This is a genomic window from Enterobacter sp. 3U4, from assembly GCF_057224565.1.
The window spans coordinates 1,724,556-1,837,385 of sequence record NZ_CP136665.1 but is presented as its reverse complement, the minus strand read 5'-3'; the positions used below and the strand labels follow the sequence as shown (position 1 = coordinate 1,837,385).

General features: G+C 56.2%; 110 protein-coding genes and 3 pseudogenes (1 of these 113 cut by a window edge). 61 read left to right on the top strand and 52 right to left on the bottom strand.

The window, feature by feature from the left end:
• On the top strand, positions 1–321 hold the 3' end of the coding sequence (gene oqxA / locus RVY89_RS08615; protein ID WP_484827540.1) for a multidrug efflux RND transporter periplasmic adaptor subunit OqxA. 855 nt of this gene lie to the left of the window's left edge; only the last 321 of its 1,176 coding nucleotides appear in the window; its start codon lies off the left edge, out of view; the stop codon is at positions 319–321.
• A 24-nt stretch (positions 322–345) separates the two neighbouring features.
• Entirely contained in the window at positions 346–3,501 is a 3,156-nt protein-coding gene (gene oqxB, locus RVY89_RS08610; protein ID WP_484827539.1) for a multidrug efflux RND transporter permease subunit OqxB, read from the top strand.
• A 66-nt stretch (positions 3,502–3,567) separates the two neighbouring features.
• On the opposite strand, the gene oqxR is transcribed toward oqxB, so the two are convergent.
• The 3 genes from oqxR to RVY89_RS08595 form a co-directional block, all read right to left on the bottom strand.
• Positions 3,568–4,047 carry an efflux pump transcriptional repressor OqxR gene (oqxR, locus tag RVY89_RS08605; RefSeq protein ID WP_025760257.1) on the bottom strand — a complete coding sequence of 160 codons (480 nt, stop codon included), beginning with the start codon at positions 4,045–4,047 and terminating at the stop codon, positions 3,568–3,570.
• A 137-nt stretch (positions 4,048–4,184) separates the two neighbouring features.
• The gene (locus RVY89_RS08600) at positions 4,185–5,573 is read right to left on the bottom strand and encodes a sensor histidine kinase (protein ID WP_484827538.1); all 1,389 of its coding nucleotides are present in this window, start codon (positions 5,571–5,573) and stop codon (positions 4,185–4,187) included.
• Positions 5,573–6,250 (bottom strand): response regulator, encoded by a 678-nt coding sequence (locus RVY89_RS08595; RefSeq protein WP_262777507.1) that lies wholly within the window; start codon positions 6,248–6,250, stop codon positions 5,573–5,575. The genes RVY89_RS08600 and RVY89_RS08595 overlap by 1 nt, the downstream gene beginning before the upstream one ends.
• A 203-nt stretch (positions 6,251–6,453) precedes the next feature.
• On the opposite strand from RVY89_RS08595, the gene RVY89_RS08590 reads away from it, so the two are divergent.
• Positions 6,454–7,290: a MipA/OmpV family protein gene (locus RVY89_RS08590; RefSeq protein WP_484827537.1), complete on the top strand. Its 837-nt coding sequence runs from the start codon at positions 6,454–6,456 to the stop codon at positions 7,288–7,290.
• Positions 7,291–7,436: 146 nt separating this feature from the next.
• Here the strand turns inward: RVY89_RS08590 and RVY89_RS08585 are convergent, their stop codons facing one another.
• Entirely contained in the window at positions 7,437–7,985 is a 549-nt protein-coding gene (locus tag RVY89_RS08585) for a hypothetical protein (RefSeq protein WP_484827536.1), read from the bottom strand.
• A 257-nt stretch (positions 7,986–8,242) separates the two neighbouring features.
• Here RVY89_RS08585 and RVY89_RS08580 point away from each other — a divergent pair, with 257 nt between their 5' ends.
• From RVY89_RS08580 to RVY89_RS08570, 3 genes are all read left to right on the top strand, one after another.
• A complete protein-coding gene (locus RVY89_RS08580) occupies positions 8,243–8,680 on the top strand; it encodes a VOC family protein (RefSeq protein ID WP_484827535.1) in 438 nt (145 codons plus the stop codon).
• 299 nt (positions 8,681–8,979) lie between these two features.
• The gene (locus RVY89_RS08575) at positions 8,980–9,198 is read left to right on the top strand and encodes a DUF7661 family protein (RefSeq protein WP_484827534.1); all 219 of its coding nucleotides are present in this window, start codon (positions 8,980–8,982) and stop codon (positions 9,196–9,198) included.
• 246 nt (positions 9,199–9,444) lie between these two features.
• Positions 9,445–11,160 (top strand): SulP family inorganic anion transporter, encoded by a 1,716-nt coding sequence (locus tag RVY89_RS08570; protein ID WP_484827533.1) that lies wholly within the window; start codon positions 9,445–9,447, stop codon positions 11,158–11,160.
• Between the two features lie 40 nt (positions 11,161–11,200).
• On the opposite strand, the gene dmsD is transcribed toward RVY89_RS08570, so the two are convergent.
• The 4 genes from dmsD to RVY89_RS08550 form a co-directional block, all read right to left on the bottom strand.
• A complete protein-coding gene (gene dmsD / locus RVY89_RS08565) occupies positions 11,201–11,815 on the bottom strand; it encodes a Tat proofreading chaperone DmsD (RefSeq protein WP_484827532.1) in 615 nt (204 codons plus the stop codon).
• Positions 11,816–11,908: 93 nt separating this feature from the next.
• Positions 11,909–14,347: a selenate/tellurate reductase subunit YnfE gene (gene ynfE / locus RVY89_RS08560; protein WP_484827531.1), complete on the bottom strand. Its 2,439-nt coding sequence runs from the start codon at positions 14,345–14,347 to the stop codon at positions 11,909–11,911.
• 131 nt (positions 14,348–14,478) lie between these two features.
• Complete coding sequence (locus RVY89_RS08555; protein ID WP_484827530.1) at positions 14,479–14,745, bottom strand: DUF1161 domain-containing protein; 267 nt, start codon at positions 14,743–14,745, stop codon at positions 14,479–14,481.
• A gap of 133 nt (positions 14,746–14,878) precedes the next feature.
• Positions 14,879–15,682, bottom strand: a complete 804-nt coding sequence (locus tag RVY89_RS08550) for a glycosyltransferase family 25 protein (protein ID WP_484827529.1) — start codon at positions 15,680–15,682, stop codon at positions 14,879–14,881.
• A gap of 171 nt (positions 15,683–15,853) precedes the next feature.
• Between RVY89_RS08550 and RVY89_RS08545 the strand changes: the two genes are divergently transcribed.
• Positions 15,854–16,564, top strand: a complete 711-nt coding sequence (locus RVY89_RS08545) for a YnfC family lipoprotein (protein ID WP_484827528.1) — start codon at positions 15,854–15,856, stop codon at positions 16,562–16,564.
• Positions 16,565–16,581: 17 nt separating this feature from the next.
• On the opposite strand, the gene speG is transcribed toward RVY89_RS08545, so the two are convergent.
• Positions 16,582–17,142 carry a spermidine N1-acetyltransferase gene (gene speG / locus RVY89_RS08540; RefSeq protein WP_048030664.1) on the bottom strand — a complete coding sequence of 187 codons (561 nt, stop codon included), beginning with the start codon at positions 17,140–17,142 and terminating at the stop codon, positions 16,582–16,584.
• Entirely contained in the window at positions 17,142–17,480 is a 339-nt protein-coding gene (locus RVY89_RS08535) for a DUF1283 family protein (protein ID WP_023335541.1), read from the bottom strand. The genes speG and RVY89_RS08535 overlap by 1 nt, the downstream gene beginning before the upstream one ends.
• Before the next feature lie 152 nt (positions 17,481–17,632).
• Here RVY89_RS08535 and RVY89_RS08530 point away from each other — a divergent pair, with 152 nt between their 5' ends.
• The 5 genes from RVY89_RS08530 (at position 17,633) to RVY89_RS08510 (ending at position 23,444) form a co-directional block, all read left to right on the top strand.
• The gene (locus tag RVY89_RS08530) at positions 17,633–17,959 is read left to right on the top strand and encodes a YnfA family protein (RefSeq protein WP_484827527.1); all 327 of its coding nucleotides are present in this window, start codon (positions 17,633–17,635) and stop codon (positions 17,957–17,959) included.
• A gap of 111 nt (positions 17,960–18,070) precedes the next feature.
• Positions 18,071–19,285 carry a D-mannonate dehydratase ManD gene (gene manD / locus RVY89_RS08525; protein ID WP_484827526.1) on the top strand — a complete coding sequence of 405 codons (1,215 nt, stop codon included), beginning with the start codon at positions 18,071–18,073 and terminating at the stop codon, positions 19,283–19,285.
• A 14-nt stretch (positions 19,286–19,299) separates the two neighbouring features.
• Complete coding sequence (locus RVY89_RS08520) at positions 19,300–20,319, top strand: Zn-dependent oxidoreductase (protein WP_484827525.1); 1,020 nt, start codon at positions 19,300–19,302, stop codon at positions 20,317–20,319.
• Positions 20,320–20,392: 73 nt separating this feature from the next.
• Positions 20,393–21,760 carry an MFS transporter gene (locus RVY89_RS08515; protein ID WP_484827524.1) on the top strand — a complete coding sequence of 456 codons (1,368 nt, stop codon included), beginning with the start codon at positions 20,393–20,395 and terminating at the stop codon, positions 21,758–21,760.
• A 220-nt stretch (positions 21,761–21,980) separates the two neighbouring features.
• On the top strand, positions 21,981–23,444 hold the full coding sequence (locus RVY89_RS08510) for a mannitol dehydrogenase family protein (RefSeq protein WP_484827523.1): 1,464 nt from the start codon (positions 21,981–21,983) through the stop codon (positions 23,442–23,444).
• A gap of 43 nt (positions 23,445–23,487) precedes the next feature.
• On the opposite strand, the gene ydfZ is transcribed toward RVY89_RS08510, so the two are convergent.
• On the bottom strand, positions 23,488–23,691 hold the full coding sequence (gene ydfZ, locus RVY89_RS08505; RefSeq protein WP_014883679.1) for a putative selenium delivery protein YdfZ: 204 nt from the start codon (positions 23,689–23,691) through the stop codon (positions 23,488–23,490).
• 286 nt (positions 23,692–23,977) lie between these two features.
• Here ydfZ and RVY89_RS08500 point away from each other — a divergent pair, with 286 nt between their 5' ends.
• On the top strand, positions 23,978–24,409 hold the full coding sequence (locus RVY89_RS08500; RefSeq protein ID WP_024909093.1) for a universal stress protein: 432 nt from the start codon (positions 23,978–23,980) through the stop codon (positions 24,407–24,409).
• Between the two features lie 35 nt (positions 24,410–24,444).
• On the opposite strand, the gene RVY89_RS08495 is transcribed toward RVY89_RS08500, so the two are convergent.
• Entirely contained in the window at positions 24,445–25,131 is a 687-nt protein-coding gene (locus RVY89_RS08495) for a GntR family transcriptional regulator (protein WP_008502405.1), read from the bottom strand.
• Positions 25,132–25,222: 91 nt separating this feature from the next.
• Positions 25,223–25,969, bottom strand: a complete 747-nt coding sequence (gene ydfG, locus RVY89_RS08490) for a bifunctional NADP-dependent 3-hydroxy acid dehydrogenase/3-hydroxypropionate dehydrogenase YdfG (RefSeq protein WP_023292548.1) — start codon at positions 25,967–25,969, stop codon at positions 25,223–25,225.
• A 142-nt stretch (positions 25,970–26,111) separates the two neighbouring features.
• On the opposite strand from ydfG, the gene dcp reads away from it, so the two are divergent.
• The gene (gene dcp, locus RVY89_RS08485; RefSeq protein WP_484827522.1) at positions 26,112–28,145 is read left to right on the top strand and encodes a peptidyl-dipeptidase Dcp; all 2,034 of its coding nucleotides are present in this window, start codon (positions 26,112–26,114) and stop codon (positions 28,143–28,145) included.
• Positions 28,146–28,202: 57 nt separating this feature from the next.
• Here the strand turns inward: dcp and RVY89_RS08480 are convergent, their stop codons facing one another.
• The 5 genes and pseudogenes from RVY89_RS08480 to RVY89_RS08460 all read right to left on the bottom strand — a co-directional run bounded on the left by RVY89_RS08480 (position 28,203) and on the right by RVY89_RS08460 (position 36,364).
• A complete protein-coding gene (locus RVY89_RS08480; RefSeq protein WP_484827521.1) occupies positions 28,203–28,730 on the bottom strand; it encodes a LuxR C-terminal-related transcriptional regulator in 528 nt (175 codons plus the stop codon).
• 61 nt (positions 28,731–28,791) lie between these two features.
• Positions 28,792–33,102, bottom strand: a complete 4,311-nt coding sequence (locus tag RVY89_RS08475) for an AIDA repeat-containing protein (RefSeq protein ID WP_484827917.1) — start codon at positions 33,100–33,102, stop codon at positions 28,792–28,794.
• Between the two features lie 99 nt (positions 33,103–33,201).
• Positions 33,202–34,263: pseudogene (locus tag RVY89_RS08470) on the bottom strand (AIDA repeat-containing protein); the annotation flags it as partial.
• 11 nt (positions 34,264–34,274) lie between these two features.
• Positions 34,275–35,444 carry an autotransporter strand-loop-strand O-heptosyltransferase gene (locus tag RVY89_RS08465; protein ID WP_484827520.1) on the bottom strand — a complete coding sequence of 390 codons (1,170 nt, stop codon included), beginning with the start codon at positions 35,442–35,444 and terminating at the stop codon, positions 34,275–34,277.
• A 122-nt stretch (positions 35,445–35,566) separates the two neighbouring features.
• A complete protein-coding gene (locus tag RVY89_RS08460) occupies positions 35,567–36,364 on the bottom strand; it encodes an EAL domain-containing protein (protein WP_484827519.1) in 798 nt (265 codons plus the stop codon).
• 342 nt (positions 36,365–36,706) lie between these two features.
• Between RVY89_RS08460 and RVY89_RS08455 the strand changes: the two genes are divergently transcribed.
• Together RVY89_RS08455 and RVY89_RS08450 are read left to right on the top strand one after the other, a co-directional pair.
• On the top strand, positions 36,707–37,516 hold the full coding sequence (locus tag RVY89_RS08455; RefSeq protein ID WP_484827518.1) for a winged helix-turn-helix domain-containing protein: 810 nt from the start codon (positions 36,707–36,709) through the stop codon (positions 37,514–37,516).
• A complete protein-coding gene (locus tag RVY89_RS08450; protein WP_484827517.1) occupies positions 37,500–37,985 on the top strand; it encodes a hypothetical protein in 486 nt (161 codons plus the stop codon). The genes RVY89_RS08455 and RVY89_RS08450 overlap by 17 nt, the downstream gene beginning before the upstream one ends.
• A gap of 104 nt (positions 37,986–38,089) precedes the next feature.
• Here RVY89_RS08450 and RVY89_RS08445 read toward each other — a convergent pair.
• Both RVY89_RS08445 and RVY89_RS08440 read right to left on the bottom strand, forming a co-directional pair.
• A pseudogene (locus RVY89_RS08445) lies at positions 38,090–38,188 on the bottom strand (universal stress protein); the annotation flags it as partial.
• Positions 38,189–38,327: 139 nt separating this feature from the next.
• Complete coding sequence (locus RVY89_RS08440; RefSeq protein WP_484827516.1) at positions 38,328–38,618, bottom strand: DUF1330 domain-containing protein; 291 nt, start codon at positions 38,616–38,618, stop codon at positions 38,328–38,330.
• 68 nt (positions 38,619–38,686) lie between these two features.
• On the opposite strand from RVY89_RS08440, the gene RVY89_RS08435 reads away from it, so the two are divergent.
• The gene (locus tag RVY89_RS08435; protein WP_484827515.1) at positions 38,687–39,142 is read left to right on the top strand and encodes a MarR family winged helix-turn-helix transcriptional regulator; all 456 of its coding nucleotides are present in this window, start codon (positions 38,687–38,689) and stop codon (positions 39,140–39,142) included.
• 71 nt (positions 39,143–39,213) lie between these two features.
• Here the strand turns inward: RVY89_RS08435 and RVY89_RS08430 are convergent, their stop codons facing one another.
• Positions 39,214–39,885, bottom strand: coding sequence for an MgtC family protein (locus tag RVY89_RS08430; protein WP_484827514.1), 672 nt, complete (start codon positions 39,883–39,885; stop codon positions 39,214–39,216).
• A 455-nt stretch (positions 39,886–40,340) separates the two neighbouring features.
• Here RVY89_RS08430 and RVY89_RS08425 point away from each other — a divergent pair, with 455 nt between their 5' ends.
• Positions 40,341–41,546 carry an MFS transporter gene (locus tag RVY89_RS08425; RefSeq protein WP_484827513.1) on the top strand — a complete coding sequence of 402 codons (1,206 nt, stop codon included), beginning with the start codon at positions 40,341–40,343 and terminating at the stop codon, positions 41,544–41,546.
• Between the two features lie 19 nt (positions 41,547–41,565).
• On the opposite strand, the gene RVY89_RS08420 is transcribed toward RVY89_RS08425, so the two are convergent.
• Positions 41,566–42,555 (bottom strand): 2-hydroxyacid dehydrogenase, encoded by a 990-nt coding sequence (locus RVY89_RS08420; RefSeq protein ID WP_028013015.1) that lies wholly within the window; start codon positions 42,553–42,555, stop codon positions 41,566–41,568.
• A gap of 324 nt (positions 42,556–42,879) precedes the next feature.
• On the opposite strand from RVY89_RS08420, the gene RVY89_RS08415 reads away from it, so the two are divergent.
• The 5 genes from RVY89_RS08415 (at position 42,880) to RVY89_RS08395 (ending at position 47,328) form a co-directional block, all read left to right on the top strand.
• Positions 42,880–43,635 (top strand): DUF4225 domain-containing protein, encoded by a 756-nt coding sequence (locus RVY89_RS08415; RefSeq protein WP_484827512.1) that lies wholly within the window; start codon positions 42,880–42,882, stop codon positions 43,633–43,635.
• 2 nt (positions 43,636–43,637) lie between these two features.
• On the top strand, positions 43,638–43,961 hold the full coding sequence (locus RVY89_RS08410; protein WP_484827511.1) for a hypothetical protein: 324 nt from the start codon (positions 43,638–43,640) through the stop codon (positions 43,959–43,961).
• Positions 43,962–44,175: 214 nt separating this feature from the next.
• Entirely contained in the window at positions 44,176–46,815 is a 2,640-nt protein-coding gene (locus RVY89_RS08405; protein ID WP_484827510.1) for a YdbH family protein, read from the top strand.
• Positions 46,812–47,003, top strand: a complete 192-nt coding sequence (locus RVY89_RS08400; protein ID WP_008502388.1) for a YnbE family lipoprotein — start codon at positions 46,812–46,814, stop codon at positions 47,001–47,003. The genes RVY89_RS08405 and RVY89_RS08400 overlap by 4 nt, the downstream gene beginning before the upstream one ends.
• Before the next feature lie 7 nt (positions 47,004–47,010).
• The gene (locus tag RVY89_RS08395) at positions 47,011–47,328 is read left to right on the top strand and encodes a YdbL family probable chaperone protein (RefSeq protein ID WP_371897533.1); all 318 of its coding nucleotides are present in this window, start codon (positions 47,011–47,013) and stop codon (positions 47,326–47,328) included.
• Here the strand turns inward: RVY89_RS08395 and feaR are convergent, their stop codons facing one another.
• Positions 47,329–48,237 (bottom strand): transcriptional regulator FeaR, encoded by a 909-nt coding sequence (gene feaR / locus RVY89_RS08390; protein ID WP_484827916.1) that lies wholly within the window; start codon positions 48,235–48,237, stop codon positions 47,329–47,331.
• Positions 48,238–48,478: 241 nt separating this feature from the next.
• Here feaR and RVY89_RS08385 point away from each other — a divergent pair, with 241 nt between their 5' ends.
• On the top strand, positions 48,479–49,978 hold the full coding sequence (locus tag RVY89_RS08385) for an aldehyde dehydrogenase family protein (RefSeq protein WP_484827509.1): 1,500 nt from the start codon (positions 48,479–48,481) through the stop codon (positions 49,976–49,978).
• A gap of 50 nt (positions 49,979–50,028) precedes the next feature.
• Here RVY89_RS08385 and RVY89_RS08380 read toward each other — a convergent pair whose 3' ends face one another.
• Both RVY89_RS08380 and RVY89_RS08375 read right to left on the bottom strand, forming a co-directional pair.
• A complete protein-coding gene (locus RVY89_RS08380; RefSeq protein WP_484827508.1) occupies positions 50,029–50,643 on the bottom strand; it encodes an FMN-dependent NADH-azoreductase in 615 nt (204 codons plus the stop codon).
• A complete protein-coding gene (locus tag RVY89_RS08375; RefSeq protein ID WP_484827507.1) occupies positions 50,640–51,404 on the bottom strand; it encodes an alpha/beta hydrolase in 765 nt (254 codons plus the stop codon). The genes RVY89_RS08380 and RVY89_RS08375 overlap by 4 nt, the downstream gene beginning before the upstream one ends.
• Positions 51,405–51,525: 121 nt before the next feature.
• Between RVY89_RS08375 and RVY89_RS08370 the strand changes: the two genes are divergently transcribed.
• Complete coding sequence (locus RVY89_RS08370; protein WP_484827506.1) at positions 51,526–52,512, top strand: GlxA family transcriptional regulator; 987 nt, start codon at positions 51,526–51,528, stop codon at positions 52,510–52,512.
• 9 nt (positions 52,513–52,521) lie between these two features.
• On the opposite strand, the gene RVY89_RS08365 is transcribed toward RVY89_RS08370, so the two are convergent.
• The 4 genes from RVY89_RS08365 to paaZ form a co-directional block, all read right to left on the bottom strand.
• Positions 52,522–53,628, bottom strand: coding sequence for a GGDEF domain-containing protein (locus RVY89_RS08365; RefSeq protein ID WP_484827505.1), 1,107 nt, complete (start codon positions 53,626–53,628; stop codon positions 52,522–52,524).
• Between the two features lie 73 nt (positions 53,629–53,701).
• Positions 53,702–55,675 (bottom strand): alkyl/aryl-sulfatase, encoded by a 1,974-nt coding sequence (locus RVY89_RS08360; protein WP_484827504.1) that lies wholly within the window; start codon positions 55,673–55,675, stop codon positions 53,702–53,704.
• Positions 55,676–55,838: 163 nt separating this feature from the next.
• The gene (gene tynA / locus RVY89_RS08355) at positions 55,839–58,115 is read right to left on the bottom strand and encodes a primary-amine oxidase (RefSeq protein ID WP_484827503.1); all 2,277 of its coding nucleotides are present in this window, start codon (positions 58,113–58,115) and stop codon (positions 55,839–55,841) included.
• 205 nt (positions 58,116–58,320) lie between these two features.
• Positions 58,321–60,360, bottom strand: a complete 2,040-nt coding sequence (gene paaZ, locus RVY89_RS08350) for a phenylacetic acid degradation bifunctional protein PaaZ (protein ID WP_484827502.1) — start codon at positions 60,358–60,360, stop codon at positions 58,321–58,323.
• A 284-nt stretch (positions 60,361–60,644) separates the two neighbouring features.
• On the opposite strand from paaZ, the gene paaA reads away from it, so the two are divergent.
• The 14 genes from paaA to RVY89_RS08280 all read left to right on the top strand — a co-directional run bounded on the left by paaA (position 60,645) and on the right by RVY89_RS08280 (position 72,705).
• Entirely contained in the window at positions 60,645–61,574 is a 930-nt protein-coding gene (paaA, locus tag RVY89_RS08345; RefSeq protein WP_252077220.1) for a 1,2-phenylacetyl-CoA epoxidase subunit PaaA, read from the top strand.
• A gap of 11 nt (positions 61,575–61,585) precedes the next feature.
• On the top strand, positions 61,586–61,873 hold the full coding sequence (paaB, locus tag RVY89_RS08340) for a 1,2-phenylacetyl-CoA epoxidase subunit PaaB (protein WP_008502380.1): 288 nt from the start codon (positions 61,586–61,588) through the stop codon (positions 61,871–61,873).
• Between the two features lie 8 nt (positions 61,874–61,881).
• The gene (paaC, locus tag RVY89_RS08335) at positions 61,882–62,628 is read left to right on the top strand and encodes a 1,2-phenylacetyl-CoA epoxidase subunit PaaC (protein ID WP_406914964.1); all 747 of its coding nucleotides are present in this window, start codon (positions 61,882–61,884) and stop codon (positions 62,626–62,628) included.
• An 11-nt stretch (positions 62,629–62,639) separates the two neighbouring features.
• On the top strand, positions 62,640–63,137 hold the full coding sequence (gene paaD, locus RVY89_RS08330) for a 1,2-phenylacetyl-CoA epoxidase subunit PaaD (protein ID WP_048030646.1): 498 nt from the start codon (positions 62,640–62,642) through the stop codon (positions 63,135–63,137).
• A gap of 7 nt (positions 63,138–63,144) precedes the next feature.
• The gene (paaE, locus tag RVY89_RS08325) at positions 63,145–64,215 is read left to right on the top strand and encodes a 1,2-phenylacetyl-CoA epoxidase subunit PaaE (protein ID WP_484827501.1); all 1,071 of its coding nucleotides are present in this window, start codon (positions 63,145–63,147) and stop codon (positions 64,213–64,215) included.
• Positions 64,212–64,979, top strand: a complete 768-nt coding sequence (gene paaF / locus RVY89_RS08320) for a 2,3-dehydroadipyl-CoA hydratase PaaF (RefSeq protein ID WP_484827500.1) — start codon at positions 64,212–64,214, stop codon at positions 64,977–64,979. Before paaE ends, paaF begins: the two co-directional genes overlap by 4 nt.
• Complete coding sequence (gene paaG, locus RVY89_RS08315; protein WP_484827915.1) at positions 64,979–65,767, top strand: 2-(1,2-epoxy-1,2-dihydrophenyl)acetyl-CoA isomerase PaaG; 789 nt, start codon at positions 64,979–64,981, stop codon at positions 65,765–65,767. The genes paaF and paaG overlap by 1 nt, the downstream gene beginning before the upstream one ends.
• 1 nt (position 65,768) lies before the next feature.
• Positions 65,769–67,193: a 3-hydroxyacyl-CoA dehydrogenase PaaH gene (paaH, locus tag RVY89_RS08310; RefSeq protein ID WP_484827499.1), complete on the top strand. Its 1,425-nt coding sequence runs from the start codon at positions 65,769–65,771 to the stop codon at positions 67,191–67,193.
• Entirely contained in the window at positions 67,183–67,605 is a 423-nt protein-coding gene (paaI, locus tag RVY89_RS08305) for a hydroxyphenylacetyl-CoA thioesterase PaaI (RefSeq protein WP_023327372.1), read from the top strand. Before paaH ends, paaI begins: the two co-directional genes overlap by 11 nt.
• Complete coding sequence (gene pcaF / locus RVY89_RS08300; RefSeq protein WP_484827498.1) at positions 67,605–68,810, top strand: 3-oxoadipyl-CoA thiolase; 1,206 nt, start codon at positions 67,605–67,607, stop codon at positions 68,808–68,810. Before paaI ends, pcaF begins: the two co-directional genes overlap by 1 nt.
• 27 nt (positions 68,811–68,837) lie before the next feature.
• Entirely contained in the window at positions 68,838–70,154 is a 1,317-nt protein-coding gene (gene paaK / locus RVY89_RS08295) for a phenylacetate--CoA ligase PaaK (RefSeq protein ID WP_484827497.1), read from the top strand.
• Positions 70,155–70,317: 163 nt separating this feature from the next.
• Positions 70,318–71,253, top strand: coding sequence for a phenylacetic acid degradation operon negative regulatory protein PaaX (gene paaX / locus RVY89_RS08290; protein WP_028016008.1), 936 nt, complete (start codon positions 70,318–70,320; stop codon positions 71,251–71,253).
• Positions 71,254–71,262: 9 nt separating this feature from the next.
• On the top strand, positions 71,263–71,859 hold the full coding sequence (gene paaY / locus RVY89_RS08285; protein WP_023619119.1) for a phenylacetic acid degradation protein PaaY: 597 nt from the start codon (positions 71,263–71,265) through the stop codon (positions 71,857–71,859).
• A gap of 102 nt (positions 71,860–71,961) precedes the next feature.
• On the top strand, positions 71,962–72,705 hold the full coding sequence (locus RVY89_RS08280; RefSeq protein ID WP_484827496.1) for an SDR family oxidoreductase: 744 nt from the start codon (positions 71,962–71,964) through the stop codon (positions 72,703–72,705).
• 22 nt (positions 72,706–72,727) lie between these two features.
• Here the strand turns inward: RVY89_RS08280 and RVY89_RS08275 are convergent.
• A pseudogene (locus tag RVY89_RS08275) lies at positions 72,728–73,965 on the bottom strand (serine hydrolase domain-containing protein).
• Between the two features lie 137 nt (positions 73,966–74,102).
• On the opposite strand from RVY89_RS08275, the gene RVY89_RS08270 reads away from it, so the two are divergent.
• Complete coding sequence (locus RVY89_RS08270) at positions 74,103–74,585, top strand: glutathione peroxidase (RefSeq protein ID WP_484827495.1); 483 nt, start codon at positions 74,103–74,105, stop codon at positions 74,583–74,585.
• Between the two features lie 219 nt (positions 74,586–74,804).
• Here the strand turns inward: RVY89_RS08270 and RVY89_RS08265 are convergent, their stop codons facing one another.
• The 4 genes from RVY89_RS08265 to RVY89_RS08250 all read right to left on the bottom strand — a co-directional run bounded on the left by RVY89_RS08265 (position 74,805) and on the right by RVY89_RS08250 (position 78,584).
• The gene (locus RVY89_RS08265; protein ID WP_484827494.1) at positions 74,805–75,332 is read right to left on the bottom strand and encodes a hypothetical protein; all 528 of its coding nucleotides are present in this window, start codon (positions 75,330–75,332) and stop codon (positions 74,805–74,807) included.
• 373 nt (positions 75,333–75,705) lie between these two features.
• Positions 75,706–76,644, bottom strand: coding sequence for an omptin family outer membrane protease (locus RVY89_RS08260; protein ID WP_484827493.1), 939 nt, complete (start codon positions 76,642–76,644; stop codon positions 75,706–75,708).
• 259 nt (positions 76,645–76,903) lie between these two features.
• Entirely contained in the window at positions 76,904–77,341 is a 438-nt protein-coding gene (locus tag RVY89_RS08255) for a VOC family protein (RefSeq protein WP_484827492.1), read from the bottom strand.
• Between the two features lie 85 nt (positions 77,342–77,426).
• A complete protein-coding gene (locus tag RVY89_RS08250; RefSeq protein WP_484827491.1) occupies positions 77,427–78,584 on the bottom strand; it encodes an MFS transporter in 1,158 nt (385 codons plus the stop codon).
• 130 nt (positions 78,585–78,714) lie between these two features.
• Between RVY89_RS08250 and RVY89_RS08245 the strand changes: the two genes are divergently transcribed.
• Positions 78,715–79,215, top strand: coding sequence for a MarR family winged helix-turn-helix transcriptional regulator (locus RVY89_RS08245; protein ID WP_484827490.1), 501 nt, complete (start codon positions 78,715–78,717; stop codon positions 79,213–79,215).
• A gap of 60 nt (positions 79,216–79,275) precedes the next feature.
• The gene (locus tag RVY89_RS08240; protein WP_484827489.1) at positions 79,276–80,199 is read left to right on the top strand and encodes a LysR substrate-binding domain-containing protein; all 924 of its coding nucleotides are present in this window, start codon (positions 79,276–79,278) and stop codon (positions 80,197–80,199) included.
• 51 nt (positions 80,200–80,250) lie between these two features.
• Here the strand turns inward: RVY89_RS08240 and RVY89_RS08235 are convergent, their stop codons facing one another.
• Complete coding sequence (locus RVY89_RS08235; protein ID WP_484827488.1) at positions 80,251–80,721, bottom strand: hypothetical protein; 471 nt, start codon at positions 80,719–80,721, stop codon at positions 80,251–80,253.
• Positions 80,722–81,016: 295 nt separating this feature from the next.
• Here RVY89_RS08235 and RVY89_RS08230 point away from each other — a divergent pair, with 295 nt between their 5' ends.
• The gene (locus RVY89_RS08230; RefSeq protein WP_484827487.1) at positions 81,017–81,493 is read left to right on the top strand and encodes a WbuC family cupin fold metalloprotein; all 477 of its coding nucleotides are present in this window, start codon (positions 81,017–81,019) and stop codon (positions 81,491–81,493) included.
• Between the two features lie 63 nt (positions 81,494–81,556).
• On the opposite strand, the gene RVY89_RS08225 is transcribed toward RVY89_RS08230, so the two are convergent.
• From RVY89_RS08225 to RVY89_RS08190, 8 genes are all read right to left on the bottom strand, one after another.
• The gene (locus RVY89_RS08225; RefSeq protein WP_484827486.1) at positions 81,557–82,099 is read right to left on the bottom strand and encodes a cysteine hydrolase family protein; all 543 of its coding nucleotides are present in this window, start codon (positions 82,097–82,099) and stop codon (positions 81,557–81,559) included.
• 284 nt (positions 82,100–82,383) lie between these two features.
• A complete protein-coding gene (locus RVY89_RS08220; RefSeq protein WP_484827485.1) occupies positions 82,384–82,983 on the bottom strand; it encodes an NAD(P)H-dependent oxidoreductase in 600 nt (199 codons plus the stop codon).
• A gap of 73 nt (positions 82,984–83,056) precedes the next feature.
• Complete coding sequence (locus RVY89_RS08215) at positions 83,057–83,650, bottom strand: TetR/AcrR family transcriptional regulator (protein WP_484827484.1); 594 nt, start codon at positions 83,648–83,650, stop codon at positions 83,057–83,059.
• Between the two features lie 34 nt (positions 83,651–83,684).
• Positions 83,685–86,774: an efflux RND transporter permease subunit gene (locus tag RVY89_RS08210; RefSeq protein WP_484827483.1), complete on the bottom strand. Its 3,090-nt coding sequence runs from the start codon at positions 86,772–86,774 to the stop codon at positions 83,685–83,687.
• On the bottom strand, positions 86,771–87,880 hold the full coding sequence (locus tag RVY89_RS08205) for an efflux RND transporter periplasmic adaptor subunit (RefSeq protein WP_484827482.1): 1,110 nt from the start codon (positions 87,878–87,880) through the stop codon (positions 86,771–86,773). The genes RVY89_RS08210 and RVY89_RS08205 overlap by 4 nt, the downstream gene beginning before the upstream one ends.
• A gap of 74 nt (positions 87,881–87,954) precedes the next feature.
• Complete coding sequence (locus RVY89_RS08200; protein WP_484827481.1) at positions 87,955–88,569, bottom strand: TetR/AcrR family transcriptional regulator; 615 nt, start codon at positions 88,567–88,569, stop codon at positions 87,955–87,957.
• A 237-nt stretch (positions 88,570–88,806) separates the two neighbouring features.
• Positions 88,807–89,121, bottom strand: a complete 315-nt coding sequence (locus RVY89_RS08195) for a PTS sugar transporter subunit IIB (protein WP_371897503.1) — start codon at positions 89,119–89,121, stop codon at positions 88,807–88,809.
• Between the two features lie 83 nt (positions 89,122–89,204).
• Complete coding sequence (locus tag RVY89_RS08190; protein WP_484827480.1) at positions 89,205–90,116, bottom strand: LysR family transcriptional regulator; 912 nt, start codon at positions 90,114–90,116, stop codon at positions 89,205–89,207.
• 99 nt (positions 90,117–90,215) lie between these two features.
• Between RVY89_RS08190 and RVY89_RS08185 the strand changes: the two genes are divergently transcribed.
• From RVY89_RS08185 to RVY89_RS08175, 3 genes are all read left to right on the top strand, one after another.
• Positions 90,216–91,331, top strand: coding sequence for an alkene reductase (locus tag RVY89_RS08185; protein WP_484827479.1), 1,116 nt, complete (start codon positions 90,216–90,218; stop codon positions 91,329–91,331).
• Positions 91,332–91,413: 82 nt separating this feature from the next.
• Positions 91,414–91,581: a hypothetical protein gene (locus RVY89_RS08180; RefSeq protein ID WP_484827478.1), complete on the top strand. Its 168-nt coding sequence runs from the start codon at positions 91,414–91,416 to the stop codon at positions 91,579–91,581.
• Between the two features lie 64 nt (positions 91,582–91,645).
• Entirely contained in the window at positions 91,646–92,185 is a 540-nt protein-coding gene (locus RVY89_RS08175) for an ester cyclase (RefSeq protein ID WP_484827477.1), read from the top strand.
• 39 nt (positions 92,186–92,224) lie between these two features.
• Here the strand turns inward: RVY89_RS08175 and RVY89_RS08170 are convergent, their stop codons facing one another.
• Complete coding sequence (locus RVY89_RS08170) at positions 92,225–92,692, bottom strand: nuclear transport factor 2 family protein (protein ID WP_484827476.1); 468 nt, start codon at positions 92,690–92,692, stop codon at positions 92,225–92,227.
• Between the two features lie 103 nt (positions 92,693–92,795).
• Between RVY89_RS08170 and RVY89_RS08165 the strand changes: the two genes are divergently transcribed.
• The gene (locus RVY89_RS08165; RefSeq protein WP_484827475.1) at positions 92,796–93,374 is read left to right on the top strand and encodes a TetR/AcrR family transcriptional regulator; all 579 of its coding nucleotides are present in this window, start codon (positions 92,796–92,798) and stop codon (positions 93,372–93,374) included.
• Positions 93,375–93,488: 114 nt separating this feature from the next.
• Here the strand turns inward: RVY89_RS08165 and RVY89_RS08160 are convergent, their stop codons facing one another.
• Positions 93,489–94,046: a histidine phosphatase family protein gene (locus RVY89_RS08160; protein ID WP_484827474.1), complete on the bottom strand. Its 558-nt coding sequence runs from the start codon at positions 94,044–94,046 to the stop codon at positions 93,489–93,491.
• 192 nt (positions 94,047–94,238) lie between these two features.
• Here RVY89_RS08160 and RVY89_RS08155 point away from each other — a divergent pair, with 192 nt between their 5' ends.
• Positions 94,239–94,640: a VOC family protein gene (locus RVY89_RS08155; protein WP_484827473.1), complete on the top strand. Its 402-nt coding sequence runs from the start codon at positions 94,239–94,241 to the stop codon at positions 94,638–94,640.
• A 67-nt stretch (positions 94,641–94,707) separates the two neighbouring features.
• Here RVY89_RS08155 and RVY89_RS08150 read toward each other — a convergent pair whose 3' ends face one another.
• Entirely contained in the window at positions 94,708–95,496 is a 789-nt protein-coding gene (locus RVY89_RS08150; RefSeq protein ID WP_484827472.1) for a hypothetical protein, read from the bottom strand.
• A gap of 1 nt (position 95,497) precedes the next feature.
• On the bottom strand, positions 95,498–95,695 hold the full coding sequence (locus RVY89_RS08145; RefSeq protein WP_008502331.1) for a hypothetical protein: 198 nt from the start codon (positions 95,693–95,695) through the stop codon (positions 95,498–95,500).
• 257 nt (positions 95,696–95,952) lie between these two features.
• On the opposite strand from RVY89_RS08145, the gene RVY89_RS08140 reads away from it, so the two are divergent.
• Genes RVY89_RS08140 through RVY89_RS08105 form a run of 8 tightly spaced genes read left to right on the top strand, consistent with a single transcriptional unit; the run spans position 95,953 to position 101,821 of the window.
• The gene (locus tag RVY89_RS08140) at positions 95,953–96,387 is read left to right on the top strand and encodes a nuclear transport factor 2 family protein (RefSeq protein WP_484827471.1); all 435 of its coding nucleotides are present in this window, start codon (positions 95,953–95,955) and stop codon (positions 96,385–96,387) included.
• Positions 96,384–97,103 carry an SDR family NAD(P)-dependent oxidoreductase gene (locus RVY89_RS08135; protein ID WP_484827470.1) on the top strand — a complete coding sequence of 240 codons (720 nt, stop codon included), beginning with the start codon at positions 96,384–96,386 and terminating at the stop codon, positions 97,101–97,103. Before RVY89_RS08140 ends, RVY89_RS08135 begins: the two co-directional genes overlap by 4 nt.
• The gene (locus tag RVY89_RS08130; protein WP_484827469.1) at positions 97,100–98,359 is read left to right on the top strand and encodes an NAD(P)/FAD-dependent oxidoreductase; all 1,260 of its coding nucleotides are present in this window, start codon (positions 97,100–97,102) and stop codon (positions 98,357–98,359) included. Before RVY89_RS08135 ends, RVY89_RS08130 begins: the two co-directional genes overlap by 4 nt.
• Before the next feature lies 1 nt (position 98,360).
• Positions 98,361–99,083: a DUF1365 domain-containing protein gene (locus RVY89_RS08125; protein ID WP_484827468.1), complete on the top strand. Its 723-nt coding sequence runs from the start codon at positions 98,361–98,363 to the stop codon at positions 99,081–99,083.
• The gene (locus RVY89_RS08120) at positions 99,080–100,300 is read left to right on the top strand and encodes a class I SAM-dependent methyltransferase (RefSeq protein ID WP_484827467.1); all 1,221 of its coding nucleotides are present in this window, start codon (positions 99,080–99,082) and stop codon (positions 100,298–100,300) included. Before RVY89_RS08125 ends, RVY89_RS08120 begins: the two co-directional genes overlap by 4 nt.
• Positions 100,297–100,782: a DUF2878 domain-containing protein gene (locus tag RVY89_RS08115; RefSeq protein ID WP_111966720.1), complete on the top strand. Its 486-nt coding sequence runs from the start codon at positions 100,297–100,299 to the stop codon at positions 100,780–100,782. The genes RVY89_RS08120 and RVY89_RS08115 overlap by 4 nt, the downstream gene beginning before the upstream one ends.
• Positions 100,779–101,300, top strand: coding sequence for a chalcone isomerase family protein (locus tag RVY89_RS08110; RefSeq protein ID WP_484827466.1), 522 nt, complete (start codon positions 100,779–100,781; stop codon positions 101,298–101,300). The genes RVY89_RS08115 and RVY89_RS08110 overlap by 4 nt, the downstream gene beginning before the upstream one ends.
• Positions 101,297–101,821 carry a DUF3833 domain-containing protein gene (locus RVY89_RS08105; protein WP_407821299.1) on the top strand — a complete coding sequence of 175 codons (525 nt, stop codon included), beginning with the start codon at positions 101,297–101,299 and terminating at the stop codon, positions 101,819–101,821. The genes RVY89_RS08110 and RVY89_RS08105 overlap by 4 nt, the downstream gene beginning before the upstream one ends.
• A 424-nt stretch (positions 101,822–102,245) precedes the next feature.
• Here RVY89_RS08105 and RVY89_RS08100 read toward each other — a convergent pair whose 3' ends face one another.
• Both RVY89_RS08100 and RVY89_RS08095 read right to left on the bottom strand, forming a co-directional pair.
• Positions 102,246–102,704 (bottom strand): DMT family transporter, encoded by a 459-nt coding sequence (locus RVY89_RS08100; protein WP_484827465.1) that lies wholly within the window; start codon positions 102,702–102,704, stop codon positions 102,246–102,248.
• A gap of 3 nt (positions 102,705–102,707) precedes the next feature.
• Positions 102,708–103,142 (bottom strand): DMT family transporter, encoded by a 435-nt coding sequence (locus RVY89_RS08095; RefSeq protein ID WP_127730743.1) that lies wholly within the window; start codon positions 103,140–103,142, stop codon positions 102,708–102,710.
• Between the two features lie 94 nt (positions 103,143–103,236).
• Here RVY89_RS08095 and RVY89_RS08090 point away from each other — a divergent pair, with 94 nt between their 5' ends.
• The gene (locus RVY89_RS08090; RefSeq protein WP_484827464.1) at positions 103,237–104,178 is read left to right on the top strand and encodes a LysR family transcriptional regulator; all 942 of its coding nucleotides are present in this window, start codon (positions 103,237–103,239) and stop codon (positions 104,176–104,178) included.
• Between the two features lie 69 nt (positions 104,179–104,247).
• Positions 104,248–105,189: a LysR family transcriptional regulator gene (locus RVY89_RS08085; RefSeq protein ID WP_484827463.1), complete on the top strand. Its 942-nt coding sequence runs from the start codon at positions 104,248–104,250 to the stop codon at positions 105,187–105,189.
• Here the strand turns inward: RVY89_RS08085 and RVY89_RS08080 are convergent.
• A complete protein-coding gene (locus RVY89_RS08080) occupies positions 105,186–106,244 on the bottom strand; it encodes an ABC transporter substrate-binding protein (RefSeq protein WP_484827462.1) in 1,059 nt (352 codons plus the stop codon). The genes RVY89_RS08085 and RVY89_RS08080 overlap by 4 nt on opposite strands.
• Positions 106,245–106,465: 221 nt before the next feature.
• Here RVY89_RS08080 and RVY89_RS08075 point away from each other — a divergent pair, with 221 nt between their 5' ends.
• Genes RVY89_RS08075 through RVY89_RS08065 form a run of 3 tightly spaced genes read left to right on the top strand, consistent with a single transcriptional unit; the run spans position 106,466 to position 110,588 of the window.
• Positions 106,466–108,034 (top strand): ABC transporter permease, encoded by a 1,569-nt coding sequence (locus tag RVY89_RS08075; protein WP_484827461.1) that lies wholly within the window; start codon positions 106,466–106,468, stop codon positions 108,032–108,034.
• On the top strand, positions 108,031–108,774 hold the full coding sequence (locus tag RVY89_RS08070; RefSeq protein WP_484827460.1) for an ABC transporter ATP-binding protein: 744 nt from the start codon (positions 108,031–108,033) through the stop codon (positions 108,772–108,774). Before RVY89_RS08075 ends, RVY89_RS08070 begins: the two co-directional genes overlap by 4 nt.
• Positions 108,775–108,803: 29 nt before the next feature.
• A complete protein-coding gene (locus tag RVY89_RS08065) occupies positions 108,804–110,588 on the top strand; it encodes an aryl-sulfate sulfotransferase (protein WP_484827459.1) in 1,785 nt (594 codons plus the stop codon).
• A 47-nt stretch (positions 110,589–110,635) separates the two neighbouring features.
• Here RVY89_RS08065 and RVY89_RS08060 read toward each other — a convergent pair whose 3' ends face one another.
• Complete coding sequence (locus tag RVY89_RS08060) at positions 110,636–111,667, bottom strand: methionine synthase (protein WP_484827458.1); 1,032 nt, start codon at positions 111,665–111,667, stop codon at positions 110,636–110,638.
• Between the two features lie 23 nt (positions 111,668–111,690).
• Positions 111,691–112,665: a DUF1852 domain-containing protein gene (locus RVY89_RS08055; RefSeq protein WP_371897480.1), complete on the bottom strand. Its 975-nt coding sequence runs from the start codon at positions 112,663–112,665 to the stop codon at positions 111,691–111,693.
• Positions 112,666–112,830 lie beyond the last annotated feature (165 nt).

Genomic DNA, 112,830 nt, shown 5'->3' with positions numbered 1-112,830 from the left:
AATTCACAGCGTCAGTTCACGCCGGGACTGTTTGCCCGCGTACGCCTGCCGGGCAGCGCGGAGTTCAAAGCCACGCTTGTCGACGACAAGGCGGTGCTGACCGATCAGGATCGTAAATACGTCTATATCGTGGATAAAGAGGGGAAAGCGCAGCGTCGCGACATTACGCCGGGTCGTCTGGCAGACGGTTTACGCATCGTGCGGCAGGGGCTGAACCCTGGCGACAAAGTCATCGTCGAGGGTTTGCAGAAAGTGTTTATGCCGGGTATGCCGGTTAACGCCAAAACCGTTGCCATGACCGCCACCAGCGCCCTCAACTGATCCCTTGACCTGAGAATCCAACCCATGGACTTTTCCCGCTTTTTCATCGACAGGCCGATCTTTGCTGCCGTCCTGTCGATTCTGATTTTTATCACAGGGTTAATCGCCATCCCGCTGCTGCCGGTGAGCGAATACCCTGACGTCGTGCCGCCAAGCGTGCAGGTGCGCGCGGAGTACCCGGGCGCTAACCCGAAAGTGATTGCCGAGACCGTGGCGACGCCGCTGGAAGAGGCGATCAACGGCGTCGAGAACATGATGTACATGAAATCCGTCGCGGGTTCGGACGGCGTGCTGGTGACTACCGTGACCTTCCGTCCGGGGACTGACCCCGATCAGGCGCAGGTTCAGGTGCAGAACCGCGTCGCGCAGGCCGAGGCGCGTCTGCCGGAGGACGTGCGGCGTCTGGGCATTACCACCCAGAAGCAGTCGCCCACGCTGACGCTGGTGGTGCATCTGTTTTCGCCAAACGGTAAGTATGATTCCCTGTATATGCGTAACTACGCCACGCTGAAGGTGAAGGATGAGCTTGCGCGCCTGCCCGGCGTCGGCCAGATCCAGATTTTCGGCTCCGGCGAGTACGCGATGCGCGTCTGGCTGGACCCAAATAAAGTGGCGGCACGCGGGCTGACCGCCTCGGACGTGGTCACGGCGATGCAGGAGCAAAACGTACAGGTTTCCGCCGGGCAGCTTGGCGCCGAGCCGCTGCCGAAAGAGAGCGATTTCCTGATCTCCATTAACGCCCAGGGGCGCCTGCATACCGAAGAAGAGTTCGGCAATATTGTCCTGAAAACGACGCAGGACGGTACGGTCGTCCGCCTGCGCGACGTGGCGCGTATCGAAATGGGGTCCGGCAGCTATGCGCTGCGTTCCCAGCTGAACAATAAAGACGCGGTCGGGATTGGTATCTTCCAGTCTCCTGGGGCGAACGCCATCGACCTGTCTAACGCGGTGCGCGCGAAAATGGACGAACTGTCCACGCGCTTCCCGGCGGACATGAAGTGGGCGGCACCTTACGATCCGACCGTTTTCGTGCGCGACTCCATCCGTGCGGTGGTGCAAACGCTGCTGGAAGCCGTGGTGCTGGTCGTGCTGGTGGTCATTCTGTTCCTGCAAACCTGGCGCGCGTCGATCATTCCGCTGATCGCGGTGCCGGTGTCGGTGGTGGGTACCTTCAGCATTCTCTACCTGCTGGGCTTCTCGCTGAATACCCTCAGCCTGTTCGGGCTGGTGCTGGCCATCGGTATCGTGGTGGACGACGCCATCGTGGTGGTGGAGAACGTCGAGCGAAATATCGAAGAGGGGCTTGCGCCGCTTGCCGCAGCGCACCAGGCGATGCGTGAAGTGTCCGGGCCGATTATCGCGATTGCGCTGGTGCTGTGCGCGGTGTTTGTGCCGATGGCGTTTCTCTCGGGCGTTACCGGGCAGTTCTACAAGCAGTTTGCGGTGACGATCGCGATCTCTACGGTGATTTCAGCGATTAACTCGCTGACGCTTTCTCCGGCGCTGGCGGCACTGCTGTTAAAACCGCACGGCGCACCGAAAGATTTTCCGACCCGGCTTATCGATCGTCTGTTCGGCTGGATTTTCCGTCCGTTTAACCGCTTTTTCCACCGCAGCTCGAACGGCTATCAGGGGCTGGTGGGCAAAACGCTCGGCAGACGCGGGGCGGTATTCGTCGTTTATCTGCTGCTGCTCTGTGCCGCAAGCGTCATGTTTAAAGCGGTGCCCGGCGGTTTTATTCCGACGCAGGATAAGCTGTACCTGATCGGTGGCGTGAAAATGCCGGAAGGCTCTTCGCTGGCCCGCACCGATGCGGTGATCCGCAAAATGAGCGAAATCGGGATGAATACCGAAGGCGTGGACTATGCGGTCGCGTTTCCGGGGCTGAACGCGCTGCAGTTCACCAATACGCCGAACACCGGGACGGTGTTCTTCGGCCTGAAGCCGTTCGACCAGCGTAAACATACTGCGGCGGAAATTAACGCGGAGATCAACGCGAAAATCGCGCAAATTCAGGAAGGCTTTGGCTTCTCCATTTTGCCGCCGCCGATTTTAGGACTGGGTCAGGGGTCGGGCTATTCCCTGTACATCCAGGATCGCGGTGGTCTGGGCTATGGCGCGCTGCAGAATGCGGTGAACACCATGTCCGGTGCGATTATGCAGACGCCGGGGATGCATTTCCCGATCTCAACCTACCAGGCTAACGTGCCGCAGCTGGACGTGCAGGTTGACCGCGATAAGGCGAAAGCGCAGGGTGTATCGCTGACCGATCTTTTCGGGACGCTGCAAACCTATCTGGGCTCGTCGTACGTCAATGACTTCAACCAGTTCGGGCGTACCTGGCGCGTGATGGCGCAGGCCGACGGGCAGTTCCGCGACAGCGTGGAAGACATTGCGAATCTGCGCACCCGCAACAGCCAGGGCGAAATGGTGCCGATTGGCAGCATGGTGAAAATCACGACCACCTACGGGCCGGATCCGGTGATCCGCTACAACGGTTACCCGGCGGCGGACCTGATTGGAGATGCCGACCCGCGCGTGCTCTCATCATCACAGGCGATGACGCAGCTGGACGCGATGTCTAAGCAGATCCTGCCGAACGGCATGAACATTGAATGGACGGACCTGAGCTTCCAGCAGGCCACCCAGGGCAATACGGCGCTGATCGTCTTCCCGGTCGCGGTGCTGCTGGCGTTCCTGGTCCTGGCGGCGCTGTATGAAAGCTGGACGCTGCCGCTGGCGGTGATCCTCATCGTGCCGATGACCATGCTCTCCGCGCTGTTTGGCGTCTGGCTGACCGGAGGCGATAACAACGTCTTCGTGCAGGTGGGGCTGGTGGTGCTGATGGGGCTGGCCTGTAAAAACGCCATTCTTATCGTGGAGTTTGCCCGCGAGCTGGAAATTCAGGGTAAGGGCATCATGGAGGCCGCGCTGGAGGCGTGCCGCCTGCGTTTACGCCCGATTGTGATGACCTCCATCGCCTTTATTGCCGGGACCATTCCGCTGATCCTCGGCCACGGTGCGGGCGCAGAAGTACGTGGCGTCACAGGGATCACGGTGTTCTCCGGTATGCTGGGGGTGACGCTGTTTGGTCTGTTCCTGACGCCGGTGTTCTACGTGACGTTGCGTAAGTTCGTCACGCGTGGGAAGAAAGAGGAAAGGGACGTTCTGCCCGCGTAGGGACGTTGCCGATAATAAAAAACCGCTTTCACTTTGAAGGCGGTTTTTTTTCGCATCAGTTAAACGTTACGACGTTTTTTGATACTGGGCGATGAGGTCGGGGAGCGGATCCCAGCCGCTGCTGTCGGCGTTTTTTACTGCTTCCAGGGCGCTTGCCACGGTATGGCGGGCCAGTACCGCTAACGACGCCTGCTCGGCTTCTTCGGAAATTGATTTAAAGTACCAGCACGCGTTAGCGCTGACCACGCAGCGGGCCGGTACGTCAGGGCGCGACGCCCACAGCTTTTTATCTTCGATGACCGAAAGGTAGATGTCGCGCAGGGTGATCTCTTCCGGCGGGCGACCAAGGTGAATTGAGCCGTTACGGCCAAGCGTTGAGACGATAATGCCGTCACGCGTCAGCGGAACCATCAATTTGCGGATGAAGCTCGGGTTCGCTTCCAGGCCGTAGGCCAGAATCGCACTCGTTGAACGTTCACCCAATTGCTCCGCCATCGCTACGCTGAGAACCATCTGCAAAGCTGTCGGGAAGCGGTAATCTAACATTTCTCTGTCCTGGGTTGCGGTGAATCTTGTTCTTTTTGGCACCGCAGAGGTGAATAAGCAATAAACAACAATATAACAAATACGGTAATTATTTTGAAGCAATCTGCGGCATTTGCGATCAAACCCCCTGTTCTGCTTTAGCTAAACGTGCGGTTCGGGAAGTCAACCGTCACAAGGAGGCCACCTTCTGCAGAGGCACTCAGATTTACGCTGCTGTTGTGTTGCTGCGCCACCGCTTTGACGATGGCAAGCCCCAGCCCGCTGCCGCTTTGCATCTGATTAGGATCGCGGAAAAAGCGGTCGAACACGCGCTCCTGCAGCTCGACCGGAATACCCGGGCCCGCATCGGAAACGCGCAGCTGAACGACGCGATCGCCTGCACGCACGTCGACCTGAATCTGCCCGCCCTCGGGGCTGTACTTCACGGCGTTCTCAATGAGATTATCAATCAGCGACACCAGGCGTTCCCTGACGCCGGAGATCCACACTTCATCCTCGGCAAAGAATTCCAGCTCGATCCTGCGCGCAGACGCTAAGGGCTCCAGCTCGGCCATGCGCTCCTGGATGAGCGTCGTCAGCGGCACGGGCTCCATGGCCGTATCAATACGCGCTTCGCTGTGCATCATCAGCAGCAGCTGATTGACGAGACGCGCGGCGCGGCTGTTGCTGCGGATCACGCCGGCAAGCAGCTCCTGCTGGCTCTCGCTGATGACCCAGGACTGCAGCGCTTCCACGTTGATGCGCATCGCCGCGAGGGGCGTACGCAGCTCGTGCGCGGCATCCGCGATGAAAACCCGCTCCCTTTCCGCGCTTTCACGCACCCTGGCAAGGAAGTCATTGATCGCGTCCACCATCTGGCGAAGCTCTCTGTGCTTCGGTACGGCTCTTAACGGGGAGAGATCGTCCGGCGTGCGTAAGGTAATCTCATTGACCACCTTATTCCAGGGACGCATCGCAATGCGTATTGACAGCCACGCGGGAAACAGTAGGAAAGGGAAGCAAACCAGCAGCGGCAGGATGTAGTACCCGCGCGAGTTCAGGTAGATAAAGAAGTTCCAGCCGCTGGCTGGGGTGAAAAGGGTAACCTCCACGTCGGAGTGCGGGGATTTAAGGGTGCGGCTGGTCCAGGTACGATCTCCACTCTGCACGTGCTCAAGTTCGCCGAACCGGGTGTTTGTTATCCCAGCGGGCGCACGGTCTGAGGCAAATATAACGGTACTATTTTTGCGTACGATGAGGTTAATCGACAGCACGGGATCTTCCCCTCCGCCGTAACCTTCACGCAGCGCCTTGCTGAAGGCCTCCAGCGCGGCGGTACGATCCTGCGGACGTCCGTCCAGACGCTCAGCCAGGGTAAAAACGGTTTCGTACGTTTTACTGCCCGTGAGGATAGGAGGGCTACGCAGGTCCTCCCACAGAATGAAGGTTAAAAAAAGACACCACAGCAGGGTAAGCAGCAGCATCTGGGCGATGATAATTCGCCGTACCAGCGTCGGGCGCCTCAGGTGATACCAGACGTTTTGCATTAACCGGTCACCTTTTGTATTGAGACGGTATCAATAACGTACCCGACGCCCCGGACCGTTCGCACATAGCCGTCGCCGATTTTTCGCCGTAAATTTCCCATATGCACGTCGAGCGCGTTGCTGAGGTTCTCTTTGTTGCCGAATATCCTTTCTTCCAGAAACCGCCGGGTCAGCACGCGGTCCGCGCGCAGCATCAACGTCTCCAGCAGCGCGTATTCACTGGCCGTTAAATCGATATGGCGCGCGCTCACCGTCACGCGACGCGTCGGTATATGAAGAGAGAGCCCGCGAATTTCTATCGCCTCATTCTCAAAACCGTAGCTGCGCCGGGCAAGGGCTCGCACTCGCGCCAGCAGCTCGGCGAGAATAAAGGGTTTGACGAGATAGTCGTCCGCGCCGGCATCCAGCCCGCACAGGCGATCCTGCAATGTCCCTCGCGCCGTCAGGATGATGACGGGGATCCCCTTGAGCTGCTGACGCAAACGCGTCATCAGGCTCATGCCATCGCCGTCGGGTAACCCCAGGTCGAGCAAAATAAGTTCCGGCACGCAGACGTCAAGCTGATGCAGCGCATCCTCTTTACGGCGAACCCATATGACGTCAAACCCTTGATCTGAGAGGGCGATACGTACGCCATTGCCGAGATCCAGGTCGTCTTCGATAAGTAGAATTTTCACATTGGTAACGGTATCAACCGGGAATGAAGAATAACTTAAGAAAAAAACGGTAGCAGGAAATCTGTCCGGATGACAGCACCTGCCCGCGCTTCACTCTTTCTTCATTTTCGGCTCATAAGAACCTTAGGGTCAGTATTCAAAATGGGCGTTCCGGCGGTTAACCGCATGCATCGTCATCATTTGAATCCAAAAGGGCTTCTTTAATGAGAAACATCGAACTGCGTCATACGTTCCCCCATTTACTCTCGGGCCGCAGCCTGAAAAACATCGTGCCGGGCGTCGTTCTGGCGTTACTGGCCACGCCTGTTCTGGCTGCAGAACAGAGCCAGGGTAACGTCTTAACCCTGGGGGGCGGCGTGGACGTTGGGCCGCGCTACTCGGGTTCAGAGAAAACCCGCGTTTCAGCGGCTCAGGTAGTGGATTATTCCATGGCAAATGGCTTCTTCATCGGCACCACGCGCGGGATCGGTTACGGCAACAACATCGGTAACCTGGATTACAGCGCCGCGCTGAGCTATCGAGTTGGCCGTAAAGATAAAGACGTTAGCAGCGATTCGATCGCCTCCGGCAGCGACGAGCTGCGCGGGATGGGCGAGATAAAAGGCTCGGCAATCGTTGTACCCGGGCTGGAGTACAAGGTGACCGACTGGCTTCACCTGCAGCTGCAGGCAGAGGTACCGGTTTCTGAGAGAGACAACGGTGAAGCCGTGCATTTCGGCATTTCCAGCCCGTTCTATACCTCACCAAAAAATGAGGTGAGTCTGGCGCTGACCGGCAGTTGGGGATCCAGCAAGTACATGCAGACCTACTACGGGGTCAGTGCCGCTCAGTCGAGCGCGTCGGGATTTGCCCGACATGACGCCGGGGCCGGAATTTATGCCTGGTCGATGAACCTTGACTGGACCCATAAGCTCACCTCGCGCTGGAGCGTACTTGCCTCTGCGGGCGTGACGCAGCTGACGGGGGATGCAGGCGACAGCCCGATTGTGCAACGCAAAACGTCGCCTGCGGGGAGTTTGAAGGTGACGTATAGTTTTTAAATTGCGGTGTTGAGAGTGCAATAACGGTGATTTTAGCCCCTCCGGTTAAGATGGCGGGGCGGTTCCCATTGCTGACAGCAACAATCTTGGAACGTCTTAAAACCTGATGCTTTGATTAGGCCGCACTGCACCCGCAGTTGAAGGATTTATCTAAAGCTCCATTGGGCAGTGATGACAAACACGGAGGGAATGATAATACCCACATCCATTCCAAAATAAGACGTAAAATTATACTGGAATCCATGATATATGTAGGGAGAAAATCCTATCCCTGTTACTTTTTTAAAATCATGGTATGAACCATGGTCTCCACAATCATCGAAAGTATCAAAGAAAAATTCGCCAACATATCCATAGATTCCCTTAAAAACCCAACCGTTATTCCATCCAGCCCAATCTCTTCTTACGCCGGCAGCCAGACATCTGTCATTAAAGCTGTTTTTCATTGTGCCTAGCACTACGCTATATTGCGACGTGTCCGAGAATTTCCTCTCCACGGATATAAACTTGTTTTCAAAGTTCTCCGTGTATTGTCCGTGATTATGTGTCAGATGATAAACGTATGAGCCAGTGTTTATTGAATACAGATTTATTTCATCTGCAGAGCAATGCAATGTAACCAAATAAAAACTTCCGCACCACAGCCATGCGTGGGATTTTTTCAGGGCTGTCTGCTTATGTGGAATATTATCCATATACGCTCACTTTGGCTAACATACTGATGTTATAAGGGGTTATTTTCGGCCTTCAGCTGTACAAATTTTAGCATACATACGGAAACTTGAGATACTCACGTCACGGGTTGGGGGCTGAGACCGCCTTACAGACATGTTCAGCGAACCATTTTGCCCACACTCTTACAGTGCTCAAAATCTGCTCTTTTATGGTCACGAAATTCATAGCCTCCAGGTATAATGTCCGCTCAGATAAACGGTTAAGAGGATGTGATAAGATGCTGGCATATATCACCATAGGTACAAATGACCTTCAGCGCTCCGTGGCGTTTTATGACGCTGTTTTTAAAGTGCTTGGCTATTCACGTGTGCCTGCCTGGACAGAAGACTGGGCAATGTGGGGAGATGAAAATAACCCGGAGGAGGGTTTCAGCTTCTGTATTTGTCCTCCTTTTGACGGGCATCCCGCAGCGGCGGGAAACGGGACAATGTTCGCATTCCGTGCAGATAGCGCGGATCGTGTCAGACGGTTCCATGCGGCAGGCCTCCTTGCGGGAGGGAAGAATGAAGGCGCGCCGGGTACACGAACCGCGTACGGCCCCGATTTTTATGTTGCCTATCTGCGCGATCCTGATGGGAATAAGCTGGCATGTGTTTGTCAGAATTATTCTCCTGAAGCAGATAAGTATTCAAAGGAACATAAGCAAAGTTTCTGATTATAATAGTTTTCCATCTCGATAAAAATATCAACCAAATCAGGGTATTCGTGTGGTTTGCAGATGGTGATGTTTACGCATGTCTCCTTAAGCAAGTTGTACCATTTTAAAATTAACACAAAAGCAATAAAGCTTTATCAATAAATATATCTACCGCAAATTGTGAAAATAACGCAGTTGTTCCATAGTTGCTGAAGCAGTATTGAGCGAGGAGCGGACGCTATACTTTTATACTCTCTGATCTGTCCGACGTATGTATCATAGATTCATGGGCTTATTAGTCTGAGCGGAGATTGCATATGCTTATTTATAACGTTTTTGGACGTCATATTGGCGTTCAGCGTAAGAACGATCGGTGGCTGGTATTTCGCGTTGACCTGACCGAGAGAAAGTTTTCTCGACTCTATGACATCTCTATTCCTGACGATATGAGAGAAGTCGAGATTGCCAGCTGGCTTGGTGACATATTCCATGAAGCCGCAACCGAGCGTCATCCAAATGTGGAACGCATCGAATAAGGGTGTAACGGACAGCACGACATTGAGTCCGCTCCCGGTACCAGGCACACTGCAGCGTCCGGCCAGGCCAGCTCAGGCTATGGGGTAGTTTATGAACTATGTTTAATACCAGTCAGAATACGACGAGGGCTGTAGTTCTATTAGGTACTGAGAGGCGGCGGCCTCAGTCCGGAGCATTTGAAAGCCAGAACCTCACTTAAAAGTGTGCCAACATTCCGTGGGTTGTATTAATGTCCGGAGAATAACGTGTTCGGAAAGCTATTGTTGAACTACATGCCAGGGTTACAAAATTTGTTGGCCTACGATAAAAGCTGGCTAAAACATGATGTTAAAGCCGGGTTATCCGTTGCGGCAGTAGCGCTACCCGTTGCTATTGCTTACGCTGAACTGGCGGGTGTTGGGGCAATTGTAGGGCTCTATTCCTGCGTTTTACCAATGATAGCTTACGCACTGTTTGGCTCTTCACGTCAGCTTATTGTTGGCCCTGATGCCACGACCTGCGCGGTGATTGCGGCCGTCGTGTATCCTCTCTCTGCAGGTAATCCCGAACTGCACTGGCAGCTGACAATCATCATGACATTGATGATGGGCGGGTGGTGTCTGCTTGCCAGTAAATTCCGCCTGGGCGCGCTCGCCGATCTGCTTTCTCACCCCATTCTAACGGGATTGCTTAATGGCGTAGCCGTGACGATTATTGTCGGACAATTAGGCAAGGTGTTGGGGATCAAGCTTGATGAGGCGCAGGTTATTGAGAAAATAATGGCCCTGCCGGGTAGACTTTCAGAAAGCCATTTATTAACCGTAGGAATATCCCTTTTTACGTTAATTATTTTAATGGTTATCAAAACGTATCGCAGCCAGTGGCCAGCACCTTTAATCGCCATAGTAATAACAACGGCACTGGTATGGGGAACCTCTGCCCAACAGTATGGTGTTGCCACTATTGGAGGGGATGGCTTCCAGCCCGGTTTACCCGTCGTTAACTGGGGGGCGTTCCAGCCCGGTCCGATGCGTGATTTAGTGATCCCAGCGCTGAACCTGGCGTTGGTCAGTTTTGTCAGCCTGATGCTGACCGCCCGCAGTTTTGCCGCGAAAAATGGCTATGAAATTAATGCTGATGCAGAGTTCCGCGCGCTGGGTATTGCGAACATTATGTCGGGGTTATCTCAGGGGTTTGCTATCAGTGGCGCCGATTCCCGGACCGCGGTAAATGATTCGGTTGGGGGGAAAAGTCAGCTGGTTTCGGTGGTCGCAGCTTTGATCATCGGTATTGTCGTGGTGTTTTTCACTCAGCCATTACAATATATTCCGGTATCTGCGTTAGGTATAGTTCTAATGTATGCCTCGTGGTCATTAATCGATTTACGTGGATTATGGAACCTGCGGCGCAGAAATAAGCAGGCATTTCGTCTGGCCTTTTTCACCTTTGGCTGCGTTTTAATTATCGGCGTTATCCAGGGGATCGGCCTTGCGGTGCTGCTTGGGTTATTACAATTTCTTCGTACAGTGTTTCGTCCCTCTGAGCACCTGCTGGGCACTGACGAAGATGGAATGATTCACTCATTAGGAAATACGAACGATATTAAAATGGTCCCGGGCGTGCTGATGTATCGATTTAACTCGCCGTTGACCTATTTTAACGTGGCTTATTTTAAACGTCGGGTTTTGAATCTGGTTGATGGGGCAGCCTTACAGCCTAAATGGGTGGTCATTGATGCCGTTGCCTGCTTCACCTATTCAGACATCAGCGTTCTGGCAACCATTAATGAGTTAAAGCGCGATCTGAAAGGTCGACAGATTAAGTTAATCCTCGCGGGCAGGAAAACGGAATTAACACGCTGGTTTAAAGACAGTCGGCCAACAATGAATGATGATGACATGATTCTGGCGCCAGACCTTTACCTGGCACTTCGGTTCATTCAAAGCAAAGAGAGCGTGAGTGAATCAGGTGGAGAGGTATAAGGTAAAGGCTTGCCTGCCAACCGCGAGCAAGCCATAGCTCCTAGCGATATAGCGTCTTTTCCGCAACCGTAATAAGCAGCCCCGATCGCCAGTCCGCAAGCGTCAGCTGCGCAAGCTTACCCAGCGCGATATAAAACGGATGCCCGGCGTTGTCGACAAACGCTGACAGGAAACGGGTGCTCCACGGCAGCAGGTGCCACGCCAGAAGCTGAGCGCACTCCGACTCGCGGCCATTCTCGGCCAGCCACGCCGCCAGCAGCAGCAACGTACCAAAATGATCTTCCGGCTCATTCTGCTGCATCTCAAACGCGATATTATTCTCCCGCATCCACTGGCGCAGCGCGAGGGTCGAGTCGCCAAACAGCACGGATTCACGGTCAAGCCAGACGGATCCCCACGGCGGAGCGGGCAGGGCGTAAGGGCCAATAAACAGCCGTTGCCAGGCGTCGGTCAGCGGTTCATCGGAAGAGGAGGCAAACGTATCGGCAACGGGCTGCAGCGTTACCGATGGCAGGGGCCAGTCCTGAACCCATTCGCCCGCGGTGAGGGCCTGCACCAGCGGCGCGGCCTGCTCGCTGTCCGGTGCGAAATAAAACAGCGCGCCCAGCACCCGGGCGCTGAATGCGAACGATTCACGATGTGAGACGTCTATCATTAAACCTTCCTTGCTCGCGCGGATTTCGCCCGCGCAACTGTGTTAAACCAATTTATAGACCATAGAATAAACCACGGTCATGCGCTTCACTTTCTAGACCTTCTCGATCTGCACCAGATTGGTGTGTTGCGGATTGCCTTTTGCCAGCGGAGAAGGTCGATGGGTCGTCAGCGTGTTGATGCATGAGCCGTGGTCGATGCGGTCGCCGTTCATATTGGCGTCGTGCCAGGCCCCCTGGCCCATGGCGCTCACGCCGGGCATGATGCGTGGCGTGACTTTCGCTTCAATTCGCACCTCGCCGCGATCGTTAAAGACGCGCACCATATCACCGTTCTTAATGCCGCGTTTTGCAGCATCGACGGGATTAAGCCAGACCTCCTGGCGGCAGGCCGCTTTCAGCACCTCGATGTTACCGTAGCTCGAGTGGGTACGGGCTTTGAAGTGGAAGCCAAACAGCTGCAGCGGGAACTGCGCGCGCTCGGGCGCATCCCAGCCGTCGAAGGTTGATGCGTAGACGGGCAGCGGGCTGATGGTCTCATCTTTATCCAGCTCCCAGGTGGCCGCAATCTCCGCCAGCTTACTGGAGTAAATTTCAATCTTGCCCGATGGCGTTTTCAGCGGATTGGCTTCCGGGTTTTCGCGGAATTTTTTATAGGCCACAAAGTGTCCGTTCGGATCTTTACGCTTGTAAATACCCATTTTTTTCAGCTCGTCATAGGACGGCAGCTTAGGGTCTTTTTCGAGCATTTTGGCATACAGGAACTGCAGCCACTGCTCCTGCGTCCGTCCTTCGGTAAATTTTTGATGGATATCCGGCCCGAGGCGTTTCGCCACTTCGCTCATGATCCAGTAGATGGGCTTGCGCTCAAACTTTGGCGCAGTCACGGGCTGGAGGAAAATCAGGTAACCCATATTCCCCGCGTAATCGTTAGGAATGATGTCTTCCTGCTCGACGGTCATCAGGTCCGGCAGCACGATATCGGCGTACTTCGCCGACGACGTCATGAAGTTATCGATGACGACAATCATCTCGCACTTGCTTTCATCTTGCAGAATTTCGTGCGTTTTATTGATATCGGAGTGCTGGTTGATGAGGGTATTGCCCGCGTAGTTCCAGATGAACTTAATCGGCACGTCCAGCTTATCCTTGCCGCGCACGCCGTCGCGCAGGGCGGTCATCTCCGGCCCTCGGGCGATGGCGTCCGTCCAGCTGAAGCAGGAAATTTGCGTTTTTACAGGGTTATCCGGCAGCGGCATACGTTCGATGGTGATGGTGTAGGTCGACTCACGCGCGCCGCTGTTCCCGCCGTTGATCCCTACGTTTCCGGTGAGGATCGGTAGCATCGCGATGGCGCGGGAGGTCAGCTCGCCGTTCGCCTGACGCTGCGGTCCCCAGCCCTGGCAGATGTAGGCCGGTTTTGCGGAGCCGATTTCGCGGGCAAGCTTAACGATGCGTTCTGCCGGAATGCCGGTGATGCGTGAGGCCCACTCCGGTGTTTTCGCCGTGTTGTCATCGCCCTGGCCGAGAATATACGCTTTGTAGTGGCCGTTAGCTGGCGCGCCTTCCGGCAGCGTTTTTTCGTCATAGCCAACGCAGTATTTGTCGAGGAACGGCTGGTCGACCAGGTTTTCGTCGATTAACACCCAGGCAATGCCCGCCACCAGCGCGGCATCGGTTCCCGGACGGATCGGGATCCACTCATCTTCGCGTCCGGCTGCCGTGTCGGTGTAGCGCGGGTCGATAACAATCATTCGCGCGTTGGACCGCTCGCGGGCCTGCTCCAGATAGTATGTAATCCCACCGCCGCTCATGCGCGTTTCCGCCGGGTTATTGCCGAACATGACCACCAGCTTGGTGTTTTCGATATCCGAGGTGCTGTTGCCGTCGTTACTGCCGTAGGTGTACGGCATCGCGCAGGCAATTTGCGCCGTGCTGTAGGTACCGTAGTGGCTCAGGAAACCGCCGTAGCAGTTCATCAGACGAGCCACCAGCGAAGCGTAAGGGGAGGAGCGGGTGATATTGCCGCCGACAATGCCGGAGGAATAGTTAATGTACACCGCTTCGTTGCCGTAGTTGGCCACCACGTCTTTCAGGCTGGCGGCGATCGTGTCGAGCGCTTCATCCCACGTGATGCGCTCGAACTTACCTTCGCCGCGTTTGCCCACGCGTTTCATCGGGTAGTTGAGGCGGTCAGGGTGATTGATCCGACGGCGAATAGAACGTCCGCGCAGGCAGGCGCGCACCTGATGATCGCCATAGACATCCTTACCGGTGTTATCCGTTTCGATCCAGTATACTTCGTTGTCGCGCACGTGCAGACGCAGCGCACAGCGGCTGCCGCAGTTGACCGAGCAGGCGCCCCACACAACTTTATCTTCAGAAGGCTGGACGGCGTTCTTCACCGCCGCGGCGGCGCTTTTTAAGCCGAAAGGAAGCGAGATCCCGCCGGCGGCAAGCGCCAGAGAACCTATTGCCGTAGATTTCACGAGAGTTCGACGGCTAATTCCGCCGTGATGTTCAATATCGGACATGGCTCACCCCATCATTATAATTGCGTATTATTTTTCCCGAAATGATAACCGGGCTAATGATGGGGTGAGTGTTACTGATTTGGGGGTATTAGATCTTAATCCTCATCAAATCAAAGGGAATTGAGGATAAATTACTGAGCTTCAGCAGCTCCGTTGCCTGTACGGGTGTACAAAATTTTAAAGGTGTCGTTGGCGCAGTGGCCTACCACCTGCGTGCCCGCCCGATCGGCCTGATCGTTCGGCACAATGCTCAGCGTAAAGCCTGACTCGGGCACGCCGTTGTTGATAATTTTCTGCTGAATGTCGCTTTTCACGCGCTCGCAGGAATCCGGTGCCGCCAGCGCGACCGTTGAGGCACTCATTAACAGCAGGGCGGTAATCCAGGGTAACCGTTTCATCTGTAGCTCCTTTTCTCTGTGTGAACGTTAAGCATAGCAGGATAAAGGTAACCTTTTGTTTTTGTGTGCATCTTTCTGAATAGTCCTGGAAGTAACTTGACGCCCTGGTAGTAATCAAAACACAAAACTAAGCTTATCCTTTACCCTGGTTAATAATTGTATTGAATAACGGAGTAATGGCTCGTCGATAACGGTGACGAAGTTTTGCAGCTAAAGGTCTTTTCTGCATTAATGCATCCCAAATTTGTTTCTTTTTAGCATCTATCACGGCATCGCCTTTGGATTCATTAATTGTTGACGCATTAGCATCTTCAGAAAGACGTACTGGATAAGGTACTAGAGAGTGAATTTTAGCCAAAGAGAGATCTTCGAATAAGCTCCATTTATCAGAAACCATCCACACAGGATAAAGGTTTGCCAGGAGCCTGTCGGCTGCTTTTTGGTTAATAATATACGCATGCGCTGTTGTGGCCTGGTGCGTCTTGTGTAGGTTATAAGAGCCGCATATGTTTTTAATTGACTTTTTGTGATATTTATTGACTCGACTAAGAAGTATAATCTCAGGCTTAGTCTTGCTAAGTGTGATATTATTTAATATTTCACGAAGATCGCTACTAAGTATAACATCATCTTCGAGAATCAGAGCTGCTTCGATATTTTCGCTTATGATTTTTTTATATATTTTTTGATGGCTTAACGCGCACCCCACTTCCCCTGGGAGAAAAGCATAATTTACCTCACGTGTAACATTTTTACGTTCAGCTTCCGTCATTTCCCGACCATCAACTGCTTCAACAAACTCGTGTGCAATATTCAACTTTAACAGTTGAGACTCCATTTTTGCACGACGTTCGCGCGAGTGTTTAAGATTGATTATAAAAGTTATCATCCTTTGAACGTACCTTAAAGACTGAATAGCTGGACCAATTTCAGGCATTTTATCAGTATTTGGGGCTGTTCAACATCAGTAAGTGCATATCCGGTGGGGTAAAAAAATAATTTTAGCCGTAGGGAAGGTAAAGGCATGAATTTCCAAAATGCTATCCATCGCTACCATTCTATTTGATACTATGAGAGCAACAATCCTTTCATTCTATTGGTAAATGATGTGATGAAATACGCAGCGATAACGCTACTGGCAGCAACACTGGTGGGTTGTGACAACAGCTCCGCGCCGCTGTCGTTTACGCCCGAGATGGCAAGTTTCTCGAACGAATTTGATTTTGACCCGCTGCGCGGCCCGGTCAAAGACTTTACCCAGACGCTGTTCAACGAGAAGGGCGAAGTGTCTAAGCGGGTCACCGGCACCGTGTCTACGGAAGGGTGTTTCGATAGCCTGGAGCTGCACGACCTGGAGGCAAACACCGGCGTGGCGCTGGTGCTGGACGCCAATTACTACCTTGATGCCGAAACCCAGCAGCGCAAAGTGAAGCTGCAGGGAAAATGCCAGCTGGCCGAACTGCCGTCAGCCGGGATAACGTGGGATACCGACGATAACGGTTATGTGGTGGCGGCGCACGGCAAAGAGATGGAAGTGAAGTATCGCTACGATGCGGATGGCTACCCGCTGGGCAAAACCACCGTCTCCGGGGATCAGCACCTGTCCGTTCAGTCGACGCCGTCTAAAGATCTTCGCAAAAGAATGGATTACTCGGCCGTGAGCATGTTGAATGACAAGCCGCTGGGCAACGTGAAGCAGAGCTGCGATTACGATCGGCACAATAACCCGGTGAGCTGCGATCTGACGATCACGGACGACAGCGTCAAACCCGCCGTTGAGCGCAAATACACCATCAAAAACACGATTGAATATTACTGAGAGTAAAGCCGCGCAGGTTACTGCGCGGTCGGTTTGAGCAGGCTGGCGCCTGACGGCTTGTGTCCGGCGAGGTGCTGATGCTGGAAGATGCACATGCGAATGGTATTGCGGTATTCACCGTTGATAAAGAATTCGTGAATCAGCTCGCCTTCCACCATAAAGCCCAGCTTGCGGTAGATATGGATCGCTTTCTCGTTCTCTTTATCCACAATCAGGTAAAGCTTGTAGAGATTCAGAACGTTGAATCCGTAATCCATTGCCAGCTTAGCCGCCCGTGAAGCAAGGCCTTTTCCCTGATGCTCAGGGGAGATGATTATCTGAAACTCCGCCCGGCGGTGAACGTGGTTAATCTCAACCAGCTCCACAAGACCGGCTTTTTCACCTTCACACTCCACCACAAAACGACGTTCACTCTGATCGTGAATGTGCTTATCGTAGAGATCGGACAGCTCGACAAACGCCTCGTAAGGCTCTTCGAACCAGTAGCGCATCACGCTGGCATTGTTGTCGAGCTGGTGGACAAAGCGCAGGTCTTCGCGCTCCAGCGGACGGAGTTTAACGTCGCAGGACACCGACATTACGGTGCTACCGTGCGGCCAGTGCGGCGATCCAGGCAGCGCAGGGTATTAGGCTCCCAGTAGGCATTGACGTTTGCACTTTGCTGACACTTATCGCGCGCATCAAAAGCGACATCTTCTTTGTCCCACTCTTTTTCAGCACGTTTGTTGACCTTCTGACGAAGGTTGCGTGTGTCATTCCATTGTTCTTTGTCCATAGCGGCGTTTTGGCGGCTTTGCGCGCTGTCACCAGACTCAATAATGAGCTTGCTGGTTTCCGCTGTCGCAGAGGCGGCAAAGGCGAACGATGACAGTGCCAGCAGGGCTGTCAGACAAAGGCGTTTGCTTAATGTGGTCATAGCGTTTCCTTTTAAATGGGTGCAGATAATCAAGTTACCCCGTACAGATTCTACACTAAAGCGAAATGACGGCATACCCGCGGAGCAAGTATGGAAAAGTAAAGGGCATCATCAGGTATGATGGTTAAATAGATCCTCACCTGACGTGAAATATGCTGAAAACGACGCTACTTTTTTTTGCCACCGCGCTATGCGAAATCATCGGTTGCTTCCTGCCCTGGCTCTGGCTGAAGAGGGGAGGATCCGTATTGTTGCTCATCCCGGCAAGCGTCGCGCTGGCCCTGTTTGTCTGGCTGTTAACGCTGCATCCGGCGGCCAGCGGGCGCGTTTACGCGGCTTACGGTGGTGTATATGTTTGTACTGCGCTGCTGTGGTTACGCGTGGTGGACGGCGTCAAGCTCAGCGCATACGACTGGGCAGGGGCGCTGATTGCCCTGTGCGGCATGCTGATTATTGTGGCGGGATTGGGGCGCGCGTGAGCGCCCGTGTTTTGTGATCGTTAGCTGATTTTATGATCATTATACTTGTATGGTAGTAGGGTTGATGGGTAAATTTCCAGCATCACAACGAACGATGTAAGGAAAGGAATTATGAAGATTGTCGCGGCTGACGTGTTTGTTACCTGCCCGGGGCGGAACTTTGTCACCCTTAAAATCACCACCGATGAGGGGATTGTCGGTCTCGGTGACGCTACGCTAAACGGACGCGAGCTCTCCGTGGCCTCTTACCTGAAGGATCATCTTTGCCCCCAGCTTATTGGCCGCGATGCGCACCGCATAGAAGACATCTGGCAGTTCTTTTATAAAGGCGCCTACTGGCGCCGCGGTCCGGTCACCATGTCGGCCATCTCCGCCGTGGATATGGCGCTGTGGGATATCAAAGCCAAAGCGGCCAACATGCCGCTCTACCAGCTGCTGGGCGGTGCCTCCCGGGAAAGGGTGATGGTCTACTGCCATACTACCGGCCACACCATTGACGACGTGCTGGAAGATTACGCCCGTCATAAAGAGATGGGCTTTAAGGCGATCCGCGTGCAATGCGGCGTGCCGGGCATGAAAACCACCTACGGCATGGCCAAAGGGAAGGGGCTGGCCTACGAGCCTGCGACCAAAGGCGACTGGCCGGAAGAGCAGCTCTGGTCCACCGAAAAATACCTCGATTTCACGCCGAAGCTGTTCGACGCGGTGCGCAGTAAATTCGGCTTCAATGAGCATCTCCTGCACGACATGCACCACCGCCTGACGCCAATCGAAGCGGCGCGCTTCGGCAAGAGCATCGAAGAATTCCGCATGTTCTGGATGGAGGACCCAACCCCTGCGGAAAACCAGGCCTGCTTCCGCCTGATCCGCCAGCACACCGTCACGCCCATTGCGGTAGGCGAAGTGTTTAACAGCATCTGGGACTGCAAGCAGCTTATCGAAGAGCAGCTTATCGACTATATCCGCACCACCATTACCCACGCGGGCGGCATTACCGGGATGCGTCGCATCGCCGATTTCGCCTCGCTTTACCAGGTGCGCACCGGCTCACACGGCCCGTCGGATCTGTCGCCCGTTTGCCACGCCGCCGCGCTGCATTTCGACCTGTGGGTGCCGAACTTTGGCGTGCAGGAATACATGGGCTACTCCGAGCAGATGCTGGAAGTCTTCCCGCACAGCTGGCGCTTCGAAAAGGGCTATATGCATCCGGGCGACAAGCCGGGGCTGGGCATTGAGTTTGATGAAAAACTGGCGGCGAAATACCCGTACGACCCGGCCTATCTGCCGGTGGCCCGTCTTGAAGACGGCACGCTGTGGAACTGGTAAGCGAGGAGCGAACGATGAAAAGCGTAGTGATTCAGCAGCCGAACGAACTGGTGATTGAAGAGCGGTCACGCCCGGAGCCAGGCGCAGGCGAAGTGCGCGTCAAGATTAAACTGGCCGGGATTTGCGGTTCAGACAGCCACATCTATCGCGGGCATAACCCGTTTGCGAAGTATCCGCGCGTCATCGGGCATGAATTTTTTGGCGTGATTGACGCCACAGGCGAGGGCGTTGACAGCGCACGTCTGGGCCAGCGCGTCTCGGTTGACCCGGTGATCAGCTGCGGGCACTGCTACCCGTGCTCCGTGGGAAAACCGAACGTCTGTACCTCGCTGGTGGTGCTGGGCGTACACCGCGACGGGGGCTTCAGCGAATATGCGGCAGTGCCCGCTAAAAATGCCTGGCCTATCCCGGATGACATTCCTGATAAACACGCCGTCATGGTTGAGCCCTTCACCATCGCCGCCAACGTAACGGGGCAGGCCAACCCGACCGAGCAGGACGTTGCGCTGATCTACGGCGCTGGCCCGATGGGGCTGGTCACCGTGCAGGCGCTGAAGGGCGTCTATAAGGTCAAGCAGGTTATCGTGGTTGACCGCATCGATGAACGCCTGAAAATGGCCCGGCGCAGCGGCGCGGACTGGGTCTTTAATAACGGCGAGCAGTCGCTGCAGGCCGCGCTGGAGGAAAAAGGCGTCAAACCGACGTTAATCATTGATGCCGCCTGCCATCCATCTATTTTGCAGGAAGCGATAACCCTGGCCTCGCCGGCGGCGCGCATCGTGCTGATGGGCTTTTCCAGCGAGCCGAGCCAGATTGTTCAGCAGGGCATCACCGGCAAAGAGCTGGCGATCTTCTCCTCGCGCCTGAACGCCAGCAAATTCCCGGTCGTCATCGACTGGCTGAAGAGGGGGCTGATCGACCCGGAAAAACTGATCACCCATACTTTTGACTATCACCACGTAACAGACGCCATCGAACTGTTTGAGAAAGACCAGCGGCAGTGCTGCAAAGTCTTACTCACGTTCGGCCAATAATCATTTGCGCGATTAAGAGCCTGCGCAGACAGGCTCTATGTGGTTCGCATCTTACCTTTCAGAGATAGCCATCATGACACAAGTACAACCGCAACGATCCACCGCCGATCTGGTGAAAGCCGCCGTTTCCGGCTGGCTCGGTACCGCTCTGGAGTTTATGGACTTTCAGCTTTACTCGCTGGGCGCCGCCCTGGTCTTCCATGAGATCTTCTTCCCGGAACAGTCAGCCGCGATGGCGCTGATCCTCGCGATGGGGACCTACGGCGCAGGCTATATTGCGCGCATCGTCGGCGCCTTTATCTTCGGCAGAATGGGCGACAGCATTGGCCGTAAGAAGGTGCTGTTCATCACCATCACTATGATGGGGATTTGCACCACGCTGATTGGCGTCCTCCCGACCTACGCGCAGATCGGGATTTTTGCTCCCGTGCTGCTGGTGACGCTGCGCATCGTTCAGGGACTCGGCGCCGGGGCGGAGATTTCCGGAGCAGGAACCATGCTGGCGGAGTACGCGCCGAAAGGAAAACGCGGCATCATCTCCTCGCTGGTGGCGATGGGCACTAACTGCGGGACGCTGAGCGCAACGGCGATCTGGGCGGTGATGTTCTTTGCCCTCGATCGTGAAGAGCTGATTGCCTGGGGCTGGCGCGTGCCGTTCCTCGCCAGCGTCGTGGTGATGATCTTTGCCATCTGGCTGCGTATGAACCTCAAGGAGAGCCCGGTCTTTGAGAAAGTGAACGATGCACAGACCGTGCAGCCGGACACGTCGCTGGGTTCCATGGTGAAAAGTAAATCCTTCTGGCTGGCGACCGGCCTGCGTTTCGGCCAGGCGGGCAATTCAGGTTTGATCCAGACCTTCCTCGCGGGCTATCTGGTCCAGACGCTGCTGTTTGATAAGGCCATCCCTACCGATGCGCTGATGATCAGCTCCATTCTCGGGTTTATCTCCATTCCGCTGCTGGGCTGGCTTTCCGATAAAGTGGGGCGCCGTCTGCCGTACATTATTCTCAATATCTCAGCCATTCTGCTCGCCTACCCGATGCTGTCGATCATCGTCGATAAGAGCTATGCGCCGGGGACGATCATGCTCTCTATCATCGTTATCCATAACTTCGCCGTTCTGGGGCTGTTCGCGCTGGAAAATATCACCATGGCGGAGATGTTTGGCTCGCGAAATCGCTTTACGCGTATGGCCATCTCCAAAGAGGCGGGCGGTTTGGTGGCGGTGGGCTTTGGCCCGGTGCTGGCAGGGATCTTCTGCAATATGACCGGCTCCTGGTGGCCGATTGTCGCCATGCTGGTGGCCTATTCAGTGATAGGACTGGTCTCGGCGATCCTGATGCCGGAAGTGCGCGACCGTGATTTGAGCGCGGCGCATGACGCAGCCGAGTCTGCGCCAAAAGAGACGGTTGGGTACGGCGCTGTCTCCTCGCGACGCTAGTGGTTTATAGCTTGCGCTACCTGTCACACAACTTTATTTTTATGTCACACCACATGACCAAAAGTTAATATAAATCAAAATCTCAAACGGCAGTATCAGTATGGTTGATGGCAGTTGTCTTTTTACTCCAACTGCCATTCTAGTTGGTGTAGTCAGCAGGCGCTGCCGCTTCAACATGAGCGGCAGCGATCCACAGCTTTCTAATTAACGAGTCTTTATCATGGAAAACACGTTATTACAGGCCAATGCGACGCTGCCTCAGTACGATCGCAACAGCCTTAAGGCACGCATCGTTCATTTAGGCTTTGGCGCATTTCACCGTGCGCATCAGGCGCTGTACGCCGACATCCTCGCCGCCGATCACGGCAGCGACTGGGGCTACTGTGAGGTTAACCTGATTGGCGGTGAGCAGCAGATTGCCGATCTGAACGCGCAGGATAATCTTTATACCGTGGCTGAAATGTCTGCCGATGCGTGGACCTCCCGCGTGGTGGGCGTGGTCAAAAAGGCTCTCCATGCGCAGGTTGACGGGCTGGAGACGGTGCTGGCGGCGATGTGTGACCCGCAGGTAGCGATTGTCTCGCTGACCATCACCGAGAAAGGGTACTGCCACTCCCCGGCGACCGGGCAACTGATGCTCGATCACCCGTTTATCGTCGCCGACCTGCAAAACCCGCACCAGCCAAAATCTGCGCCGGGCGTCGTCGTGGAAGCGCTGGCGCGCCGTAAGGCAGCGGGTCTGCCTGCGTTTAGCGTGATGTCCTGCGACAACATGCCGGAGAACGGTCACGTGATGCGCAATGTCACCTGCGCGTACGCCCGTGCGGTAGACGGTGAGCTGGCGGACTGGATCGAATCCCACGTCACCTTCCCGTCAACCATGGTGGATCGCATCGTGCCCGCGGTCACCCCCGACACGCTGAATAAAATCGAACGGCTGACCGGCGTGCGCGATCCGGCGGCAGTGGCCTGTGAACCGTTCCGCCAGTGGGTAATTGAAGATAACTTTGTGGCAGGGCGTCCCGAGTGGGAAAAAGCCGGTGCCGAACTGGTGTCAGACGTGATCCCGTTTGAAGAGATGAAGCTGCGCATGCTCAACGGCAGCCACTCGTTCCTGGCCTATCTGGGCTATCTGGCGGGCTATCAGCATATCAACGACTGTATGGAAGATGAACATTACCGCATCGCCGCGCACGCGCTGATGCTTAACGAGCAGGCGCCTACGCTGAAGGTCAAAGGCGTCGATTTAGGACGCTATGCCGATCTCCTGATTGCCCGCTACAGCAACCCAGCCCTGCGCCATCGGACCTGGCAAATCGCGATGGACGGCAGCCAGAAGCTTCCGCAGCGCATGCTGGATTCCGTGCGCTGGCACCTGGTGCATCATAAGCCTTTCCCGCTGCTGGCGCTGGGCGTGGCAGGGTGGATGCGCTATGTCGGCGGCGTGGACGAGCAGGGTAACGCGATTGACGTGAGCGATCCTCAGCTGGCGATGATTCAGGCGGCGGTAAAGGGCAGTGCGGAAGGGGAAAGCCGGGTCAAGGCGCTGCTCGGCATCGAGGCCATCTTTGGCAAGGAGTTACCGCGTGAAGCCGTCTTTGTTGATGCGGTGATGAAGGCGTACCAGACGCTGCTGCAAAAGGGCGCGAAAGCGACCGTGGCGCAGTACGTGTCTCAACGGTAATTCAGCACATGCCGCCGTTCGCGGCGGCATGTCTGCGCACCGTTTAGTGCATACCCAGGCGAATCAGCTCAATCGGTTCGAACTTACCTTCGCATCCTTCCACTTCAACCGTTTTGCTGCGGCGCACCTGCGCGGCATCCAGCCCGTCGCTGTGGATCGCTTTAATCACGCCAGTTTTGCCCGTGCCGCTAATCATGACGCGGCTGCCGGTGGTGATTGCATTGCGGTTACGGTCGTATGTCATCATGGTATTTTCTCCTCTCTAACCTGTTCGTACGGCGTTATTTCAGGGTTGCCGTTCACGGAGCATATAAATACGCCTGTCTGCACCACATGTTTTTGTTTTTGATCAAACTCACACTTTTTTCTTTATTGTGCCGGGCGCTGACGATTCACGACAGCAATTGACAAAGCAGACCGTTATTTTCATTTATTGATAGTTTCAGAAGGGAAACGTTGAGGGTTGGTTTATATTCCCGGTGCCATTCTGGGTACAGGAAATAACCCTTTCATCGGAATAAGGAGTCAGGCTTATGTATAAGAAGATTTTGATGCCTGTTGACGTGTTTGAAATGGATTTGAGCGACAAAGCGGTTCGCCACGCGGCAAACCTTGCGAAGGCGGAGGGCGCCTCGATTACTCTGGTCAACATTCTGCCGGCCAGCAGTCGGTCCCTGCTGCGCGGATTTAACGCCGATATTAAAAAGTTCGAAGAGTATATGACGGAGGAATCCGGCAAGAAAATGAACGCGTTAAAAAGACTGTTCGATATCTCGCCGGAGAAAATTGACAGCCTGGTTCGCTTTGGCAACGTCCGCGATGAAATTATCAGGCTGAGCAAGGAGGGGGAATATGACGTGATCGTCATCGGGTCGAAAAATCCGGGCATCACCACCCATCTGCTGGGATCAAATGCCGAATCTATCCTGCGCTACGCCACAATTCCGGTGTTAGTCGTTCGCTAAACCCATCGCCGCATCCGAAAGGGGGCGGCGTAATATTACTCTTCGCTAAACCACTCGCTATTTTCCTGACGAATCAGCTGCACGGACTCGCTAATTTCCTGCAGATGCAGGGTCATTGCTTTTTCAACGCCGTCCGGGTCGCGTTTTTCCAGCGCGCTGAAAATATCGTGATGCTGTCGGAGCAGCATTTCCGGCGGGGAGACGTGATCGAGGCTCATGTAGCGCACGCGGTCAATGGTGGCCTTGATGTTCTCGATGGTATCCCATGCCAGCTGGCAATCCGCAATCTGCGCCAGTTTCTGATGGAATTCATCATCAAGCTGGAAGAAATCATTCAGCTGCTTACGGTCAATGGCAATCCGCTGCTGATGCAGGTTTTGCTCCAGTAGATAACACTGCTTGTCGTTGATGAGCGTTGCGGCACGGCGCGCCACCGCGCACTCAATGGCCTGGCGAACAAAACAGCCGTTGCGCACCTGAGAGAGTGAAATTTTGTTTACGTAGCTGCCGCGCTGCGGGCGGATCTGAATCAGACCGTTTTCCGCAAGCTTAATAAACGCTTCACGCACCGGCTGACGGGAAACGTCAAAACGCACGGACACCTCTTTTTCAGAAAGCGGCGTTCCCGGTGGGATCAGGCAATGGACAATATCACGTCGCAAAATGCGATAGATTTGCTGGTTTACGGGCTGGGTGGGATTGAGTTGCGATTCAGCGGCCATGAGTTGTCATTTCTCAGAGAGTTAGCCTGAACATACTACCATTCTTTTATAACCCGAAACAGACCCGGCCCGCAGGCCGGGAACGGCAGGTTTAGCCACGATGGACGCTAAGTCCGGCAAAACTCTGGCTGACCGGCATCATTTCTACGGTATTGATGTTGACGTGTTTTGGCAGCGTCGCCACCCACCAGACCGTTTCGGTGACATCTTCCGGGGTCAGGGCGTTAGCATTTTCGTAGGTTTTGTCCGCTTTCGCGTCATCGCCTTTGAAACGCACGTTGGAAAACTCGGTGCCGCCCACCAGGCCCGGCTCGATATCGGTGACGCGAATGGCGGTGCCGTGCAGATCGGTACGCAGGTTAAGGCTGAACTGTCGCACAAACGCTTTCGTCGCGCCATAGACGTTGCCGCCAGCGTAAGGCCAGCTTCCGGCTGTGGAACCGATATTGATAATGTGGCCGCGGTTGCGCTCAACCATGCCCGGCAGCACCGCACGGGTCATATAGACCAGCCCTTTGTTGTTGGTGTCGATCATGTTTTCCCAGTCTTCTACACTGGCTTTGTGGGCAGGCTCCATGCCCAGCGCCAGACCGGCATTGTTGACCAGCACGTCGATGGCGCGCCATTCGGCGGGCAGGTTGGCAATCATCTCTTCAATCGCCGCGCGGTTACGCACGTCCAGCTGCGCGGTCAGGATGCTGTCGCCTAACTCGTCTTTCAGCTCCTGCAGGCGCTCCTGACGACGGCCCGTGGCAATAACCTTGTGCCCGTTGGCGACGAAGCGACGCGTGATGCTTTCACCAAAACCTGCCGTTGCCCCGGTAACTAAAATAATCATCTCACTGTTCCTCAACGCTTTTTGTGTTGTACTAACATAGCACGGCCGCAGAGGGTGCGTTAAGGCAACATTTGTATGACGGCGTTGCAGGGGATGGCGGCCTGGCCTACTCTGGGAGGATACCCGTACTCAGGAGTGAAAGATGACGGCCACCAATCCCTTTTTTGAAATCAGCCTGTTGCCATATCAGGCTCCCCATTTTGATGAAATCAACGACAGCCACTATCGTCCGGCCTTCGATGAAGCCCTTCGCCAGAAGCGGGCGGACATTGACGCGATTGTCTCTCAGGCCGCAGTGCCTGACTTCACTAACACCGTGCTGGCGCTGGAGAAAAGCGGCGCCATGCTCGCGCGCGTCAGCAGCGTGTTCTTCGCCATGACCTCCGCGCACACCAATCCGTATTTACAGGAGCTGGAGGAACAGTTCTCCACCGAGCTTGCCGCGCTGGCAAACGATATCTGGCTGAATGACATGCTGTTCGCCCGCGTGGAGAGCGTCTGGCAGGACCGTGCCGCGCTGGACGCCGAATCCCGTCGTCTGGTCGAGGAGACGTATCAGCGGTTTATTCTGGCCGGTGCGCGTCTGAATGAGACAGAAAAGGCCGAGCTGAAGGCGTTGAATACCGAGGCGGCGACCCTGACCAGCCAGTTTAACCAGCGTCTGCTGGCCGCCGATAAGACCGGCGGGCTGGTGGTGGATTATGCGCACCAGCTTGACGGGCTCAGCGCCGGTGAGATTGCTGACGCTGCGCAGGCTGCCGCGGAGCGAGGGCTAAACGATCGCTGGCTGATCCCGCTTCTGAACACCACCCAGCAGCCCGCGCTTGCCGCGCTGCGCAATCGTCAGACCCGCGAAAACCTGTTCAACGCAGGCTGGACGCGCACCCAGAAAGGGGATGAAAACGATACTCGCGCGCTGATCCTTCGTCTGACGGCGCTACGTGCGCGACAGGCCCGTCTGCTGGGCTTTGAGGATTACGCCAGCTGGAGCATCGCCGATCAGATGGCGAAAACCCCGGCCGCCGCGCTGACCTTTATGCGCGGCATTGTGCCTGCCGCCCGCGCCCGCGCGGAACGCGAGCAGGCTGATATTCAGAAAGTCATCGACGACGAGCAGGGCGGTTTCACCGTGCAGGCCTGGGACTGGGCCTTTTATGCGGAGCGCGTGCGCCAGGCAAAATATGCCCTCGATGAGTCGCAGATCAGGCCCTACTTTGCGCTCAATACCGTGCTGCAGGATGGCGTATTCTGGGCGGCAAGCCAGCTGTTTGGCATTCGCTTCGTCGAGCGCTTCGATATCCCGGTATATCACCCGGACGTCCGGGTCTGGGAAATCTTCGACCACACCGGTGAGGGCATGGCGCTGTTTTACGGCGACTTCTTTGCCCGCGACTCCAAACAGGGCGGGGCATGGATGGGGAATTTCGTCGAGCAATCCCTCGAGTTTGCTGCTCGTCCGGTGATCTACAACGTCTGTAACTACCAAAAACCGGCAAATGGCGGGATCGCGCTTCTCTCCTGGGACGATGTGATAACCCTGTTCCACGAGTTTGGCCATACGCTGCACGGCCTCTTTGCCAGCCAGCGTTTCGCCACGCTTTCCGGCACCAATACGCCGCGTGATTTTGTTGAATTCCCGTCGCAAATCAACGAGCACTGGGCCAGCCATCCACAGGTGTTTACCCATTATGCGCGGCATTACGAAACCGGTGAGCCGATGCCGGACGCGCTGCGGGAAAGCATGCTCAACGCGACCCATTTCAACAAGGGTTATGACATGACGGAGCTGCTGAGTGCCGCGCTGCTGGACATGAGCTGGCACGGCATCGGCGAGGCCGTTTCGAGCGTGGAGGATTTTGAAGCGGCAGCGTTGAAAAAAGAGGGGCTGGATCTGCCCGCCGTACCGCCGCGCTACCGCAGCAGCTATTTTGCCCATATCTTCGGCGGCGGCTACGCTGCGGGATATTACGCCTACCTGTGGACGCAGATGTTGGCAGACGACGGCTATCAGTGGTTTGTCGAACAGGGCGGGTTAACCCGTGAAAACGGGCAAACATTCCGCGAGGCGATTTTGTCCCGCGGGAACAGCACGGATTTAGCCGAACTGTATCGCAACTGGCGCGGGCACGATCCGAAGATTGAACCGATGCTGGAGAATCGTGGGTTGAGCGCGTAGGTTATTGTTAGATGAAAACAAAACCGGGCTTTGCGCCCGGTTTTTTTGTATTTATCACTAACGACTATTCAAATTCAGAATGAATAATTGTCTGACCTGAAGTATCGAATTCAGGTTAAGCTTTTGCCCGATATTATTGGTGTAGGTATAGACAGTTTTGGGGGACAGGTAAATTTTTCTGGCAGCAGCAACAGTGTCATCAGTATCCAGCAGGGCAAAAAGTGTTTTTTTCTCCTGTGCTGAAAGCATGCTAAGACTTCTGCAGCGCGCAATGTGGTTCAACGCATATTCAGGTGAATGCGTCCTGCCGCCAGTAAGCTGTTTTCGAAACTCCATAAAGCACGATTTCCTGTAGATTGTCACAAGTGGCTCTAGAACCCTTGAACTGACATCCTTGCCACCGATAAAGATCAATTGATGCTTTTCAGTCAGTTTCTTTCTTTTCAGAAGGTTGAAAATGGCGCCCAGGCTTCTGAATGATTCAATATCTACGATGCAAACCTTTCTGCCGGGGGACGCTTGCTGAAGGATGACAGACAGCGCTTTATTCAAAAAAACATCTTTCGTCAAAATCATGTGAGGCATAAACATAACCAGAACATTTCAGAACACAGTGAAAAGGGGCCCTAAGGCCCCTGCGGTAACATCAGAATCCGATACGGATACCTGCCACACCCTGAATAGGCGTTTCGATTTGGCTGCCCTGACGATAATTAGCCTCACCGTACAAGGTTACGTCTTTACCAACGTTGACTGAAGCGCCCAGACCGTACTTGCCTGATGTGCCTTTGACGTTGTTGTCAAAGCGATTGCGCTCATTGATCGTGACTTCGTTTGAGTTAGCAAACTCCTGCAGCACCGCAGCTGACAGATAAGGTTTGAACTCAGTCGAACCAATATTGAACTTCCCGGCAATCTTCGCGCCGGCTTCACCCGTAACAGAACGCGGTGAGCCCGTATTACCTTTCATGCCGTTGCTGAGTTTCACCTCCTCACTGGTCATCTGAACAAACGCCAGGCGTCCATAAGGCGTGATGCTTACGTCGTCATTGAGATCGAACTGATAACCACCTTCAACGGCTGTGCTGAGTGCATACTGCTTCCAGTCACCGCCGGTTCTACCGCCATTGGTCATGACCGCTCTCAGTTTGTTGTTAAGACGGTTACCTTTCACCACGCCATCAGCGTAGAACCCGCTGGCGTCAAACCACGTGGCATACAGGCCTAGACCATAGCTGTCGATTTTGCTTGTACCACCGCGGGCATGTTTCACTTTGTTATCGCTAAAGGACATGAACGCGCCGGTGACAAGGCTGCCTCGGTCAAAGTCAGTACGGGTATCAGCGCCGATCTCAAGTCCGTTCTGGCTCAACTTATAGGCTGCGCCATTGCTTGTATCAATGTCACTTTTACTGCCGAGGTAGTGTCCCCATACGTTGCTTTCCGGTCCGGTCTTGTCCAGGCTCGCGCGATACGCGCGCAGGCCATCCAGCTCACCGTGGATAACGTTCAGACCGGCATTGGACATGGCCAGAATGGCATCGGTTGCAGGGGTGGTCATCGGCTTCTTGCCGCCGTTCCCGTTACCGCCCGCGTTGCCGTTGTCACCGCCGCCTGGATTCTCACCGCCAGGGTTCTCGCCGCCGGGGTTCTCACCGCCAGGGTTCTCGCCGCCAGGGTTCTCGCCGCCAGGGTTCTCACCGCCGCCTGGGTTTTCACCGCCAGGGTTCTCGCCGCCCGGGTTCTCGCCGCCAGGGTTCTCACCGCCAGGGTTCTCACCGCCCGGGTTCTCACCGCCAGGGTCCTCGCCGCCGGGGTTTTCACCGCCAGGGTTCTCGCCGCCGGGGTTTTCACCGCCAGGGTTTTCACCGCCGGGGTTCTCACCGCCCGGGTTCTCACCGCCCGGGTTCTCACCGCCGGGGTTCTCGCCGCCGGGGTTCTCGCCGCCCGGGTTCTCGCCGCCCGGGTTCTCGCCGCCAGGGTTTTCACCGCCAGGGTTCTCACCGCCGGGGTTCTCACCGCCGGGGTTCTCGCCGCCAGGGTTCTCACCGCCGGGGTTCTCACCGCCGGGGTTCTCACCGCCCGGGTTCTCACCGCCGGGGTTCTCGCCGTCACCGTCCATCGCGCCGAGGTACCAGACGTTACCGCCGGTGAGACCGTCCTTATCCTGCTGGCTGTACAGGGTGTACATATAAGTCCCGCCGTCTACGAAGCGGGTGCTTCGCCCGGATGCCGTGACCATTTCAAAATCAATGTCACCGCCTTTCTCATGGATGAGGTTTAGCGTCAGGTCATCGTGGTCAGATATCTCCTTGCCGGAGTCATTAACGGCAATACCAAACTGACCAGTACCCTGATCGATAGTAACGAAGTTGCCTTGACGATCGGCAAGAGAGGTGTTCAGAAGGAAGTTCCCGGTACCGTTCAGCTCCGTAATCGTCAACTTCGCAAATTCACCATCGCTGTTGCGCAGGAAGTTGATATTACCGCTGTCCATGGTGAGCTTACCGACCTGAGCTGTGGTCTGGCCGGATGTGGCATCGGAAAGGTCGTTAACAGAGAGGGTGCCTCCCTGAATGTTTACGTCCGTTGCGAGAGAGCCAGCGTTCATCAACAGTTCGCCACCGGCGCTCACTCTGGTTTCGCCGTCGGCCACTGCACCGGATCGCAACCACGACTGGCCGCCATTGATGGTGGTATCAGTGGTCGTGCCACCACCATAGACATTCTGTTCCCCGCCATTGTGGATAGTCGTAAAAATGGCTGAACCGGTATAGTGGATATCCTGAGTACCACTGTTAATGATTGTTGATGTGGCCGCGCCGCCTAGGTATACCCTCAAAATACCACCCTCGATGGTGGTGTGGGTGGCAGTACCGCCTTCAATGTTCTGTTGACCACCGCTGCTGACCGTAGTCGAGATGGCCGTACCGAAGACCTTCTGTTGCCCATCGCTGTTGATTGTAGTAGAGGTGGCGATGCCTCCAGCGGAGACGTACTGAGCACCGCCGCTGTTGATTGTGGTAAAGGTAGCCGAGCCACCACTGGAAACGTACTGCCAGCCGATGTTGTTGAGAGTGGTATTAGTTGCCGTACCTCCACTCTCAACGTTTTGTCTTCCATACATATAGATGGTAGTGCTGTTAGCAGTACCGCCACTGGATATGAGTTGATTACCGCCGCTGCTGATGATAGCTAAGGTGGCCGAACCACCACTCAAGACGTGCTGTTTACCGCCACTGCTGATAGTGGTACTTGAGGCAGCACCACCACTGGAAACGTGTTGAGCACCACCGCTGTTGATGATAGTAGAAGTGGCTCTGCCGCCATTTGATACGTCCTGCCTGCCAGCACTGTTGATTGTGGTTGAGGTCGCCGAGGCACCACTGTAGACGTACTGCCGGGCACCACTGTTGAGAGTGGTAGAGGTAGCTACACCGCCAGCGAAGACGGTCTGATAGCCCCAGTCATCAATAGTGGTGTCAGTGGCTGAACCGCCACTGGAAACGTGCTGATAACCACCGTCGAGAATGGTACCAGTAGCAGAGCCGCCCTCGACGTACTGATACCCTCCGCGGACGATGGTGGTGTGCGTTGCCGAACCTCCACTGGAGACGTACTGCTGGCCACCACTATTAATGTTAGTAGAGGTGACCAGCCCACCACTGGCGACGTACTGATATCCCCCATTATTGATAGTCGTGGAGGTTGCCTTTCCGCCAGCAAGGACGTTCTGTTTGCCCCAGGCATTGATGGTGGTATCAATGACCGAGCCGCCACTTGAGACGTTCTGATAGCCTGTGTAGATGGTCGAGGAGGTGGATGCGCCACCGATATTCGTGGAACTGGCCTTCCCGCCATTATAGACGAGCTGAGAACCACCACTGATACTGGTACCAGTAGCCGATCCCCCCTCGACGTGCTGATAACCTCCGCGGTCGATGGTAGTAGATGTGGCCACGCCACCATTGAAGATACTCTGTTTACCACTGCTGTTGATGGTCGTTGAGGTGGCAGAGCCACCATTAAAGATGTTCTGTTCACCACCGCTGTTAATGGTGGTTTCAGTAGCCGAGCCGCCGGCGGAGAGCACCTGCCTACCACTGCTGTTGATGGTAGTGGAGGTTGCCACCCCCCCGGATAGTTGTTGAGAGCCAAAACCGCCGATGGTGGTATAGGAAGCCGAGCCACCAGTGTAAACGAACTGAGTGCCACTAATGGTAGTTGAGGTGGCCGAGCCGCGGAGGCTCTGAGTACCACCGAGTTTGATTGTGGTATCAGTGACCGAGCCGCCACTTGAAACGTACTGCCAACTACCAGTACTGATTGTGGTAGAAGTAGCCGAGCCGCCATTATAGACGTACTGATGACCTCTAGTGATTGTGGTATCAGTGGCCGAGCCGCCACTGGAGACGCTCTGAGTACCACCGCTGTTGATTGTGGTAGAAGTGGCCGAGCCGCCATTGTAGATGTTCTGAGTACCACCGCTGTTGATTGTGGTAGAAATGGCCGAGCCATCGACGCCCTGACTACCACCGCTGTTGACTGTGGTAGAAGTGGCTGAGCCCTCGACAAGCTGGTGACCACCGCTATTGATTGTGGTAGAAGTGACCGCGCCGCCATTGTAGACGTACTGACGACCTCTAGTGATTGTGGTAGAAGTGGCCGACCCGCCACTTGAGATGAACTGAGAACCATCGCTGATGGTGGTATCAGTGGCCGAGCCGCCACTAGAAACCAACTGAACTCCATCAGCATTTATAGTAGTAGAGGTTGCTGAACCGTCACTCTCGACGTGCTGATAGCCTCCACTATTGATGGTAGCAGTAGTGGCTGAGCCGCCACTGAGGATGTACTGTCCACCACCTTCGATGGTGGTAGAATTCGCCGAACCTCCGTTATCGACATATTGATAACCCCAGGTGTTGATGGTTGTGTTACTGGCCAATCCACCCATTGATACGTGCTGACTACCACCGCTGTTGATAGTGGTAGAAGTGGCCTGGCCACCACTGAAGATGCTCTGAGTACCACTGTTTATGGTTGTAGAAATTGTAAAGCCACTATTAGTGACGTGCTGGACCCCAGCGCTATTTATAGTAGTGGTGGTGGCCGTTCCTCCGCTGACGAACTGGTTACCGCCATCAAGGATGGTAGAGGTAGCTTCCCCGCCGTTATAGATGAGCTGAGAACCACCGCTCATTATGCGTGTCGATGTAGCCGACCCGCCACTGGACACGCGCTGATTACCACTATAAATGGTGGTACTAGTGGCAGACCCGCCACTGGACACGTGCTGAGCACCACCACTGATGGTGGTGTCGATGGCAGTGCCGCCACTGTAAACGTGCTGTTCGCCATCAATTCCAACGATAGAGGTATTAACCGCTTCACCGCCATTAGAAACGTGCTGCTTTCCACCGAATTTAATGTCAGTAGAGGTTGCCCGGCCGCCACTTGAGATGTACTGAGTACCACCGCTGTTAATGGTAGTAGAGGTGGCTGAGCCGCCTCTGTAAACGTGTTGATTACCACGGTCGAGGGTAGCATTGGCGGCCAAGCCACCACTAGAGATGCGCTGTTCACCGCCATTACTGACGGTGCTATAAGTGGCGGAACCACCATTTGAGATATGCTGAAAGCCACCGCTAAGGATGGTAGTAGAATTGGCCCAACCACCACCGTAGATGTGCTGGTTGCCATTGCCATAAATGGTGGTGACATTGGCCCAACCGCCACTGGAGACACGCTGAATGCCACCGCTATTGATAGTGGTGAAAGAGGCCCAGCCGCCATTGGAAACGAGCTGAGCGCCACCCGTGTTGATGGTGGTAGCAGAGGTATAACCGTCACTAGTGATGAACTGACTACCACCGCTATTAATGGTGGTGGAGATGGCCCTGTCTCCTGAATGAATACCCTGTATACCCGTTACCGTCTCGCCCACATAATCCACAGCCATGACCGGCCCTGAAGGCAGCAGCACGGCGCCCAGCAGTAACGCCAGTGCGCTTTTCTTCGGCGTCAGCTTCGGACGACCGGACCCGGTCGCCAGCTCGGAGGTGACCACCCACTGCTGGCGCGACTCGCACCACACTGTGGTATATATCTTGTTCATATTTACGTCCCTTACTTATCAACTAATCCTGAATGCAGACGGTCCACCATGCCGATGACCTGTTTACCGGTTATCAGACTCGTGCACTCGTACTGTCGGGGGGTGTTCTTGTGATGCGGACACCACAAAAAATCCACGTGGTCAAAATCAACGGACGTGTCATCCCAGCAGCCGTTACAGCCATGGCTGCTGAATACACGCCAGGGGGTGTAAAATTCGCTGTTGGGGAGACTGAATCCGCTGATTAACACCACCGGGATACCGGACGCCCAGGCAAGCCATGACAGCCCGCTACCCAGGCCGATAAAGAAGCTCGCATGCCTTAACAGGTCCACCCGCTCCTGAAGCGGAATATCGCCTGTGAAGTCTTCGGCGCCCTGGGGAATGTGGTTCCAGACGAAGCCCTGGCCGTAATGCGCATGGCGGTCTATGCACAGCACTCGGTATCCCAGAGACTTAAGGTGAGCAACGACTTCTGCCCAGCCATGGCCGTTGTTCCAGTACTTCGCCTGGTTGGTGGACTGCGCGGCGATGCAGACATACGGCTCTGCTATTTTTCGCTCCGCATCCAGCTTAAGTCGGGGAGGGCACTCCCGCGGATCGACCCCCAGGATGTAGCCGGCATTCCGGTGGAAACCGACCTTCCTGAAATCGATGGGCTGATGTGTGGTATCACCCTTAAAGAAAAGGCCGACATACCAGGATGCGTAGGGATTTACCGTCTGCAGATTGTCCTTAGTGGAGAATGTGATCTCGGGATATTGCGCGCTGAGTAGTTCAATGATTTCCTGCCCCATAACGCACTCAAGCTGACAGCGGTGCAGCTGGCGAAAACGCTCTGCATAATGGAACCACCCAAGCATGTCGCCCAGCGTGCCCGTAGGGAAAAAGATAACAACGGGCTTGTCCTTCATATCCAGTGTTTCATCCAGGATCGGGCTCGCCGAACCCTGGTGGAATACCTGAATGCGGAAACGGACGTAATATTTTTTATTACTAATGACCCAGCCGCCTTCTGAATCACAGCTGAAAAGAATATTGCCACTGTCGTCATCCATTAATATGACGTGCCATTTTCCTTCCGGAAGAAAAACGCGCGCGCCATAGTTAAAGTCATAAAGAATTCCGTCCGGTCCTGTGCAGGACGGGAGTTCTGGAGGATTTGAGAAGTTAGCTGACATATATAATTTGTCCTTGGTGGTAATTTTGAATCTGTAACAAATAGGTTGAGAGCACTACATTTATTTAAGTAATGCTTTCCATGACAGGTTGCGAATTGCTGTATTTGTGTTTTTGAAAAATGTTATATGTGCGTGCAAAACTCGTGCATGCTTACAGGTTTTGAAAATAGATAACCCTGAAAAATATCCACCCCTTTATCTTTCAAAAGCGATAGTTGTTCTTTATTTTCTATACCTTCAGCAATGACATGAATTTGCAGTCGCTCTGCGAGAGTGATAATTGAATCAATCACCGCGGAATAGATTAATGATCCATTACTCGAAATTGTGAGGCATTTATCAATCTTGATTGTTGAGAAACCTGCATGTTCAATATATTTTAGGCATGAACTCCCGCTGCCGAAATCATCGATCGCAAATCGTACTCCTGACTCAGTAAGCTGTTGCATAGCATCAAGCGCAAAGTCGTCCAGGTTCATTGTTCCGCGTTCGACAATTTCCAGCGTGACAGCAATGCGTCCGTCGAATACTTTCTTAAAGTCCGCCACTGCTTCAATAACTCTTGAAGAGTTCAACTGTCTTGCACAGATGTTGAAGGAGAGATAAAAGCCATCGGGTAAAGTTCCTTCATAGCCTTCAAAAAATGCTTTAACATCAGACATCAGGCTGCATGTGACATCATTAATCACTTCACATGATTCCATTGCAGAAAGGTATTTTTCGGGAGAGTGGTAAATCCCGTCTTTGAGAACTCTGAGTAATACCTCTCCGCCTACGATCTTATCGCCCTTACATACCGGCTGGATGAAGGGCACAAATTCAGCGCCGGTCAGTTCCGCTGATAAGATTGTTTCTCTAATCAATGTACGGGCTTTGATGAAGAAACGTTCTGCCTTCATGAGCATTTTGGTGCTTATCATTATGTCGCTCCTTATCTACTGAATTCGCTACCCGAGGTATTACTTCTTTCCCCCGGGTCGTGAATGGCAGTAGCGCGGATGCTGCTCGTGAAGATTAAGAATCTGCTCATTCACTTCTGCGAACAATCCTATCAACCGGAAATGCTTGATAGATACTTGTATCGTTGATTGATTAAAATACAAGCCGATATTCTATTTATTATGTCTTTTACAGGTTATATATCTGCTTGAGATGCCGTCGCGCCTGCCTGTGCTACGATGCTTGCAAGACGTTAATGGGTTTTCGCAGGTTGGAAAAACGAGAGGATCCATTCAAATACCATCATGGATAAGGAGTCGTAGATGGTTTTCGTGATTGATAATAGGGTTTTCTATCGATCGGAAGATGGTGCTATATGGCCATCCGGAGACGAGGGCTCTACTGTCATTCTGACCCTGACAATGAACAGACTACTAACATACCTTCTGGAAAAGCATGGTCAGGTTCTGACCCGAAATGAGCTTCTGGATAGCGTCTGGGATGCTCATGGATTGCGCTCATCGAGTCACACATTAAATAAATACATCTCAGAACTGAGAAAGCACTTCGTCCAGTTTGGTATTACGGATGAATGTATTACCACAGTGCCTCGGGTCGGCTTTATGTTTAACAGTGATATTGACGTCAGGGATATCACTGAATCTACCATTGCTGATGAACGACTCAAAGAGATTGAAGAGCCGGAAGTAATAAAAGTAGTCCGCCGTACTGCGTTAGCGGGTAAGTACAAGTTTCTTCATTATACGCTGGCACTGATTGTACTTTTAATCAGCGCTACCTTGGTTGTGCTAGGTCTCGGAACTCCGTCGAAAGACTTAAGGGAAATAAAACAGATTAAACCCCATTTTTTGTTTAACTACGACACCTGTCCTGTCTATACGGTACAGAACAACTCTGCATCCCTGTCAGAGCAAAAAAAAGAACTGTTTTTAGAACTGGCTGCCTCAAGCCATATTCAGTGTCTTGAAGGCACATCTTTTCTCTATCAGGTTTCTGAGTCCTATCTGTACGGCAATAAGGGGAGAGCGTTTATCAGTCGATGCACGCAAAAAAATAATAATTACATCTCCTGTCTGAATAACTACTGGAGTGGTTATGAACGAAATCAATAAAAAAACAGGGATATCTGCCGTAATTTTACTCCTCATCCTGGCGTTATCGGTGTGGTTCTACGTTCACATACGTCATAAACAGAGTGCGTTGAGTGTTAACTGTTCCACAATTGTACGTTACAACCATCACGAGCCTGATTTCGTCGCTACGCTGGAGTTTATTTTTCGTCTGGATGAAAACCACGATGGCCAGGCTGTCCTGTCGGGGAATATCCAGTCAGTGAGAGGTGTTCATGTCATTTCACGCACAATTCACTTTAGCTATGAGATGAACAGGCCAGGCGAGATTGCCCTTACAGATACGCGCTACGTTAAAAATCCGCGGGATACGGCTGATGATGACAGTTTCAAAAGCAGCTTCTTTTATGTTCCCGAGGGAACCGTTCGCCAGCTGAAGCTTGAACCTACAGGTAATGGCTGGCTGATTGGAAATCTGCAGTCGCCATTTGCGCTTTGCGTGAACAGGTAATGCCATGCCCGGGATTGTGAACCTGCTCATATTCCTGTGAAGCTATCTGTTGGGAGCGGATCATGGATGTCGGCTTAAAAAACCGGGCTTTGCGCCCGGTTTTTTTATCTTACAACCAGCACAGGGCATTTTGCATGCCGAACCACTGCCTCAGCGTTTGAACCCAACAGATAGGTCGAGATGTCCGGCTTGTGGGAAGCGATGGAATAACGATAAGAAAGTAAACTTTGGCCGTGTTAAGTGCTGTATTGCCTGAACGAACGGGATAACCATGTGCGTCAGGCTATCCTCGGAATGATATTCGCCCGGCCGAACCTGCCTGCCATTGAGTCAGCGAAGCGTTCAATCCGTCGTGACGATGAACATTCTCGCTTCCTGGGCGAGCTGGCGTTCAGCCTTAATCGGGGCATATTTTTCCGAATGATAGAAGGCAAGGGCCTGATCTAACGTCGGAAATTCAAAAATGCCTGCATAGGGTAACGGCTCTTCGTCGCCTTCCAGTACCTGTGCGACAGCACCAAAATGCACAATTTTACCGCCAGCTTCCTCTAATGCTGACGTGAAGCGGGGGGCAAGGCTGGCCTGTCTGACTGGGTCAATAATGCGTAAGTTGATATGAACAAAGGCTGGCATAACCGTTCCTCAAACATGCTTAATAATGTATATACAGTATTAATTTTAGCATTGAATGTCGAGATGAAATGATGACCAATATTGATATGACGTTGTTAAAGGCCATTCCGGAAGTCTGCCCGGCGTTTCAGGCGAGAGCTACCGCGCGGGCTATTACACGCTATTACAATGCCTGCTTCAGACCGTTTGATCTGACCGCTGAGCAGTTCAGCCTGTTGGTTGGCATCGGGGGGGCTCCGAATGAAACTGTTGCGGAACTTGCCGCCAGAGCAGGGGTGGATGCGACAACACTGAGTCGAAATATCCGTAGTCTGGAGTTCCGCGGCATTATTGACTCTGCTGGAGGGCGTGGACGTTCAGGAAAACGACTCATGCTGACGGGGGAAGGCTGGCGTCTGCTTGAACAGATCATTCCAGTATGGCAATCCGCTAAGCAGGAGCTGTCCCAACTTATGGGCAGCGAGCAGCTTAGCCTTACGACGAAGATGATGAAAAGTCTGGCTAAAATCAGCGCTTCTCTATAAATCTCTCCGCGTTACTGTCCGTTTCAGCAAAACGGCAAAGCCTCAACCGGGCGCAATGCCCGGTATCGTGTTCATACTGCGTGACAGCTTACGGATGCCATAATTTTATTCCCGCCAATATTATCCATAATCAGCTCGAGCAATTTCCGGTATTCCTCACGGGTCATTACCTCGGCCCGTATTTCGGTTTTACCTTCTGCCTGCGCCGTATCGCAATAAATGGCTTTCAGGCTTAACGTTAACTCTTTCGCCATATTGACAATATTCTGCCGCACCGCATCTTCATGCTCGTCATTACAGGTGATTTTAAGGACATAGCATTTTTCGCCTTCATGGAGCGCGGGCAGTTGATTAATCCGCTGCGCAGCTTCGCGAAGCAGGATGTTGGCGCACAGAATAATCACGCTGGCCATACCGGCATTCCAGAATTGGCCTAAGCCGCATAACACACCAATTCCGGCTGAACACCACAGCGTTGCTGCGGTATTAAGACCCCGAATATTCATCCCTTCACGCATAATAACGCCTGCGCCAAGAAAGCCTATGCCGGAGACTATCTGCGCTGCAATGCGCCCCGGGCTATCGGATGACGTCGAGAGGGAACTTAAAATAAACACGGCAGCGCCCGTCGCAACCAGTGCATTGGTACGAAGCCCCGCCATACGCTGGCGCCATTGTCTTTCCGCGCCGATAATTGCGCCCAGCAGCATCGCTGCGAGCAGATGAGAGATATAAGGGAACATCAGCCTGTCGCCTGTTAACATGATTAAACGATAAGCGTCAGCGCTTTACAAAGCACAGTATGACGCCGTTAAAACGCAAAGCATGTCAGCGCGAGGGTGGTGGAAAGAGTGAATGATTAAACATGAACATCGCGATGCCCCACAAACCTGGTCGTTCTTAATGTATTGGGATGCAATCACGTCAGGAGGATTGCTGCCCACCGTTAAGGTAAGCAGCGAGAAATCGCGTCAGCTTACCTTCGTATCGACGATAAAATAACTTTCCAACGAAGGACTCCTGTGAAAATTTATTGCCAGTATAGTCAGGGCCGATAATGAGTAAAGTGAAAAAACAACGTCCGTTATGAATTGTTTAAGTTCGAAAGAGATGTTTTTTAAGACGTCATCTGATTTTCAAAAATACCCGGTATACTACATTTTCTATTTTTCAGGCGATAACAGGCAAGGCAGGAAGTATGTCTCTTCGTTCGCTGCGGGCGTTATGCCTGACAAGTTTTTTCATTGCGGATGTCCGCGATGGCCTGGGGCCTTTTCTCGGTATTTTTCTGACCGAACGCCACTGGACTCCTGATGATATCGGCATCCTGATGACGGCCGGCGGGCTGGCGGGGTTACTGGCTACGCTGCCGGCGGGGTTCATCACCGACACCTCCCGCAACAAGCGCGCTGTGCTCGCGCTTCTGTGCATTCTGATTACGCTAAGCACGCTTCTACTCTGGTTTAGCCAGCAGAGCGGCGTTGTCGCCCTGTCGCAAATCGTCACCGGTATCTGTGCGGCATTTGTCGGGCCGTTGATCGCCGGGATTACGCTGGGGCTGACCGGGCAGAGCGGGTTCAGCGCGCAGATGGGCAGAAACGAGGCGTTCAACCACGGCGGCAATTTTGTCACGGCGCTGCTTGCGGGCGGTATTGCGTGGTACTGGGGCGTGGGCGGGATTTTCCTGCTGATGACCTGTACCACGCTGCTAACGCTGTGTGCGCTGCTTGCCATTCGCAACAGCGATATTGATAACGATGCGGCGCGCGGGCTGTCCTCTTCAGCGAGCCTGCCGGTCCCCGGTTTTGCCGTGCTGATGAAAAACCGGGCGCTGTTTGTGACCGGACTGACGCTGCTGCTGTTCCACCTGGCGAACGCGGCGCTGTTGCCGATGCTGAGCATGAGGGTTGCCGCTGCACCTGCCACGATCAATCCCGGTTTATATGCAGCCGGTACCGTCATCATTTCTCAGGCCGTGATGATCCCGGTCGCCATCTGGGCTTCGCGCCGGATCGAACACTATGGCTACTGGCGCTTGATTATGCTGGCGCTGCTGGTTATGCCGGTGCGCGCGGCGCTGGCGGCATCTACGGACGCGCCGTTAATGATGATCCCGGTACAAATTCTCGACGGCCTGGCCGCCGGGGTTTTGGGTGTCGTCGTACCGTCGTTTATTGTGGTGCTGCTGCGCGGAAGCGGGCACGTCAATGCCGGGCAGAGTGTGGTGATGTTGATGCAGGGAGTAGGGGCATCCATGAGCCCGGCGTTAACCGGGACAATAGCCGGACATTACTCGTTTGCGACGGCATTCAGTGTCCTGAGCGCGATTGCGCTGGCCGCCGTCCTGCTCTGGTGGCGCGTTGCGCACCGGAGCTGGGAAACAAACGCGCCGGGTGAGGCTTAGCCCCCACCCGGCGTAGCACTTAAGCCAGCTCGTTAGGGCAAGGCTCACCCTTTTCTAACTGCTGAAGATTGCCAAGCGTGGTTTCCGAAATGCTGATCAGCGCTTCGGCAGTCAGAAACGCCTGATGTCCGGTAAACAGCACGTTATGGCAGGCAGAGAGGCGACGGAACACGTCGTCCTGGATGACATCGTTAGACTTGTCTTCAAAGAACAGATCGCGTTCGTTTTCATAGACGTCCATCCCCAGCGCGCCAATTTTCTGGGTCTTCAGCGCTTCGATAGCGGCCTGGGAGTCAACCAGCCCGCCGCGGCTGGTGTTGATGATCATCACGCCATCTTTCATCTGGTCAAATGCCGCCTGGTTAAGCAGGTGGTAGTTTTCCGGCGTCAGCGGGCAGTGCAGGGAGATCACGTCGGACTGCGAGAACAGCGTCGGCAGGTCGACGTACTCCACGCCCAGATCCAGCGCTGCGGCGCTTGGGTACGGATCGAATGCCAGCAGACGCATGCCGAAGCCTTTCAGGATGCGCAGGGCAGCCACGCCAATTTTACCGGTCCCGATCACGCCAGCGGTTTTGCCGTACATGGTAAAGCCGGTCAGTCCTTCCAGCGAGAAGTTGGCGTCACGGGTGCGCTGATAAGCGCGATGAATACGACGGTTGAGGGACATCATCATGCCAATCGCATGTTCCGCCACCGCTTCCGGGGAGTACGCCGGGACGCGCACTACCTTCAAACCTAGCTCTTTTGCCGCGTCGAGATCCACGTTGTTAAAGCCCGCGCAGCGCAGGGCGATGTACTTCACCCCCTGTTTTTTCAACTCTTCCAGCACCGGACGACTGCCGTCATCGTTTACGAAAATGCAGACGCCTTCACAGCCGTGCGCCGTTTTGGCGGTTTTTTCGGACAGCAGAAAGTCGAAAAATTCAAGCTCAAACCCGTAAGCCTCATTAACATGTTGCAGATACTTTTTGTCGTACTGCTTTGTGCTGTATACCGCGAGTTTCATAAGACTTTCTCCAGTGATTTTGCATTCACGTTAGCATGATTAAAATTATCTTACAATTCATAAAATATTATTGAATTCAATAAGTTCTATCAATTATTCTAGAACATATGTGCACCCTAACTCCATGATATTCATATCTAACGCTTTCTTAAGGGGGGGGACGCCAGAGACATGTCTGTTAGTTTTAATATTGGGGAGACTCAAGTGGTTTACCAATGCCTGAAAACGTGACCACGCGTGGTTATTGATATTGCGTAGCTCTTTGAATGTATTAACATCAAAGGTAGTATTATCGTTATTGTTTAAAAATGACAGGGAGACCGAATGTACAACCATAATCGGGAAAAAAGTCATTTCGAGGAGAAAGTCTCAGAGATTGAAAATCTTGCGCAGCGAATTGCCACAAAGCATTTGCTTTACGGTACCTCTGGCATGTTTTTTGAAACTCAACAACTCGTTGCTCATTTGAGAAGGGAGATCGAATCGCATTGCTTGACTTGGTCAGGCGGGATTCAAGTTCTTGATGAACAGATACATCATCTTAAGGAACAAGATGACTTACTTACCTTCAATAAGGCTAAATTATTCATTGTTGTTGAAAAAAATCGGACAACAACGACGACGTTAGCGCTTAAACAGATCGGTTTCGTTGCCGGTGGGGCGCAAGTGTATGGGGGCGCTAGTTTATGCGTCGGTTCGCTGGGTCTTGCCTGTGCTGCCTATGGTGCACCTATGATTACTCATGGGCTAAACAACATGTATGAAAATGGATACTATCTTCTCTATCGTGAAGATCGGTCTGGCACGTTAAGAGATGCTTATCGCTACGCAGCAGCGAAGCTCGGCTATGGAAATAATGAAGCTGATATTGTCTATGGTGTAGTTGATATCTCTTTATCAGCCTATGGCGCGGGAAGAAAAGTTCTGGCTCCCAGAGAAAAATCCTGGAGTTTGTTTCGCAACATTGAATCTGATTATATCAGAGGATGGCAAGAGGCTTCTAAAACAGCGATGGCTCTGGATTTAACCAGTGGAAGCGTCACAGGTTGGCAGATGTACCAGATAGCTAAAGAGAATTAATTATGTCGGAACAGCTCGAGTTGTCATTAACCCCACCGATTCTACCTGCTGTGTGCTATTTTATTGTATCTATTGTCATTTTTTGCTTGTTGTACCTCGGAAAACTCAAGGTCAACAGGCTTCGTAAATATCCTCTGTTCATTGCCTATACGCTGTTTGTGATAGCCATTGCAGCCATCCAGATTAACGTTTTTGCCAACGGCTATGATTTTGTTCGCGGTTTTTTACATATCGATTTTGATCCCTGGCGGTACGACTCGGTGTACTGGGGGTCATTGATATTCGCAATGCTTTACCTGCTGGCAATGCCCAGGAACAGGTATTAATTACGCAGTTATTCCGGCTTCTTGGCCTGAAATTATGCGTAACCCACTGAATCTAAATTGTGTTCTTTAGGTTACGCATAGCAAAAAAGTTACCTCATACTCTTTACAGCATCTATCCTTAATCCTGGCGTAACTTCAACTCAACCGCTAAACATGCGACAATGATCGGCACTGCCGGCTTAATTCTTTCGCTAAATCAGGATATTAACTGCCCATGAAGGGTAAATACAAAGCCGCTCTTGCGCTTTTACTGCTGTTCATACTGTTGCCGCTGACGCTGCTGATGACGCTCGCCCAGTGGGTACCGACGCTCGCCGGGATCTGGCTGCCCGTCGGGACGCGCATCGCTTTCGAAGAGAGCCCGAAACTGACTCGCCACGCGCTGGTGATCCCCGACCTTCGCTATCTGGTGGAAGACTGCGAAATTGCCCGCATCGATGACGTGACGCTGTCACATCCCAGCCGCTGGAAGCTGGATATCGGCGCGCTGGATCTTAACTCCGTCTGCCTGAGCAAAATTCCCCAGTCGGCGCCCTCAACGGTCGCCCCGAAAACGCTGGCACAATGGCAGGCGGTATTGCCCAATACCTGGCTCACGGTTCACCGTCTGACGCTGTCGCCCTGGCAGCAGTGGCAGGGTGAGCTTCACGCGTCGCTGACCCCGTCCATTCAGGAGATCGCCTATAAAGGCGAGCAGGTCAGCATTAAAGGCACGCTTCGCGGTCAGACGCTCTCGGTCAGCCAGTTTGATGTTCAGCTCCCGGACCAGCCGCAGCCGATCAAGCTGGTGGGCGAGTTTACCTTGCCGCTGGTCCCGGACGGCGTGCCGGTGAAAGGCCACGCGGTTGCGACCTTTAACGTGCCACAGTTAACGTCTCTGGTCGACGCCGATCTCGACTGGGAAGATAATCAGGGACAGCTGGTGGTGATGGCGCGGGACAACCCCGATCCGCTGCTCGACCTGCCGTGGCAAATCACCGCGGAACAGCTGAACATCAGCGACGGGCGCTGGAACTGGGATCTCTCGGGTATGCCGCTGAGCGGGCGGGTGTCCCTTCGCGCCGACAACTGGCAGCAGGGGCTGGAGAAAGCCACCCTGACCGGACGACTGAACGTGTTGACGCAAGGCGATGCGGGGAAAGGCAACGCTGTACTGAATATTGGGCCCGGCAGGCTCAGCATGGAAAACAGCGATATGCCGCTGCATCTGAGCGGCGAGGCGAAGCAAAACGATCTCATCCTTTACGCCAAATTGCCCGCAACGCTGACCGGCAGCCTGTATGAACCGCAGCTCACCTTTGAGCCGGGCGCGCTGCTCCGCTCGCGCGGACGCATCATTAACTCACTCGACATCGATGAAATCCGCTGGCCGCTGGCGGGCGTGAAGCTCACCCAGAAGGGCGTGGACGGTCGTTTACAGGCGATTTTGCGCGCCCATGAGAACGAGATGGGCGATTTTGAACTCCACCTGGACGGCCAGGCCAACGACTTTTTACCCGATAACGGCCTGTGGCAGTGGCGCTACTGGGGAAAAGGCGGTTTTACGCCGATGCATGCCCGCTGGGATGTCGCCGGGAAAGGCGAGTGGCGCGACAACCTTATTGAGCTGACGGCGCTCTCCACCGGTTTTGACAAGCTCCAGTACGGCACGATGGAGGTCAGCAAGCCGCGTCTGGTGCTGGATCGGCCTGTACGCTGGCTGCGCGATGCCGAAAAACCGGCCTTCAGCGGCGCGCTGTCGCTCAATGCCGGGCAAACCCGTTTCTCCGGCGGCAGCGTGTTGCCACCTTCGGTCCTGACCTTCAGCGTCGACGGCACCGACCCGACAATTTTTCAGTTTAAGGGCGACCTTCATGCGGACAAAATCGGCCCGGTACAGGTGAACGGTCGTTGGGATGGCGTGCGCCTTCGCGGGCAGGCCTGGTGGCCGAAACAGTCGCTCACCGTGTTCCAGCCTTTGATCCCGCCGGACTGGAAAATGACGCTGCGCGACGGGGAACTTTATGCGCAGGTCGCCTTCTCGGCGGCGGCCGATCAGGGCTTTGAAGCGGGCGGGCACGGCGTGCTGAAATCCGGCAGCGCCTGGATGCCGGATAACCAGATTAACGGCGTCGACTTTGTGCTGCCGTTCCGCTTCAGCGAGGGAACCTGGTCTCTGGGCACGCGCGGTCCGGTGACGCTGCGCATCGGCGAAGTGGTAAACCTGGTGACCGCGCGCAACATTACCGCGGATTTACAGGGCGATTATCCCTGGACGGAGAACAATCCGCTGCTGCTCACCAACGTGAAGGTGGAAGCCCTCGGCGGGAAGATCACCATGCAGCAGCTGCGGATGCCGCAGCACGATCCGGCCCTGCTGCGGGTGGACAATATCTCTTCGAGCGAGCTGATTAGCGCCGTCAATCCGAAACAGTTTGCCATGTCGGGGCCGGTGAGCGGGGCGCTGCCGTTCTGGCTGGATAACGAAAAATGGATCATTAAGGATGGCTGGCTGACCAATCCTGGGCCAATGACGCTGCGCATCGACAAAGATACGGCCGACGCCATCGTAAAAGATAATATGGTCGCGGGTGCCGCGATTAACTGGCTCCGCTATATGGAAATTTCGCGTTCGTGGACGAGAATCAATTTAGATAACCTCGGTGAATTAACCATGCAGGCGACCATCAAGGGGACCAGCCGGGTGGATGGCAAAAGCAGCTCCGTCAACCTGAACTATACCCATGACGAGAATGTCTTTACCCTCTGGCGCAGCCTGCGTTTTGGGGACAACCTGCAAACCTGGTTTGAGCAACATGCGGCGATACCTGCTCCCCGCAGTTCGACCGGCAAGGAAAGTGAGGAACAACAATGAAAAAGATGGCTGGTGCGCTCACCGTTGCCGTTGCCGCGCTACTGTCCGGCTGTACGCCGCGCATTGAAGTCGCTGCGCCAAAGGAGCCGATTACCATCAATATGAATGTCAAAATCGAACATGAGATCCATATTAAGGTCGATAAAGACGTTGAAACTCTGCTGAAATCGCGCAGCGATCTGTTCTGAGGACGCCATGAAACGATTAGCTCTGATTTTACTGGCGCTGGGGATGAACGTGCAGGCGGCTACGCTCACCCTGAACGACGCCCGGGCGCAGGGGCGCGTGGGGGAAACCCTCAGCGGTTATCTTGCCCCGATTCAACAGGACGCCGAAACGCTGGCGCTGGTCAACCGTATCAATGCGGCGCGCACGGAAAACTACCAGAAGCTGGCTGACAGCAATAATTTGCCGGTCGATGAAGTGGCCAAAATGGCAGGGCAGAAACTGGTTGCCCGCGCGCAGCCGGGCGAATACGTGAGGGGCATTAACGGAAAGTGGCTCAAAAAGTAGCTAACGGTAGCGCCTGCGGTATTCACCCGGCGAAACGCCAAAGCGCTGCTTAAACGCCGTTGAAAAATGGCTATGGTCGGTGAACCCCCAGCTGTAGCCAATGCCCGCCAGCTTTTCATCATCACCGGTAGATTGCAGTGCCTGCGCGCAGAGATCCAGACGACGGTTTTTGATGTACTGCGCCACCACCAGCCCCTTCTCGGCAAACATGCGGTAAAGGCTGCGCACGGACATACCGCTCTCGGCGGCAATCCATTCCGGGCGCAGGGATTCAGACTGAATATAATCGTCAATCAGCGCCACAACGTGCAGGAACTGGCGCTCCTTGCGCGGCTGAATGATGTCACGCTGCTGGAAAGCGGGGCGCAGCAGGCAGATCATCGCTTCGAGCGCCGCTTCGCTCTCCCGGTCACTCAGGTCGGCATTGCTCATGCTCTCCATCAACAGGCGATGGCTCAGCTGTACCGTGGGCAAGGTGCGGGAAAGGGCGGTCGCGCAGCTTATCTCCTGGAAACGACACTGCTGCTCAATAATCTGACGGGGAACCAGGAGCGAAATCTGGCGTGATTTTTCCCGCCAGTTGATCGAGCAGGGACGCGACGCGTCAATCAGCGTGATATCCCCGGTTCTGAGCAGCGCGCGACGGTCATCCTGCTCAATTTCCGCGCTGCCTTCGAGCTGGAACACGGTATAGAACCAGGCATCGTTACTCTGCGCGATCTCCTGACGGGAGCGGAACAGGTTAACGCCGCCTGCGGTCACGGTGCTGAGCTTCAGGCTGCGCGCATAGCTGGTCTCCAGCTCGCCGAAGAATTTTCCCCCGGTGGGCTGCGCGTTAAAACGCCCGCAAACCTGGTTAATTTGCGCCAGCCACTGCTGATACTGTTCCTGCTCGCTTGCACACGCCATCGTTTCTCTCACTGCACCGTCAACGTTTTCGCATTGTTGCATTTGTGTTGCATTTTGTCAGAGCTATGAGGCTGACTATAGGAAAGAACACTCACCGGTAACAGCGATATAAGCGGTAATTATCGCGATTTGCGGAGCCTGTCACAGGTGGCAAAGCGAATGTCACAGAGACAAAAGCGAGAACTCAAAACCCCACTTAGACTGGATGAACACCCTGCGAAGAATAACGAAGGAGTATCCTATGTCTGAATCACTGGTGGCTATTCAGCCTGCCGTGCAACAATTTTTAGACCGACAGCATGGCCTGTGGATTGAAGGGCGTCAGGCCGCGTCGGACAGTGAAAAGCGGCTGAACGTCTACAACCCGGCCACGGGCGAGGTCATTGCCTCAACTGCCGATGCCAGCGTCGACGACGTTGACCGCGCCGTTATGTCCGGCTGGCGCGCGTTTGTCGCCCGCAGCTGGGCCGGAAAACTGCCGGCGGAGCGCGAGCGGATCCTGCTCCATTTCGCGGATCTCGTCGAACAGCACAGCGAGGAGCTGGCCCAGCTTGAAACGCTGGAGCAGGGCAAATCCATCAATATTTCCCGTATGTTTGAAGTCAGCTGCACCCTGAACTGGATGCGCTATACCGCCGGGCTGACCACCAAAATTACGGGTAAGACCCTCGACCTTTCCATACCGCTGCCGCAGGGCGCACGCTATCAGGCGTGGACGCGTAAAGAGCCGGTTGGCGTGGTGGCCGGGATTGTGCCCTGGAACTTCCCGCTGATGATCGGAATGTGGAAAGTGATGCCAGCGCTTGCCGCGGGCTGCTCGATCGTCATTAAGCCGTCTGAAACCACGCCGCTGACCATGCTCCGCGTGGCGGAACTGGCCAGTGAAGCGGGCATCCCTGACGGGGTGTTCAACGTGGTGACCGGCAGCGGCGCGGTGTGCGGCGCAGCGCTGACCTCGCATCCGCATATTGCAAAGGTGAGCTTCACCGGCTCAACGGCGACGGGTAAGCAAATTGCCCGCGCGGCGGCGGACACGCTAACCGGCGTGACCCTGGAGCTGGGCGGGAAAAACCCGGCAATTGTACTCAAGGATGCGGACCCGGCGTGGGTAATCGAAGGCCTGATGACCGGCAGCTTCCTGAACCAGGGGCAGGTGTGCGCGGCGAGCTCGCGCATCTACATTGAAGCTCCGCTGTTTGACACGCTGGTCAGCGGGTTTGAGCAGGCGGTGAAATCCCTGAGCGTCGGGCCGGGCATGTCGCCGGAGGCGTTTATCAACCCGCTGGTGTCGCGCGCCCACTGTGACAAGGTGCAGACCTTCCTTGATGAGGCGAAGTCGCGAAACGCGGAGCTGATCGTCGGTAACCGGGGGCCGGAAGGCAACGGCTATTACGTTGCGCCTACGCTGGTGGTGAACCCGGATGCCTCGCTGCGCCTGACCCGCGAAGAGGTGTTTGGCCCGGTGGTCAACGTGGTGCGCGTCGCGGACGGGGAAGAGGCGCTTCAGCTGGCAAACGACAGTGAATATGGCCTGACGGCCAGCGTCTGGACGCAGAATATCAGCAAGGCGCTGGAGTACACCGACCGGCTGCAGGCGGGTACCGTCTGGGTGAACAGCCATACGCTGATTGACGCTAACTTACCGTTTGGCGGCATGAAGCAGTCCGGCACCGGCCGCGACTTTGGCCCGGACTGGCTCGACGGCTGGTGTGAAACCAAGTCGGTGTGCGTGCGGTATTAAACACAATGCCGGGTAACGATGCGATTACCCGGCAGGTTTTAACCCAGCGGCTATTTTAGCGCTGCGGCAATGACCGATGGAATAGCGTCAAACGCCTGCGCAACGCCTTTGGCCCGGATCTCCTCACCGCGCGTCGCCCCTTCAGCGCGGACAAATTCCACTCTGTCGATACCCAGAAAACCAAAGAATCGCTGCAGGTATTTCTCCTGAAAATCCATGTCTTCGATTGGCGTACCGTGATATATCCCGCCGCGGGTTGAAACGACGATAATCCTCTTTCCGGTCGCATGTCCCACCGGGCCCGTCGGGGTATAGCTAAAGGTTTTTCCCGGCTGGGCGAGTCGATCTAACCAGGCCTTAAGCTGCGTTGAGACGGAGAAGTTATACATAGGCGCGCCTATCACGATGAGGTCGCTATTGAGAAATTCGTTCACAAGTTCCCCGGACAGCGCGTGTTCGCGGACATCTTCAGCCGTCGCATCGGTGGCTATCCGCAGCGGCCGGAACCCAGCGGCAACGGTGCCGGTGAGATGGGCGATGGGGGTTTTAACGACGTCGCGATAGACCACCTTCTCTGATGCTATCTGGCGAACCACCTCTGCCGTCAGCTGGCGTGAAAGTGAGAACTCGCCGTTAATGCTTGAATCTATATGCAGGATCTTCATTTCTCTGTTTCCTTTGCGTCGGTCTGGGTTGCTTGTTCGATAAACTGGCTGACGGCGTCCGGGTGGGAAATCATCGACATATGGCTGCTCTTAATACGCAGGACCTTAGCATTCATGGAGCCTGCGAGCTGCTGCTGGATACCGGGAGAGAGGGCGCGATCCTCTTCGGTTATCAGATACCATGAGGTTTTTTCACGCCATGCTGCATGTTCTACCTTCTCGCTGAAGGCGCTTGCCGCGATAGGCTGCTGCGTTGCCGTCAGCAGTTTTACGCGCTTGAGGGGCAGATCGTTGGCCATCGTGCGCTGATAGGCAGCAGGATCGTCCAGCCAAATTAACCCTTTTTTATCCGGGCGCATGTCGGCCATCGGGGCGTTGAGGCGGGTAAGAAGGGAGGTAACCGATTCACCGCTGTCGGGGGCAAGGGCGGAAAGAAAAACCAGTTTTTTCACCTTCGGGTTATTGCCTGCCTGAGCGATGACCGCGCCGGCCCAGGAGTGGCCAACAAGGACCACGTCCCCTTGCTGACGATCGATGACACGCTCTGTGGCGGCGACGTCCTCTTCCAGCGAGGTAAGAGGGTTTTGCACTGCCGTGACGTGATAGCCCCGGGTCTGCAAACGGCCTGTCACTTCCTGCCAGACGGAACCATCTGTAAAGGCACCATGCACGAGGATGATGTTATTAATCCGCGCCTGCACAGACTGCGATGCAGCCATGCAAAGCAAAGAAAGAAGAACGGGCAAGCGTGTCGGTTTCATAAGCGTGACGTAATTTCCTGAGTGACGTTGAAGCACAGTGTAACGAGAGGCGTAAAGAGGTTTGTAGTGTCTGAAATGACTGTTAACATACGAAATCAGACATTTTGCTCAGGCCTGAATCATGAGAATCGCCATTTTAGCGTTACCCGGAAGTATGAAATCCGCCGTGGCTGGGCTCTGCGACATGTTCTGGCTGGCTAACGAGGTAATTGCCCAGCAGCCGGACGGCGAGGGCATTTCGCCTTTTGAGGCGGTCATCATCACGGCGGAAGGAAAGCCGGTCCCGGACGCGCAGGGGCGGCCGATCGAGGCCGAAGCGAGCTTTGCTACCGGGGCAACCTTCGATCTCGTGATTGCCTGCGGGATGAAGCTTGACGAGCAGAAACGCCCGGTCTCGCCAGCGGCCGTCCTCGAGGCTACCGAATGGCTGCGCGGCCAGTATGATAAAGGCGTGATGCTTGCGGGAGCCTGTGCCGGTGGGTTGGTTCTCGCCGAGGCGGGGATCCTCAATGGCCGGGCATGCACCACGACCTGGTGGCTTTACCATACTTTCCGCCAGCGTTATCCGCTGAGCAAACCTGTCTGGGGTAAAGCGCTGGTGCACGACGCTCGGGTTATCACATCCGGTGGCCCGCTCTCGTGGGTTGACCTGGCGCTGCATATCATCCGTCTGCACGCGGGGCAGAAGCTGGCGCGACTGACGGCCGATATGGCCGTGGCTGACAGCCAGCCGTTATCTCAGCAGGTTTACGCGCCAGCAGGTTTTTTAAATTCAGTCCATCCGATGATAATGAAAGCGGAACATATCGTCCGGTATGAAAATCCGGCGATTACCGTAGAACAGCTTGCCCGGGCGCTGAATATGACCACTCGTACCCTTCACCGAAAAATGGCGGAGGAGATGAATGAAAGCCCTAAAAACTTTTTGACGCGCATGCGCATTGAAAAGGCAATGCGTCTCCTGGAGCAGCCGGGGTATGTCATAGCGCAGATTGCCGGCGCTTGCGGTTACGCTGACGACACGGCATTCAGGCGCGCATTCACGGGGGTGACGGGAATGTCGCCCGGTCAATACCGCAAATGGATCGCCGAGCGTCATGCGGATTAGCCGCCGTTCTCACCGGCATACTCGATCCCGCCCGGCCTCCTTTGCCCGATAGAGCGCCGCATCGGCGCGGGCGATGATCTCGGTGCCCGCCAGCCCCTCCGCCATGCTCGCAATCCCCATGCTCACGGTGACATGGTCGCTAACGGTTGAGGCGCCGTGCGGTATGGCTTCCGTACGCAGGCCGTCCTGAATGCGTAAGGCAACCTTTTCCGCGATGTTTTCCGGGCAATTGAAGAGGATCACCACAAACTCCTCGCCGCCGTAGCGCGACACCACGTCGTCAGGTGTGCGCACCGACTGCTTCAGCACTCGCGCCACGCGGGTCAGACAGTCGTCGCCTGCCTGGTGCCCGTAAGTGTCGTTGTAGAGCTTGAAATAGTCGATATCCAGCATAATCACCGAGAAGGTTTTCTTCTGCTCAACCGCGTTCTCCAGCACCACCTCCATTTTCCGGCGATTGGCGGTCCTGGTTAACGGGTCCTGGTGCGCCAGCGCGTCCAGCCGTGAAATCAGCAGCTGATTTTGCTGGTTACGTCGCCAGGCCTCGTCAAACCAGCTCAGCAGAATGAAACGCCCGCAGACCAGGATCAGCGTAAAGACGCTCCAGATAACCACGAAGTGAAGGTTGAGGCCATCGTTCCGTATCCAGCTTGCTATCGGCAGGGTGATCCAGAGCGGGAGCACAAAGGCGAGTAGCCCTTCAGGATAAAAATAAAGCGCCGTTAAACCGGCGAGTAATAAAATGACGCACAGCGGCCAGACGTGCGGGAGCAGCAGCTGGGTAATAAACCAGAAGCAGGAGACCGACCAGATGGCGCTACAGATAAACAACACCACGCTGATTCCGGCGATTCGCCGCCAGGCCATCAGGATCAGCGCAGCGGAGAGGATGATAATGCCGAGCATGGAGGCATCGACCATTCTCGTCAGCTGCGGCGAGTGGGGATAAAGGGGATCGCTGGCGTTAAGCAGAACGTGTCGCAGCAGAATCATCACCGCGAAGCTGATATTGACGAAGGCCAGCCACGGCAGGTTCATCGCCAGCCCGTGCATGACCATGGCATGGCGCGTCGGCCATGTTGCCCGTTCAAGTGTCGGTTTTTTTCTTTTTTCCATTGACGCTTTTTACCCTGTCTGGCGAACACGTGGCGCAGGAAAGGGCGGACGAACCGCCCTTTTGCGTGTACCGTTACGGTGTCACAATGTTAAACCAGAAATCAAACTTGTCCATATAGCTAAGCATGGCATCAAGTTTCGCGCTGTCGCCAGTAATTTTAATATTTCCGCTGTCCTGGGCCTGTTTCAGCATCACCTCCTTGAGGATGATTTTATTCAGGGTGTCACGGTTAAGCGTCAGCGTAGCGTCCGCATCTTTTGCTTCTGCGTTCGCCGTGTGGTTCAGCACGCCATTTTCCAGCTCAAGTTTGTACTTCCCGCCATCGCTGCCCAAATCAATGTTAAACACCGATTTAGCCTCACCGGCTTTCTGACCATTAATATGGACTGCCAGGTAGTCAAAGAACATCTCTGGCGTCATCGCGCGTACCGTATCCGGGCTGGCGGTATTCGGGGTTGGACCTTTCACCACGCCGTTACGCAACTCCTGCGCACCGGTCAGGTAGAAGTTACGCCACGGGCCGGATTCGGCCTGATAGCCCAGCTGTTCCAGCGCATCCGCCTCCAGGTTACGTGCCGCCTGGTTGTTTGGATCGGCAAAGACCACTTTACTCACCACCTGCGCCACCCAGCGGTAGTTCCCCTGGTCGAAGTCGGTTTTCGCCTTGTTCAGAATGGCATCCGCGCCGCCCATATACTCAACGAATTTCTTCGCGCCTTCTTCTGGCGGCAGCTCATCCAGCGTCGCCGGGTTGCCGTCAAACCAGCCCAGATACAGCACGTAGGTGGCTTTGACGTCATGGCTCACCGAACCGTAATAGCCGCGGTTAGCCCAGGTATGGGCCAGTGAATCCGGGAGCTTAAAGTTCGCGGCGATTTCGTCGCGCGTCAGCCCTTCGTTCGCCATACGCAGCGTCTGGTCGTTGATGTAACGATAGAGGTCACGCTGGCTTTTCAGCAGTTTGACCACGTTTTCGTTCCCCCAGGTCGGCCAGTGGTGCTGTGCCATGATGATTTCGGCCTTATCACCCCAGCGCACAATCGCCTGGTTAATGTATTTCGACCACGGCAGCGGCTCGCGGATTTTCGCTCCGCGCAGCGAGTAGGTGTTGTGCAGGGTGTGGGTCACGTCCTCTGCGGACTCAATGACTTTTTTCTCTTCGATATACCAGAGCATTTCCGATGGCGCTTCGGAGCCAGGCGCAAGCATAAAGTCGTAGGTCAGGCCGTCGATAACCTCTTTCTGCCCATCTTTCTCGATAATATTGGTCGGGGCAATCAGCGTGACCGTCCCGGCGGAGGTTGTTGTCCCAAGACCGGCACCCACCTGACCTTTGGCATCTGGCTTCAGCAGGTTGCCATACATATAGCTGGCGCGGCGGCTCATCACGTTGCCCGCCATAATGTTCTCGGCAACGGCTGCTTCCATAAACCCGGCAGGCGCGTAGACCTTCACTTTACCGGCTTTCACGTCCGCTTCATCCACCACGCCGCGCACGCCGCCATAGTGGTCAACGTGGCTGTGGGTATAAATGATGGCGACGACCGGTTTCTTGCCGCGATGTTTAAAATAGAGATCCATCCCGACCTTCGCCGTTTCTGCCGACACCAGCGGGTCAACCACGGTAATACCTTCTTTCCCTTCGATGATGGTCATATTTGACAGATCGAGATTTCGTATCTGATATACGCCATCGGTCACTTCAAACAGACCGCTAATATTAATCAGCTGAGATTGACGCCATAAGCTTGGATTAACGGAGTCCGGGGCTTTATCGCCTTCTTTAATAAAGGAATACTGCTGCGGGTTCCAGATGATATTGCCTTGTTCCCCTTTGATAATTTCCTGAGGGATCGGCGCAATAAAGCCCTTATGGGCGTCCGTAAAATCGGTGTTATCGGAGAAAGGAAGCTGATTAAACAGGGCGTTATTGGCTTGTTGCGTTGCGGCCGTGGCATTCTTCGGGGCTTCTGCGGCATACGCGGAGCTAACGGAAATAACAAGTCCAGCCAGAGCAAGACTCCTGACGATCAAATTGAATTTCATCCTAACCTCTCAGTGGTGTATTACGTCGTTCGTGGAAACTTCGTGTCCTGGCTGAAAGTGGTTCAAGAAATACAATGGGAATAAACGAGGTAGAAATAACTATAAGCGGGGAGAGATATTCAGCAAGTAAATAGATGAAAAACCGGGCATTGCGCCCGGTACGTTATTTCGTTTCGTCTTTTTTCTTCCCGAGCGTTGGCGTCTCGTCGAAGAAATTCCACGGTTTAAGGAGGGTATGCACCCATTCCGTTGGCATAATCGGCCACTCTTCCGCGCGCGCCACGTGGGTGGTGCCGGTGGTCATCCAGACCACGTCATCCTGGTCGTTCAGCGACTCGTTGTCCTTGCTGTACTGTCCGAGGCCCGTGTCGTGGATGGAGCGGTTAGGGAATTTGCCTTCCGGATAGAGCTCATCCGGGTGGTAGCGGGTTACCCACAGCTGTTTGTCCATAAAGCTCAGGCGATGGTAGATCCACTCGTCCGGGGCAAATTTCGCCCCCGTCGCCACCGGGTGCGTGCCGCCCGCGTAAGGGATGATCTGGTACGAAACCGGGTTGCCCATGCGGTTTTCTTTACGGGTGTTGCTCAGCAGTCGAATCGTGCCCGGGTCGAACTTCTGCGCCGCCTGCTGCTCGGTATCAATATCGTACTGATTGATCTGCATGGTGCTGGTGCGCGGGCCACCGGCGGTATTTGGCTTCACTTCCGGATCCATGGCCACCAGCTTGTTGTTGGTGCCGTCCACGTCCATATCGAGACGGAAGTTGTAGATGTGTTGGTGCGTGGTGCCCACGATGTTGTGGTCGATCAGCGTGCCGTATTTTGTATCGTCTTTGGCAGTGGCATCGTGCATGGTTTTCGCCTGCACGCCTTTCACCGCTTCGATACCCGTCGCACCTGCGTCAATGCCGATGGTGCCATTTTCATGGAACACCCAGTCGAAGATGTAATCGTAATTACCCACGGTACTCACCCAGCGCACCACCAGTTCGCGGCGCTCGGTGCTGACGTTAGGCTGGCCCATCTCCTGATGCTTATATTCCGGGCCCGCGTAGCGTTCGAAAATCGCGATCGCGCGCGGGATCTCCATCGGCGCGCCGGTGTAGTCCGGGATGGTCTCATTGAGCATCACCGCGTTCGACGGCACGTCTTTACCGCGTATCAGCGGCGAGGTCAGGGTGCCCATGCCGTAGTCGCCGGAATCAAGATAGGCCTTAAAGTACCAGCCCACGTCCGGATCGCCGTAGGGGACAATCATGCCGCCGAGCGATCCCTGATACATAATCTGGCGTTTTTTGCCGTTGTCGTTATACGTAACGGTTGAAATCATCGGGCCGACGCGTGAGTCCAGGCTCAGGTGGAAATCCCAGTTCTGCCAGTGCACCATATCGCCGGTGATGGTGTAGTTCTTGCCTTCCGGCTCGACGATCTCCAGAGGTTTCTTAACCGTTTCTACCCGGTCGCGGCCGTCATACGGGCGCGGTGTGAGCGGAACCGGGATGACCGGGCCTTCTTCGATTTTCTGAATTTTCTTCTGCTCAAGATCGACAACCGCAACCAGGTTCTCAATCGGGTGCGCCCAGTAGTTGCCGTCGCCGACATCCAGATAGCTCACCACCTTTAGGAGGCGATCTTCCTGCTTCAGGCCATCTTTACCGTCGAAATAGCCGACGGTCAGCGGCGTGGTAATCACTTTTTTCGGGTCGGTGATGCCGTGTTTTTTAAGCACCTCGGCAAACTCCGTGCTGTCGTTGATGATCTGCTGCACCGCGGTGAAATCATCCAGCAGCACCATGCCGTGCGCGTCTTTCACAGGCTCCCAGCGCAGGATTTTTTTATCCTTCAGATCCACCACGCTTTCGATAACGTGCTTTCCATCGAGCATCACAATCTTCGCCTGACGCTGGGCATCCACAGCCGTACCGTTAAGCACAAAGTCCCACACTTTGGCTTTCTCTGGCTCAGCAAGGGCAATCTGGGTAAAGCGGGTATTCGGTTTAAAATCCGCCGAGGCTTTGACAATCTCAACGGCCTGCTTAATTTCGTCCGCCGTCAGCGCGTTTAGCGGGTGAGGACGTTTTTCAACCTGGAAAGTCTGGTCAAGGCCGGACTGGAAAACATCGTTGATGAAGCTGTCAGAGATAAAGGCTTTTTTGCCTTTCATCACCACCGGCACCTCGAGCTTGAGGGTTTTCCCGTTGACGATGGCGGTTTTAGCGCCCGGTTTGACCTTCACAAAGGCGCCATCTTTCGCAATGGTGAACATCTGCGCGTAATCATCCCACTGAACGTCGGCGCCAAAGCCCTGCAGCGTTTTGTCCATCGGGACCATATGCGCCTCACTGCCGTGGGCGAAAGCAGGGGATTGCCAGGCGCAACACAGCGCAACGGCCATAGCCAGCGCCGTTCTACGGGCAGAAAAAGAAGAATTACTTCCCATCGTAGACCTCATCTTGTTGTGTTTATTGTGTTGTGACAGCCTTATCCTGACAGGCGCCTGATAAAAGCGTTTGCCTGCATCTGCCAGATTATTTGTCAGTCTTGCCAGGTTAAAAAAAGAGCGGGGTGGTGTCACACCCCGGCTGGTCGTCGTAGGCCGGGTGAGCATCGCGCCACCCGGCAGGAAAGGCGGTGAAGGGAAGGTCTCAGAAATCGCCCCGCTGGCGCGCCACCAGCGTCAGGATGGAGTAGAGCGCCACGGCCTGCTGATGCTGGTTGAAGATCTCAACCGCCCATTCCACCACGCCGGTCGGTTTTTCCTCGGCGGTGCGCTGTTTCTTCAGCGTTTTACGTTTGCAGGTCAGACGTACCTGAATGGTATCGCCCGGTTTAACCGGCTCGATAAAGCGCAGGTTTTCCATGCCGTAGTTGGCGATCACCGGCCCGACGCCCGCATCAACAAACAGCCCTGCTGCGGCGGAAATTAGGAAGTAGCCGTGCACCACGCGCTCGCCAAAGATCGACTCTGCCGCGCCGATCTTGTCCATATGGGCGTAGAAGTGGTCGCCGCTCAGGCAGGCAAAGTTCACGATGTCCGCTTCCGTCAGGGTGCGGCGCGGCGTCAGCAGGCTGTCGCCCGGCTGCAGCTCCTCAAAGTACTTGCGGAACGGATGCACACGATCTTCCTGCACCGCTGCGCCACGCACCCACTGCTTGCCAATGGCCGCCAGCATGGTCGGACTGCCCTGAATGGCGGTGCGCTGCAGGTAGTGCTTCACCGCGCGCAGGCCACCCAGCTCTTCGCCGCCGCCCGCGCGCCCCGGGCCACCGTGCACCAGCTGTGGCAGCGGGGAACCGTGGCCGGTGGACTCTTTCGAGGCTTCCTCGTTGAGGATCTGAATACGCCCGTGGGCGCGCGCCGCACCGGTAATAAACTGGCGGGCAATGTCCAGGTCTGCGGTGACCAGCGTACCCGCCAGGCTGCCGCCGCCCGCGCGGGCAAGCTGCATTGCGTGGCGCGCGTTGCGATACGGCATCAGCGTCGCAACCGGGCCAAAAGCTTCGGTTGAGTGCACAGCCGGAGTTTCATCCGGCTGCGGGCAGAACAGCAGGGTTGGCGGGTAGAACGCGCCAGCGGCCTGCAAATCCGCTTTGCCACCCAGGCGGACCTGGCAGCCTGCGGCGATCAGTTGCTCCACTTTCTCCTGCACGTCCGCACGCTGTTCGGCGTTGACCAGCGCGCCCATCTTTACCCCTTCCTGCGCCGGATCGCCCACCACCACCTTTTCCAGCCGGGCAACCAGCGCCTGGCTCACGGCGTCAATCTGGCTCTGCGGGACGATAATGCGGCGAATGGCCGTACATTTCTGCCCGGCTTTGGCGGTCATCTCGCGCACCACTTCCCGAATGAACAGGGCAAATTCCGGCTGCTCCGGCGTGACGTCTTCCCCCAGCACGCAGCAGTTCAGGGAGTCGGCTTCCATCGTGAACGGAATGGCATTCGCCACAATATTCGGGTGCACGCGCAGGCTTTGCCCGGTGCTGGCGGAGCCGGTAAAGGTCACCACGTCCTGACTGTCGAGCTGGTCGAGCAGATCCCCCGCGCCGCCGCAGATCAGGCTGATGGCGCCGTCCGGCACCAGCCCACTGTCGACGATGGATTTCACCATCGCCTGCGTCACCTGTGCGGTGGCGGTGGCGGGTTTGATGATGGCGGGCATACCGGCAAGCCAGGTCGGGGCCAGTTTTTCCAGCATTCCCCAGCAGGGGAAGTTAAAGGCGTTGATGTGCACCGCCACCCCGGATTTGGAGGTCAGGACGTGACGCGCGGCAAAGCCGCCTTCTTTTGACAGCGGGATCAGCTCGTCTTCCGGCCACACGGTGTCATCCGGCAGCTCGCGGCTGCCCAGGCTTGCATAAGTGAAGAGGGTGCCGATCCCGCCTTCGATATCGACCCAGCTGTCTGATTTTGTCGCCCCGGTCTGGGCGGACAGGGCATAAAACGTCTCTTTCTCGCTAAGCAGGTGCTTTGCCACCGCCTTCAGCATGGCCGCGCGTTCGATAAAGGTCATCTCGTGAAGCGCTTCGCCGCCGCGCTCAATCGCATAGCGACGGGCGGCCGCCATGTCCAGCCCTTCGCTGGTCACGCTCCACAGCGCTTCGCCACTGATGGCGTGATGAATAGTGCGTTCGCGGCCCCGGCCAGACTGCCAGGTACCGGATAAGAAGCTGGCTAACTGCTGCATCGCTTATCTCCAAATGTTACGTAATTTACCCATTAATAGTTTGATTATGAATCATAAAAATCAAGCTGAGTTTTAATGAATTGTTAACATTGTGATCCGCTCTGATGAAACGCGGCGCACCAGGACGCTCTTCAGCGCGCCTGTAGTAAAAGCCTTGCGAGCAACGTCACATAATCAGGAAACAATTCTTGGGGTTATATTTAACCTTTGTGTAACTTTTAAAAAACAAAGTGATTCAACATTACGCTATAATTTGCAAACTAACGAATCATAAAGGTGATGACGTGACGCAAGAACAACGGTTTGAGCAGCGCATAGCGCAGGAGACGGCGATTGAGCCTCAGGACTGGATGCCTGACGCCTACCGTAAGACGTTGATCCGCCAGATTGGCCAGCATGCGCACTCCGAAATTGTCGGCATGCTGCCGGAAGGGAACTGGATCACCCGCGCCCCGACGCTGCGCCGTAAGGCAATCCTGCTGGCGAAGGTGCAGGACGAAGCCGGACACGGGCTTTACCTCTACAGCGCGGCGGAAACGCTGGGCTGCGCACGGGAAGACATCTACCAGAAGATGCTCGACGGCAAGATGAAATACTCCTCCATCTTCAACTATCCGACCCTGAGCTGGGCCGATATCGGCGTGATCGGCTGGCTGGTGGATGGCGCGGCCATCGTCAATCAGGTGGCGCTGTGCCGAACCTCCTACGGTCCGTATGCCCGCGCGATGGTGAAAATCTGTAAAGAAGAGAGCTTCCACCAGCGTCAGGGCTTTGAAGCCTGCATGGCGCTGTCGCAGGGCAGTGAAGCCCAGCGCCAGATGCTGCAGGACGCCATCAACCGCTTCTGGTGGCCGGCGCTGATGATGTTCGGGCCGAACGACGACAATTCGCCGAACAGCGCCCGCAGCCTGGCGTGGAAAATCAAACGCTTCGGCAACGACGAGCTGCGCCAGCGCTTTGTCGACAACACGGTGCCGCAGGTAGAGATGCTGGGCATGACGGTGCCCGATCCCGACCTGCGTTTTGATGAAGAGAGCGGTCATTATCGCTTCGGCGAGATTGACTGGCACGAGTTTGACGAGGTCATTAACGGGCGCGGCATCTGCAACCACGAACGCCTGGCCGCCAAACGTAAAGCCTGGGAAGAGGGGGCGTGGGTGCGGGAAGCCGCACTGGCGCACGCCGAAAAACAACACGCCCGCAAAGTGGCTTAAGAGGAATCACGATGAGCAATGTCTACTGGCCGCTGTACGAAGTGTTCGTACGCAGCAAACAAGGGTTATCCCACCGTCACGTGGGCAGTCTGCATGCCGCCGACGATCGCATGGCGCTGGAAAATGCGCGTGATGCCTACACCCGCCGCAGCGAAGGCTGTTCTATCTGGGTGGTTAAGGCGAGCGAGATTGTCGCCTCCCAGCCGGAAGAGCGCGGCGAGTTCTTCGACCCGGCGGAGAGCAAGGTTTACCGCCATCCGACGTTCTACACCATCCCTGACGGCATCGAGCACATGTGAGGCAAAGAATGAATTCAGTGACTGCCTATGCCCTGCGTCTGGGCGACAACGGTCTGGTGCTCTCCCAGCGTCTCGGTGCCTGGTGCGGCCACGCGCCGGAGCTGGAAATCGACCTCGCGCTCGCCAATATCGGCCTCGATCTGTTGGGACAGGCGCGCAATTTCCTGACCTATGCCGCGCAGCGGGAAGGCCAGGGCGATGAAGACACGCTGGCGTTTGGCCGCGACGAGCGCCAGTTCAGCAATGTCCTGCTGGTGGAGCAGCCGAACGGCAGCTTCGCCGACACGATTGCCCGCCAGTACCTGATGGATGCTTGGAACGTGGCGCTGTATGAACGCCTGATCCAAAGCCGCGACGGCCAGCTTGCCGCCATTGCCGCCAAAGCGATTAAAGAGGCGCGTTACCACCTGCGCTTCAGCCGCGGCTGGCTGGTGCGTCTGGGCGACGGGACCGAAACGTCCGCGCAAAAAATGCAGCAGGCCATCGACAACCTGTGGCGTTTTACGGCCGAGTTGTTTGAAGCCGATGACGTCGAGCGGGAGCTGATTGAGTCCGGCGTGGCGGTTGACCCGCGCCTCCTGCGCCAGCCGTGGGAAAGTGAAGTGTATGCCGGTCTGAATGAAGCCTGCCTGCAGGTGCCCGCCGAGGTGGCGTACCGCACCGGGGGCAAGCAGGGGCTGCATACCGAACATCTGGGCCCAATGCTGGCGGAAATGCAGTATCTCCAGCGCGCGTATCCCGGCCAGCAGTGGTAAAGGAGAACGCTATGCAACGCCTCGTCGACATCGCGCCCGCGCAAATCCCGCAGATCTGGGCGCTGCTCAGCCAGATCCCCGACCCGGAAGTGCCGGTGTTAACCATCACCGATTTAGGCATGGTGCGCAGCGTGAAGGCGCAGGGGGAAGGCTGGGTCATTGGCTTTACGCCGACCTACTCGGGCTGTCCGGCGACGGAACACCTGTTGGGGGCGATCCGCGAGGCGATGACTACGCACGGTTTTACTCCGGTGCACATTGTGCTCCAGCTTGAACCCGCCTGGACCACCGACTGGATGACCCCCGACGCGCGTGAGCGCCTGCGGGCGTACGGCATCAGTCCGCCCGTGGGGCATAGCTGTCACGCGCACGCGCCGGTGGAGGTGAGCTGTCCGCGCTGCGCCAGCACCGACACTTCGCTTATCAGTGAATTTGGTTCGACGGCCTGCAAAGCGCTCTACCGCTGCAATTCCTGCCGTGAGCCCTTCGACTATTTCAAATGTATTTGAGGCTGCCATGACAACGTTTCATTCATTAACAGTGGCAAAAGTGGAACCCGAAACCCGCGACGCGGTGACCATTACCTTTGCGGTGCCGCAGGCGCTGCAGGAGGCCTACCGCTTTCGTCCCGGCCAGCACCTGACGTTAAAAACGACGCTTGGCGGAGACGAGCTGCGCCGCTGCTACTCCATCTGCCGGAGTACCGCTCCGGGCGAAATCAGCGTGGCAGTCAAAGCCATCGACGGCGGGCGCTTCTCCCGCTATGCCCGGGATGAGATCAAAGCGGGCATGGCGCTGGAGGTGATGGTTCCTCAGGGGCAGTTTGGCTACCAGCCACAGGCCGAACGCGAAGGCCACTACCTGGCGATTGCGGCAGGCTCGGGGATCACCCCGATGCTGGCGATTATCTCCGCGACGCTTGCGACCGAACCGAACAGTCATTTCACCCTGATCTACGGCAACCGCAGCAGCCAGAGCATGATGTTCCGCCGGGCGCTGGCGGACCTGAAGGACAAATACCCGCAGCGGCTGCAGCTGGTCTCCATCTTCAGCCAGGAGCGGCTGGACAGCGATCTGCTCTTTGGCCGCATCGACGGGGAAAAACTGCAGGCGCTGGCGAAAACCCTGATCAACTTCCGCCAGTATGACGAGGCCTTTATCTGCGGCCCGTCGGCGATGATGGACGACGCCGAAGCCACGCTGAAGGCGCTGGGGATGTCGGACAAATCCATTCACCTTGAGCGCTTTAACACCTCCGGAATCACCGTTAAGCGCGCGGCGCACGTGCAGGCGGAAGGACAGAAAGTCACCGTCCGCCAGGACGGGCGCGACCGTGAAATCACCCTGACGGCGGACGACGAAAGCATTCTTGATGCCGCCCTGCGTCAGGGAGCGGATCTGCCGTATGCCTGCAAGGGCGGCGTCTGCGCCACCTGTAAATGCAAAGTGCTGCGCGGGAAGGTGGACATGGCGACCAACTACAGCCTGGAGCCGGACGAGCTGGCCGCCGGATATGTCCTGAGCTGCCAGTCGCTGCCGTTAACCGCCGACGTGATCGTCGACTTCGACGCGAAGGGGATGGCATGAGCGAACTGATTGTTACCCGTCATGGCCGCGTGCTGCAGCTGACGCTGAACCGTCCCGCGGCGCGCAACGCCCTCAACAACGCGCTGTTGACCCAGCTTGCGGAACAGCTTGAGGCCGCCGCCGTGGATGCCGACATCGCCGTCTGCGTGATTTACGGCAGCGAGCGCTGCTTTGCCGCCGGGGCCGATCTCAACGAAATGGCGGAGAAAGACCTGCCCGCCACGCTGAACGATATTCGCCCGCTGCTGTGGGCGCGTATCAACACGTTCAGCAAGCCGCTGATCGCCGCCGTGAACGGCTTCGCGCTGGGCGCGGGCTGCGAGCTGGCGCTGCTGTGCGACGTGGTGATTGCCGGTGACAACGCCCGTTTCGGCCTGCCGGAAATTACGCTGGGCATTATGCCCGGCGCGGGCGGCACCCAGCGTCTTATCCGCTGCGTCGGTAAATCTCTGGCCAGCAAAATGGTGCTGACGGGCGAGAGCATTTCCGCTGAGCAGGCGCAGAGCGCCGGGCTGGTCAGCGACGTTTTCCCGGCGGCGCTGACGCTGGAGTATGCCCTGATGCAGGCGGCCCTGATGGCGCTCCACTCGCCGCTGGCGCTGCAGGCGGCCAAACAGGCGCTGCGCCAGTCGCAGGAGGTACCGCTCCAGGCCGGTCTGGCCCAGGAGCGCCAGCTGTTTACGCTGCTTTCCGCCACAGAAGACCGCCGGGAAGGTATCGACGCCTTCTTACAAAAACGCACCCCCGACTTTAAAGGACGCTAATTGTGGAATTTATTCTCAGTCATGTAGAACAGGGCGTGATGACCATTACGCTGAACCGTCCGGAGCGTCTGAACAGCTTTAACGACGTGATGCACCAGCAGCTGGCCGAGTGCCTGAAACAGGCCGAGCGCGATGACACCGTTCGCTGCCTGCTGATCACCGGGGCGGGACGCGGCTTTTGCGCCGGTCAGGACCTGAACGACCGCAACGTCGATCCCAACGGCCCGGCGCCGGATCTGGGGATGTCCGTTGAAAACTTCTATAACCCGCTGGTGCGCCGCCTGGCAAAGCTGCCGAAGCCGGTCATCTGTGCCGTTAACGGCGTGGCGGCGGGCGCGGGGGCCACGCTGGCGCTCGGGTGCGACATGGTGATTGCGGCCCGTTCGGCCAGCTTCGTGATGGCCTTCAGCAAGCTCGGCCTGGTGCCGGACTGCGGCGGCACCTGGCTGCTGCCGCGCGTGGCCGGACGCGCCCGCGCCATGGGCCTGGCGCTGCTCGGCGACAAGCTCAGCGCTGAACAGGCGCAGGCGTGGGGCATGATCTGGCAGGTGGTGGATGACGAGCAGCTCTCCACCACGGCACAGCAGATGGCCCTGCATTTTGCGTCGCAGCCGACCTTCGGCCTGGGGCTGATCAAGCAGGCGATCAACGCTGCGGAAACCAATACTCTGGACGCTCAGCTCGATCTGGAGCGCGACTATCAGCGCCTGGCCGGGCGCAGCGACGACTACCGCGAGGGCGTCAGCGCCTTCCTGGCGAAGCGCGCGCCGAACTTTACGGGGAAATAAGATGCTGAACATACGCACAGTTGCCGTAATTGGCAGCGGCACGATGGGAGCAGGGATTGCCGAAGTTGCCGCCAGCCATGGTCATCATGTTCTGATCTACGACATTTCTACCGATGCGATTTCGCGCGCCATCGACGGAGTCCGCCAGCGTCTTGCCTCCCGGGTGACGCGCGGAAAACTCTCCGCCGATGCCGGGAGCCAGATCCTTGCCCGGCTGCTTCCGGTCACGGAAATCGAGGCGCTCTCCGCGGCCGATCTGGTCATAGAAGCGGCCTCCGAGCGTCTGGAGGTGAAAAAGGCGCTGTTTGCACAGCTGGCTGAGATCTGCCCGCCGCAGACGGTGCTAACCAGCAATACCTCTTCCATCTCCGTCACGGCGATTGCGGCGGACGTCCACCACCCGGAACGCGTCGCAGGCCTGCACTTCTTTAACCCGGCGCCGGTGATGAAGCTGGTGGAGGTGGTCAGCGGGCTGGCGACCTCTCCGGAAGTGGCCGACGCGCTGTGCGAGCTGGCGCTGAACTGGGGCAAACAGCCCGTTCGCTGCCAGTCAACGCCGGGATTCATCGTCAACCGCGTCGCGCGTCCGTTTTATTCTGAAGCCTGGCGCGCGCTGGAAGAACAGGTCGCTCCGCCGGAGGTGATTGATGCCGCCCTGCGCGAAGGCGGCGGCTTCCCGATGGGACCGCTGGAGCTGACCGACATGATTGGTCAGGACGTGAACTTCGCGGTGACCTGCTCGGTATTTAACGCCTTCTGGCAGGAGCGTCGTTTCCTGCCTTCGCTGGTTCAGCAGGAGCTGGTGCTGGCAGGAAGGCTGGGTAAAAAGAGCGGGAAGGGCGTCTACGACTGGCAGGGTGACAAACCTGAGGTGCGGTGGGCGGCCGCAGTGAACGACAGCTACAGCGCGATGCGCGTGGAAAAAAGAGGTGACGGTGTCACCGAAATTGATGATGTGTACCTGATTGAAACGCAGGGCGAAACGGCGCAGGCGCTGGCGCTGCGTCTCAACGGCCCGGTGGTGGTAGTAGACCGCATTGAGCGCGACGTGGCGGTCATTGCCGCCGCCGCCAGCAACCCGCATACCGCGACGCAAAAAGCCATCCGCTACCTGCAGCAGCAGGGCCATCGGGTGGTGCAAATTGCCGATTATCCCGGCCTGCTGATCTGGCGCACGCTGGCGATGATTGCCAACGAGGCGCTGGATGCCCTGCAAAAAGGGGTCGCCAGCGAGAAGGACATCGACACGGCCATGCGCCTGGGCGTGAACTACCCGAGCGGGCCGATAGCCTGGGGCGAGCGCCTGGGCTGGCAGCGCCTGCTGACGCTGCTGGAGAACCTGCAGCGCCATTACGGCGAAGAGCGCTATCGCCCCTGTTCACTGCTGCGCCAGCGCGCGCTTCTGGAGAGTAGCTATGAGTCATAACGCCTGGCATAACGCCCGCGCGATGTACGAACGGGACGCCTGCGCGCAGGCGATGGGGATGGACATTGTCGAGATGGACGAGGGCTACGCGGTGGTGACCATGACCATCACCCCGCAGATGCTGAACGGCCATAAAACCTGCCACGGCGGGCAGCTTTTTTCGCTGGCGGACACCGCCTTTGCCTACGCCTGCAACAGCCAGGGGCTGGCGGCGGTAGCCTCCGGCTGCTCGATTGACTTTCTGCGTCCGGGCTTCGCCGGGGACACGCTCACCGCCACCGCGCGGGTGAAGCATCAGGGCAAGCTGACCGGCGTGTATGACATTGAAATCCAAAACCAGCAACAGAAAACCGTCGCCCTTTTTCGCGGAAAATCTCACCGCATCGGCGGCAGCGTGACAGGAGAGGCCTGATGCGTGACGCATTTATTTGTGATGGCGTTCGAACCCCGGTGGGCCGCTACGGCGGCGCGCTTTCCGCTGTTCGAACTGACGATCTCGGTGCCGTGCCGCTGCGCGCGCTGCTGGCCCGCTACCCGCAGCTCGACCTGGAGCGGATTGACGACGTGATTTTCGGCTGCGCCAACCAGGCGGGGGAAGATAACCGCAACGTGGCGCGCATGTCGTCCCTGCTGGCCGGACTGCCGCAGACGGTGTCCGGGACCACCCTTAACCGCCTGTGCGGGTCCGGGCTGGACGCGATTGGTTTTGCCGCGCGCACCATTAAGGCGGGCGACGGCGACCTGCTGATTGCGGGCGGCGTTGAGTCGATGTCCCGCGCGCCGTTTGTGATGGGCAAAGCCACCGCGGCGTTTCAGCGACAGGCGGAGATCTTCGATACCACCATCGGCTGGCGATTTGTGAATCCGCTCATGCATCAGCAATTCGGAACTGACAGTATGCCGGAAACGGCAGAGAATGTAGCTGAATTGTTAAATATCAGTCGTGCCGATCAGGACGCCTTCGCGCTGCGCAGCCAGCAGCGTACCGCTCGGGCGCAGCAGAACGGCATTCTGGCGCAGGAGATTGTGCCGGTACCGGTGCCGGGCAAAAAAGGGGCGATTACGGAGTTCAGCGTGGATGAACATCCGCGCGCGGACACCACGCTCGAACAGCTTGCCGGTCTGAAAACGCCGTTCCGTAAGAACGGGGTGGTTACGGCGGGAAATGCCTCCGGGGTCAACGACGGCGCTGCGGCGCTGATCGTCGCCAGCGAGAAGATGGCGCTGGCGCAGGGATTGGTCCCGCGCACGCGGATCGTGGCGATGGCGACGGCGGGCGTGGAGCCGCGTCTGATGGGGCTCGGCCCGGTACCGGCCACCCGCAGGGTGCTGGAGCGCGCCGGACTTAGTATTCACGATATGGACGTCATTGAGCTTAACGAAGCTTTCGCCGCGCAGGCGCTGGGCGTGCTGCGTCAGCTGGGCCTGCCGGATGATGCCGCACACGTCAACCCGAACGGTGGCGCGATTGCGCTGGGCCACCCGCTGGGCATGAGCGGCGCCAGGCTGGCGCTGGCCGCGAGTAACGAACTGCACCGACGCGGCGGGCGCTACGCGCTGTGTACGATGTGCATCGGTGTGGGTCAGGGCATTGCCATGATCCTTGAGCGTGTTTGAGCATAAAAACAATGTGAGTACCCTACAATGACAAATACAACAAAGCTTGATCCGATTGAAACGGCCTCCCTTGACGAGTTACAGGCGCTGCAGACCGAGCGTCTGAAATGGACGCTGCATCACGCCTATAACAACGTGCCGATGTACAAACGCAAGTTTGACGCCGCGGGCGTTCACCCTGACGATTTCAAAGAGCTGGTGGATATCCGTAAGTTCCCGTGCACCACCAAGCAGGATCTGCGGGATAACTATCCGTTCGATACCTTTGCCGTGCCGATGGAGCAGGTGGTGCGCATTCACGCGTCATCCGGCACCACCGGTAAACCGACGGTTGTCGGCTACACCCAGGGAGACATCGACAACTGGGCCAACCTGGTGGCGCGCTCCCTGCGCGCGGCGGGCGGCAGCGCCAGGGACAAAATTCACGTGGCGTATGGCTATGGCCTGTTTACCGGCGGGCTGGGGGCGCACTACGGTGCCGAGCGTTTAGGCGCGACGGTGATCCCGATGTCCGGCGGCCAGACGGAGAAACAGGCGCAGCTGATCCGCGATTTCCAGCCGGACATGATCATGGTGACGCCATCCTACTGCCTCAACCTGATAGAAGAGCTGGAGCGCCAGATGGGCGGCGACGCCAGCACCTGTTCCCTGCGCGTGGGCGTCTTCGGCGCCGAGCCGTGGACGCAGGCCATGCGCCGCGAAATTGAAAAACGCTTAGGGATTACGGCGCTGGATATTTATGGCCTCTCCGAGGTGATGGGGCCGGGCGTGGCGATGGAGTGTATCGAAACCGTCGACGGCCCGACCATCTGGGAAGATCACTTCTACCCTGAAATCGTCAACCCGAACGACGGCACGCCGCTGGATGACGGTCAGCAGGGCGAGCTGCTTTTCACCACGCTGACCAAAGAGGCGTTGCCGGTGATCCGCTACCGCACCCGCGACCTGACGCGTCTGCTCCCGGCCACCGCGCGCAGCATGCGCCGTATGGACCGGATCAGCGGCCGCAGCGACGATATGCTGATCATCCGCGGCGTCAACGTCTTCCCGTCGCAGCTGGAAGAGGAGATCGTGAAGTTCGAACATCTTTCGCCGCACTACCAGCTGGAGGTGAACCGTCGCGGGCATCTTGATTCACTTTCCGTGAAGGTGGAGCTAAAAGAGAGCAGCCTCACGCTGACCCACGAGCAGCGTTGTCAGGTGTGTCACCAGCTGCGCCACCGCATTAAGTCGATGGTGGGGATTTCCACCGACGTCACGATCGTGAACTGCGGCAGCATCCCGCGCTCGGAGGGCAAAGCCTGCCGGGTGTTTGATCTGCGTAAAGCGGCGGCAAACGGTTAAAACACCTTACCCCTCATCCTGGCCTTCTCCCCAAAGGGGAGAAGGGACGGTACGGTGCGGTCTTTTCCCCTCTCCCCTCAGGGGAGAGGGTCAGGGTGAGGGGTGAGGATATCTACCCCGAATTCCTATGCTATGATTCATCCAGGACAAAAATAACAACAGAATGAATCACATGAATAAACTCGACGCCTTTATCCAGCACGCGGTCAGCTCCGTTCCCGTCAGCGGGACCTCGCTTATCTCCTCGCTATACGGTGACGCGCTTTCCCATCGCGGCGGTGAGATTTGGCTCGGCAGCCTGGCCGCCCTGCTGGAAGGCATGGGGTTTGGCGAACGGTTCGTGCGCACAGCGCTGTTTCGCCTCAACAAAGAGGGCTGGCTGGACGTCTCGCGCATCGGGCGACGCAGCTTTTACCGCCTGAGCGATAAGGGGCTGCGCCTGACGCGCCGGGCGGAGAATAAGATCTACCGTGCGGAACTGCCTGCCTGGGACGGCAAATGGCTATTGCTGCTCTCGGAAGGGCTGGACAAAACCACCCTCGCCGATGTCAAAAAGCAGCTGATCTGGCAGGGGTTTGGCACGCTGGCGCCGAGCCTGATGGCCTCGCCGTCGCAGCATCTGGCGGACGTGCAGTCCCTGCTTCACGATGCCGGCGTGGCGGAAAACGTGATTTTCTTTGAAGCCCACTCGCCGCTGGCGCTCTCCCGCGCCGCGCTGCGTTCGCGCGTAGAAGAGTGCTGGCAGTTAACCGAGCAAAACGCGATGTACGAGTCGTTTATCAGCTCGTTCCGGCCGCTGCTGCCGCTGCTGAAAGAGGCCGCGCCGGAGGAGCTGACGCCGGAACGCTGCTTCCAGATCCAGCTGCTGCTGATTCACTTTTATCGTCGCGTAGTGCTGAAGGACCCGCTGCTGCCGGAAGAGTTACTGCCCGCGCACTGGGCGGGGCAAAGCGCCCGACAGCTCTGCATTAATATCTATCAGCGTGTCGCGCCGGGGGCGCTGGCGTTTGTCAGCGAAAAGGGCGAAACCTCTGTAGGCGAACTGCCCGTGCCCGGCACGCTTTACTATCAACGCTTTGGTGGTCTTACAAGCGCATAAGGAGTGAAGATGCCAGTTTATCAAATTGACGGTCTTACGCCGGTCGTGCCTGACGAGAGCTACGTTCACCCGACGGCGGTCCTGATTGGGGACGTGATTTTGGGCAAAGGCGTTTACGTTGGTCCTAACGCCAGCCTGCGCGGTGATTTTGGCCGTATCGTGGTGAAAGACGGCGCCAACATTCAGGATAACTGCGTGATGCACGGCTTCCCGGAGCAGGACACGGTGGTGGAAGAGGACGGGCATATCGGGCACAGCGCCATTCTCCACGGCTGCGTGATCCGCCGCAATGCGCTGGTGGGCATGAACGCGGTGGTGATGGACGGCGCGGTCATCGGTGAAAACAGCATCGTCGGCGCGGCGGCGTTCGTGAAGGCCAAAGCGGAGATGCCCGCCAACCATTTGATCATCGGCAGCCCGGCCAAAGCGATCCGTGAGCTGAGCGAGCAGGAGCTGGCCTGGAAGCAGCAGGGCACGCGGGAATACCAGGTTCTTGTGGAACGCTGCAAGCTCACTATGCACCAGGTCGAGCCGCTGCGCGAGGCTGAGCCTGACCGGAAACGGCTGACGTTTGACGAGAATTTGCGGCCAAAGTCTGCGGTGTAGGACGGGAAGATCGCGCCACGGCACTAACGGGAAGAAGTTACCCCGCCTCACCATGCTATAAATCCTCCGACACAGACTCATCACGATAGAGGACGCAGAGTTATGCTGAGAGGAAAACGCGCTGTTATCACGGGTGGCGGTGGGGGATTTGGTCAGGCGCTTTGCGTCTGGCTGGCGCGAGAGGGCGCTGACGTGGATTTTAGCGCCCGTCGGGTCGAGGATATAGAAAAAACCTGCGCTCTCATCGCGGCTGAAGGGGGTGTGGCAAGCGGGTATATCTGCGATTTAGCCCAGCCGGAATCCGTTTCTCAGTTCTCTTCACAGGTCTTACGTTCAGACAGGCCAATCGATATTTTAATACTGAATGCTGCTCAGTGGCTGTCAGGGACGATAGACGAACAATCGAGCACAGAAATCGTCAGTACCGTCAGTTCAGGCCTGACTGGTTCAATCCTGCTCACCCAGGCGCTGCTTCCAGGATTGCGACGCTCAGAGAGCGCTGACATCATTGCGATTATTTCCGCATGCGGTATTCCGAATTTTACAGATTCCATTGCCCATCCCGCTTTTTTTGCCAGCAAACACGGGCTCGGCGGCTTTACAACGAAACTGTCAGAACACTTATCCAAAGAAAATATTCGGGTAACCGGGCTATATCCGCCTGATTTTGAACTGACCGGTTTAGATGCGCATGTCGATAATCAAACAAGAATGGGGGAGCGTCTGGTGAATGGACGGTCCATCTGGGAAACGATGCGTTTTGTGCTGACTCAGCCTCGAAGTTGCCATATTAGTACCATCTACTTTCAGGGGCCCACTCGTGAAGATCTGGCACATCAGGCATGAATCTGACGGCGGGCGTTCACCGTTATTGCTGATAAACGCGTTCAGGCATCCCATTACTCGCAAAACGGTTGCCAGAGATAGCAGGGCTGTCTTTTTTCGCCATATCCATCAAAAGCGCGATGCCAATGTAATTACTCCAGTTAAAGGTATTTTGCAGCACCACCACCGCATTGCCTCTTTCTTTGTCATAACCGATAAAGCTGGAGTAGCCGCCGATATAGCCGACCTGATAGGTGATTTTCTCCAGACCGATAAAGTCGGTGGTCCAGGCAAAATACCCTGTACTCCGTCAGGTCGTTGAATGTCGGTATCCCTGACTTCGGCAAAGACGCTGTCCAGTAAGCGATTGTGAGTCGTCGATACGTGATAGCGCGCATAGGCCGCCAGATCTTCAGCGTTGCTGTATAAGCTCGCTGCCGCCACCATATTATTGGAAAAATGCCAGTCCGGGGTGAGCTGCCCGCGCGGGATAAATTTAGGCTGATCGCCCGCGTGGCCAAGCGCCCGCTGGGGGTATCCTTTTAGCTGCTGCGGCGTAAAGCTGCTGTTGGCCATCTGCAGCGGATGGAAAATATAGCGCGAGGCTAAATTCTGCATATCTTTGCCGGTTTTGTGTTTCAGGATATAGCCGATCAGCGCGTAGCCGGTATTGGAGTATTGCGGAACTTTATTTTTTGGCGCTCGCCAGTCGGCGAGGTAGCTCAGCACGTTATCGCTATCCAGCTCACCGTAGAAATTATCGCCCGTGCTTAAATAGCCGATGAATTTTCCAAGCATCGGAACATCCATATTCTGACGCGGCAGGCCGGAGGTGTGGGTGACCAGTTCAAGCAGGGTGATTTTTTGTGCATCCGCGCTAAGCGGCGTACCCGGCGGTAGCAATGTCGCCAGGTTATCGTTCCAGTTCAGTTGCCCTTCATTGACCAGACAAGCCACCACTTCCGCCGTGATCCCTTTGCTGAGCGAGCCGAGTGCAAACAGGGTGTCTGGCCTGACCGGATAGCGATTGACCGCATCGGTTACGCCCCAGGCGTAAAACTTCGGTGAGCTGTGATTATGGATCACCGCGACCGTCATTCCAGGCACGGATTTTTGCGCCATATAGTGACGCACCACGCTGTCAACGTCGCCATCCAGCGAGTCATGGGTGAGAAGTTCCTGAGTACCTTCCGGGGAGGACATTTGTGAGAGCGTGCCACAGCCGCTGAGGAGTGGAAGAGTAAGCAGAAGCCAGTGAATTTTTTTTGTTATGTTCTGCATACCTGATAGCGAGCGTAGGGGTCATTGGCGCGCCAGGAATGTATCACACTTGGCCTGCTTGAATGTAAACTTTGTACACGGTGACGGCCTTGTTGAGGGTCACCGTGACTTTACGGCCTGAATTGAAGGATTTTAATATGACTCGCTTTTATCAACTTAGCGCCACCCGTCTCGATGGGCAGCTTAATTCAATGGCCGACTATGCGGGAAAGGTGGTTTTGGTCGTGAATACTGCCAGCCAGTGTGGATTCACGCCGCAATATGCTGGTCTTGAAGCGCTATACAAGAAATACGCCGATCGAGGGCTGGTGGTGCTGGGATTCCCATGTAACCAGTTCGGTAAACAGGAACCCGGCGGCACCGACGAAATCTCGAAAACCTGTTACATCAACTACGGCGTGAGCTTCCCGATGTTTGAGAAGGTCGAGGTTAACGGTAGCGCAGCACACCCGCTGTTTCGTTATCTGAAAAACGAATTGCCCGGCGTGCTGGGTGGGCGGATTAAGTGGAACTTTACTAAGTTTCTGATCGGACGCGACGGTAAACCGCTCAAGCGTTTTGCACCGATGACGACGCCAGAAAAAATAGACCCTGCAATTTTTGCAGCACTGGAAATGTAAGGTTTGTGATAGCCGAACCGTTCTCCTTTAGAGCATGCCGAAATACTCATACTGGAGAGATGATAACGCCCGCTCTGTGCTCCTGTCGGACTAAACGCTATTTTTTACGCGTTGTGCCGGGAGCGGACGTTATTGTTCATAACAGCAGACGGCTCGCTAATGAAGAGGAACGCAGAGTAGCTGCTCCACACTAGCATAGCGAGCATATAAATTATAAAGCTATTTTTTCGACAAGAAAAAGGTTTCCTGAATTCGTTGGTTATTATCCTTCACTATTTTATCTGATGCTTCTAAAACAGATTTCAAAACTGAAGTCTCTTTGCCAAATTTTATGGATTGGGTATCTATTGTGAGATTGTACGCCGGAATGTTTTCAGCGTGATATACATTGTGGATCTTCAGCGTCAGTGTTGCAGGAACTTTTAAAGAAAGTTTGTCTACAGTGGTTTTTTTATCATCGGATTTATCTTTGTTATACTCATCAATAATTGACTGAATTTCGCTCTTAATGCTGTTTTGATAGGAGCCGATAGATAAATCGGTCAGTTTGAAGATAGATGAGTTGTCACTGTCAGTTTTTAATTCAACATCGATAAATGCATTCTCACTATAAACTTTTCCTAATGATACATGACCGTTATCATTACTTAAAATGTTCTGCTTCTTAAATTCTATATTTCCTGACAGCATCGCAGCTGATAGCAATACTGACGCGCCAATTATTACACTCGATATGATGATTTTCATTTTTTTCCTTGATAAATTAAATTCACTTTTTGGGGTTTGACGTTGTTAGTGTGCCAGACTCATCAATAACTAACGCCAGGTCTGTAATTGAGTGTTTTTTGATCTTCGCGATCCTGATATTTCGCTAAGAGAGCCCTGCCCATCTTTTGAAGCGTAGTGTTTGAGAAAGCATGTCACTCCTCTGTTTGTTAGCACTTTGGAACCATATTACAATCTATTATTTTGAGTTAAAACAGTTATTTTTTGTAACGCGCCAGTTCCTGGTTCTGTCCCTGGCAGATGAGAGAATATAAAGAGGGATTAGCTCAACGTAACGAAAAAGGCCCCATCAGGAGCCTTGTCTGCTTTTACAATCGACTGCGTTTCGCCTGAATTAGAAGCGATATTGCAGACCCGCTGTAATGGTATAGTTGTGGTTAGAAATACCTGCCGCATCCCCACCAATAGAGCCGGAGTCACCGGTATTGGTATCAATAATCTGCGTACCGCCTTTACCTTCTTCGTAACTGCTATAGGTAAATTCAGCAAAAACTTTGGCGTTCGGCGTCACGTAATATCCCGCATCAACAGACGCACCATAATAGCGGGAATCCGATGTCTTCTCGCGGAAGGTCAGATCGCGCATGTAGTGTTCGTCGTTATCATGTGCACGCACCCAGTCACTGAATTTGAACAGGGCATTAAATTCAAAGTCATTGAAGCGGTACTGACCTGCAAGACCAATATACGGCATAGAGAAACGCTGGCTATAGCCAATACCGCGTTCGCCTGCCGGGAAGTTCCCCTGATAGGCGCCGTTGTCGTAGTTGTAAGAGCCACCGGTCGCCGTCCAGCTGAAGCGGGTTTCCTGATAACCTGCGGTTACGCCCGCTTTATAGTTGTCGCCCTGGAAGATCCAGCCTTTAACGTTGAGATCGTATTCATTGGCATAGTTCACGTTGGTCGCAGGGTGGCTTGAGTGGTCTGTCCAGGAGGATTGTTTTGCATTCATCCAGTCATAGTCATCCATATGACCAGAGCCTGATGCCAGAGATGTCCAGCCGCGAGCGTTAAGTGTCAAAAATGAGTATGCATCCCAGGAAATATCGCCTTTAAGAATAGCAACATTTTTTATTTTCCAGTCCAGCTGGCTAATTTTTCTTCCTGTGACTTCGTCATAAACCATCTCGTGGGATTTTCCGCTCAGCATCCCGGCAGAGGCTGAAACCGTTAAACTTTCCGGTGAAAAATCAGGTATGGCTTGTGAGGAACCTGCATATACTGCCCCTGAAAACGCGGCCATCATCATTCCCGCAACAATATTTCTTGTCATTTTTATTTCCCTAAAACAAATTAATCAATGAGTTGCAGGGGAATATTAAAAGTCACACAAATAAGAATCAACTGCCAGTTTTGGTAATTTTTTATAATTTGACGTAAGGAGCGGTATTTGACTTTAGGCCACCTGAGGAGGAGGCCGATAATATTTAAATCATTACTGTCTCGATGCGAAATAACGGTCAGCTGCGGATAAAATTTCGCTTTTCATTGTGGTACGCGCTTCTGAAAACGGCACCACAAACGCATCCTCATTACCCCCGCAGCCACGGTGTAATCGTCAGCCCGGTAAGTAAACCTTCCGGGCTGAGCAGGCGAGTAACGGTCTGGCCCCACGGTTCGGTGCGGTTAGCCACCAGCAGCCGATAGCCTTTGTCACTCAGAATGCGGGTAGCCGAGTCCAGATCCTGCACCTCATACTCAACCCATCCCTGCGGTATCGGGTGCTCAGCGGGCCACTGTTCTTCTCCAAAGCAGGACGTAGCCGCCTGCGCGAGCGGCCAGACGGCAAAATGCTTCACGCCTGCCAGCTTGCCCTCTTCAGTGAGCAGATAATCGGTATTCCCCTCCATCGGCTTCAGAGGAAGGCCGAGTGTCTGGACATAAAACGCGGTGCTGGACTCCGTATCCCGAGAAATTGGCCCGAACCCGGCGACAAATAAGACATCAATTGCTGGTAACGTCTGCGACATATCCACTCCTGAATGAGGTGAAATTCACCCTGAATTTATCTTACGACCGGCTGAAATACGACCCTCAATTCTGGTATCGCATTCATCATGCCTGCACGTCCACGACGGGTTTAAAATTCAGCGCGATGACGATCAGCAGCACGACTCCCGCACTCATGATCAGCCATGCGCTGGTCAGCGAGACCGAACTGTCGCGAACGATCCCCGCAATTAACGGCATAAGCGCGGCAATCATATATCCACCTCCCTGAACTTTAGACAGTAACTTCCCGGCCTGCGCGGGCGTTCGTGCATGATCGAACGTGACGATGAGCGACAGCGGGAAGAGGGCGCCGATCCCGGTGCCAAGCAGCAGCGTGGATAACACAGGCGTCGTACCCGGCGAAAAGACCAGACACAGTAATCCCGCCAGCAGCAGCAACAGTACGGCAATCAGCGGCATCCGACGGTCGGGGAATTTACCGATCAGCGCGGAGACGGCAAACCCGGCGACAACCTCGGTTAACGTCAGCCAGGCCAGCATGTAGCCGCTGCTGCGTGCGGACCATCCCGCCTGAATATAGAGCGGGGGCAGCCAGGCCAATACCAGCGTATATGCACCTGTTCCCACGCCGAAAAAGAGCAACAGCAGTGCTGTACGGGAGGACGAGAGCGTAACGGTTTCGTGTGCGGGTTTTTCCCCTTGAGGATGTTTAACCAGAGTTAACCACAGTATCAACGCCAGCAGCGCTAACAGCCCGGCCATAGCCAGTGCGGGCTTGAGCGTGAGCCATGAAAACAGCGGCTCGGCGCTGGCGGCGGCGACTGCAGCACCGGCCATAATGCCCGTGCTGAATAGCGACATAATCGTGCTGGCCGTTTGCGTATACTCCTTTTTTATCAGGGCAGGCATTAACGCCTGGATCGTGCCTATGCTGGCTCCGCCCAGTAACGCGGTGCCCATAAGACTCTCCGGTGAGGCGCTAAAAGCGCGTAATAAGCAGGCCACAAGCAGGATGAACAGCCCGAACGTAATTCCCCGTACGGCGCCGACTCTGGCTAAAAGCCAGGGTCCCGACAGGGCAGCCAGTCCCATCATCGCCACCGGCAGGGTGGTCAGCAGGCTGAATTGCGTCGCGGTCAGACCCGCTTCGCGCTGCAGCACGGAGAAAAGTGGTCCGACCGAGGCCAGAATGGGGCGCAGGTTCAGCCCGACGATAAAAGCGATAACGGCGAAGAGTAACGATGGTGTGCGTTTCAACATGGCATCCTTTTCGGTTGTGAATGGCCCGGGCAAATCGCTGCGAGCATTTATCTTAACGTTAAGATAAAATGTGTTTTTGCGTAAGATGTACCGCACAACAGGATAAATACCCACCCCATTAGAGGTGAAAATGAAAGACCATGTAGATTTCGTAGTCGGCCAGTGGAGCCGCGCCATGCCGGAGCTGGACGCCTCGTCGATGAAGATTTTTGGCCGAATGCTACGGCTGATGAAGCATCTGGGAAAAGAATGGGCGGAGGCGATGGCGCAGTTTGGCTTTCGCGAGGGCGAGTTTGACGTGCTCGCCACGCTGCGCCGCGCCGGTGAGCCGTACTGCCTTTCTCCCACGCAGCTGTATACGTCGCTGTTGATCACCTCAGGGGCGATGACGAACCGGCTCAACCATCTTGAACAGCAAGGCCTTATCAGGCGGATCGCCGATCCCGATGACAAGCGCAGCTCGCTCGTCAGCCTGACGCCGCACGGGCAGGCTCGTATCGAACAGGCGCTGCTCGTGCATACACAAACGCAAAATGCGCTGCTGAGAAACCTCTCTGAGGCGCAACGCGCGCAGCTTGAGTCCCTGCTCAGGGTGCTGCTGCTGACGTTTCCGGCTGAGGAATGGGGTTAAACGTCACCGAGTGCCGATAATACAAAAATTGCATGATTACACCTTACAGAAAGGGAACGTATGTCATTACCGCCACTGTATGCGCTGCGCGCGTTTGAAGTTGCCGCACGGCTGAACTCCTTCAGCAAAGCGGCTGAAACACTCCATATCACGCCGGGGGCGGTCAGCAGGCATGTCCAGACGCTTGAAATGTGGTTCGACTGCGAGCTGTTTAAGCGGCAGGGGCCGAGAGTGGAGGTCAGCGATGCCGGGCGTATTCTGGCCGGGCAGCTTAGCGAAAGTTTCTCGAACATTGAGTGGGCCTGTCGCGCATTCAAAAGTGAAAACCATCTTCTGCGCCTCAAAGCGCCCAGCTCGCTGACGATGCGATGGCTTCTGGATGTGCTTAAATCCTTCCGCGAGAACCACGCGAAGCCGAAAATCGAAATTGCCAGCGTCTGGATGGACTTCGACACGGTTGACTTCAGCCGGGAACCTTACGATTGTGCGATCCTCCTCGGTAACGGCTATTTCGGCGAATCAACCGAGAGTCGGCTGCTGTTCAGCGAATGGCTTATTCCGGTTTGTTCTCCGACTTTGCTGGAGTCGGCCCGGCATCAGCTTCCCGAGTGCGATCTTATTCATCCGTCACCGGACAGACGGGACTGGAAGCGCTGGCTGAAAAGGACGGGCCTATTCCCCGGCCTCGACATGAGCGGTGGGATCGTGTTCGATACCCTGGAGCAGGGAAGCCTTGCGGCCATGCACGGACACGGCGTGGCGATGGCCGATCTCCGGCTCACGCTCGACGCGCTGAAAAGCGGCCTGCTCGCGCTGCCCTTCAGGGAGGCAACAGCAACAGGGGACGGTTACTACCTTGTCTGGCCCAAAAATTCCCTCAGAGGACAGAGTATTGAGCGTTTGCTGGACTGGCTTAATCTCCATAAACCCGTTGTTCCCGCGCTGGATATTGTCTGTCTTAACTACGATGAGAAACGGCGCTGAGGCAATCGTGACTTTCGCCCGGCGGCGCTGCGCTTGCACGGGCCTGCAACATTATGCGTAGGGAATATTTGCCATTTGTTTATACCTTTCCGGCAGCGCGCTGTTCAGATTAAGCAATTTATCGAGAATATAAAGCGCAGGCGTACCTTTTTCGCGCTCAGCTTCAATCAGCGCTGAGCGTAACACATTGGCGGCAGCGGTGATTGTTCGGAAAAAATCCTCGGAACCAGGCGTCTGAACTTCACCTGACCCGGCGTAACGCACCCGGGGCCAGTCCGCGAAGTCCAGCACCGGAAGGAGCCCTTCTTCTTTTGGTAAATGCGCAGAGAGCAACTCTTCTGCGTTACCCGGATTGCTTTGGGCGAAAGAGAGGAGGTGCAGTCGATGAATAAAGGGTGAAAGCACCTCAGCGCTATCGCCTTCTGACGAAAGTAACGTTATTAACGCATGTATATTTTCACCCGCGATGTTTTTTTCAGGTGAGATCATTTTCATTAGATGAAATAAAACATCGAGTGTCATACGTACTCCATAGACATGCAGGTTTATTTATTATTTGAATTTCGCTCTCTGTTCCAGGTAAGGAAGAGACCGGGAATGAAGGGATGGTATTTCAATGCGATCGGGTTTTAAAAACGAGAAATAGTCGGAATCAATGTGAGTTTTACTCAACGTTGCGCTTTGGAGAGCAATCTCGCGCATCCTCACGTTGCAGCGATTTGTTTCACAAATCCCATCGCTCCTCGACCGTTCAGAATGGTATAACGTCCTGCGGCAATCGGGTTGCCGCAGACAGCCCACATTCCTAAAGGTGTATATGAAACAAATAACGTTCAGTGACCTGCAGCAGCAAAGCGAGCAGGCTGCCAATTCTCCTCGCTTACGCGCGCATCGCAATTTACACCCTGAACTGAGCGACCCGGTGCAGCGCCTGGCCATCGCGATGGAACCCGGCACCTATGTTCGCCCCCATCGCCACCCGCATACGTTTGAGCTGCTGACGGCGCTGAGCGGGCGCTTTCTGGTGTTGAATTTTGATGACAGCGGTAACGTGACCCAGCGCGTGGTGTTAGGTGAAGACTGCAAAGTGCTGGAGATGGATGCCGGTACCTGGCATGCCGTGCTGTCGCTGGATAAGGGCGGCGTTATTTTTGAGGTAAAACACGGCGGCTACCAGCCTGTTCCGGAGCATGATACCGCCCCATGGTCACCGGCAGAAAACGAGCCTGGCACCGAGAAGCTGATGAAATGGTACGCTCAGGCACAGGTGGGTGACGCTGGTTTTACCCTGTAATTGTGCACTCATGTCCCCGGCGCGCAAAGGCGCACCGGGGAAGAGAGAGACGAACGCGCCAACTCAACTCGCCCTATTAAAATGCCAGTCGCGGGCAGCCGACAGCGTCACGAACGGACCTGCCAGGGTGCTGTTGTGATGGGCAATAATGTCGCTGGCGGATAAATAGTCATTATCCATTGTGGTATGCGCATCAGAAATCAATACCGTCCTGAACCCCAGCTCCGGTGCGGCCCGACAGGTCGTATCAACGCAAAACTCTGTTTTCATCCCGGCAATGACCAGCTGTTTGACACCTCGCTGATTAAGTTCTCGTAACAATACCGTATCCCTAAAACAGCTTGGATAGCGCTTGGTGAAAACAACATCCTGCTCCTTCACGCCCAGCTCGGGTATCAGCTGTGTTAACGGCCCCTTCTCTGAGAGCGGGGAGTCGTCTGGTCCAATATGGCGGGCAAAAAAGACCGGTACCTGCGCGTGTCGCGCGTGGGTGATTAACAGACGGATATTTTCCAGAATGGTATCGGCGGAAAAGGGGGAAACCGGACCCCGGAAGAGGCCCTGCTGCATGTCGATAACCAGGAGTGCATTGTCAGACGAAACCATTTTATTTCTCCATTCAGAGGGTGGTGAACGGAGAGATATTTCCCCGTCCAGGCTGGCGGGGATTGAGGTTCTGTTTGTCAGTCGTTTGCTACAGATACACTCACGCCGCCGAAGGTTCCGGTGGTGGTGAGCGTGGTTGTTGGCTGAGCTGACTGATACATGCAATGACCTTTGTTTATTTCGCTGTTAGCGCAACTATCGCGTACAGTTATAGCGCTGGTGAGAGATTCTCTTCAATACACCAACATCAGTAGGTGCAACGTTAGCGTTGCGCCTGGCTGATATTATTTAATACTGCCGAGCCCTTGCAGGAAATCCTCAACCTGCTCAGGCGTCGCCGTATCTGCCTGGTAAAGGATATCGAGCTTGACGTTCTTCAACCCGCAGAAGCCAAATACACCTTCGATAATCTGCGTCTGAATCGCCGTCGAATAGCCGTGTTTATCAAATCCGGTCAGATCGCTGCCGCCGGTGGCAATCAGACGGACGGGAACATCACGTAAGTTGCCTACAATCCGGCCATCTTCGGCCACCTTATACGCCCAGTTCAGGGTTAATACGCGATCGAACCAGCCTTTCAACAGCGCGGGGACCGACCACCAGTACACCGGGAAGACAAACACCAGCATATCCGCTCGCTCGACGCGCTGCTGCTCGCGCAGAATATCGTCGGGAAGGGCGCTCGGATCGCCATGATACAAATCGAGATCGGGACGAGACATGGCTGGATTAAACCCTTCAGCATGCAGATCGGCGATCTCAACCTGTGTTCCTTGCTCGCGTAATTTCCCGGCAACACGGGCTGCCAGCGTATGTGATAACGAATTGTCGATCGGGTGTGCCGTCACGATCAGCGCGTTTTTAATGGCATTTGTAGCAGACATAGCGACCTCGGATGGGTGAGAATTGACTCCTATATTACTATTGGTAACTTATGTGTCAATCCGCCACCGACGATCATTTTGTGCTATTCGCGTAGGTCTCCAGCACCCCGGTCATGGCGCCGCTGAGCGTATCTTCAGCAACGTTTCGGGCGAGCACGCCGTTGCCCGCCGCGGTGCTGAGCGCCTCCGCCGCGCCAATGATGGCCGTCAGTACCGCTTCCCCCTGAACGCCTTTTAAGACGATAAAAGGGGCAAGCGCGGTACGCAGGCAGTCGGCACATTCGGCCACGCATGCTTCCCGGAACGTCTGCAGCGCGCGAGAACCGGACAGCGCCGCGGCGATTGGCCCGGTTTCAGGCCCGGCGGCAATCGCGCAGTCGATATAGGCCGCGCTGAAAAAGCGGATCGTCTTTTCCAGCGTTTTGCCGTCAACCGCCAGCGTCTCGCGGAATTTCGCCAGTTGCCGATCGCTATAGTCCTGATACAGCGCCATCAGCAGCCCTTCACGATCGCCGAAGTGGTCGTAGGGGATAGGCTTGGTCACGTTGGCCCGCTCGGCCAGATAGCCAAGGGTCAACGCCTCGGTGCCTTGCTGACGCACGATCCCACGCGCAACCTCCAGCAGCTGCACGCGGCGGTCCTCTTTTCTTAAGCGCTTAACAACCATGCTTTCCTCAGATTAGTTATCTACCAATGGTAGTTTACACGTTTTCCGTGCCGCGCTGCACGCGTTGTTCAACCGGGCGGATCCGAAACCAGATCGCATACATCGCGGGCAGGAAGACGAGGGTAATGATCGTCCCGCCCAGCGTTCCGCCGATCAGCGTCCAGGCCAGCGTGCCCCAGAACACCGAATGCGTCAGGGGGATGAACGCCAGCACGGCGGCCATTGCGGTCAGTAAGACCGGTCGCGCTCGCTGGACCGTCGCCTCGACAACGGCCTGGAACGGATCGAGGCCGTCCTTCTGGTTATGATCGATTTGACCGATCAGAATCAGCGTATTGCGCATCAGAATGCCGGAGAGGGCAATCAGACCGACCAGCGCGTTGATGCCAAACGGCTGATTAAATATCAGCAGGGTCGGCACGACGCCAATCAGCCCCAGCGGCGCGGTTAAGAACACCATGACCATCGCGGAGAGTGAGCGCACCTGCAAAATGATGATCAGCAGCGTCAGGGCAATCATGATCGGGAACAGCGGTAACATGGCCTGCGTGGCTTTACCCGATTCCTCAATCGAACCCGCCATGTCGATACGGTACCCGGCCGGCAGCGCATCAACGATCGGCTGAAGCTGTTTCATGATGGCGACCGACACGTCCGGCGGCTGAAGGTTGTCGGCGATATCGCCCCGTACGGTAATCGTTGGGGTACGATCGCGACGACGCAGGATCGGATCTTCCATGCCGATCTCAATACTGCCGATTTGAGACAGCGGCACGCGCTGTCCGGCATTGCCGACCAGGGTAAAGCCTTCGATTTTTGCCGGGTCGAGGCGGATATCACCCGCCGCGCGGGCAACGACGTCTACCGATCGAATATCTTCCCGCACGGAGGTGACAGGCACGCCTGATAACAGGAACTGAAGCTGCTCGGCAACGGCGCTGGAGGTTAAGCCGGTCGCCTGCAGGCGGTTCTGATCGAGAGTGAAATGCAATACCGGAACGCGCGACCCCCAGTCGGTGTTGACGGTTCGCATCATCGGACTTGCCTGAAGCACGGCTTTCACCCGATCGGCGATGTCCTGTACCTGCTTGACGTCCGGCCCCGACACGCGCCAGGCAACCGGGAAGGGCGAGTAGGGGCCAAACACCAGCTGCGTCACCCGCACGCGGGCTTCTGGCGCAAGACCGCTGGAGACGGCCTCCCTGAGCCTGAACTTAAGCGCCTCGCGTGACGTCTCGCTGTCCGTCAGGATCACGATTTTCGCAAAAGAGGGGTCGGGCAGCTCGGGAGCCATTGCCAGATAGAAACGGGGCGAGCCCTGACCAATATAGGCCGTGACAATTTTGGCTTCCGGCTGCTGGCCCAGCCACGCTTCTATTTTTGCCGTTGCGGCGCTGGTTTGCGCAATCGAGGTACCGTAGGGCATCTGCACCTCAACCAGCACTTCCGGGCGATCGGAGGTCGGGAAGAATTGTTTTTTAACCAGCCCCATGCCGAGTACGGCCAGGATGAAAATGGCGACCACTGACCCGGCCACCCGCCATTTTCTGGCGATAACGCGGGCAAGCAGCTCTCGAAAACGGTTATAGTGAGGCGTGTTATAGATGGCGGCATGACCTCCTTCCACTTTGGGGATCGCCGGCAGGATCTTCACCCCAAGATAGGGCGTGAACACCACCGCGACAAACCATGAGGCAATCAGGGCGAGGCCGACAATCCAGAACATATTGCTGGTGTATTCCCCGGCGGTCGACTGCGCAAACCCGTTCGGCATAAAGCCAATGGCCGTCACCAGGGTACCGGCCAGCATCGGCGCGGCGGTGTGGCTCCAGGCGTAGGCCGAGGCTTTGATTCTGTCGTAACCTTCCTCCATCTTCACCACCATCATTTCGATGGCGATAATGGCATCGTCAACCAGCAGACCGAGGGCGAGGATCAGGGAGCCCAGCGTGACGCGGTCAAAGTTTATTCCTGCGGCTTCCATCACCACGAAAACGACCGCCAGCGTCAGCGGTACCGCCGCCGCAACCACCACCCCCACGCGCCAGCCCATGCTGACAAAACAGACCACCATGACCACAAGCAGGGCGACGAAGAATTTGATCATAAACTCATCGACCGAGGAGCGAATATTCACGGACTGGTCGGTGACTTTGGTCAGGGACATGCCAAGCGGCAGGCTATCATTGATTTTTGCCGTTTCCGCATCCAGCGCTTTACCCAGCGTCAGACCGTTCCAGCCTTCGCGCATCACGATGCCCAGCAGAAGGGCGGGTTCATGCTGATTACGTATCAGCATCGTCGGGGGATCTTCGTAGCCTCGCTCAACCGTTGCCACGTCGGACAGCTTGAGCGTTTTGCCCTGAGCCACAAAAGGCGTATCGCGGATTTTTTGCAGCTCATCGAACGCGCCGTCCAGGCGGATAAAAATCTGCGCGCCCCGGGTCTCAATGGCGCCCGCCGCGGCCAGGGCGTTCTGGCTGTTAAGAGCATTAAAAATATCCTGCGGTGAGAGGCCCATCGTCGCCAGACGGTCATGGGAGAAGGCGATATAAATCCGCTCGGCCTGTTCGCCGATAATGTTCACTTTTTTCACCCCGGGAACGTGCAGAAGCTGCTGTCTCAGGCCTTCAGCATCGCGTACCAGCTGCCGCTGCGGTTCGCCTTTCGCTTTCAGGGCAAAGAGGGCAAAGGTGACATCCGCGAATTCGTCATTGATCATCGGGCCGATGACGCCCGCCGGAAGACGCCGGGATTCATCCCCAAGCTTCTTACGCGCCTGATAGAACTCCTCCTGAACCTCAGAAGGCGGGGTTTTGTCCTGCAGCGACAAGGTGATATACGCCATGCCGGGACGGGTATAGGTTTCCGTACGGTCATACCACTTGAGCTCCTGCAGGCGCTTTTCCAGCGGTTCGGCTACCTGATCCTGGATCTCCCGCGCGGTCGCACCCGGCCAGACGACGATCGCCGTCATCTGCTTCACGGTGAAGGGCGGATCTTCCGCGCGTCCCAGTCCAAAAAAGGCGTAAATACCGGCAATCGTGACCAGAACGATCAGAAACAGCGTGACGGAACGCTCGCGGACGGCCAGCGCTGACAGGTTGAATCGACTTTGGCTCATGGCGCGTTCTCCGCCGGAGCGGCATGGCGCTGTTCTGCAAGCCTGACGACTTCACCTTCGTGCAGAAGATGGGCCCCTAACGCAACGATCGTCTCCCCGGGCTGCACGCCGCCCGTGACCTGGACCGCATCTTCGCCTACGCTCAGCACCTTAACTGGGGTCCATGCGACCTTTGCAGGCCTGGCGGAAATCCGCCAGACGCCAGGCCCTTTACCCGCATCGTAGAGTGAGGCCAGCGGGACCTGCATGACCTGACCTTCCGCTTTATTGTCCTGAATGTTCAGCGTGACGGTTGCCCCCAGCGGCGCGTTTGCCAGCGGGCCATTCAGCACGTAGCGTGCTTCATAAGTGCGGGTTGTGGCATCGGCAGAGTCAGACAGCAGGCGCAGCCTTGCGGTGACCGGGTGCTCTTCATTGCCATAAAGCGTGGCCTGTGCCTCGCTGCCGACGGCAGGGCGCAGCGTCTCCGGAAGCTGGACGAGCGCTTCGCGCTGTCCCGCTCTGGCGAGCCTGATTGCTACCTGTCCGGCGCTGACGACCTGACCCGGCTCGGCGAGCGTCTCCATCACCACGCCGTCTGAATCCGCCAGCAGCACGGCATAGCCCGTGGCGTTTTGCGCCACGCTGGCCTGCGCCCGGGCGGCGCTGAGATCCGCCCTGGCCGTATCGGCCGCCGCTTTGATCTGGTCATACTCCGCGGCTGACACGGCGCCGGACGCAACAAGACCGCGATAGCGCGCCTCATCGCTGGAGGCTTTTCGCGCGCGCGCCTGGGCCGCATCCACCGCGCGCTGCTGCGCCTGGGCCTGTAATTTCAGGTCAACCGGATCCAGGCGCAGCAAGGGCTGACCCTGTTTGACGGTCTGCCCGGTATCAACCAGTCGCTCAAGGATTTTTCCCTGAACCCTGAAACCCAAATCGCTTTGCGTTCTTGCGACGACAACACCCGTGAAGGCGCGGGCGGTATTGTTCGCAAGCTCGACGGATGCGGATCTGACAAGCGGTGGCTTTGTGCGCGGATCGTCACTCGCGGAAATATCGCCGCATGCCGCCAGGGCAAACGGCAGGAGACAAACGGCAACGCGGGCTGAAGTGAGCCTGAGCATGGGAAACCTTTTCAACGTAACAGGACGGTTTCCGCATTCTCTGACTAGTGACCAAAAATGTCAATGGTCACAAATTAGGGGGCCAGGCTTCTTAAAATGAGTGATGAGAGAAGCACCGCCGCGGTGGGGGCCATTTCAAGGTTGTACTGCAGCTGAACGGGATTAATGTAAGGACACATCACCATGTGGATAGCCTGAGTGACCTCATCCAGCGGCGTTTTTCTTTCAAACTCTCCAGCCTGCCTGCCTTCGATGATGATGCTCTCAATCAGCTTCATCAGGCTTTCTGCATACCGTTCTGTCGAGGGCCACTGCTCTCGTGTGGCGACGGCGGCAATGTCGTAGAGCTTGCGATCGTGGAAAAACAGCTCGCTTCCGGCCTCGGTAAGCGCTTTGAAGAGACGGCGGAGTTTTTCGCTTGCTGACGGCGCACCCTCGAGAGCGGAAAGCACTGCCGCCATGATCAGCTCCAGGCGGTTAGCGCAGATCACCTCGCCGATAGCCTGCTTGGAATCGAAGAATTTATAAATGTAGGACTTTGAAAAACCGATCGATTTCGCCAGCTCGGCGACGGTGGTTTTTTCATAGCCGTAGTGACCGAAGTGCTCAAAAGCGGCTTCGACGATTTGCTCTCTGACAGCGTGGTCAAGTGGACCACGTGCTGATGGGGGATTCATATTTTTAGTCATTATTTAAGCTTAGCGTGACAGGCTACGATTAACAACGAGTGACCATTTCGTAATTTGGTTACCGTCATTCATCATGAGCCTTTCAGACGGGACGATCAACCAGGTGGGGTAAGTGTATCACTGTTTTTCGTGCACTATGGCATCTATCTGTCGACGATAAGCGAGGGTTTCAGCGCAGTTTCCTTGCACTGAACATAACCGTTTGAGGAGGCCGCAGAACCGATGCGGCCTTATATTTCAGGCAGCCAGTTCAGGCATCTGTTCCTTTACGAAGTCCAATACCTTCCTCGCGTCCAGAGAGGCATAGGGAAGACTCTCAACGATGGCGATTGAACGCGTATTACCCACCGTTTCTTTTATCTCATCGAGTTTGTACTGAATGTGCGGCGCGATGAGAAACCCATCGAACGCGGGAGCGACGCTGGCGAAGTTATCCAGCCCTACAGCGCTAATCATCAGCGGATAGCCGTCGCGTTCTGCCAGAGACTGCATCTTTTTGGCGAGCGAGTTTGCGGTATTACCAAACAAACAACATATCAGAAGCTTTTTCATGTTTTGTTCCTCCTGAAAACCGCTCATAGGGTAGTCCTGAGGGTGGCACCGAAATGCGCGCTGTCTCTTATTTTGGCGACAAATTAATGTTCTTTTAGCCAGTCGAGAAAAAACTGGCTAAACGCCGTAACCTGAAGCGGCTGCAGTTTGCGCTGCGGATAAACAAACTGCAGCCCGACATCTTTGCGATCGTATCGGCTAAAGCCGGTGAAGCTGTCGGCAAACAGCACCGTGAGTCTTCCGGCCTCAACGTCGTCTTTGACGTCCCACCACGATTTTCCCGCGATGCCAGCCCCGCTGAGAGCCCACTGGCGAAGCAATGCACCGTCGTCGCACACCATGGCGGGCTCCACGCGCACAACGTTTTCCTCTCCCTCTTTTTCAAAACGCCATTCGTTCATCACCACGCCCTGAGACTCCAGCGCCAGGCACCGGTGTTGGGCTAAATCTGCAAACGTGGCGGGGATGCCGCGGTCGTTAAGATACGCCCTGGAGGCAACCAGCACCCGATGGTTCGGGCGGATGTTTCTGACGACAAGGCTGCTGTCCGGCAGGTTACCGAAACGCACGCTCATATCCAGCCGGTTAGCAACCAGATCCTCAACGTGTTCTTTTAGCGAGATGTAAAATTTTACGGCAGGATGGCGCCGGGAAAATTCAATGACGGCGGGGCTGAGATACTGTCTGCCAAAGTCTGAGGGCGCGGAAAGGCGAATGTTGCCGCTGAGCACACCCTCTTTTTGCGTCAGCAGCGACTCGGCGTGATGCATCTCTTCCAGCACGCGCAGCGCGGCGTGGTAAAACTCTTCGCCTGCACGAGTCAGGGTGAGAGATCGCGTTGAGCGATGAAACAGGCGCGTCTGGTAACGCTCCTCAATCGCCTTCAGCCTGGCCGTCATGGTGGCGGGGGAAAGCGACAGGCGTCGTCCAGCGGCGGAAAGACTTCCGGCCCCGGCAACTTCCACCAGTAAGGCCATGTCTTCGAGCTTACCCATTATTCATCTTTTCCGAAAAGTGCATCTGCTTTTAGCGTAATTATCAAAATCAGATGTCGCATGTAAAGTGATTTCATCCAAACCATGAGGGATGAAAATATGCAACGTACCTCTCTTTTTAAACGCTACAGGCTGGGTCAGCAAGAGCTGAAAAACCGTATCGTCATGGCGCCGATGACCCGCGCGCGCTCCCTTCAGCCGGGCAATATTCCCTCCGCGCTGATGGCGGAGTATTACCGGCAGCGGGCCACCGCCGGATTAATCATCACGGAAGCCACCCAGATTTCGCCTCAGGGCCAGGGATACTCATGGACGCCAGGCATTCATTCGCCGGAGCAGGTTTCGGGATGGCAGCTCACGACGGGCGCCGTGCATCAGGCGGGCGGGGTGATTTTTTCGCAGCTCTGGCACGTTGGGCGAATGTCGCACGCCAGCTTTCACCCGGACGGTCAGCCCGTCGCCCCGTCAGCGCTGGCGCCGGACGCGCAGGTGTGGGTAGTGAATGAACAAGGGGAAGGCCAGATGGTTGACTGTCCGCAGCCGAGAACCCTCTCGCGCAAGGGCATTCACTGCATTATCGCGGACTACCGTCAGGCGGCACTGAATGCCGTTCAGGCAGGGTTTGATGGCGTGGAGGTTCACGGCGGAAACGGCTATCTGATCGACCAGTTTCTGCGTCAGACATCCAACAAACGCACGGATGAGTACGGCGGCACGCTGGCGAACCGGATCCGCTTCGCCCAGGAGGTGTTAAGCGCCATTGCCGAGGCCATTGGCCGCGAGCGCACGGGCATCCGCCTTTCCCCGTTTATTACCCAGCGCGGGATGAACGACCCGCATGTATCTGAAGCCATACTCGAGCTTGCGGCCTGGTGTGAACAAAAGGGGATTGCGTTCATCCACCTGGCGGAGGCCGACTGGGACGACGCGCCGCAGATACCCGAGCGTTTCCGTCAATCCCTTCGCGAGACGTTCAGCGGAACCCTTATCGTCGCGGGTAACTATGACCTTAATAAAGCCGAAGAGATCCTTACGGCCGGCTATGCCGATTTGATTGCCTTCGGCCGACCGTTTATTGCCAACCCGGATTTGCCTCACCGACTGGCGCACCGGTTGCCGCTGGCACAGGTACGCGACCCCGCCACGCTGTTTGGCGGTACCGCAACGGGGTACACCGATTACCCAACGTACACCCTGCAGGAGGAAACATTATGACCCGTAAACCAGCGGGAACATCGCCCGGGGCGGTACGCTGACGTTCACCAGCGGGCTGACCGACACGAAAGCGTATGCGGGGATGGACGCCGCCGCGTGGGAAAAAATGCTCGCCGGCGCGGCGGAAACCCTACCAGCCAAAGCCTGGGGAAGGGCGGAGGACATCGCGCAAGGGTATCTTTTCGCCATCGACAATCCCTTTGTCACGGGCTCGGTCATTGATATTGAGGGTGGGGCGTTAATTAACTGACCCTCTCTGTTTAGAACCGCAGGAAATCGTCTGCGGGTAACGTAATACTCTGTTGAGGGACATCATGAAATATACGACGTGTTTTCGTCCAGCTATGGCGATGCTTATTCTTGCCGGTCTGTCCGGCACCGCATTTTCGGCGCAGCGGGAATGGCTTCAGCCGAAACAGCTTATTGTTAATAAGAGCTTGCCCCAGGCGCAATTAAGGGCGAATGAAGCCGTTGCCAGAGAATATGCAACGTTCTGGAATACGGGAGAAGAGCCCCTGGCGCGTGATGCGCTGGCGGTGAATTTCATCGATAAAACGCCCCCGGAAGGTCGTAAACAGGGGCCGGAAGGCGCTATTTTAGCTTCCCGGGCGTTTCGTGCCGCCGTGCCGGATTTACGCTGTGACGTTGAGCAGATGGTTATTTCAGGCGATCGCGTGGTTTCGCATTTGCATTTTTACGGCACATTCACCGGGACATTTGGCAAGCTGAAAGGAAAAGGGCAGAAAATAGATTTCATCGCTACGGATATTTATGAAGTCCGTGACGGTAAAATTGCGGCAAACTGGCATATTGAGGACAACCTGGCGCTGATGAAACAGCTGGGCGCGCTGTAAATTCATCACTCCGGGGCGGCCCGGAGTGATGCGAAAATCCTATAAGCCCAGATCGCTCAGCGAGGGGTGATCGTCCGGGCGTCTGCCCAGCGGCCAGTGGAACAGTCGCTCGGATTCTTTTATCGGCATATCGTTTACGCAGGCAAAGCGGCGCTTCATCAGCCCGTCCGGCTCAAACTCCCAGTTTTCATTGCCGTAGGAGCGGAACCAGTTGCCGGAATCATCATGCCATTCATAGGCATAGCGGACCGCGATGCGGTTATCCGTAAAGGCCCACAGCTCTTTAATCAGACGATAGTCCAGCTCTTTTTTCCATTTCCGCTCCAGAAACGCCCGGGCCTCATCACGGTTGGTGGCGAACTCCGCGCGATTGCGCCATTGGGTATCCAGCGTATAGGCCAGCGCGACTTTCGCCGGGTCGCGACTGTTCCAGCCATCTTCTGCCAGCCTGACTTTTTCGATGGCGCTTTCACGAGTGAAGGGCGGTAAAGGAGGACGTGTGTTCATTGCGATTACCTCAGCGTTATATTAGGTAGACAGATCTGTCTACTTGCGGTAATCTATGCCCGTAGAATAACGCTGTCAACATTCTTTTTGAGGCTACCCAAAAGTGAAAACTGAACCGGCAGGCAACGATACAAAAATCAGCGTCAGAGATAAGATATTACTCACGGCGCACGATCTGTTTTATTCCACAGGCTTCAGGGCGACGGGGGTGGATACGCTGATTAAAGAGGCGAAAGTGACGAAGGTAACGTTTTATCGCCATTTTCCGAGCAAAAGTTTACTTATTCTCGCCTATTTGAACTATCGGCATGAAATATGGATTAGCTGGTTTGAATCCACGCTGCGCCGACATCTCGATGAAGGCGAAATACCTGCCGATGCGATTTCTGCAACGCTCTGTGAATGGTTTATTTCGTCCGAGTTCCACGGCTGTGCGTTTATTAATGCCAGCGCCGAAGCCAAATCCGAAGAGATTGAAAGCGAAATAAAAGCGATATGCCGCGATCATAAAATCGAAACAAAGAATATTATTGCGTCGCTGACGAAGATGGGTGATAAGCGCGTCGTCGATGAAATCATGCTGCTTATTGACGGCGCAATTATTCATGCGCAAATGGGCATGGAGACGGATGAGGTCATCACGTCGCTGAAGAGGGCGCTGGCAGACCTAATCGGGGGCTAGCGAGGATCCCCCTTAGTCCTCCAGACGATGGCTGACTGGTGCATTCAGCATTTCCGAATAACAGTCAGCTGGAGTGCGCCGAGGATGAACAATCCTCGGCCTCAGCATGTGCCGCTATACAATGCTGTAAACCCCCGCTCCCCAGTACCCGGTATCTGGACGAATCTGTTCTTTCCAGCCTGATGCGATCAGTTCTTTTGCAATAAACCGGTTGATGACCCCGTGCCCCATGAGAAAGACGGGTCCGTCGGAGCCACTTGCCGCCGACATGAGGATCTCAGCCGCCTTAGCGGCACGTTTTTTTACGGCGCTTACGCGCTCTGACTCGCCAGACAGGCCGCAGAGCCAAAAAATGCGAAACAGCGCCGCCCAGTAAAATGGCGATAGCCGTAACCCCGGAATACGAAATACCGGCAGCTCTGCCTCCCGAAAAACCTCATCAATTAACCTTGGTTCACACCCCAGCGTTTTCAACGATGAAAGGGCACGCGGGAGAGGGCTGCTGAGAAACGTCAGCGCGCGGTACGCGAGGATTTGAGCCATCTCCGAAGGTCTGTCGCTGCCCGTTGAAGAGCGGTTATAGCTGTCGATCCATTCCGCCATTTCCCTGTACGACACCTTTCCCGCGCCCCTGAATTCGGGTTCGCCGTGGCGCATCAAAATAATTTCCATATGTCTTCATCGCTCACCATCGATTCACCAGAGGCAGACTAGCGCGTTCTCACACTGATTTTCACCCACCCGTTTTAGTGTGTCTGAACCTGGATCGTACGTAGCAGACTTATCAGTCTGTAAAATATGTTCATGCGCGCGTATTCTGTGGGAAAGCGCTAAGCATAACCATTTAGGGTCAAGGAAACGGAAATGAGAACACAGAAGCGATGCCTCGGCTGCGTGGCTATTGTGGTTGATGACTACGATCGCGCCATTGAATACTACACCGACAAGCTGGGGTTTACCCTCGTAGAGGATACGCCCCAACCGGGGAAACGCTGGGTAGTCGTCTCACCCAATCCGCAAAGCGACTGCAATATCCTGCTGGCTCGTGCTTCTAACGAGAGGCAGGAAGGTTTTATCGGTAATCAATGCGGTGGCCGAGTATTCCTGTTCCTTCAGACGGATGACTTTTGGCGCGATTACCATGCCATGAAGGCAAAAGGCGTTCATTTCTGCGAAGAACCTCGTGAGGAAGAGTACGGTACGGTAGTGGTGTTTGAAGATATTTACGGCAACCGCTGGGATCTTTATCAGAATGCGCAACCGTGAATACCACCGCAAACGATGTGTCATTCGCCTTTTGTCTTGCACGCTTCCCAGCAGAGCATACTCAGAATTATGGGGATGTCTCTTTAGGCCATGTGCTCTCGTCCCGCTGTGCCAGCGACAGCGCGCTGGCGCTGGCGGGATCGAACAGCGAGATGCTCTCAATTTGATTGAGTAAAATCACCTTGCGGAAAGACATGGCGCTGCGGGGTTCCGAGTCGAGCGTAATGTCATGCTCCGCATACCACCGGCTGTAATTATTCTCGATGCGCAGGTTCATGGTCTTCGCGTCCCGGTACCCGCTTAACATCGGGATCAGCACGATATTGGCCGTTTTTTCATATTCCAGCGTCGCGGTGTGGATCATGCCGACGTAAATCCGTCTCGATCGGAGCGTGACCTGCGCCAGTTCGCCTTGTTCCATACACTGGTACAGCAGTTGTTCAATCCCGCTCGCCTGCGCTAGCCGTTTGTAGAGCTTTTTCCGGCTCTCGCCGTCGAGCCTGGCGCTGCCTGCCCAGTTAGAGCGGTAGAGACAAAACAGGATGGCGAACGCCAGCATTACCACCACCGGCGCCTGAATGCCTAAAAAACTCCAGTTCATAAAGTCGATTTGCCAGTCGGTGTATTTCGGTGAGGCAAAGTGAAAAGCGTTGTTGGCGGCGGAAAGGGCAAGCAGCAGCAGCCAGAGCAGTCCCGTCGCAATCACCCCCTGCAGAACGAAAATACAGCCGTAAAGCGCAACGAGAAAATAGACGTCCCAGCCGAAGGAACGCTTAATTTTAAAGCGGGTCGACAGGTCGCGGCTGGTGTACCAGTACCCGCAGACCATCAGCACCATAAATATCGCCGTTCCCATATCAGGCCCTCTTCAGCGCGTTAACGTGACGCAGAAAGTCCTGCCGCACCTCGTTGCTCTTGTAGTTCACCGAGGCGTTCCCGTCCTGGTCGATGATGATGCGATCGCCATCTTCGACGGCTTCAATAATTTCCTGCTGGCTCATCACCTGCAATAAGGATTCCGGGCTGGAGAAAAGGGAGAGGAAGAAACGTTTCATGTCAGACATCCTTATGAATAAAAAGGATAAGCCTGGAAGATGACGGCTGAATTTGCCTTAAGGATAACCTGAAAGTGAACGCCGGGTGGCGGCTACGCCATACCCGGCCTACAAAACCGTCAAATGATTGAGTTATCAAGTTGTTGATATCTATAAGTAATAAAAAATAAATCCGCACAAACTTGGACAAATAACGTTAATTGTGTAAGTTTTAAGTATGCGATTACGCCACGTTGTTTACAGCCAGGATGTGACCCATGAGCACTTTGCCCTCTGTCGTGAGTCGGTTTGTTGAGTACTACGCCGCACTGGATAGCCAGCCGCCGTCCGCGCTGGCGGGGCTTTATCATTCGAATGCCACGCTTATCGATCCGTTTGGCCAGCATGACGGGCTTTTCGCGCTTCAGCGCTATTTCACACATCTGCTGGCCAACGTCGAGAACTGCCGTTTTTCTATCGATCCGCCGCTGTGCAGTGGGAACCGTTTTGTTGTCACCTGGGTGATGCACTGGTCGCATCCGCGCATTGCCGGAGGCGAACCGCTCGACCTGCCCGGATGTTCCGTGGTGGAGACGGACAACGATCTCATCACGCGCCAGCGCGACTACTACGATGCGGGAGAGATGATCTACGAACACCTTCCTCTGCTGGGTTGGGCGGTTCGCGGCGTGAAGCGGAGGGTCAAATCATGAAGACGGTGTTGATTACTGGCGCAAGCTCGGGGATTGGCGCCGGGCTGGCGAAATCTTTTTCCGCTGATGGCTACCATGTGATTGCCTGCGGGCGCGATCCGGCGCGTCTGGAAGCGCTGCATCAGAGCTGTCCCAATCTCACCGTGCGCCTGTTCGATATGACGGACAGGGACGCCTGTCGCCAGGCGCTGACCGGTAGCTACGCCGATCTGATTATTCTCTGCGCGGGCACCTGCGAATACCTCGACCTGGGCGTGGTGGATGCGGCGCTGGTGGAGCGGGTGATGGCAACCAATTTCCTCGGCCCGGTGAACTGCCTTGAGGCGCTGCAGCCGCAGCTGGTTCGAGGCAACCGCGTGGTGCTGGTGAGCTCGATGGCCCACTGGCTGCCTTTTCCCCGCGCGGAGGCCTACGGCGCATCCAAAGCGGCGCTGAGCTGGTTTGCCGACAGCCTGCGCCTGGACTGGGAACCAAAAGGGATTACCGTTACGGTTGTCTCTCCGGGCTTTGTTGATACGCCCCTGACGCAAAAAAACGATTTTGCCATGCCGGGCAGGGTGACCGTCGACGAGGCCGTCAAGGCGATCCGGATCGGGCTGGCGGCTGGGAAAATGCATATTGCGTTTCCGTCCGGGTTTGGCTTTATTTTGCGGCTGCTCTCCGGGCTGCCGGCGTTTCTTCAGCGCGCGCTGCTGCGCAGGATGGTGCGTTCATGAACATTGCGATTATCGGCAGCGGCATCGCCGGGCTGACCTGCGCCTGGCGCCTGGCCGGACACCATCAGGTGACCCTGTTTGAAGCGGGATCCACGCCGGGCGGCCATACCGCAACGGTTGACGTGACGACGCCACAGGGTACATACGCGATCGATACCGGTTTTATCGTCTACAACGATCGCACCTATCCGCGCCTTATGGGCCTGCTCAGCGAGCTGGGCATCAGCGGGCAAAAAACGCAGATGAGCTTTTCGGTGCACGACCCCGCGACGGGGTTTGAGTACAACGGCCACACGCTGACGTCGCTGTTTGCCCAGCGTCGAAACCTGGTGAATCCGGCATTCTGGCGGCTGCTGGGCGAGATCGTTCGCTTTAACCGCCTGGCGAAAGCGGCGCTGGACGGTGAGGTGGATCCGAACGCCACGCTGCAGACGTTTCTGGACCAGCACGGCTTCACGCCGTTTTTTGCGCGCCACTACATTCTGCCGATGGGGGCCGCCATCTGGTCCTCATCGCTGCAGGAGATGACGCGCTTCCCGCTGTCGCTTTTTTTGCGCTTCTTTCATCATCATGGCCTGCTGGATATCACCCAGCGCCCGCAGTGGTACGTGGTGCCGGGCGGCTCGCGGGAGTATATCCGCGCCATGCTGGATAAGCTGGGCGACCGTCTGTCGCTGCATCTCAATTCGCCGGTGCAGCGGGTGAGCCGCCACGAGCGCGGGGTCACCCTCCAGCTCGAAAACGGCAGCCATACCTTCGATCGGGTGATATTTGCCTGCCACTCCGCTCAGGCGCTGGCCATGCTTGACGACCCGACCACCGCAGAACGCGAGGTGCTGGGCGATATTGGCTGGCAGCGCAACGAGGTTGTGCTGCACAGCGACCCGCGCTGGCTGCCGGTGCGGCCGCGCGCGTGGGCGAGCTGGAACTACCGCCTGAGCGCTCATGCGCAGGCCAGCGCCTGCGTGACCTACAGCATGAACATTCTGCAGGGGCTGCCTGCGGGCAGTCCGCTTTTCTGCGTCACCCTGAACCCTGACGCGCCGGTAGATGAACGCTTCGTTCTGCAACGCTTCCTTTATGAACATCCGCTGTTTAACCCGCAAAGCTGGCGGGCGCAGGCGCGGCGCGGCGAGATCAACGGTCATAACCGGAGCTGGTACTGCGGGGCCTACTGGTACAACGGTTTTCATGAGGATGGCGTGCGCAGCGCGCTGGACGTGGTCAACGCGATAGCGGCCGGAGAGGGGAACTGAGATGAACAGCTGCCTCTACCACGGCGTATTACGCCACCGCCGCTTCCAGCCGAAAACCCACGAATTCAGCTACAGCGTCTTTATGGCCTGGCTGGATCTCGATGAACTGCCGCTGCTGCCGTCCGTCGGCGTGCGGCGCAATCGCTTTGCCGCCTCCTCGTTCCACGACGCGGACTATCCGCTCGGCACGCCGCTCAAAGAGAACGTGCTGAGCAGGCTGGAGAGCCTGACCGGAGAACGTCCAAACGGGCGGGTCATGCTACTGACGCAGCTGCGCTATTTCGGCTTTCATTTCAATCCGGTCAACTTTTACTACTGCTATGACGAGAAGGGGACGCTGCGCTGGGTGCTGGCGGAGGTTCGCAACACGCCGTGGAATGAACGTCATTACTATGCCGTCAACGGACAGGAGGCTCAGCCCACGGAAAAAGCGTTTCACGTTTCCCCCTTCAATCCGATGGACATGATCTACCACTGGCGCTTTAACGAGCCGGATAACACGCTGCATATGCACATTGAAAATCACCAGGAATCGAAGGTCTTTGACGCCACGCTGGCGCTGCGCCGGGAACCTTTGACGCGCCCGGCGCTTCGTGCGCTTTTGGTGCGCATCCCGCTCATGACCCTGAAAACCGTTTTTGCCATTTACTGGCAGGCGCTGCGCCTGTGGCTCAAGCGCGTGCCGCTGCATAACCACCCCGTCAGCAGGAGTGAACGCTCATGACCGATCCCGTCTTTGCGTTAGAACCCGATATCCCGCGCAACGTGCGCATTGCGCGCTGGCTGCTTTTTCGTCTATTAAGCGGTATCCGCGGCGGCTCTCTTACCCTGCGTGAAGGGGCGCAGACCTTTCATTTTGGTGAGTCATCCTCCGCGCTGCATGCCGACGTACAGATCCTTACGCCCGGCGTCTACTGGCGCGTCTTAACGGGCGGGAGCCTTGCCGCGGCAGAAGCCTGGATGGACGGCGAATGGGAAACCGCGCACCTTACGCCGCTTCTGGAACTTCTGGCGCTCAACGGCGAAGTGCTCGGCCGTCTGGAAAACGGGTTCCGCCTGTTCGGCAGACCGCTGGAGCGGCTACGCCACTGGACGCGGCGTAACTCGCGCGCGCAGGCGCGTGAAAATATTGCCGCCCATTACGATCTGGGCAACACCTTCTATTCCCATTTTCTGGACAAGGAGCTGCTCTATTCCAGCGCCTTGTTTACGGAGGACGAGCAGGATCTCACGGCGGCTCAGCAGGCTAAAATGGCGCGTCTGTGCGAACAGCTGGCGCTGAGTCCGGGCGATCATCTGCTGGAAATCGGTACCGGCTGGGGCGCGATGGCGGAATACGCGGCCCGTCATTATGGCTGTCGGGTAACCACCACCACGCTGTCGCAGGAGCAATACGTCTGGGCGACCGAGCGGATCGCCCGCGCCGGGCTGCAGGAGCGTGTCGAGGTGCTGCTCTGCGACTATCGCGACCTCACCGGGCAGTACGACAAGCTGGTCTCGATTGAGATGATCGAAGCCGTCGGGCAGCGCTATCTGCCCACGTTCTTCCGCACCTGCCAGGCGCGGCTGCGCCCGGGAGGACGCATGGCGATTCAGGCCATCACTATTCAGGACCAGCGCTATCGCGACTACAGCAAAAGCGTTGATTTTATCCAGCGCTACATCTTCCCCGGCGGCTTCCTGCCGAGCATTACCGCGATGAACGATCTGATGACGCGCCACACCGATTTCGTGGTGCGCAATCTGTTCGACATGGGGCCGGACTACGCCCGCACGCTGGCGCACTGGCGGCAGCGCTTTGTCCACGCCTGGCAGGAGATTGAAAAGCTCGGCTTCGATGAGCGTTTCCGCCGCATGTGGCTGTACTACTTTGGCTACTGCGAAGCCGGGTTTAACGCCCGCACCATCAGCGTGGTGCAGCTGACCGCCGAGCGCGTATGAAACGATATCTTCAGGTCTTTCTGCTGGCCGTCGCGTTCGATCTTTACTGGACGCTGGTGGTGCTCTTTCGCGAAAAGGGCCTGATTATCTGGCTCGCGCTGGCGATCCTGGCGTGCCTGCTCTTGCCGTCTGTATACCGTTTTTACGCCATCGGGCTGGCCGCGGCGGGCAGTTTGCTCGATACGCTCTGGGCGCTGACGGGACTGATAGCCTTCACGGGCGAGTCTCTGATGCCGCTATGGATGGTGGCATTGTGGCTGATGTTCGCCACCGTCTGGACGCAGCTGACGCGCACCACCACGTTGCCCGGCTGGCTGCTGACCCTGCTGGCCGCCGTGGGAGGCCCGGTGGCATACCTGATTGGCGAGCGGCTGGATGCCATCACATTTCTGGAGCCGACCTTTATCGTCGTCAGCTGGATGGCGCCGGGCTGGCTGGTGCTGATGCTGTTTTTCCACCTGCTGATGGGGAGACAAAAATGAGAGCTGTGATTTTGCTGCTTTGCCTGATCGCCATGCCCGCGGCACAGGCCGCCGACTGGCTGGCGTGGCGGAAGGTGGGCGATGCCACGCTCACCTGGGGACCGTTCACCGTCTATACCTCCCAGCTGCGCACTCCGGACGGGCGTTACGGTCGGGAGAATCAGGATCAGGCGCTGATAATTACCTATGCGCGCGACATCGATCGCGATGAACTGGTTGAGGCGACCCGCGACCAGTGGCAGGCGCAGGGGATCCTGGCGCAGGAACCGCAAAGTGAAGCCTGGCTGCGGATGCTCCGGACGCTGTGGCCGGATGTCCGACCGGGCTCGCAGCTGGCGTTTGTCCTTGATGACCAGCAGGGGCAGTTCTGGTACCGCGATCCGACCCTTCAGAAAACCTTTATTCCCCTGGGACCACGCCAGTCAGAAGCGTTCAGTACCCGCTTTCTGGCCATCTGGCTGGCTCCCCGTACGCAATATCCTGAGCTGCGTCAGCAGTTAATCGGAGGCCAAAAATGAAACGTTTCCTGATGATGGTGCTGGCATTGACGATGCTGCTGGCGGGCTGTAGCACGGAGGTGACCGAGTACCGCCAGCAGCAGCCGCGGCTTGATATCTTCCATTTCTTCCAGGGCAAAACCGAAGCGTGGGGGATGGTGCAGGATCGCAGCGGCAAGCAGATCCGACGTTTCCACGTTGAGATTGCCGGAGACGTTATCGGCGATACGCTGACGCTCAACGAACATTTTGTTTACGATGACGGTGAGAAGCAGCAGCGGGTCTGGCATATCCGGCGCCTGGGGAACGATCGCTACGAGGGCACTGCGGGGGATATCGAAGGGGTAGCGACGGGGCAGGCCGCAGGCAACGCGTTCAACTGGCATTACAGCATGAACGTGAAGGCCAACGGTAGCACCTGGCTACTGAACTTTGACGACTGGATGTACCTGCAGGATGAAACGCACCTGTTTAATAAAACCGAGATGAAAAAGCTGGGCGTAACCGTTGCCACGGTGACGTTGTTTTTCACCAAGGGATAAGGGATCCCCACTCAATTTGTAACCAGAAGCGATTCGGATTTTTTAAATGACATGATTATTTTGCAGCGATGACCTGGTCCGGCTGTAAATCGCTGAGGCGTTTCCTGCAGGCCGGGGCGAGGCGCAGGGATGCGCCGAGAGGGCGGGCTTTACAGGGATGTTACCTCCGCCCGTCCCCGATAAGCCGGAAGGAATAAGCCGAAGGGACCGCGAAGCGGCGATTTACCGCCGGGAGCCCGGGTCGCCAGGGTGGTGGCGATTGAGCCACCCTGGCACGTTCACAGGTCATGTCGTTACAGAGTAGCAAGGAACATAAAGTGAACGGAATGACCACTACAACCGTATGTTCCCCCTCACCCTAACCCTCTCCCCAAAGGGGCGAGGGAACTGTTTCGTGTCTACGCTGTGTCCGCAAGGTGTGATGTCATGCCCCGGCAGAACGGGTTTTACTACCCGAGTAAATAAAGACAAGCGCAATCCCCAGGCAGACTACCGCCCCCAGACGGCTGGGCGAAAAGGGAATGGCGGCATTACCCAACCAGCCAAAGTTGTCAATCAACATGCTCATGGCGAGCTGGCCAAAGATCACCGCCACCGTGGCGACGGCGGTGCCGATGCGCTGCACCGCCACGACCATAATCACAATATAAGGCACGCCAAACATTGCCCCGAGAAGCTGCCATTTCGGCACGTCCAGCAGCGTGACCGCCTGCTTAGGCTCAAAGAAGAAAATCAGCAGGGCGGTCACCAGCGCGCCGACGGAGAAGGTCAGAAACGCGCTTTTGAATACCCCCACGCTGCTGCCGAGCTGGCCGTTAATGGCGGCCTGAATGCTCAGCGTCGCGCCGCCGCAGACGGCCAGAAGAATCATAATCAGTGTCATACGTTACCCCTGCGCGACCAGAACCAATGCCGCAATAATGAACCCCAGTGCAATAATGCGCTTCGCGTTTATCTTCCTGTGCGGCGAACCCAGCAGACCGTAATGGTCAATGATCAGGCTTTTAAAGACCTGGCCGGCCAGAATGCCAATCATGGTCATGGCGATGCCGATGGCGGGTGTCGCCACGGTCAGGATGACCACGTACACCGGACCGAGCACGCCGCCGAGCAGCTGCCAGCCGGGCTGTGCGAAAAACGAGGGGCTGTTGCGCGGGCTGAAAAACAGCATCAGCAGAAACGTCAGCGCGGCGCCAACGCCAAAAATGCTGAACGTCGCCCATAAATCCCCGACCTTTCCCCCCAGCGGTCCCAGCAGTCCCGCTTCGACGGAGAGGCCCATCCCGCCGGCAATCACCAGTAAAATCAAAACAAACTGCATTTTCTTCCTCCGTTTTCAGGCGGAGAAGATTACGTGGGTTGTTCAATGAGAAAAATGCCATAATGCTGTAAACACCTTTGCGAGAAATGCATTAATGGTTGACGCCAGCAACATCAACATCCGCGCGCTGCTGATCTTTATCGACGTGTATGAAGTGCAGAACTTCTCCGTCGTGGCGCGGCGGCAGGGGATATCGGCCTCGCAGATATCGCGCGTGATCCACCAGCTTGAGGATGCGCTCGGGCAGCAGCTTTTCTATCGCAATACGCGGGCCGTCATTCCCACGGAAAGCGGTCATCTGTTTATTCGCTACGCCCGGTCAATGGCGGAAAACCTGGAAGAGGCGCGACGGGAGCTGGACGCGCGTGCGGTGGAGCCTTCCGGCGCGATCCGCATTAACGGACCGGTGTTTTTCGGCCAGAAGCACATAGCCCCAGGTCTTCCCGGCCTGTCGGAACGCTATCCCCGCCTGAACGTAGAGCTGATGCTGACCGATGATTTTATTGACCCCCACCGTGATGCGGCGGACCTTATCTTCCGCATTGGCGTACTGACGGACTCCTCGTTTCGGGCGCGCGTGTTCGGGCAGCAGGTGTATCATCTGGCCGCGTCGCCACACTACGTGCGTAAACACGGTGCACCTGAAGGACCGGACGATCTGAACCGTCATCACTGTCTTGTCTATCGCGGATCGTCAGGGCCAAACCGCTGGCTCTTTCGCAGGAAGGGCGAGGCGTGGATACACTATCCCGTGACGCCATTGATGGCCTCCAATAATGCGGAGGCGTTACTGGCCGCGGCGCTGGGCGGGATGGGGATTGTGCTGTTCCCGGACTGGCTGGTGAGCGAGCCGCTTCAGCGCGGCGAGCTGATTTCGCTCCTGCCCGCGCTGGAGTGTGCCATCAATACGGAACAGCAGGCGATCGCGGCGATCTACCCTGATGCCCGACATCCTCCCCTGAACGTCAGGGCGGTGATTGATTATTACGTCGAGCGTTTTGGTACGCCGCCGTACTGGCAAACCGGGCGCGACTGACCGCCGGGATTGCGTGACAGGTCCGGCATCCAGTAGTGTTAAGGGATATCAACAGAGGATGATTCGGCCATGCACCTTGATTTTCGCCAACTTCGCAACTTTGTCGCGCTGGTTGAATACGGCAGTTTTAACCGGGCGGCGGAGGCGGTTTGCCTTTCGCAGTCCGCATTTAGCCGAAGCATTCAGGCGCTGGAGCAGAGCGTAGGGCATCCTTTATTCGATCGCCAGAGCAAGCTTCCCACTCTCACGCTGCACGGACAAACGCTGCTTCCTTATGCCCGCCGCTTTCAGGCCCTGAACGTTGAGCTCAGCAGCCAGATGCGCGAGGCGGAGGAGGCGCTCACCGGGGAGGTGATGTTCGGCTGCGGCCCGGCACCGTCGGCGCGGCTGATCCCCGCCGCGGTGGGGGCATTCCACCGCAGCATGCCCCAGGCGAAGGTAAGGTTTCAGGTTGATAACTGGTTTGCCCTCCATCAGGCGCTGACCTCTCGCCACTATCCGTTCGTCGTCGCCGACAGCTGGCAGGCCGAACTCGATCCCCAGCTTCGCGTTCAGCCGCTGAGCCCGCAGCGCTGCTTCTTTATCTGCCACGTCGATCACCCGCTGGCGAACGAGGGGCCCGTTTCCGTCCAGACCATGCTCCGCTATCCGTTTGCTGCACCCTATTTGCCGCCCGGCGTGCGCAAAGTGCTGGCAACCCTGAGCGAGCAGCAGGATTTTTCGCCGGCAATCCAGTGTGACCACATTTATGCACTGCTTTCTACGCTGGCCCATACGCACGCCGTCAGCTTCGCCAGCGAGGACGGATTTGCGCTGTGCCAGCAGAGCCATAGCCTGGTAAAGCTGGAGCTCAGCGATCTGCCGGAAGAGTGGCGCCTGATGCAGACCCGGTTTGGGATTATCTCTCCGGTTCATGCGACTCAGACGCCGCTGGTCGAGAAGATGATCGAGATTATTCTCCACGTTGACCGCCAGCACGCTCTTCAGCTGCTGGAGCAGGAGGAGGTTTAGCGCGGCTGACCTTCGGCATCGTACTGCGGCCAGCGGGTTTCCAGCTTCAGTGTGGTGATCGCCTGTTCGACGAATTTTCCCTCGGCCCACTGTCGGGCATCAAAGGCGCTGCGGATCAGGCGAGACGCCTGTGCCTGTTCAACACTCTGGCTGAAACTGTCCGTCAGGAACGGGTCGATGCGCGGTGAGGTGGTAAAGTTAAGGTCATCGGGGCGGAGTTCTTCCAGGAAGAGCGCCTGGGGGATCTGGCTTTGCTGCGCCATTTCAGCGGACCAGGCGTTGCGGCTGGACGGCTCGCTTATCTCAGCAGCATTTTTCACCAGAACGTCGACGATCTGTTGGGTAGCCTGCGGCCACGCGTCGATAAAGTGTTGCGTACCGAGCAGCGCAGCCTGCGTCGTATTCTGGCGGCCAGAGTCGCCGCTTCTGGCCACCACGTCTATTTTCTCGCCGCGTAAGGCAAGAAGCGATACGCCGCCCCAGACGGCATCCACGCGGCCAGCGGCCAGCGCCGCCTTACCGGCATTCCAGTCGAGATTAATCACCTGCAGGCTGCGTTCCGTAAGCCCCGCCGTGCGCAAGGCGCGGTCAAACGCCAGCTGATCCGCCGTGCCGCGATAGACCGCGACCCGTTTCCCTTTCAGGTCTGCCAGAGAGCGAATGCCCGAAGCTCGGGTAACCGCCAGGTAGGATTCGGACCCGCGGCTGCCGAGCAGCAGGCGCGTCGGAAGACCGTTTGCCTTTCCGATAATAGCCGCAAGATCGCCAAGCCAGGCAAAATCAAGCTGCTGGTTAGCCAGCGCCTCATTCACCGCCGGTCCCGCGCCCTTGAAAAACTGCCATTCAACGCTAACGCCCTGGGGTTTAAACACGTCCTCCAGCTGATGGCGGATATACGCCATGCCGAGCGGGCCTCCGATAAAGGGTTTGCTGCCTGCGCTCTGGTCCGGTACGCCGATACGTATGGTGCGCAGCGGGTCGGCGCTGGCATTCGCCGTCAGCATCATCACGGCTGCCAGCGCCAGCAGGGTGCGGTTGATAAAAGCTTTCATCATAACGAGTGACTCCTGTTGTTTTTTTTCACCCTAAAGATCTCGTCGCCCGGCTGTTAAATGCTTTTAGTAGAAAAGAACAGGTGAAAAAAAGCTAAATCAGCGTCCGTGCACCCGGCAGGTTCACATGCATTTGTTGCATCGGGATTATTCGCGTAACGCAATGACGACGGGCCGTAAGAGGGGATTTGATAGCGGCATGGCTCGTTAATCAGTGAACCGCTATGTCGCAAATGATTTTAAAAACCGCACCTTCCGGCAGGCCGAGGATCCAGCTTAACGGCTGGCCGTGGCTCATGCCGGCGTTACTTCTGCTGCTGTGGTACGTCGCCGCGTATGCGCGGTGGATGCCTGAACAAATTCTGCCCGCCCCCGGCGCGGTGGCCGACACGGCGCTATCGCTTCTGCGCGCCGATCTGCTGGGGCAGTGGGCCTTCAGCCTGCAGCATCTGGCGCTCGGCCTGCTGCTGGGGGCGATCATCGGTACCGTGCTGGGCGCGCTGTTTGGTCTGGTGCCAGGGGCGGCCCGCCGCGTGGAGCCGCTCTTTTACGCGCTGGCGCAGATCCCGACGCTGGGCTGGATCCCTCTGTTTATGGTGCTCTTCGGGATTGATAACGGCCTGAAGCTGGCGGTCATCATCAAAAGCACGATTGTGCCACTGACCCTCAACACGCAGCAGGCGGTAGCGAGCGTGCCAGAGGCGCTGAGCGAGGCGGGAAAAGTCATGCACTTTTCCCGCTGGCAGCGCCTGCGCTGGCTGGTGATCCCGGCAAGCCTGCCGGGCTGGTTTACCGGCCTCAGGCTGGCGCTTTCGCAGGCATGGGTATCGCTGATTGTGGTTGAACTGCTGGCTTCCTCGGAGGGCATTGGCTACCTGATGGTCTGGGGACGTCAGCTGTTCCAGCTGGATATTGTCTTTGTGACCATTATCGCCGTCGGCATTAGCGGCATGGTAATGGATTGGGCGGCCAGCCGTGTCGGTTCGCGACTGGTGTTCTGGCCCCAGGCTGCCGTCGGGCGGCTGGCCTGGAAGCCGCAGGCCAGCTGGCAGGCGCTTCAACTGCCTGCCGCGCTGCTGGTGCTCTGGCAGGCCGCCAGCCAGCGGGGCTGGATTGATGCCGCGCTGTTTTCATCCCCGCAGGCGGTTGTCGCGCGCTTTGTGCAGGGCGCGACGAGCGGTGAGCTGGCATCAGCCATGCTGGCGAGCCTGGAGCGCACCCTTGTTGGCGGTGCCGTGGGGATAGCCGCGGGATTTTTATGCGGCCTGCTGCTGGCCCTGCGCCCGCGCGCCGGCGAGATCGTCACCCCGACGCTAAACGTCCTGCGCCATATTGCCCTGTTCGCCTGGCTGCCGCTTCTGACCGCTTGGGTCGGTAATGATAACGGCGGAAAAATGGTGTTTATTGCCCTGGCTTCATTTTTCCCGATGTTCTTCAACACCCTGCAGGCCGTTCTGCAGCGCAATCCGCATCTGGACGAGGTGGCCCGGGTGCTGCGCTTAAGCGGGCTGACGCGTCTGCGCACGTTGATCCTTCCCGGCGCAGCGCCCGGTATCTTTGCCGGTCTACGGCTGGCGCTGATTTACGCCTGGCTTGGCAATATTGGTGCGGAATATTTCATGTCCTCCGGGACCGGGATTGGCAGCCTGATGATTAATGCCCAGCAGCTGCTGGACATGCCCACCATCCTCTGCGGCATGGTGCTCGTCGGTATTACCGGCGCAGCGCTGGATAAAGCCGGACGTTTACTGGAAATCCGCGTCACCCGCTGGCGCATACAGGAGCCATCATGAGCAACACGCCTTTGGTCTCGTTTCAGCAGGTGCGCAAATCCTGGCAGCAGGTAACCGCCGTGCTGAACTTTAGTCTTGATATCGCCGCCGGCGAGCTGGTAGCGCTGGTGGGAAGCAGCGGCTGCGGAAAGTCGACTCTGCTGCGGATGCTGGTTGGCCTTGAAGCCACGACTCAAGGTGAAATCCGCGTTAACGGCGAGCGGGTGTGCGGCGTGGGCAAGGCGCGCGGCATGGTCTTTCAGGAGCCTCGCCTGTTCCCCTGGCTGCGCGTCATTGACAACGTCATGCTGGGTCTGGCGGATGAAAAACTCAGCCGGGCAGCCAGGCGCCAGCGCGCAGAGGAGATGCTGGCGCGCGTGCAGCTTGCCGAATTTGCCAACGCACTCCCCGCGCAGCTCTCCGGCGGCATGGCCCAGCGCGTGGCCATTGCGCGAGGCCTGGTGGCGCGCCCGCAGATACTGATGCTGGACGAGCCTTTTGGCGCGCTGGATGCGCTGACGCGCCACACCCTGCAACAGGAGCTGCTGCACCTCCACCAGAGTGAAGGCACCACCACGCTGCTGGTCACTCACGACGTTGAGGAGGCGGTAGCGCTGGCGGACAGGATCGTGGTGCTTTCCCCGCGTCCCGGACGCATACGCGACGTGATTAGCCTGGCGCTGCCTCATCCTCGCCAGCGTGACGATGTCGCCTTCACGGCTGCCTGTCGCCAGATACGAAACCTGATTACCTCATCCTGACTATTCAATTTCAATTAAGGAGTAATAACATGGGACATCCTTCCGTCTTCCCCACCGGCGCAACGCTGTACGATCCGGCACGTGCCTGGAGCGGCTATACGCTTTTTCAGGCCACTGAACACGGTGCCGTACTGGTGGACATGAACGGCACGGTAGTGCGGGAATGGCCGGAGCTGCACGGTTTTCCGAACAAGATCTTGCCCGGTGGGGCTATCCTCGGGCACAGCGGCGAACGCGACCCGCGCTACGGAATGCAGGACATGCTTGACCTGATTCAGGTGGACTGGGAGGGGAATGTCACCTGGAAATTTGACCGCTACGAAAAGATCGCCGATCCGGGCCATGAGCCGCGCTGGATGGCGAGGGCGCATCATGACTATCAGCGCGCGGGCAATCCGGTTGGCTATTATGCGCCGGGGCTGGAGCCGCAGGTCGACGGGGGCAATACGCTGATCCTCGCCCATACCAATCTGGTCAACGAGGCAATTTCAGACAAGGTCCTGCTGGATGACGCCATCATCGAAGTCGACTGGGAGGGGAACGTGGTGTGGGAGTGGCGCTGCAGCGACCATTTTCAAGAACTAGGCTTCGACGACGCGGCGAAAACCGCGCTTTACAATAACCCGAACATGCGCGCCAGCGGCGGCGGAATGGGCGACTGGATGCATATCAACTCGATGTCGGCGCTCGGGCCGAACCGATGGTATGACGCAGGAGATGAACGCTTCCATCCCGACAACATTATCTGGGATGCGCGCGAATCCAACATCATCGCCATTATTGATAAGCGTAGCGGACGCATCGTCTGGCAGCTTGGGCCCGATTACAGCAAGCCGGAGCTTAAACACATCGGCTGGATTATCGGCCAGCATCACGCCCATATGATCCCCCACGGCCTGCCCGGGGCGGGTAATATCCTGATCTTTGACAACGGCGGCTGGGCCGGATACGGCGCGCCAAACCCGGCCTCGGCGGACGGCGTGAAAAACGCCTGGCGAGATTATTCGCGGATCCTGGAAATCAACCCGGTCACGCTGGACATCGAGTGGCGCTACTCGCCGTACGAGGCAAACTTGCCCCAACCGACCGATTCCTACCGATTCTACAGCCCTTACATCAGCAATATGCAGCGCCTGGAGAACGGCAATACCTTGATTAACGAAGGATCAAACGGACGGATCTTCGAGGTGACGCGCGATCATGAAATCGTCTGGGAGTATATCTCTCCCTGGTGGGGAAAAACGCTGAATAACAATATGGTGTACCGCGCCTACCGCATTCCCTACGCCTGGATCCCGCAGCTGAGCTCGCCACAGGAGACGCCGATTGAGCCGGTGGACGTGCGAACGCTGCGGCAGCCGGGTGCGGCGGCGGGCCCGGCGCAAAGCGTGGTTCGGGTTGCCGGGGTGCAGCCCTACAGTAAAGGTGCCGATGCGCTGTGCGTCGCGACGGATAACGATACGCTTCTCCGCAGTCCGAAACTGTTCCGCGTGGCGGAGAGCCGGTTCAGGCCGATTCAGAATGAAAGCGAGCTGGAACAGAAGGGGACGGTGCTGCTGTTTGTTGGCGCAGAACGCTGCGTATATTGCCGAAAACTCTGGCATATCCTGGCTCAGGAGGCGGTCATCCCGCTGACCGACCGGCTTGATACGCGCTATCTTGATGCCGACCTGAACCCGGCGCTGGCCGCCCGCCTTGGCGTGCGCGGCCTGCCTGCGCTGCTGGCGCTCAGGGGAGGGAATGAGATATCGCGGACACCAGCACATCTGACTTCAGAAAGCGTGCACGGCTGGTTGAGAGATCTTTCTGCATGACGGCTCTCCGGGCGAGGCCGTTAACGCCTCACCCGGAAACCGGATGACTATTTCGCCAGGATTTCCTGTCTGACGATCTCCGCGCCCGCGCTTAAGGCTTTCAGCTTACCGTTAGCAACCTCACGTGAAAGCGGGGCCATGCCGCAGTTGGTTGACGGATACAGCTTGTCGGCATCGACAAACTGCAGCGCTTTTCGCAGCGTATCGGCCACTTCCTCCGGCGTTTCAACCGTGTTGGTTGCCACGTCAATCGCGCCGACCATCACTTTCTTGCCGCGGATCAGCTCCAGCAGATCCATCGGCACGCGTGAGTTATGGCACTCCAGGGAGATGATGTCGATGTTAGACGTCTGCAGCTTAGGGAAGGCCTCTTCGTACTGGCGCCACTCGGATCCGAGCGTCTTTTTCCAGTCGGTATTGGCCTTGATGCCGTAGCCGTAGCAGATGTGGACCGCGGTCTCGCACTTCAGCCCTTCAATGGCGCGCTCCAGCGCGGCGATCCCCCAGTCGTTCACCTCGTCAAAAAAGACGTTAAACGCCGGTTCGTCGAACTGGATAATATCCACGCCTGCGGCCTCTAGCTCTCGCGCTTCCTGATTGAGGATTTTGGCGAATTCCCATGCCAGCTTTTCGCGGCTTTTATAGTGCGCGTCGTAAAGGGTGTCGATCATGGTCATCGGCCCGGGCAGGGCCCATTTGATTGGCTTATCCGTGAGCTGGCGCAGGTACTTTGCATCGTCCACGAATACCGGCTTCTGACGCGCGACGGCCGAAACCACGGTCGGCACGCTGGCGTCGTAGCGGTTACGAATGCGCACCGTCTGGCGATTTTCAAAATCGACGCCGCTCAGGTGTTCAATAAAGGTGGTAACGAAGTGCTGACGGGTCTGTTCTCCGTCGCTGACGATATCGATACCCGCGCGGATCTGCTCATCCAGAGACAGGCGCAGCGCATCCTGCTTGCCCGCCAGCAGTTCATGATCCTGCAATTTCCAGGGTGACCACAGCGTTTCAGGTTGCGCAAGCCAGGTCGGCTTTGGCAGGCTGCCAGCCGTAGAAGTCGGGAGCAATGTTTTCATAATAAAAGACCTTTTTTGATGAATTAAAGCGTGTAGTTATCAGACCACTGCTCAAGAATGTGTTGGTAAGGCTTAATGAAATACGCTTCGGTAAAGCGACCCTGTTCAATCGCCAGACGGCTACGCTCTTCCCGGTCATAGACAATTTTGGTTAAGGAGTGATCCTGCTGGTTTAGATCCGGTCGGTAGCACAGTCCCGCCGCCGAGTTGGCGTTATAAATTTCCGGGCGATAGATCTTCTGGAACGTCTCCATCGTGCTGATGGTGGCAATCAGTTCCAGATCGGTGTAATCACTCAGCAAATCACCGGTAAAGAAGAACGCGAAAGGCGCCACGCTGTTTTCCGGCATGAAATAGCGAACCTGCAGGCCCATCTTCGCGAAGTACTGCTCCGTGAGCGACTCGCCATCCGGCTGATACTCAATGCCCAGTACGGGGTGCTGGTTACCGGTGCGGCGGTAGGTGTCTTTGCTGGAGACGCTCAGGCAAATCACCGGACCCTTGCTGAAGTTCTCTTTGTATTCCGGCGAATTCACAAAGTGGCGGAAAATATTGCCGTGCAATTCGCCAAACTTTTCCGGAATGCTGAAGTGCTGCTGATTCTTGTTGTGCTCCAGCAGCAGGACGCTGAAATCATAATCCCGCACGTAAGACGAGAAGTTATTACCTACGATGCCGGGGATTCGCTGGTTGTTTTTCTTGTCGACAATAGTGGTTTGCAAAATCTCGATGGCCGGGAACGGCTTTTCCGCGCCAATATTCAGGTCGACAGAAATAATTTCAAGCTCGACCGCGTAGCGATCGGCGTTTGGGTTATCCCAGCGCGCCAGGGCATTAAAGCGGTTATTGATCATCACCAGCGTATTGCGCAGGTTTTCCTGACGTTTTTCGCCTCGCGCCAGGTTGGCAAAGTTGGTAGTCGTACGCGTATTTTCTGACGGGTTGTAATTCTCATCGAAGCAACTGCGCTTAAGGGTATATGTGAAAGCTTTGCTCATTGTGGTTATGCATCCTAAGTTCATGTTGCTAAGAAGTTACTAATGCATAATTTATGCCTGAGCCCGCGCCGCAGGGGAAGTGACTTAATTTCAATGCAACATGAGGGAAGTTCATGAACAGGATTACGCAAAGGCTGGCATAGTTAGAATAAGGGGCATCGTGCC

Coding starts and splice junctions, on each gene's coding strand:
- RVY89_RS08555 (WP_484827530.1), bottom strand. CDS start 14,745: ATGAAACGGTTACCCTGGATTACCGCCCTGCTGTTAATGAGTGCCTCA.
- dmsD (WP_484827532.1), bottom strand. CDS start 11,815: ATGATAGACGTCTCACATCGTGAATCGTTCGCATTCAGCGCCCGGGTG.
- RVY89_RS08550 (WP_484827529.1), bottom strand. CDS start 15,682: ATGCCTGAAATTGGTCCAGCTATTCAGTCTTTAAGGTACGTTCAAAGG.
- RVY89_RS08185 (WP_484827479.1), top strand. CDS start 90,216: ATGCAACGTACCTCTCTTTTTAAACGCTACAGGCTGGGTCAGCAAGAG.
- RVY89_RS08480 (WP_484827521.1), bottom strand. CDS start 28,730: ATGCCTCACATGATTTTGACGAAAGATGTTTTTTTGAATAAAGCGCTG.
- RVY89_RS08280 (WP_484827496.1), top strand. CDS start 71,962: ATGCTGAGAGGAAAACGCGCTGTTATCACGGGTGGCGGTGGGGGATTT.
- RVY89_RS08420 (WP_028013015.1), bottom strand. CDS start 42,555: ATGAAACTCGCGGTATACAGCACAAAGCAGTACGACAAAAAGTATCTG.
- paaE (WP_484827501.1), top strand. CDS start 63,145: ATGACAACGTTTCATTCATTAACAGTGGCAAAAGTGGAACCCGAAACC.
- RVY89_RS08260 (WP_484827493.1), bottom strand. CDS start 76,644: ATGACAAGAAATATTGTTGCGGGAATGATGATGGCCGCGTTTTCAGGG.
- RVY89_RS08170 (WP_484827476.1), bottom strand. CDS start 92,692: ATGAACACACGTCCTCCTTTACCGCCCTTCACTCGTGAAAGCGCCATC.
- ynfE (WP_484827531.1), bottom strand. CDS start 14,347: ATGTCCGATATTGAACATCACGGCGGAATTAGCCGTCGAACTCTCGTG.
- RVY89_RS08265 (WP_484827494.1), bottom strand. CDS start 75,332: ATGAAAATCATCATATCGAGTGTAATAATTGGCGCGTCAGTATTGCTA.
- RVY89_RS08270 (WP_484827495.1), top strand. CDS start 74,103: ATGACTCGCTTTTATCAACTTAGCGCCACCCGTCTCGATGGGCAGCTT.
- paaZ (WP_484827502.1), bottom strand. CDS start 60,360: ATGCAGCAGTTAGCCAGCTTCTTATCCGGTACCTGGCAGTCTGGCCGG.
- RVY89_RS08245 (WP_484827490.1), top strand. CDS start 78,715: ATGAAAGACCATGTAGATTTCGTAGTCGGCCAGTGGAGCCGCGCCATG.
- RVY89_RS08395 (WP_371897533.1), top strand. CDS start 47,011: ATGAAACGATTAGCTCTGATTTTACTGGCGCTGGGGATGAACGTGCAG.
- RVY89_RS08430 (WP_484827514.1), bottom strand. CDS start 39,885: ATGTTCCCTTATATCTCTCATCTGCTCGCAGCGATGCTGCTGGGCGCA.
- RVY89_RS08085 (WP_484827463.1), top strand. CDS start 104,248: ATGCACCTTGATTTTCGCCAACTTCGCAACTTTGTCGCGCTGGTTGAA.
- tynA (WP_484827503.1), bottom strand. CDS start 58,115: ATGGGAAGTAATTCTTCTTTTTCTGCCCGTAGAACGGCGCTGGCTATG.
- RVY89_RS08205 (WP_484827482.1), bottom strand. CDS start 87,880: ATGCTCAGGCTCACTTCAGCCCGCGTTGCCGTTTGTCTCCTGCCGTTT.
- ydfZ (WP_014883679.1), bottom strand. CDS start 23,691: ATGATGACATACGACCGTAACCGCAATGCAATCACCACCGGCAGCCGC.
- RVY89_RS08460 (WP_484827519.1), bottom strand. CDS start 36,364: ATGATAAGCACCAAAATGCTCATGAAGGCAGAACGTTTCTTCATCAAA.
- paaC (WP_406914964.1), top strand. CDS start 61,882: ATGAATTCAGTGACTGCCTATGCCCTGCGTCTGGGCGACAACGGTCTG.
- paaY (WP_023619119.1), top strand. CDS start 71,263: ATGCCAGTTTATCAAATTGACGGTCTTACGCCGGTCGTGCCTGACGAG.
- RVY89_RS08180 (WP_484827478.1), top strand. CDS start 91,414: ATGGACGCCGCCGCGTGGGAAAAAATGCTCGCCGGCGCGGCGGAAACC.
- RVY89_RS08585 (WP_484827536.1), bottom strand. CDS start 7,985: ATGGATAATATTCCACATAAGCAGACAGCCCTGAAAAAATCCCACGCA.
- RVY89_RS08510 (WP_484827523.1), top strand. CDS start 21,981: ATGGAAAACACGTTATTACAGGCCAATGCGACGCTGCCTCAGTACGAT.
- RVY89_RS08105 (WP_407821299.1), top strand. CDS start 101,297: ATGAAACGTTTCCTGATGATGGTGCTGGCATTGACGATGCTGCTGGCG.
- RVY89_RS08100 (WP_484827465.1), bottom strand. CDS start 102,704: ATGACACTGATTATGATTCTTCTGGCCGTCTGCGGCGGCGCGACGCTG.
- RVY89_RS08405 (WP_484827510.1), top strand. CDS start 44,176: ATGAAGGGTAAATACAAAGCCGCTCTTGCGCTTTTACTGCTGTTCATA.
- RVY89_RS08385 (WP_484827509.1), top strand. CDS start 48,479: ATGTCTGAATCACTGGTGGCTATTCAGCCTGCCGTGCAACAATTTTTA.
- paaX (WP_028016008.1), top strand. CDS start 70,318: ATGAATCACATGAATAAACTCGACGCCTTTATCCAGCACGCGGTCAGC.
- paaD (WP_048030646.1), top strand. CDS start 62,640: ATGCAACGCCTCGTCGACATCGCGCCCGCGCAAATCCCGCAGATCTGG.
- paaK (WP_484827497.1), top strand. CDS start 68,838: ATGACAAATACAACAAAGCTTGATCCGATTGAAACGGCCTCCCTTGAC.
- RVY89_RS08425 (WP_484827513.1), top strand. CDS start 40,341: ATGTCTCTTCGTTCGCTGCGGGCGTTATGCCTGACAAGTTTTTTCATT.
- RVY89_RS08500 (WP_024909093.1), top strand. CDS start 23,978: ATGTATAAGAAGATTTTGATGCCTGTTGACGTGTTTGAAATGGATTTG.
- paaB (WP_008502380.1), top strand. CDS start 61,586: ATGAGCAATGTCTACTGGCCGCTGTACGAAGTGTTCGTACGCAGCAAA.
- paaI (WP_023327372.1), top strand. CDS start 67,183: ATGAGTCATAACGCCTGGCATAACGCCCGCGCGATGTACGAACGGGAC.
- feaR (WP_484827916.1), bottom strand. CDS start 48,237: ATGGCGTGTGCAAGCGAGCAGGAACAGTATCAGCAGTGGCTGGCGCAA.
- ydfG (WP_023292548.1), bottom strand. CDS start 25,969: ATGATTATTTTAGTTACCGGGGCAACGGCAGGTTTTGGTGAAAGCATC.
- RVY89_RS08250 (WP_484827491.1), bottom strand. CDS start 78,584: ATGTTGAAACGCACACCATCGTTACTCTTCGCCGTTATCGCTTTTATC.
- RVY89_RS08220 (WP_484827485.1), bottom strand. CDS start 82,983: ATGTCTGCTACAAATGCCATTAAAAACGCGCTGATCGTGACGGCACAC.
- RVY89_RS08515 (WP_484827524.1), top strand. CDS start 20,393: ATGACACAAGTACAACCGCAACGATCCACCGCCGATCTGGTGAAAGCC.
- RVY89_RS08360 (WP_484827504.1), bottom strand. CDS start 55,675: ATGAAATTCAATTTGATCGTCAGGAGTCTTGCTCTGGCTGGACTTGTT.
- RVY89_RS08465 (WP_484827520.1), bottom strand. CDS start 35,444: ATGTCAGCTAACTTCTCAAATCCTCCAGAACTCCCGTCCTGCACAGGA.
- RVY89_RS08495 (WP_008502405.1), bottom strand. CDS start 25,131: ATGGCCGCTGAATCGCAACTCAATCCCACCCAGCCCGTAAACCAGCAA.
- RVY89_RS08125 (WP_484827468.1), top strand. CDS start 98,361: ATGAACAGCTGCCTCTACCACGGCGTATTACGCCACCGCCGCTTCCAG.
- RVY89_RS08120 (WP_484827467.1), top strand. CDS start 99,080: ATGACCGATCCCGTCTTTGCGTTAGAACCCGATATCCCGCGCAACGTG.
- pcaF (WP_484827498.1), top strand. CDS start 67,605: ATGCGTGACGCATTTATTTGTGATGGCGTTCGAACCCCGGTGGGCCGC.
- RVY89_RS08160 (WP_484827474.1), bottom strand. CDS start 94,046: ATGGAAATTATTTTGATGCGCCACGGCGAACCCGAATTCAGGGGCGCG.
- RVY89_RS08580 (WP_484827535.1), top strand. CDS start 8,243: ATGCTGGCATATATCACCATAGGTACAAATGACCTTCAGCGCTCCGTG.
- RVY89_RS08095 (WP_127730743.1), bottom strand. CDS start 103,142: ATGCAGTTTGTTTTGATTTTACTGGTGATTGCCGGCGGGATGGGCCTC.
- RVY89_RS08590 (WP_484827537.1), top strand. CDS start 6,454: ATGAGAAACATCGAACTGCGTCATACGTTCCCCCATTTACTCTCGGGC.
- RVY89_RS08055 (WP_371897480.1), bottom strand. CDS start 112,665: ATGAGCAAAGCTTTCACATATACCCTTAAGCGCAGTTGCTTCGATGAG.
- RVY89_RS08090 (WP_484827464.1), top strand. CDS start 103,237: ATGGTTGACGCCAGCAACATCAACATCCGCGCGCTGCTGATCTTTATC.
- RVY89_RS08135 (WP_484827470.1), top strand. CDS start 96,384: ATGAAGACGGTGTTGATTACTGGCGCAAGCTCGGGGATTGGCGCCGGG.
- RVY89_RS08255 (WP_484827492.1), bottom strand. CDS start 77,341: ATGTCGCAGACGTTACCAGCAATTGATGTCTTATTTGTCGCCGGGTTC.
- RVY89_RS08380 (WP_484827508.1), bottom strand. CDS start 50,643: ATGAAGATCCTGCATATAGATTCAAGCATTAACGGCGAGTTCTCACTT.
- RVY89_RS08210 (WP_484827483.1), bottom strand. CDS start 86,774: ATGAGCCAAAGTCGATTCAACCTGTCAGCGCTGGCCGTCCGCGAGCGT.
- RVY89_RS08115 (WP_111966720.1), top strand. CDS start 100,297: ATGAAACGATATCTTCAGGTCTTTCTGCTGGCCGTCGCGTTCGATCTT.
- RVY89_RS08535 (WP_023335541.1), bottom strand. CDS start 17,480: ATGACCACATTAAGCAAACGCCTTTGTCTGACAGCCCTGCTGGCACTG.
- RVY89_RS08175 (WP_484827477.1), top strand. CDS start 91,646: ATGAAATATACGACGTGTTTTCGTCCAGCTATGGCGATGCTTATTCTT.
- RVY89_RS08410 (WP_484827511.1), top strand. CDS start 43,638: ATGTCGGAACAGCTCGAGTTGTCATTAACCCCACCGATTCTACCTGCT.
- RVY89_RS08215 (WP_484827484.1), bottom strand. CDS start 83,650: ATGGTTGTTAAGCGCTTAAGAAAAGAGGACCGCCGCGTGCAGCTGCTG.
- RVY89_RS08130 (WP_484827469.1), top strand. CDS start 97,100: ATGAACATTGCGATTATCGGCAGCGGCATCGCCGGGCTGACCTGCGCC.
- manD (WP_484827526.1), top strand. CDS start 18,071: ATGAAGATTGTCGCGGCTGACGTGTTTGTTACCTGCCCGGGGCGGAAC.
- RVY89_RS08195 (WP_371897503.1), bottom strand. CDS start 89,121: ATGAAAAAGCTTCTGATATGTTGTTTGTTTGGTAATACCGCAAACTCG.
- RVY89_RS08475 (WP_484827917.1), bottom strand. CDS start 33,102: ATGGGTGGATTGGCCAGTAACACAACCATCAACACCTGGGGTTATCAA.
- dcp (WP_484827522.1), top strand. CDS start 26,112: ATGACGGCCACCAATCCCTTTTTTGAAATCAGCCTGTTGCCATATCAG.
- speG (WP_048030664.1), bottom strand. CDS start 17,142: ATGTCGGTGTCCTGCGACGTTAAACTCCGTCCGCTGGAGCGCGAAGAC.
- RVY89_RS08365 (WP_484827505.1), bottom strand. CDS start 53,628: ATGGAAAAAAGAAAAAAACCGACACTTGAACGGGCAACATGGCCGACG.
- RVY89_RS08370 (WP_484827506.1), top strand. CDS start 51,526: ATGAGAATCGCCATTTTAGCGTTACCCGGAAGTATGAAATCCGCCGTG.
- oqxR (WP_025760257.1), bottom strand. CDS start 4,047: ATGTTAGATTACCGCTTCCCGACAGCTTTGCAGATGGTTCTCAGCGTA.
- RVY89_RS08375 (WP_484827507.1), bottom strand. CDS start 51,404: ATGAAACCGACACGCTTGCCCGTTCTTCTTTCTTTGCTTTGCATGGCT.
- RVY89_RS08140 (WP_484827471.1), top strand. CDS start 95,953: ATGAGCACTTTGCCCTCTGTCGTGAGTCGGTTTGTTGAGTACTACGCC.
- RVY89_RS08190 (WP_484827480.1), bottom strand. CDS start 90,116: ATGGGTAAGCTCGAAGACATGGCCTTACTGGTGGAAGTTGCCGGGGCC.
- RVY89_RS08435 (WP_484827515.1), top strand. CDS start 38,687: ATGATGACCAATATTGATATGACGTTGTTAAAGGCCATTCCGGAAGTC.
- RVY89_RS08440 (WP_484827516.1), bottom strand. CDS start 38,618: ATGCCAGCCTTTGTTCATATCAACTTACGCATTATTGACCCAGTCAGA.
- RVY89_RS08150 (WP_484827472.1), bottom strand. CDS start 95,496: ATGGGAACGGCGATATTTATGGTGCTGATGGTCTGCGGGTACTGGTAC.
- RVY89_RS08200 (WP_484827481.1), bottom strand. CDS start 88,569: ATGACTAAAAATATGAATCCCCCATCAGCACGTGGTCCACTTGACCAC.
- RVY89_RS08060 (WP_484827458.1), bottom strand. CDS start 111,667: ATGAAAACATTGCTCCCGACTTCTACGGCTGGCAGCCTGCCAAAGCCG.
- paaH (WP_484827499.1), top strand. CDS start 65,769: ATGCTGAACATACGCACAGTTGCCGTAATTGGCAGCGGCACGATGGGA.
- RVY89_RS08075 (WP_484827461.1), top strand. CDS start 106,466: ATGTCGCAAATGATTTTAAAAACCGCACCTTCCGGCAGGCCGAGGATC.
- RVY89_RS08450 (WP_484827517.1), top strand. CDS start 37,500: ATGAACGAAATCAATAAAAAAACAGGGATATCTGCCGTAATTTTACTC.
- RVY89_RS08575 (WP_484827534.1), top strand. CDS start 8,980: ATGCTTATTTATAACGTTTTTGGACGTCATATTGGCGTTCAGCGTAAG.
- RVY89_RS08235 (WP_484827488.1), bottom strand. CDS start 80,721: ATGACACTCGATGTTTTATTTCATCTAATGAAAATGATCTCACCTGAA.
- RVY89_RS08520 (WP_484827525.1), top strand. CDS start 19,300: ATGAAAAGCGTAGTGATTCAGCAGCCGAACGAACTGGTGATTGAAGAG.
- RVY89_RS08155 (WP_484827473.1), top strand. CDS start 94,239: ATGAGAACACAGAAGCGATGCCTCGGCTGCGTGGCTATTGTGGTTGAT.
- RVY89_RS08240 (WP_484827489.1), top strand. CDS start 79,276: ATGTCATTACCGCCACTGTATGCGCTGCGCGCGTTTGAAGTTGCCGCA.
- oqxB (WP_484827539.1), top strand. CDS start 346: ATGGACTTTTCCCGCTTTTTCATCGACAGGCCGATCTTTGCTGCCGTC.
- RVY89_RS08145 (WP_008502331.1), bottom strand. CDS start 95,695: ATGAAACGTTTCTTCCTCTCCCTTTTCTCCAGCCCGGAATCCTTATTG.
- RVY89_RS08065 (WP_484827459.1), top strand. CDS start 108,804: ATGGGACATCCTTCCGTCTTCCCCACCGGCGCAACGCTGTACGATCCG.
- RVY89_RS08415 (WP_484827512.1), top strand. CDS start 42,880: ATGTACAACCATAATCGGGAAAAAAGTCATTTCGAGGAGAAAGTCTCA.
- RVY89_RS08600 (WP_484827538.1), bottom strand. CDS start 5,573: ATGCAAAACGTCTGGTATCACCTGAGGCGCCCGACGCTGGTACGGCGA.
- RVY89_RS08455 (WP_484827518.1), top strand. CDS start 36,707: ATGGTTTTCGTGATTGATAATAGGGTTTTCTATCGATCGGAAGATGGT.
- RVY89_RS08110 (WP_484827466.1), top strand. CDS start 100,779: ATGAGAGCTGTGATTTTGCTGCTTTGCCTGATCGCCATGCCCGCGGCA.
- paaF (WP_484827500.1), top strand. CDS start 64,212: ATGAGCGAACTGATTGTTACCCGTCATGGCCGCGTGCTGCAGCTGACG.
- RVY89_RS08230 (WP_484827487.1), top strand. CDS start 81,017: ATGAAACAAATAACGTTCAGTGACCTGCAGCAGCAAAGCGAGCAGGCT.
- RVY89_RS08225 (WP_484827486.1), bottom strand. CDS start 82,099: ATGGTTTCGTCTGACAATGCACTCCTGGTTATCGACATGCAGCAGGGC.
- RVY89_RS08530 (WP_484827527.1), top strand. CDS start 17,633: ATGCTGAAAACGACGCTACTTTTTTTTGCCACCGCGCTATGCGAAATC.
- RVY89_RS08070 (WP_484827460.1), top strand. CDS start 108,031: ATGAGCAACACGCCTTTGGTCTCGTTTCAGCAGGTGCGCAAATCCTGG.
- RVY89_RS08400 (WP_008502388.1), top strand. CDS start 46,812: ATGAAAAAGATGGCTGGTGCGCTCACCGTTGCCGTTGCCGCGCTACTG.
- RVY89_RS08080 (WP_484827462.1), bottom strand. CDS start 106,244: ATGATGAAAGCTTTTATCAACCGCACCCTGCTGGCGCTGGCAGCCGTG.